This is a genomic window from Paenibacillus sp. FSL R5-0519 (genome assembly GCF_037974275.1).
In the GTDB taxonomy this organism is placed as follows: domain Bacteria; phylum Bacillota; class Bacilli; order Paenibacillales; family Paenibacillaceae; genus Paenibacillus.
The window spans coordinates 115,343-230,685 of the sequence record NZ_CP150234.1 but is presented as its reverse complement, the minus strand read 5'-3'; the positions used below and the strand labels follow the sequence as shown (position 1 = coordinate 230,685).

96 protein-coding genes and 1 riboswitch (2 of these 97 running past the window's edge) are annotated in these 115,343 nt (G+C 48.4%); of the genes, 28 read left to right on the top strand and 68 right to left on the bottom strand.

The annotated features are described in order from the left end of the window. Together MKY73_RS00990 and MKY73_RS00985 are read right to left on the bottom strand one after the other, a co-directional pair. Positions 1 to 804, bottom strand: partial view of a molybdopterin oxidoreductase family protein gene (locus MKY73_RS00990; RefSeq protein WP_339305223.1) — the beginning only. The gene continues 1,260 nt to the left of window position 1, outside the view; only the first 804 of its 2,064 coding nucleotides appear in the window; its start codon is at positions 802 to 804; the stop codon falls past the left edge of the window. Positions 805 to 1,242: 438 nt separating this feature from the next. Then, on the bottom strand, positions 1,243 to 2,094 hold the full coding sequence (locus tag MKY73_RS00985; RefSeq protein WP_339305221.1) for a formate/nitrite transporter family protein: 852 nt from the start codon (positions 2,092 to 2,094) through the stop codon (positions 1,243 to 1,245). A 371-nt stretch (positions 2,095 to 2,465) separates the two neighbouring features. Between MKY73_RS00985 and MKY73_RS00980 the strand changes: the two genes are divergently transcribed. From MKY73_RS00980 to MKY73_RS00970, 3 genes are all read left to right on the top strand, one after another. Then, positions 2,466 to 2,867, top strand: coding sequence for a hypothetical protein (locus MKY73_RS00980; protein ID WP_339305220.1), 402 nt, complete (start codon positions 2,466 to 2,468; stop codon positions 2,865 to 2,867). Positions 2,868 to 2,917: 50 nt separating this feature from the next. Further along, entirely contained in the window at positions 2,918 to 3,157 is a 240-nt protein-coding gene (locus MKY73_RS00975) for a hypothetical protein (protein WP_339305218.1), read from the top strand. 330 nt (positions 3,158 to 3,487) lie between these two features. Then, positions 3,488 to 3,973: a hypothetical protein gene (locus MKY73_RS00970; RefSeq protein WP_339305216.1), complete on the top strand. Its 486-nt coding sequence runs from the start codon at positions 3,488 to 3,490 to the stop codon at positions 3,971 to 3,973. A 151-nt stretch (positions 3,974 to 4,124) separates the two neighbouring features. On the opposite strand, the gene MKY73_RS00965 is transcribed toward MKY73_RS00970, so the two are convergent. The 10 genes from MKY73_RS00965 to MKY73_RS00920 all read right to left on the bottom strand — a co-directional run bounded on the left by MKY73_RS00965 (position 4,125) and on the right by MKY73_RS00920 (position 22,476). After that, entirely contained in the window at positions 4,125 to 5,486 is a 1,362-nt protein-coding gene (locus tag MKY73_RS00965) for an FAD-dependent oxidoreductase (RefSeq protein WP_339305215.1), read from the bottom strand. 356 nt (positions 5,487 to 5,842) lie between these two features. Further along, positions 5,843 to 6,322, bottom strand: coding sequence for a glutathione peroxidase (locus MKY73_RS00960; protein ID WP_339305213.1), 480 nt, complete (start codon positions 6,320 to 6,322; stop codon positions 5,843 to 5,845). Between the two features lie 239 nt (positions 6,323 to 6,561). Further along, a complete protein-coding gene (locus tag MKY73_RS00955) occupies positions 6,562 to 7,446 on the bottom strand; it encodes an ABC transporter ATP-binding protein (protein WP_339305211.1) in 885 nt (294 codons plus the stop codon). A gap of 488 nt (positions 7,447 to 7,934) precedes the next feature. Further along, positions 7,935 to 11,198: a hypothetical protein gene (locus MKY73_RS00950; protein ID WP_339305209.1), complete on the bottom strand. Its 3,264-nt coding sequence runs from the start codon at positions 11,196 to 11,198 to the stop codon at positions 7,935 to 7,937. Continuing rightward, complete coding sequence (locus MKY73_RS00945; protein ID WP_339238341.1) at positions 11,195 to 12,454, bottom strand: hypothetical protein; 1,260 nt, start codon at positions 12,452 to 12,454, stop codon at positions 11,195 to 11,197. Before MKY73_RS00945 ends, MKY73_RS00950 begins: the two co-directional genes overlap by 4 nt. An 89-nt stretch (positions 12,455 to 12,543) precedes the next feature. Then, entirely contained in the window at positions 12,544 to 13,191 is a 648-nt protein-coding gene (locus MKY73_RS00940) for a beta-mannanase (protein WP_339305207.1), read from the bottom strand. 19 nt (positions 13,192 to 13,210) lie between these two features. Beyond that, positions 13,211 to 14,494, bottom strand: a complete 1,284-nt coding sequence (locus MKY73_RS00935) for a vWA domain-containing protein (RefSeq protein ID WP_339305205.1) — start codon at positions 14,492 to 14,494, stop codon at positions 13,211 to 13,213. Between the two features lie 86 nt (positions 14,495 to 14,580). Beyond that, complete coding sequence (locus tag MKY73_RS00930) at positions 14,581 to 17,016, bottom strand: transcription initiation factor TFIID (protein WP_339305203.1); 2,436 nt, start codon at positions 17,014 to 17,016, stop codon at positions 14,581 to 14,583. A 14-nt stretch (positions 17,017 to 17,030) separates the two neighbouring features. Further along, entirely contained in the window at positions 17,031 to 20,420 is a 3,390-nt protein-coding gene (locus MKY73_RS00925; RefSeq protein WP_339305201.1) for a tubulin-like doman-containing protein, read from the bottom strand. Positions 20,421 to 20,682: 262 nt separating this feature from the next. Continuing rightward, positions 20,683 to 22,476 (bottom strand): vWA domain-containing protein, encoded by a 1,794-nt coding sequence (locus MKY73_RS00920; RefSeq protein ID WP_339305200.1) that lies wholly within the window; start codon positions 22,474 to 22,476, stop codon positions 20,683 to 20,685. A gap of 408 nt (positions 22,477 to 22,884) precedes the next feature. On the opposite strand from MKY73_RS00920, the gene MKY73_RS00915 reads away from it, so the two are divergent. After that, positions 22,885 to 23,817, top strand: coding sequence for a hypothetical protein (locus MKY73_RS00915; protein ID WP_339305198.1), 933 nt, complete (start codon positions 22,885 to 22,887; stop codon positions 23,815 to 23,817). Positions 23,818 to 24,000: 183 nt separating this feature from the next. Here the strand turns inward: MKY73_RS00915 and MKY73_RS00910 are convergent, their stop codons facing one another. The 31 genes from MKY73_RS00910 to MKY73_RS00760 all read right to left on the bottom strand — a co-directional run bounded on the left by MKY73_RS00910 (position 24,001) and on the right by MKY73_RS00760 (position 60,124). Further along, positions 24,001 to 25,197 carry a hypothetical protein gene (locus MKY73_RS00910; protein WP_339305196.1) on the bottom strand — a complete coding sequence of 399 codons (1,197 nt, stop codon included), beginning with the start codon at positions 25,195 to 25,197 and terminating at the stop codon, positions 24,001 to 24,003. Between the two features lie 36 nt (positions 25,198 to 25,233). Further along, a complete protein-coding gene (locus tag MKY73_RS00905; protein ID WP_339305195.1) occupies positions 25,234 to 26,412 on the bottom strand; it encodes a hypothetical protein in 1,179 nt (392 codons plus the stop codon). Between the two features lie 315 nt (positions 26,413 to 26,727). Further along, entirely contained in the window at positions 26,728 to 28,314 is a 1,587-nt protein-coding gene (locus MKY73_RS00900) for a DEAD/DEAH box helicase (RefSeq protein ID WP_339305193.1), read from the bottom strand. 446 nt (positions 28,315 to 28,760) lie between these two features. Next, complete coding sequence (locus MKY73_RS00895) at positions 28,761 to 30,212, bottom strand: SulP family inorganic anion transporter (protein WP_339305191.1); 1,452 nt, start codon at positions 30,210 to 30,212, stop codon at positions 28,761 to 28,763. A 529-nt stretch (positions 30,213 to 30,741) separates the two neighbouring features. Further along, the gene (locus tag MKY73_RS00890) at positions 30,742 to 32,412 is read right to left on the bottom strand and encodes an AarF/ABC1/UbiB kinase family protein (protein ID WP_339305189.1); all 1,671 of its coding nucleotides are present in this window, start codon (positions 32,410 to 32,412) and stop codon (positions 30,742 to 30,744) included. Continuing rightward, positions 32,413 to 32,793 (bottom strand): polyhydroxyalkanoate synthesis regulator, encoded by a 381-nt coding sequence (locus tag MKY73_RS00885; RefSeq protein ID WP_339305187.1) that lies wholly within the window; start codon positions 32,791 to 32,793, stop codon positions 32,413 to 32,415. It abuts the gene before it with no gap. Positions 32,794 to 32,865: 72 nt separating this feature from the next. Continuing rightward, positions 32,866 to 33,504 carry a ThuA domain-containing protein gene (locus MKY73_RS00880; RefSeq protein ID WP_339238365.1) on the bottom strand — a complete coding sequence of 213 codons (639 nt, stop codon included), beginning with the start codon at positions 33,502 to 33,504 and terminating at the stop codon, positions 32,866 to 32,868. 44 nt (positions 33,505 to 33,548) lie between these two features. Next, positions 33,549 to 34,268 carry an SDR family oxidoreductase gene (locus MKY73_RS00875; protein WP_339305185.1) on the bottom strand — a complete coding sequence of 240 codons (720 nt, stop codon included), beginning with the start codon at positions 34,266 to 34,268 and terminating at the stop codon, positions 33,549 to 33,551. A 183-nt stretch (positions 34,269 to 34,451) separates the two neighbouring features. Continuing rightward, positions 34,452 to 35,951 carry a cobyrinate a,c-diamide synthase gene (locus MKY73_RS00870; RefSeq protein WP_339305183.1) on the bottom strand — a complete coding sequence of 500 codons (1,500 nt, stop codon included), beginning with the start codon at positions 35,949 to 35,951 and terminating at the stop codon, positions 34,452 to 34,454. Between the two features lie 459 nt (positions 35,952 to 36,410). Next, complete coding sequence (locus tag MKY73_RS00865) at positions 36,411 to 37,499, bottom strand: cobalamin biosynthesis protein (protein ID WP_339305181.1); 1,089 nt, start codon at positions 37,497 to 37,499, stop codon at positions 36,411 to 36,413. Next, the gene (gene cobM, locus MKY73_RS00860) at positions 37,492 to 38,289 is read right to left on the bottom strand and encodes a precorrin-4 C(11)-methyltransferase (RefSeq protein ID WP_076332461.1); all 798 of its coding nucleotides are present in this window, start codon (positions 38,287 to 38,289) and stop codon (positions 37,492 to 37,494) included. The genes MKY73_RS00865 and cobM overlap by 8 nt, the downstream gene beginning before the upstream one ends. Continuing rightward, positions 38,286 to 39,017 carry a precorrin-2 C(20)-methyltransferase gene (cobI, locus tag MKY73_RS00855; RefSeq protein ID WP_339305179.1) on the bottom strand — a complete coding sequence of 244 codons (732 nt, stop codon included), beginning with the start codon at positions 39,015 to 39,017 and terminating at the stop codon, positions 38,286 to 38,288. The genes cobM and cobI overlap by 4 nt, the downstream gene beginning before the upstream one ends. 95 nt (positions 39,018 to 39,112) lie before the next feature. Further along, complete coding sequence (cbiE, locus tag MKY73_RS00850; RefSeq protein ID WP_339305178.1) at positions 39,113 to 40,396, bottom strand: precorrin-6y C5,15-methyltransferase (decarboxylating) subunit CbiE; 1,284 nt, start codon at positions 40,394 to 40,396, stop codon at positions 39,113 to 39,115. Beyond that, complete coding sequence (locus tag MKY73_RS00845) at positions 40,359 to 41,495, bottom strand: cobalt-precorrin-5B (C(1))-methyltransferase (protein WP_339305176.1); 1,137 nt, start codon at positions 41,493 to 41,495, stop codon at positions 40,359 to 40,361. Before MKY73_RS00845 ends, cbiE begins: the two co-directional genes overlap by 38 nt. 1,295 nt (positions 41,496 to 42,790) lie before the next feature. Next, positions 42,791 to 43,438 carry a precorrin-8X methylmutase gene (locus MKY73_RS00840; protein ID WP_278297837.1) on the bottom strand — a complete coding sequence of 216 codons (648 nt, stop codon included), beginning with the start codon at positions 43,436 to 43,438 and terminating at the stop codon, positions 42,791 to 42,793. A gap of 71 nt (positions 43,439 to 43,509) precedes the next feature. Continuing rightward, entirely contained in the window at positions 43,510 to 44,280 is a 771-nt protein-coding gene (gene cobK / locus MKY73_RS00835; RefSeq protein ID WP_253441487.1) for a precorrin-6A reductase, read from the bottom strand. Continuing rightward, positions 44,277 to 45,560: a sirohydrochlorin chelatase gene (locus MKY73_RS00830; protein WP_339305175.1), complete on the bottom strand. Its 1,284-nt coding sequence runs from the start codon at positions 45,558 to 45,560 to the stop codon at positions 44,277 to 44,279. Before MKY73_RS00830 ends, cobK begins: the two co-directional genes overlap by 4 nt. Positions 45,561 to 45,852: 292 nt before the next feature. Beyond that, entirely contained in the window at positions 45,853 to 47,784 is a 1,932-nt protein-coding gene (cobJ, locus tag MKY73_RS00825; RefSeq protein ID WP_339305174.1) for a precorrin-3B C(17)-methyltransferase, read from the bottom strand. A 402-nt stretch (positions 47,785 to 48,186) separates the two neighbouring features. After that, a riboswitch (cobalamin riboswitch) is annotated at positions 48,187 to 48,377 on the bottom strand. A gap of 199 nt (positions 48,378 to 48,576) precedes the next feature. Beyond that, positions 48,577 to 49,413, bottom strand: coding sequence for a uroporphyrinogen-III synthase (locus MKY73_RS00820; protein ID WP_339305173.1), 837 nt, complete (start codon positions 49,411 to 49,413; stop codon positions 48,577 to 48,579). 131 nt (positions 49,414 to 49,544) lie between these two features. Next, complete coding sequence (locus MKY73_RS00815; protein ID WP_339305171.1) at positions 49,545 to 50,747, bottom strand: endospore germination permease; 1,203 nt, start codon at positions 50,745 to 50,747, stop codon at positions 49,545 to 49,547. A gap of 53 nt (positions 50,748 to 50,800) precedes the next feature. Next, on the bottom strand, positions 50,801 to 51,022 hold the full coding sequence (locus MKY73_RS00810) for a hypothetical protein (RefSeq protein ID WP_339305169.1): 222 nt from the start codon (positions 51,020 to 51,022) through the stop codon (positions 50,801 to 50,803). Continuing rightward, the gene (locus MKY73_RS00805; protein ID WP_339305167.1) at positions 51,015 to 52,214 is read right to left on the bottom strand and encodes a Ger(x)C family spore germination protein; all 1,200 of its coding nucleotides are present in this window, start codon (positions 52,212 to 52,214) and stop codon (positions 51,015 to 51,017) included. Before MKY73_RS00805 ends, MKY73_RS00810 begins: the two co-directional genes overlap by 8 nt. A gap of 4 nt (positions 52,215 to 52,218) precedes the next feature. Next, a complete protein-coding gene (locus MKY73_RS00800) occupies positions 52,219 to 53,814 on the bottom strand; it encodes a spore germination protein (protein ID WP_339305165.1) in 1,596 nt (531 codons plus the stop codon). A 177-nt stretch (positions 53,815 to 53,991) separates the two neighbouring features. Continuing rightward, positions 53,992 to 54,327 (bottom strand): hypothetical protein, encoded by a 336-nt coding sequence (locus MKY73_RS00795; protein WP_339305163.1) that lies wholly within the window; start codon positions 54,325 to 54,327, stop codon positions 53,992 to 53,994. Between the two features lie 44 nt (positions 54,328 to 54,371). Continuing rightward, positions 54,372 to 55,073: a pirin family protein gene (locus MKY73_RS00790; RefSeq protein ID WP_339305161.1), complete on the bottom strand. Its 702-nt coding sequence runs from the start codon at positions 55,071 to 55,073 to the stop codon at positions 54,372 to 54,374. 202 nt (positions 55,074 to 55,275) lie between these two features. After that, positions 55,276 to 55,689: a DoxX family protein gene (locus tag MKY73_RS00785; RefSeq protein ID WP_339305159.1), complete on the bottom strand. Its 414-nt coding sequence runs from the start codon at positions 55,687 to 55,689 to the stop codon at positions 55,276 to 55,278. Positions 55,690 to 55,744: 55 nt separating this feature from the next. Then, positions 55,745 to 56,605, bottom strand: coding sequence for a M56 family metallopeptidase (locus MKY73_RS00780; RefSeq protein ID WP_339305157.1), 861 nt, complete (start codon positions 56,603 to 56,605; stop codon positions 55,745 to 55,747). 1 nt (position 56,606) lies between these two features. After that, positions 56,607 to 57,023 carry a BlaI/MecI/CopY family transcriptional regulator gene (locus MKY73_RS00775; RefSeq protein WP_339238401.1) on the bottom strand — a complete coding sequence of 139 codons (417 nt, stop codon included), beginning with the start codon at positions 57,021 to 57,023 and terminating at the stop codon, positions 56,607 to 56,609. Positions 57,024 to 57,233: 210 nt separating this feature from the next. Further along, a complete protein-coding gene (locus tag MKY73_RS00770; protein ID WP_339305155.1) occupies positions 57,234 to 58,697 on the bottom strand; it encodes a catalase in 1,464 nt (487 codons plus the stop codon). 249 nt (positions 58,698 to 58,946) lie between these two features. Further along, on the bottom strand, positions 58,947 to 59,753 hold the full coding sequence (locus MKY73_RS00765) for a winged-helix domain-containing protein (RefSeq protein WP_253441518.1): 807 nt from the start codon (positions 59,751 to 59,753) through the stop codon (positions 58,947 to 58,949). Further along, positions 59,729 to 60,124, bottom strand: coding sequence for a transcriptional repressor (locus MKY73_RS00760; protein ID WP_036612807.1), 396 nt, complete (start codon positions 60,122 to 60,124; stop codon positions 59,729 to 59,731). The genes MKY73_RS00765 and MKY73_RS00760 overlap by 25 nt, the downstream gene beginning before the upstream one ends. Positions 60,125 to 60,397: 273 nt before the next feature. Here MKY73_RS00760 and MKY73_RS00755 point away from each other — a divergent pair, with 273 nt between their 5' ends. Beyond that, positions 60,398 to 61,516, top strand: a complete 1,119-nt coding sequence (locus MKY73_RS00755; protein WP_339238405.1) for a diguanylate cyclase — start codon at positions 60,398 to 60,400, stop codon at positions 61,514 to 61,516. Between the two features lie 106 nt (positions 61,517 to 61,622). On the opposite strand, the gene MKY73_RS00750 is transcribed toward MKY73_RS00755, so the two are convergent. Next, positions 61,623 to 62,561: an aldo/keto reductase family protein gene (locus MKY73_RS00750; RefSeq protein ID WP_339238407.1), complete on the bottom strand. Its 939-nt coding sequence runs from the start codon at positions 62,559 to 62,561 to the stop codon at positions 61,623 to 61,625. Between the two features lie 177 nt (positions 62,562 to 62,738). Continuing rightward, entirely contained in the window at positions 62,739 to 64,376 is a 1,638-nt protein-coding gene (locus MKY73_RS00745; protein ID WP_339305153.1) for a histidine kinase dimerization/phospho-acceptor domain-containing protein, read from the bottom strand. Positions 64,377 to 64,857: 481 nt separating this feature from the next. Here MKY73_RS00745 and MKY73_RS00740 point away from each other — a divergent pair, with 481 nt between their 5' ends. The 3 genes from MKY73_RS00740 to MKY73_RS00730 all read left to right on the top strand — a co-directional run bounded on the left by MKY73_RS00740 (position 64,858) and on the right by MKY73_RS00730 (position 68,385). Beyond that, on the top strand, positions 64,858 to 66,819 hold the full coding sequence (locus tag MKY73_RS00740; RefSeq protein WP_339305151.1) for an anaerobic ribonucleoside triphosphate reductase: 1,962 nt from the start codon (positions 64,858 to 64,860) through the stop codon (positions 66,817 to 66,819). Continuing rightward, positions 66,816 to 67,325, top strand: a complete 510-nt coding sequence (gene nrdG, locus MKY73_RS00735) for an anaerobic ribonucleoside-triphosphate reductase activating protein (RefSeq protein WP_339305149.1) — start codon at positions 66,816 to 66,818, stop codon at positions 67,323 to 67,325. Before MKY73_RS00740 ends, nrdG begins: the two co-directional genes overlap by 4 nt. Before the next feature lie 220 nt (positions 67,326 to 67,545). After that, positions 67,546 to 68,385 (top strand): methyl-accepting chemotaxis protein, encoded by an 840-nt coding sequence (locus MKY73_RS00730; protein ID WP_339238416.1) that lies wholly within the window; start codon positions 67,546 to 67,548, stop codon positions 68,383 to 68,385. Positions 68,386 to 68,480: 95 nt separating this feature from the next. On the opposite strand, the gene MKY73_RS00725 is transcribed toward MKY73_RS00730, so the two are convergent. Beyond that, the gene (locus MKY73_RS00725) at positions 68,481 to 71,303 is read right to left on the bottom strand and encodes a glycoside hydrolase family 3 C-terminal domain-containing protein (RefSeq protein WP_339305148.1); all 2,823 of its coding nucleotides are present in this window, start codon (positions 71,301 to 71,303) and stop codon (positions 68,481 to 68,483) included. A 391-nt stretch (positions 71,304 to 71,694) separates the two neighbouring features. Here MKY73_RS00725 and MKY73_RS00720 point away from each other — a divergent pair, with 391 nt between their 5' ends. The 5 genes from MKY73_RS00720 (at position 71,695) to MKY73_RS00700 (ending at position 76,148) form a co-directional block, all read left to right on the top strand. Further along, positions 71,695 to 73,239 carry an FAD-dependent oxidoreductase gene (locus MKY73_RS00720; RefSeq protein WP_339305146.1) on the top strand — a complete coding sequence of 515 codons (1,545 nt, stop codon included), beginning with the start codon at positions 71,695 to 71,697 and terminating at the stop codon, positions 73,237 to 73,239. 293 nt (positions 73,240 to 73,532) lie between these two features. Continuing rightward, on the top strand, positions 73,533 to 73,862 hold the full coding sequence (locus MKY73_RS00715) for a PadR family transcriptional regulator (protein WP_339305145.1): 330 nt from the start codon (positions 73,533 to 73,535) through the stop codon (positions 73,860 to 73,862). Continuing rightward, a complete protein-coding gene (locus MKY73_RS00710; RefSeq protein WP_339305143.1) occupies positions 73,855 to 74,448 on the top strand; it encodes a DUF1700 domain-containing protein in 594 nt (197 codons plus the stop codon). Before MKY73_RS00715 ends, MKY73_RS00710 begins: the two co-directional genes overlap by 8 nt. Then, a complete protein-coding gene (locus tag MKY73_RS00705; RefSeq protein WP_339305141.1) occupies positions 74,445 to 75,350 on the top strand; it encodes a DUF4097 family beta strand repeat-containing protein in 906 nt (301 codons plus the stop codon). Before MKY73_RS00710 ends, MKY73_RS00705 begins: the two co-directional genes overlap by 4 nt. Before the next feature lie 78 nt (positions 75,351 to 75,428). Then, on the top strand, positions 75,429 to 76,148 hold the full coding sequence (locus MKY73_RS00700) for a 3-ketoacyl-ACP reductase (protein ID WP_339305139.1): 720 nt from the start codon (positions 75,429 to 75,431) through the stop codon (positions 76,146 to 76,148). Positions 76,149 to 76,259: 111 nt separating this feature from the next. Here the strand turns inward: MKY73_RS00700 and MKY73_RS00695 are convergent, their stop codons facing one another. Continuing rightward, on the bottom strand, positions 76,260 to 76,799 hold the full coding sequence (locus MKY73_RS00695) for a cupin domain-containing protein (protein WP_339308805.1): 540 nt from the start codon (positions 76,797 to 76,799) through the stop codon (positions 76,260 to 76,262). A 275-nt stretch (positions 76,800 to 77,074) separates the two neighbouring features. On the opposite strand from MKY73_RS00695, the gene MKY73_RS00690 reads away from it, so the two are divergent. From MKY73_RS00690 to MKY73_RS00675, 4 genes are all read left to right on the top strand, one after another. Beyond that, positions 77,075 to 77,749 (top strand): alpha/beta hydrolase-fold protein, encoded by a 675-nt coding sequence (locus MKY73_RS00690; protein WP_339305138.1) that lies wholly within the window; start codon positions 77,075 to 77,077, stop codon positions 77,747 to 77,749. Beyond that, positions 77,749 to 78,519 carry a class III extradiol ring-cleavage dioxygenase gene (locus MKY73_RS00685; protein WP_339305137.1) on the top strand — a complete coding sequence of 257 codons (771 nt, stop codon included), beginning with the start codon at positions 77,749 to 77,751 and terminating at the stop codon, positions 78,517 to 78,519. The genes MKY73_RS00690 and MKY73_RS00685 overlap by 1 nt, the downstream gene beginning before the upstream one ends. A gap of 474 nt (positions 78,520 to 78,993) precedes the next feature. After that, on the top strand, positions 78,994 to 79,590 hold the full coding sequence (locus MKY73_RS00680; RefSeq protein WP_339305136.1) for an SMI1/KNR4 family protein: 597 nt from the start codon (positions 78,994 to 78,996) through the stop codon (positions 79,588 to 79,590). Between the two features lie 144 nt (positions 79,591 to 79,734). After that, positions 79,735 to 80,736, top strand: a complete 1,002-nt coding sequence (locus tag MKY73_RS00675; protein ID WP_339238437.1) for a cation diffusion facilitator family transporter — start codon at positions 79,735 to 79,737, stop codon at positions 80,734 to 80,736. A 149-nt stretch (positions 80,737 to 80,885) separates the two neighbouring features. Here the strand turns inward: MKY73_RS00675 and MKY73_RS00670 are convergent, their stop codons facing one another. Then, a complete protein-coding gene (locus MKY73_RS00670) occupies positions 80,886 to 81,485 on the bottom strand; it encodes an NAD(P)H-dependent oxidoreductase (RefSeq protein WP_339305135.1) in 600 nt (199 codons plus the stop codon). A 134-nt stretch (positions 81,486 to 81,619) separates the two neighbouring features. Between MKY73_RS00670 and MKY73_RS00665 the strand changes: the two genes are divergently transcribed. Together MKY73_RS00665 and MKY73_RS00660 are read left to right on the top strand one after the other, a co-directional pair. After that, a complete protein-coding gene (locus MKY73_RS00665) occupies positions 81,620 to 82,666 on the top strand; it encodes an AraC family transcriptional regulator (protein ID WP_339305134.1) in 1,047 nt (348 codons plus the stop codon). Between the two features lie 214 nt (positions 82,667 to 82,880). Further along, entirely contained in the window at positions 82,881 to 83,381 is a 501-nt protein-coding gene (locus MKY73_RS00660; RefSeq protein WP_017691802.1) for a hypothetical protein, read from the top strand. Positions 83,382 to 83,676: 295 nt separating this feature from the next. On the opposite strand, the gene MKY73_RS00655 is transcribed toward MKY73_RS00660, so the two are convergent. The 4 genes from MKY73_RS00655 to MKY73_RS00640 are packed head-to-tail and all read right to left on the bottom strand — an operon-like array spanning position 83,677 to position 87,463. Beyond that, on the bottom strand, positions 83,677 to 84,750 hold the full coding sequence (locus MKY73_RS00655; RefSeq protein WP_339305133.1) for an ABC transporter substrate-binding protein: 1,074 nt from the start codon (positions 84,748 to 84,750) through the stop codon (positions 83,677 to 83,679). Next, positions 84,747 to 85,556, bottom strand: coding sequence for an ABC transporter permease (locus tag MKY73_RS00650; RefSeq protein ID WP_062836831.1), 810 nt, complete (start codon positions 85,554 to 85,556; stop codon positions 84,747 to 84,749). Before MKY73_RS00650 ends, MKY73_RS00655 begins: the two co-directional genes overlap by 4 nt. Next, positions 85,531 to 86,364, bottom strand: coding sequence for an ABC transporter permease (locus tag MKY73_RS00645; protein WP_017691799.1), 834 nt, complete (start codon positions 86,362 to 86,364; stop codon positions 85,531 to 85,533). Before MKY73_RS00645 ends, MKY73_RS00650 begins: the two co-directional genes overlap by 26 nt. Beyond that, positions 86,354 to 87,463 carry an ABC transporter ATP-binding protein gene (locus MKY73_RS00640; RefSeq protein WP_339305131.1) on the bottom strand — a complete coding sequence of 370 codons (1,110 nt, stop codon included), beginning with the start codon at positions 87,461 to 87,463 and terminating at the stop codon, positions 86,354 to 86,356. Before MKY73_RS00640 ends, MKY73_RS00645 begins: the two co-directional genes overlap by 11 nt. Before the next feature lie 256 nt (positions 87,464 to 87,719). Here MKY73_RS00640 and MKY73_RS00635 point away from each other — a divergent pair, with 256 nt between their 5' ends. Continuing rightward, positions 87,720 to 88,949 carry an MFS transporter gene (locus MKY73_RS00635; protein ID WP_339305129.1) on the top strand — a complete coding sequence of 410 codons (1,230 nt, stop codon included), beginning with the start codon at positions 87,720 to 87,722 and terminating at the stop codon, positions 88,947 to 88,949. A gap of 63 nt (positions 88,950 to 89,012) precedes the next feature. Here MKY73_RS00635 and MKY73_RS00630 read toward each other — a convergent pair whose 3' ends face one another. From MKY73_RS00630 to MKY73_RS00620, 3 genes are all read right to left on the bottom strand, one after another. Beyond that, positions 89,013 to 89,477, bottom strand: coding sequence for an NUDIX domain-containing protein (locus tag MKY73_RS00630; protein WP_339305127.1), 465 nt, complete (start codon positions 89,475 to 89,477; stop codon positions 89,013 to 89,015). Between the two features lie 152 nt (positions 89,478 to 89,629). After that, positions 89,630 to 90,841: a nitric oxide synthase oxygenase gene (locus MKY73_RS00625; RefSeq protein ID WP_339308804.1), complete on the bottom strand. Its 1,212-nt coding sequence runs from the start codon at positions 90,839 to 90,841 to the stop codon at positions 89,630 to 89,632. A 127-nt stretch (positions 90,842 to 90,968) separates the two neighbouring features. Beyond that, positions 90,969 to 91,448, bottom strand: a complete 480-nt coding sequence (locus MKY73_RS00620; RefSeq protein WP_339305125.1) for a DNA starvation/stationary phase protection protein — start codon at positions 91,446 to 91,448, stop codon at positions 90,969 to 90,971. A gap of 358 nt (positions 91,449 to 91,806) precedes the next feature. On the opposite strand from MKY73_RS00620, the gene MKY73_RS00615 reads away from it, so the two are divergent. Beyond that, positions 91,807 to 92,157 (top strand): cupin, encoded by a 351-nt coding sequence (locus tag MKY73_RS00615; RefSeq protein WP_339305123.1) that lies wholly within the window; start codon positions 91,807 to 91,809, stop codon positions 92,155 to 92,157. A 122-nt stretch (positions 92,158 to 92,279) separates the two neighbouring features. On the opposite strand, the gene MKY73_RS00610 is transcribed toward MKY73_RS00615, so the two are convergent. Beyond that, entirely contained in the window at positions 92,280 to 93,017 is a 738-nt protein-coding gene (locus tag MKY73_RS00610) for an HAD family hydrolase (RefSeq protein ID WP_339305122.1), read from the bottom strand. A gap of 180 nt (positions 93,018 to 93,197) precedes the next feature. On the opposite strand from MKY73_RS00610, the gene MKY73_RS00605 reads away from it, so the two are divergent. Beyond that, positions 93,198 to 93,383 (top strand): hypothetical protein, encoded by a 186-nt coding sequence (locus tag MKY73_RS00605; protein ID WP_339305120.1) that lies wholly within the window; start codon positions 93,198 to 93,200, stop codon positions 93,381 to 93,383. Positions 93,384 to 93,564: 181 nt separating this feature from the next. Here the strand turns inward: MKY73_RS00605 and MKY73_RS00600 are convergent, their stop codons facing one another. The 7 genes from MKY73_RS00600 to MKY73_RS00570 form a co-directional block, all read right to left on the bottom strand. Further along, positions 93,565 to 95,307, bottom strand: coding sequence for an adenine deaminase C-terminal domain-containing protein (locus MKY73_RS00600; RefSeq protein ID WP_339305118.1), 1,743 nt, complete (start codon positions 95,305 to 95,307; stop codon positions 93,565 to 93,567). Between the two features lie 175 nt (positions 95,308 to 95,482). Then, positions 95,483 to 96,541, bottom strand: coding sequence for an ABC transporter ATP-binding protein (locus tag MKY73_RS00595; protein ID WP_339305116.1), 1,059 nt, complete (start codon positions 96,539 to 96,541; stop codon positions 95,483 to 95,485). Between the two features lie 18 nt (positions 96,542 to 96,559). Beyond that, positions 96,560 to 97,351 carry an ABC transporter permease gene (locus MKY73_RS00590; protein WP_124116640.1) on the bottom strand — a complete coding sequence of 264 codons (792 nt, stop codon included), beginning with the start codon at positions 97,349 to 97,351 and terminating at the stop codon, positions 96,560 to 96,562. 4 nt (positions 97,352 to 97,355) lie between these two features. After that, a complete protein-coding gene (locus MKY73_RS00585) occupies positions 97,356 to 98,177 on the bottom strand; it encodes an ABC transporter permease (RefSeq protein WP_036612869.1) in 822 nt (273 codons plus the stop codon). A 317-nt stretch (positions 98,178 to 98,494) separates the two neighbouring features. Beyond that, positions 98,495 to 99,421, bottom strand: coding sequence for a nucleoside hydrolase (locus MKY73_RS00580; RefSeq protein WP_339308803.1), 927 nt, complete (start codon positions 99,419 to 99,421; stop codon positions 98,495 to 98,497). A 91-nt stretch (positions 99,422 to 99,512) separates the two neighbouring features. Beyond that, positions 99,513 to 100,580 carry an ABC transporter substrate-binding protein gene (locus tag MKY73_RS00575; RefSeq protein ID WP_339308802.1) on the bottom strand — a complete coding sequence of 356 codons (1,068 nt, stop codon included), beginning with the start codon at positions 100,578 to 100,580 and terminating at the stop codon, positions 99,513 to 99,515. A gap of 466 nt (positions 100,581 to 101,046) precedes the next feature. After that, the gene (locus MKY73_RS00570; protein ID WP_017691786.1) at positions 101,047 to 101,391 is read right to left on the bottom strand and encodes a Na-translocating system protein MpsC family protein; all 345 of its coding nucleotides are present in this window, start codon (positions 101,389 to 101,391) and stop codon (positions 101,047 to 101,049) included. A gap of 374 nt (positions 101,392 to 101,765) precedes the next feature. On the opposite strand from MKY73_RS00570, the gene MKY73_RS00565 reads away from it, so the two are divergent. The 3 genes from MKY73_RS00565 to MKY73_RS00555 all read left to right on the top strand — a co-directional run bounded on the left by MKY73_RS00565 (position 101,766) and on the right by MKY73_RS00555 (position 105,680). Next, positions 101,766 to 102,683, top strand: coding sequence for a zinc ribbon domain-containing protein (locus tag MKY73_RS00565; RefSeq protein WP_339305115.1), 918 nt, complete (start codon positions 101,766 to 101,768; stop codon positions 102,681 to 102,683). A 262-nt stretch (positions 102,684 to 102,945) separates the two neighbouring features. Next, positions 102,946 to 103,692: a DUF3105 domain-containing protein gene (locus MKY73_RS00560; RefSeq protein ID WP_339238462.1), complete on the top strand. Its 747-nt coding sequence runs from the start codon at positions 102,946 to 102,948 to the stop codon at positions 103,690 to 103,692. Between the two features lie 269 nt (positions 103,693 to 103,961). After that, positions 103,962 to 105,680, top strand: coding sequence for a methyl-accepting chemotaxis protein (locus tag MKY73_RS00555; RefSeq protein WP_339305113.1), 1,719 nt, complete (start codon positions 103,962 to 103,964; stop codon positions 105,678 to 105,680). A gap of 336 nt (positions 105,681 to 106,016) precedes the next feature. On the opposite strand, the gene MKY73_RS00550 is transcribed toward MKY73_RS00555, so the two are convergent. Together MKY73_RS00550 and MKY73_RS00545 are read right to left on the bottom strand one after the other, a co-directional pair. Further along, positions 106,017 to 106,970 (bottom strand): nucleoside hydrolase, encoded by a 954-nt coding sequence (locus tag MKY73_RS00550; protein ID WP_127548851.1) that lies wholly within the window; start codon positions 106,968 to 106,970, stop codon positions 106,017 to 106,019. 274 nt (positions 106,971 to 107,244) lie between these two features. Then, entirely contained in the window at positions 107,245 to 109,476 is a 2,232-nt protein-coding gene (locus MKY73_RS00545) for an MMPL family transporter (RefSeq protein WP_339305111.1), read from the bottom strand. A 176-nt stretch (positions 109,477 to 109,652) separates the two neighbouring features. On the opposite strand from MKY73_RS00545, the gene MKY73_RS00540 reads away from it, so the two are divergent. Together MKY73_RS00540 and MKY73_RS00535 are read left to right on the top strand one after the other, a co-directional pair. After that, complete coding sequence (locus MKY73_RS00540) at positions 109,653 to 110,288, top strand: TetR/AcrR family transcriptional regulator (protein ID WP_339305109.1); 636 nt, start codon at positions 109,653 to 109,655, stop codon at positions 110,286 to 110,288. A gap of 15 nt (positions 110,289 to 110,303) precedes the next feature. Continuing rightward, on the top strand, positions 110,304 to 110,894 hold the full coding sequence (locus MKY73_RS00535) for a GNAT family protein (RefSeq protein WP_339305107.1): 591 nt from the start codon (positions 110,304 to 110,306) through the stop codon (positions 110,892 to 110,894). 39 nt (positions 110,895 to 110,933) lie between these two features. On the opposite strand, the gene MKY73_RS00530 is transcribed toward MKY73_RS00535, so the two are convergent. After that, positions 110,934 to 111,830, bottom strand: coding sequence for a diacylglycerol kinase family protein (locus MKY73_RS00530; protein ID WP_339305106.1), 897 nt, complete (start codon positions 111,828 to 111,830; stop codon positions 110,934 to 110,936). A gap of 335 nt (positions 111,831 to 112,165) precedes the next feature. Between MKY73_RS00530 and MKY73_RS00525 the strand changes: the two genes are divergently transcribed. After that, entirely contained in the window at positions 112,166 to 112,759 is a 594-nt protein-coding gene (locus MKY73_RS00525; protein ID WP_339305104.1) for a hypothetical protein, read from the top strand. Between the two features lie 100 nt (positions 112,760 to 112,859). Here the strand turns inward: MKY73_RS00525 and MKY73_RS00520 are convergent, their stop codons facing one another. After that, positions 112,860 to 114,740, bottom strand: a complete 1,881-nt coding sequence (locus MKY73_RS00520; protein ID WP_339305103.1) for an ABC transporter ATP-binding protein — start codon at positions 114,738 to 114,740, stop codon at positions 112,860 to 112,862. Beyond that, positions 114,737 to 115,343, bottom strand: the final stretch of a protein-coding gene (locus MKY73_RS00515; protein ID WP_339305102.1) for an ABC transporter ATP-binding protein. Its footprint extends 1,121 nt past the window's final position; the window shows 607 of its 1,728 coding nt (coding positions 1,122-1,728); its start codon lies off the right edge, out of view; its stop codon occupies positions 114,737 to 114,739. Before MKY73_RS00515 ends, MKY73_RS00520 begins: the two co-directional genes overlap by 4 nt.

Genomic DNA, 115,343 nt, shown 5'->3' with positions numbered 1-115,343 from the left:
GCGTTCAGGGGTGTAACTGCGGACATGATCACGTAGTGCCTCGTGTCCTACTGTATACTTTTGCATAAATGCTTCATCCGTCAGTCCCCGTTCAAACAGCACATGCATCAATCCCAGCGCCAGTGCGCTGTCTGTGCCCGGGTACAGCGGAATAAACCAGTCGCCCCATTGAGCGGTACGATTGCGATGAACGTCGATTACGACGATCTGGGCGCCCTTCTTGCGGGCTTTCTCCGCCAAAACGACCTGGTGCATATTTGTACTGACGATATTGCCGCCCCACACCAGGATGAGATCCGCATGCTCCGTATCTTCCGGCACCGTTCCATGGTTAGCGCCCATCGTATATTTCCAGCCCGTATTTCCGGCCGCATTACAGATCGTCTGCTCCAGCACACTTGCACCTAGTGCATTGAAGAAACGTCGATCCATGCCGTCTACGCCGAGAATGCCCATGTTACCGTAAAAGCTGTAGGGCAGGATGCTCTCCGATCCGTAGGTCTCGGACAATGCAGTGAACTTGGTCGTAATCTCCCTGATTGCTTCATCCCAACTGATTCGTTCGAACTTGCCTTCACCCTTTGCGCCAACACGTCTCATCGGATATTGTAGACGCTCGGGGTGATACACCCGCTCCGTCATATTTCTAACTTTATTACAAATGGCACCCTTGGTTATCGGATGGTCCGGATTGCCTGCCACCTTCACAATTTTACCGTTCTCTTTATGTAGTAACAGACCACAAGTGTCTGGACAATCGAGCGGGCATACCGCTGCAAATACCCCATTCTCCTGATCGATCATCGTATGGCTCCCCCTCTTCAAAAGCTATCCCTATATCATATCTTCTTCGAGGTTATCACGTAAAGAGAACAGTATTTTTTGCTTCATATTCACCGCTATAGCGGATTCAAAATATTTTTAAAAAAATGTTATGCCAATTGATTCAACTTCAGAATTCAGGGGTAAATTAAAAACAAGGCATTAGGCTAGTGTTTCCCCACTTCCTCCTCATGCCATATCATGGACCACTCCCGAAATTCGCCATGAACAGGTTTCGTTCCCCCGAACCTTTTCATGGCGAATTTATTTTGCGTTAAAATCGAACAAAGACACCACAAAAAAGACTCCGACCTGCTCCATCACAGCATCTTTGCCATGAAACGGAGCAAGATCAGAATCTTCTTCACTTCTAAGTGATATGAAGCACGAGTATCGGTCGTGCATTGTAATGTTATTCCGCTACGCCTGCTTGCTCAACATCACTCTAGCCTCCGTCTCCACAGGTTCAATTGACGTCGCTACCTCTGGTTTCACTTTAGGCTCAGCTTGGCGCAGGTACACCACCCAATAGGCTGCAGCTACAAACAGAGCACCTCCAGTCAGATTTCCAAGCCATACCGGAATGAAATTCATCACATATTGTCCCCACGAATAATGCCCTTCGAAGATTGCCGCCGGAATGAGGAACATATTGGCCACAACGTGCTGGAATCCAATAGCCACAAACGCCATCGTTGGAAACCAAATGCCCAGTACCTTGCCACTCATCGTATCCGAAGCATAAGATAGCCACACGGCCAACGCGACCAGCCAGTTACAGCCGATACCGGAGATAAAAGCCTGCAGGAATCCGTCATGCAACTTGTGACCAGCCATATCCACCACTTTAGCCAGATATACACCCTCTCCAGTCAGACCAAGCACATGTCCAAACGCGTACGCGACAAACAAAGCTCCAACAAAGTTACCAATCGTCACTAATGTTAGATTTTTCACCATGCTGCCTAACGACAGTTTACGTGCAATCGTCGCGAGTGGAACTGCCATCATATTACCTGTCAGCAGCTCTCCACCACCTATGAGTACCAAGATTAATCCTACCGGGAACACTGCTGCTCCAATCAGATTGACCAGACTCCCCCACTCTGCCGGCGCAGATGCAATCACCCGGATATCCAGCAGAAAACCCAGCGCAATAAAAGCCCCTGCCAGGAAACTAAGCACCAATACAGAAGACACCGGATATTGAGCCTTCTTCATGCCTGTTTGCGCCGTATATTGTGCAACCTCAAGAGGTGTTTTTGCTGCCATATCATTCATCCTCTCCTTCATTGTTCATGAACAAATTCATTTCATGGGTTTTGTTGATAAGTTCATTGTAACGTGAAGATATCGGCAGGTTTGTTACTTTTATCACAAAGTATGGAGGTGAACTCTTCATGGTTGAATTTTTGATATAAAATAAGAGATTTAAATGGAGAAATATTTATTTTTTGTACATTTATGTTACAATTACTATGTATGTCCAATACAGATAAGGAGATCTACTATATATGAAAAAGTATTTTTATTATCAATTTTGTCCTTATTACTAGCCGTATCCGTATCTGCCGCCTCTGCTTCATCCGATCAAAAAACCGACCCTCTTTTTGAGAATGCTTTGGGTGGGAAGACTGAAGACTGTGTCCACTAATTTAAATGTCGCAGGAGGATTTAGTCACGTCAAAGTCTATATTAACAACTCTGGGCAACATACAATTAGAGCAGTAATGGTACATAATGATTCAAGAGAAGAATACATTAGTAAATATATAGCTCCCGGTGATACTCTGGATTGGAGGAGCTTCACAGATACTCCACAAGGAGTTAAGAGCGGCAAATACACGATAACTTATCGTGCTAGTGGAAACAACATGAGTGGAGAAGCTTGGGGGATATCTGCTAAAAATAATAATGAGCTACAGGCCGCATCCGTATCTGCCGCAGCTGCTTCATTCGATCTAAAGACGGATGGTATTCCAAACATTGCTCAACCGGCAACTTCGGTTCCATACAATACTTCTCCAATTTTAATACGGGGTTAGCTGGTCAAGCTATTAAAACCGATTTTTATGTTCGGGGTGGCTATAGCCATATGAATATCTTGGTCAACAATACTGAAAAATCAACAATGACCGCCACCATGAAACACTCTTCTGGCAAAGTATATATTGAAGATTCCATTCCTGCCGGTGGCACTTTGGATTGGGGAAGCTATAACGATTACCCCCAGGGCGTTAGAGGCGGAAATTTTGAGGTCTCCTATCGTGCTGGGGGAGACAACATAAGCGGACAAGTTTGGGGAACATCTGCTGAGAACAATAATAAGCTATAAAATGTGTACTCAAAATATCAAACTGCAACTTCATTCACATCAAAAAGCTGGAGATTGATCGTCAGTTTTTGAGATAAATGATCTATAACTTTCACCTACTTGAAACTGATGCCGTTTCTTTAACCTCTCAACACTCTCCACTCTGCTGATGCAGACGTAATATCCAAAATATTCAGCCTAAAGATGTAGTAATTATCCTTTTCTCCAATAAGTAATGTAAATAATATTTTTTATTGAATATAAAGGAATTATATTGGTAATATATTGATTTTTTTATATATTTATAGTATAATAGTGTATTTACATTATACATAAGGAGATGTACCCTAAATGAAAAAAGCTCTTTTATTATCCATCTTATCCTTGTCACTGGCCGCATCCGTATCTGCCGTCTCTGCTTCATTCGATCAAAAAACGGACAGAATTCCAAACGTTAATCAACCCGTAACTCCGATTACTGTAGAAGAACCTGACCAAATCATTACGCCAATGGCAATAGACCCGCTTTTTAATACGGTTTTGGGTGGTACTAATGCCCTCTCGAAATTTAATGTTCAGGCAGGCTATGGACATGTTAAAATCTTTGTCAAGAACACAGGAACAAAAACAATCACAGTAACAATGAAACACATCTCTTCTGACAAATATTATATTGAAGATTCCGTTCCTGCTGGAGGCACTTTGGATTGGAGAAGCTATACCGATTTCCCTCAAGGCGTTAGAGGTGGACAGTATGAGGTCTCCTATCGAGCAGGTGGAGACCTCATGAGCGGACAAGCTTGGGGAACATCTGCTGAAAATACCAATGAGCTATAAAATCTATAGGTTCGAAGAATGAAAAATAATCATTGATCCTATAATCCTAAACGTATTAGAAATATCAATTAAACAAAAGGCTGGCGAATCACTCGCCAGCCTTTTGTTTGTGTGTCTTTTTTCATATTCGGTAATAACCATTACTTCTTCCTTACACCATTGCTGGTGCTTTTACATCTACCGGTGGCAGTGCTTGCAGACCCGCCGTGTTCAGGAAGTTCCACGGTTTGTTGTAGTGTGGCTGGAAGAAGAAGTCGATAAAGGCCAGCTCATCTACGGTCATGTTGTTTTGGATGCAGACCGAGATTGTATTAATCGATTGGGTCAGATCAACCTGGGACATCACCTGTGCTCCAACGATCCGTCGAGTAGCCTGCTCATATACCACTTTGAGCAACAGTTTCTCCGCCGTTGGCATGAACTCCGGACGATAGCTGTCTTCCAATACTACCGACTCCACAATCAGACCTTCGTCAGCAGCAGACGTTTCCGTCATCCCCGTACCCGCGATATTTTGCTCATAAATTTTAATACCCGATGTTCCTTGTGTACCCATATACGGTGTCGTAGGACGAACCAGGTTACGGGCTACGAGTGTACCCATCCGCACAGCGTTAGTCGCGAGTGGAATGTAAGATGCTTTGCCTGTCGGGTTGTAATGAATGGCGCAGCTGTCACCCGCAGCGAAGACGTCTTTTTGACTGGTTTGCATATATTTATCCACGATGATTGCGCCGTTTGGCAGCATATCCACTTGGCCTTTGAGCAGCTCGGTATTTGGGCGGAAACCAATGCACAGAATAACCAGATCGGTTTCGAACTCTCCTTTGGACGTAATCACCTTGGTCACTTTGCCATTCTCTCCAGTAAACTTCTGTACCGTTTGACCAAGAGCGAGCTTGATGCCACGCCCAGTCAGCGTATCTTCAATTGCATCTGTGAACTCAGGATCCAGGTATTTGTTCAAAATCCGGTCCACACTGTCGATCAGGGTAACTTCCTTGCCATTCATCTGGAAAGCTTCCACCAATTCAACGCCGATATATCCGGCACCTACAACGGTAACACGTTTTGCATCTTTGGCTTTTTCAATAATTGTGTTGGAATGATTGTAGTTTTTGCAAAGTAAAATGTTGTCCATCTCAATGCCTTCAAGCTTCGGAACGACAGGCCATGAACCAGTGGTCACGATCAGTTTGTCAAACGTATCTTCAAATTCTTCCCCGGTTTGCAGGTTTTTAGCCTGAAGGGTATGACCTTTGGCATCAACTGTTGTAACTTCATGAAGCATCTTGGTCTCAACACCAAGCTCTGCCAACTGATTAGGCGAAGAATAAAACAAGCCGTCAGGATCTTTCACAACTCCACCTACGTAGAGCGCAATGCCACAAGATAGGAAGGAGATGTTGTCATTGCGCTCATACACGGTGATGGTAGCATCCGGGTACAATTTGGCGGTATTTACGATGGCTGCGGTTCCTGCGTGTGTACATCCGATAACTGCGATTTTCATTAAAAGTTCCTCCTCGAAATATATAAATGAGTTTGAATATAACGTTATTATGGTTGTGAAATATTTCACTTCTTGTTCGAGACTGTGTATGTGATTTATTTCACTTTATACACTCATTATAATGTGATCTTTTTCACATTGCAATAGGTTGAGCAAAAAAAACTTGTCGAAGGAGGTCATTCCCTGTCTTTAAGCCTTTCTTCCCTTCATTGTATTGATTTCATTCTCCCCGGATTCGGGTCGGTTTATGCTATGCAATGGCTTCCGCGATCCCTGTATCGACACAGTATGGATATAAATAATCAAAGAAGCCCGCCCTTGCACATGCAAGGACAGGCTTCTCAAACAATCATGGTTTAACCGAGCAATTTCTCAATATCTGCGATCATTGTCTCCGGAGATTCTTTCGGTTCAACACGACCGACCACTTCACCTTCACGGTTAACAAGGAACTTGGTAAAGTTCCATTGTATGTCGCTTGTTTCACCTGCGCCAGGTTGTTGCTCCTTCAGGTATTGGAACAGGGGATGTGTGTCCTCACCATTCACATCTACCTTGGCAAACACCGGGAAATTCACACCATAGTTAATCTGGCAAAATGACTCGGCTTCCTCACTTGTACCTGGCTCCTGCCCTCCAAACTGGTTACAAGGGAACCCCAGTACAACGAGACCCTGATCGCGATAACGATCATAGAGTTTTTGCAATTCACCGTATTGCGGAGTAAGTCCACACTTGCTAGCTGTATTGGCAATGACCAATACCTTACCTTGATACAGATCCAGTGAGACTTCCTGGTTCGCGGTGGTTACCGCCTGATATGAATATACGGACATGACTGATTCCTCCCATGACAAGTGTTGGTTTGGGCTGCTCCGAGCACGTTAGTATAACCAATGAACATACAGCCTGTCTTATTATTATAAACCTGATCCGATGTGATTACCAAATTCCGGGTCTGCACGTTCCCCTTCGCTCCCATGCGTTGCAAATTCCCCATGAATGCAAAAGAGCCGCCTGCGATAGCGCACAGCGGCTTCATTCTATAATGTAAGGACCACATATGGCCCATTTGTTAACTTCCTAACGCTTGAACGCGCTGTTCTGCCCGTCCTCCAGCATGAACCATTGCACTGTTCATAACCATCTGCTCCGGTTGTTTCGGTTGCTGGCGTTCGCCTGCAAGTGCGTAGGGCAAGCAGAGTGGTACACCGGAACGCGGATCAATCACGATATCTGCTTCAATGTTGAATACTTCACGAAGCACATCCGAGTTCATGACTTCCACAGGTGAACCCTGAGCAATGGCTTTACCATTTTTGATACCAATCATGTGATGTGCATAACGGGAAGCATGATTCAAGTCATGTACAACCATAACAATGGTACGGTTAGCTGTGGCATTCAGCTGCTCAAGCAGTTGCAGTACTTCAAGCTGGTGAGCCATATCCAGGAACGTTGTTGGCTCGTCCAGGAACAGGATATCCGTCTCTTGAGCAAGTGCCATGGCAATCCAGGCACGCTGGCGCTGTCCACCGGACAGTTGATCAATCGGACGATCGTGGAATTCTGTCATACCTGTCACTTCAATCGCCCATTCAATCATGCGTTTGTCTTCCGCCCGCATGGAGCCAAATCCTTTTTGATAAGGAAATCGACCATACGATACCAGTTCAGTAACGGTAAGTCCTTCAGGAGCGGTTGGATTCTGTGGCAAAATCGCAAGTTGCTTGGCAACTTCACGCGTGGATTGTTTATGGATGGACTTCCCGTCGAGTAATACATTACCTGCTTTTGGTGACATAATACGTGCCATCGTTTTCAGGATGGTTGACTTCCCTGATCCATTGGCTCCAACAAGTGCTGTAATTTTTCCTTGGGGAATCTGAATATTCAGATCCTCTACAATTAGTCTTTCCTCATAAGCGATATCCAGCTTGGTCGTCTCCAGACGAAACATGCGATCATCCCTCTCTCATTTATCCCGATTATGTAATCCGGCTATGACAACGAAAACGAAATTATAATTCTGTGTATTTCCGACGCAAATATCTTCTACACTAAAGATACTGATAATCATTATCATTTGTCAACATGAAAATGCAAATCTTCTGCTTGATCCAAGCTTAATTTGGATCTTTTTAAGCAAATTGTAGTGGTACGTTACGTTTACATATGAGAGCTTTTCTCATTCATCACGCGCATTTCATCACTTCTGCTTATCTCCCAGGCACTTGAATCATTGATTTTGTGTCCGAATTGTGAATGTATCATTTTTTTGTCGTGCGATTGCTGCATCTGGGGTGCGGATAAAAAAAGATGACCTTGAAATCTAAAGTTCAAGGTCATCCCACATACACTCATTTACTAAGATATGAAGTCAGCATATTTCAATATTTGATCAAAAGGTACTCAATGAATCTATGCAACAGGGCCAAATAAAATAACTTACAGCTTCGGCTGCGGCATCAATTGGATGACGGTCATCCCGCCCAGCGTACTCTGCACACTGGCAATACTCTCAGTATCAAGATCTGCTGGAAGATCAATCTGCAATCCATACGGATAGAGACGATCTGCATCCCCAATAGACATCTGTGCAGGACTGGTCGCATCCTCTTCATTGGATACGGATGTGTCAGGTGATGTCGAACCTGTAGTAGCTTGATCTGCATCGGTGCCTTGATCCGTGCCTCCACTCGCAGTATTAGACGATGCATTCGTCCCTGTATCCGTTGTTGTATCATTAGCAGGATCTGAAGTGTTATCACCCGATGTTGATGGGTCTGCCTGCTGATCGCCATCCTCCGCCTGCTCGTTGTTCCCAGCGGTTCCCGCTGACGACCCATCCGTGCTTCCTTCGGAAGTACTTCCTGAACTACCATCAGAAGGCTCTTGGGTATCCGGCTCTTCATTTCGATTAAAGCTTTCCCACTTGCCTGAGGTATCCAGCTCCTGGGTACTGCCATCTTTCATTGTCAATTGGAGTTTGCCTTGCTCAAACTCCGTGCTTTCCGTATCGTTTCTGAAACGGATCACCAGTTGAGCAGGTGATTGGGTACCCTCCTGTTCACTGGGAGGAATTATATAAGCAATCTGCTCCGCGAGTTGTACCTCGGGTTCAGCCGGTATGGCAGGCTCCTGGGTAGATGGGGGAGATGCCGCTGGCGGCTCTACAGAATCTTTCATCCATGCATATGTACCGCCAGCAATACCCAGAACCAGGATCAAGAGGAGCAATCCAAACAGATTCTTCCTTTTGCCTGTTAGCATCCTCATCAATGTGGATGACAATTCTGTCTTGGCACGGTCATAGACTGGCTTCATTGCCTTGTTCGCTCTCGCATAATACGGTTTGAAAGCCGACTTCGACTTGAAAGCTTCACGGTCATGGGCCTTGAAATAGGCCACAAGGGCATCCGCATATCCTTTATGCGTATTGGAACCCCGAACAAACATACGTTGATCTCCTGACCATTCGAAAAATGGATACAGCCCTTCAACCCGACTTGCATTGGTGCGGACGAACTCAATCAGGCCAGGATAATCCAGTCGGTTGCTACCGCTTCCTCCCCGATAAAAAGCCATCGGCAACGCTTCATAGGCCGCGATCCCCGGATGCGCTTGGAGCTCCACAGCAAGCCAGCGACGTGTCCAGCGTTGAAGATCATTGCGTTCCGGGAGGGAAAGTGCCTCCAATGCCTCATCTTCATTTCCCTCGCCACTAAGCCACGCTCTCGCAGCCAGCATCATGTTCGTTCGAGCAGATACATCAGCGCCCTGACGTGCTGCCCAATCCCGAACCTCATTGCCATGTTGCAATATATCGATGCTGAGTAGCTGCTCACGGTTAACCCGTTCCAGATCCAAATCCTGAATCATAAACAGGTTAATGACATAAGCAAGCTTGTCTGCCAGGCGGGTTAACTCCTCCTGATATGCCGGATCTTGACTGACAGACAGAGGTGCTCCTTTTCGATTAGGGCGGGCTGTAGATTCAGACTGACCAATCCGTGCCGTAATACCTTTATCATACATACCTTCAGCTGGTACCTGATCCAGTATGCTAACGCGCTGGAGTGCTTCATTCGCGGATTGCACCGGACTCGGTGCAGAACATAACCGTTCACGCAGCTCACTGGTTGTCCGCTCCAGCAAGTAGTTGTAATGAATCGCAGACGGATGAGCTGTAACCCATCTTCGGATCACTTCGACGACGTTCCCTGCCGATTCGGTGCGTTTCAGCTGATTGTCCAGATAAGGATCGAACAATAACTTGGTGAGCGATTCATTGGCCAGCACTTTATCAAAGAAAGCCCGATTCAGATGGGTATCCCGATCCAACACAGCATACAATTCCTGCACCGCACGCATACGCTTCTGGGCTCGGGCATTATTGACACCGTATATGAAATAGTCCACTATCCAGGATTGCACCACAGGCGCGGCAACACGGAAGTATTCTCCAATGCAAGCAGCAACCGCTTCTTCGGGTACGTTCTCACGCTTCACGCTGTCCAGTTCCCGGCTGAGCAAGGTCAGGAACAGTTCGTTCAGACGCGAACGCTGCCGTGTTCCACCTTCCGGCTTCAGATAGGTCAACAAACCACTCAGGACATGACTTTTGTTATCCAAGTATAGATCTTCCCTGCCTTGTTCAAGACCGTAGAACACCGCGAGTTCGCCATAGGCTTCGATGGAAAGCTCCCGTCCAGGTTCCATGCCAGACAACATCTCGTCTGCAAATGTGTAGAACGCATCCGCAGCACCGGGTTCCTGCAATAAGGCCCAGGCGAATTCCGCATAAGGTAACTTCGCCACAGATGCATCCGCATGCGTCACTCTGCCGGATACCATATCAAAGGTGAAGTCCTTCTCCGTATTTCGGTCTTTGGGACGTAACGTCCCCCGCTCTACAAATTGGATATGGATGCCCTTCTTGGCCTGCGGCTCCTTGGCAAACGTCATGAATCCCAACTGCCGCCGGAATGCGTATGGTAACGCTGTGTACAGCAAACGCAGCAATCCTTTGGCCCCTGCGGTCACTTCTTCTGCGGGAAGGTCCAGTGCAATGTATACTTTTCTGCGTGTCGCTACAGACTGCATTACCGCGTAAAGCAGTCGCTTGAACAGCACTTCGTTCATCTTCAAGGCGTTCAGCATCTGGTTTGGCGATAAATCTGCACTCAGACTGGCACCAGGCTGAGCCCATCCTTCTTGTCCAGCAGCTGCATCTCTTGCCGCGCCCTGTCCACTTCCAAGTGATGTAGGCAATTCAGCAAGCGTAGGCAGTACTGTACCTTGTTCGATGTCATAGGACGTGGCGAACATGGCATCCAGCCAGCCGCCTTGCTTCATCTGCTCTTCCGAGCGCTCGGGAGACAAGACGTAGTTATGAGCAAAAAAGGCACTGCGCAGCCCCGTGAAATCCGCAGACTGGTACACATTTTGCCCAAGGATCGTCTCTCCACTCTCCAGATGAAGCAGATGAATGGAGGCCGGAAACTTCGTCTCGTCCTTCTCGCTACGGCCTGTTAGCTCTGCTGGAGCGTCATAGACACAGTAGGGGTGAAGCACTTTTTTGATAAAAGAAGGGTCCAGTCCCGGCGATGCCGCAATCGTATCAAACCCCTCTGTTGTGCGAAACACCCCGCGCCGCTCTCGGGTATACAACTGTTGTTCAATGGGCGGGGTTACGGAAGAACGCATCATCCCACTCTCCCCTCAATGTACTTCAGCTTGTACAACAGCCACAGGAAAGGTTCATCCACGCGGATCGGGCTAACCACACCCTGCAATTTCATATCCACCGGATTGCTGCCCAGCGCAGATACGGCGAAATAGGCTGTATCCTTGAAGTACACATCCATCGTGCCCTTGAACGGACGATCCACCTTCTCGATAAAACGGCGGATCTCTCCGTCGATATTCTCGAACTCAGTTAAGTCGAAATAATCGCGGTGCACCATGTTGCGAAAGACGTTACTGTTAGATTTGATATAATCCCCCTCTTCATCCTTGAGGGAATGCAGCATGTCGCTTTTCGTGAGTACCACGGCTGTTGGAATATTCGTCTTGGCTTTGTCCTGATACGCGATAAAATCTCCAAACATCGTGAGCACCACGTCACGCGGCTCATCATATCGCGGAGTCCACTCGCCCGGCTCGTTGCCGAGGTTAATGCGGATTTTGTCCCGAATCGAACGAATCTGAAGCGGGTCCACCATGAACAGGATACCTGCCGAATTCTTGATGTGCTGCCCGTGAAGTCCGAGATAATCCTGCTCCACCATACCTTCACCCGCAACGTCAAAGAACACCAGGGTCAGCGGTGCCTTATCTTCGTCCTTGAATACAAATTGGAAGATAAACGGCTCCTGCAGCTTCTCCTTCTGCGTGGAATCCAGCAGATCGCCCCGTTCGAACAACGGTTCTTCATAATCCGCACGGAACCGGCGGCTGATCTCCGCATTCAGAGGCATGCAAGCCGCGTCAAAATGATCCGCTGTATAATGCTGCAATGTATGAATTAATGAAGTCATGTAGACGGATTTTCCCACTTGGGATGCACCGATAATGGAAATGATATTGCTGGGTGCTTTACCTGCCGTAACAGGTAGCTCGTTATGACACTGCGGGCACAAACGGCGACGTGTAACGACACCGTACCGATCGTTCAGACCCATCACGATATTATCGGAATAAATCCGATGTTCCTCCGGTACATCATGCGGAGCCAATACGGCCTCCATATCAAATACCGTGTCGAGTCCGAATCGTTCGCGATACCGATTCAACTTCGCATCTTCCCCGAGTGCGTAGTCCTCATCATCATCGCGGTGATGGGCGGCGCGGAACACTACCTCTTCCGGTGAAAACTTGCTGAAACAATAAGGACAGACAATATCGTAAAATAGCGGGCGTTCCTCCGGCTGTTGTCTCTTCAAAAACCGACTAAAAAAGCTCATAGCCACTCCCCTCCCTGATCAGTCAGACTAAGATGTTTTACACTCCCACTACGATGACAGATTAACCTTCCAATCGCTAGTCCAACGATCTAGTCTGATATAAGCCGATAGGCGGCTCCATACTTCGGTCCGTCCGTGAAGAATAATCGCACATAATCATCCTTGGCGACTTCAACGGGCGGCATCTCATTTCTTCCGGGAGCAAAATCACTCACAAAAGGATACACCGTACCATCTTCCTTATTCAGCGGCACCCCGCCCTGCTTGCGAACATAACAGAGGGCTTCCTTCGGAACAGGCACCTCCGCTGTGACGGTGATCAATACACTTTTTCGTTTCTGAAAAAAACCGCTCTTGTAGCGAATGGAGAAGCGGATGTCCGCCTTCCCAGCGCTTGCAATCACCATATTGTCTTCATCTCGTTGACGGATCAGCACAGGCCCGTCTTCCTGCATCTGACACACATACACTGTGTACTTGATGGCACCAAAACCCGTGATCCGATCCGTGTAACCGTTGCTCGACTTATATTCCTCTCTTGTGTACAGCTTCAGCTTGCCCTGTGCAGGCTCTTCCCCGGTACGATCATCGCTCATCATATCCAGCTCCAGCCGTTCCACATACACAGCTTCAACCCGTTCCGGCCAGAGCCAGCGAAGTGTACAACGCCCTTCGTCCACCGCAAGTGTCAGTTTTCGAATCAAGGGTGTCGAAGGGTCAGCATCCGTAAATCGCATTTCCATTGACCTCCCGACGTTAGAATCCTTTGCTGCGTGAATCTCTTGCTCTCTGACCGAATCCTTCAGCTGAAGAAGTTCCGCCGCCAGCTTCACGGCGTCCCCTGCTCTTCCGCGGCGTGTTCTCCTTGATCGGAACAATCCAGGAGAAGAGGGTCAATACGCCAGATAAGATGAGCATCGCACCAAGTCGCACGAAAGTATCCCCCACGTTCGAACCGTCGAGTCCCCATTCCAACAGCAGTCCTGCCAAGAGACCCGACACCGCACCGCCAATACCAAAGCTGAGCGCGAGATGACGATTATCGAATACGAGTCCGAGGGATACACCCAGTGCTACTCCAATCAGCAGCAAGGCTGCCACACGGAAAATCGCCAGATAAACGCTATGCTCCATCATGCCTGTACGCTCCGTCACCAGCGTCCGTTCATCAATCGTATCGTAGATCTGCTGGAATGCCAGATTCAGACCACCGGAATCCGGTACATCATAATACATGCCACCTGTTTGCTGGGCAATATTACGCAGCAGGTCCGTTCCTGATGGGTCCACCAGGCTGAGGCCGACCGTATTGATCGATATCTGTTCACTCGCATATTGGGACAAAATATCGGCCGTGTCCGCTTCACTGAAGCCATCGGATAACAAGATGACAACCGTACCGCGTTTCGGGTCCTGCTTGCCCTGAATCTGTTCCATGCCTTCCCGCAGCACGGCATCAAAATTGGTACCGCCCGAAGTCGTGACAATGCCATCGATTTTGCCATAAACCTCATTCTTGGCCGCGTCACTATCCAACGCAATAAACGGCTGTAACAACTGCGGCTGGTCATCAAACGTAATGACCGCTACCTGTTTGTCACTCTCCATTTGGCTGATCAGTGTCTTGGCTGCTTCAAAGCGTCCGTTATCCGGATCTGTCTCGCTCATGCTGCCCGAGTTATCGATCATCAGTACGATGTCCTTCACTTGCTTCACACCGCCCGGATTGATCTGATACAGCAATTGCAGCGCGAGTCCAACAACAAACAACAGAGCCAGCGTTGCCGGAACAAGCAATTTCCACGACAGTCCCAGATACCGGAGCTTCCATGAAGCGCCATTCAACTTGGGCGAGATCATCTCTGCGATCAAACAGAACAATCCTACACTGAGCGCCAGTACGCCAAAGTATAAGCCCATCAGCAACAGACGTGGCATCTCCCCAAGCCATTGACGCAGCATGATTTCTCCTGCCGCAAAGCCCACTGCCCCGCCAATCAGGCTGAACAGGACCAGGAGAAGATTGATTTTTCGCTGCATGTCTAAATGCATCCTTTCCATACCAGCCCTAAACAGGCTGAGTTAATACAACATTGTAGCAGGGTGTCATGACACCGCCAGACGTTTTAACGGATGGGTGACAACTTCTCCACCAGCCCTGCGGGGTGAAGTTCATATCCATTCTCCGTGTACGACTCATAATATACTTTGCCGTTCCGATACACCATGAGATCCTCCAGATGGAAACCTCCCATCAGATTCAGCTTCTCCACACCACTGCTGCGTTCTTCGTACACCACACCCAGCTTGTAGATGCGTGACGTCTCTTCGGCATGCGCCGCGTAGTTCATGAAAGCACTATGATGATCACCAAAGAAATACTTCTCTTCATACCGATGTTCCTGCGTATAATCGAATACCCGTACCCGAACGACCGCCTGATCCTCCAGCGTGTGGTACAACCTGCGGAACAGATCATCCCGGGTTAATACGTCTTTATCTCCGTAGGCAATCGTTACATTGGCCCGTTGCAACAGTTCTTCTTCAAATGGCAATCGCAACGGCTCGGCCGTAAGCAGCAACGAGTGACATACCTCCATCAGACGTTTCAGCAGACGATCATCACCTTCTGTTGCAAGCCGGTTCATATCTCCCATGTAACGATCCTCGAACCATACATCCCGTCCGCGCTTGGCTTCCAGGTCGATGATTAGTTCTTCCGTCACTTTGCCGTAATACTCCATCACGTTCTGGCCGATGTATTCATCCGCAGCGGCGATGCTTTGGGCAGCTGTCTCGCGCAGTGTGCGTTCCAGCGCTTCAAGTGCTGCTGTGACGTGGCGACTATAACGGTGAAGCTCTTCCATCTCCGTATCGTAGATGCGCAGCAAATGTAATTCATTTTCCAGTCGCAGTAATTCTACCTTCGGTACATATACTCGCTCCAGCATGCAGTCAATCAGATTACGTACATTCTGTTTATCACGGAACAACGCTCGTTTGAACGACTGATCTTCCACCCGTTCTTGCTGACGTTGCTCTAACAGTGCACGTGCCGATTCAAGCTGCATCGATTTATCCCGAATCAGTCCGAGCAGCGCTTCACGTACACTGCCAGGCTCATTTTCACTCCAGGCTGCCCATTGGAAGTACCCAACCTCTGGATGCTCCGCGCGGGATTGTTCGGCCTGACGGCGAAGAGAGCCGCCAGAACTGCGCTCGCGCACACGCTCTTCAACAAGCCGGACGACGTTATCACGGAAGTACGCTTCAGCGCCTTGTCCGAACAGCGCTTTCTCCGCTTCACGAAGCGAGAGCGGCTTCAGATCGGAGAAACTGACGTTATGCGTCATGATGCCACTCATGCCACTAACCAGATCTTCACCCGGCAGCAGGCCTTCGACTTTGCGTTCTACCGATGCCGCGTCCAGTCCGAAGAAAGCAAGCTTGTCCTTGATGCTCCAATCCGGCTCCTGCCGCATGCGTGCGAGCAGGTACCGATACATGTGATATAAAACCGCCAGTGCTATCGGCTTGTTTGGCCGCCTGATCTCGGCAAAACCCGCACTTGCATAACCATGCTGATCAGAGGTGGTGCGAATATTGTTTTTGAAGGATGTATTGTTGTACGTGTTCGCTCCCGTGCTCGAAACGGTACCCGAGTGATTCGCATCCTGCTTCCTGTTCTTCAACAGGCAGATCCGGCAGATGATCTCGGCATTTTCAATCCAGCCACCGGGAACGCCAGTTCCACGCTCATTTTTGTCAGACAACAGATATACCAGATCATACAACGGTGACGCGTGATGTGTAACCGGAATGGAGATCCCATCCTCCGTCACCAGCAGATTGCCGCTGAATGTGTAGTCCAAAGACTGCATATAATCCAGTTCACGCAGAAAAGCAAGACCTACTGCGCTGGCATACCCGAAGGAATCCACCTGTTCCATCTCGCTGACCAATACATGCAGATCTGTCTGCACCGACTTGAAGGCTTGGGACAAAATGATCTCCGTCAGCTTGGTGAGCTCTGGCAACAATACATTCAACGGATCATCCGCTCTGGTTACCACCGTAACGTAAATCCGATCAAATGACGAGTATAACCGTCCATATTCGGCAATTCGGTTACTAACCCGCCGAAGCGTACGATTCAGGTCAAAGAGCGCCTGATCCGATTCGTGGAAACTGCGATGTACATCCTTACGCCGTGTTTTGGACGGTCGCTCTATCTGCCCAGCGGACAGAGGCAAGCGGTGAAGAGTCACCTGGCCATCATCGGACGAGCCACCCTTCCTCGGTTCACCCGAACCCGTTTCTTGATCGTCTGTCCCGATCTGAATGTAGACCACACCGTCTCCGTTATCCCATTTCAGCCGATTGATCTCCTGCACGGCAGACACAGCAGGTGCAACCAGATCACCCACAAACAGGAACAGCGCCGGGTAATGGATACTGCTGCGTCCATCACCCAGGCTGCCTTGACGCTCCTGCTCTATTGCATACTGCGCTGCATACTTCTCCAGATCACGCTTCAGGGTATTGTTCGAATTGAACTCCATCCCGGCCGCCACCCTTACTTCAGCCTTCTGCGAATGTCGTTCAGCTTGGACGACATCGTTCTGTAGAACTGATAGATGTCTTCTCCGTTAGCCAGTTCTACCCGCTCATATTCGAGACGATCACGTGATTCCATGAACAGCGCAGCCAGATCATCCAGCTTTGTCAGCAATGGAGTGATATCCTCAGAGGCTGTCAGATCGTTATCACGGCGGGAGGCTTTACGCAGCAATGTACTGCGATCCTTCTCCGCCAGACCGCGGAAGTTACCAAACACTTCATACTCGGCAAAGTTACGGCTCTTCATCAGGTTTGCGAACGGCTCCCAAGCGTCTTCTTCCGGGTCACGGTCGTAGACGTAGAGCGCACCTTTTTTGACGATGGTGTCTGTATAGAGTGCTTCGATAAAACGGTCGTACCACTGCTCTTCGTCCTGGTACTGGGCCAGAATGCCTTCGAGTTCGGCAACTTTGGCCGAGATGGCATTCATCTTTGCCAGTTCCTCACGCACACGTGCGATCAGCTGCGGGGAGCGTACCAGGTTTTCTTTGGCCATATCTTCATTAATACTGCCGAAAATATCCTTAACCCCTACACGCGGCAACCCTTCGGATTGCAGACGTTTCAGCTCCATCACGGCCCGCTTCACTTCGCCGAGGTTCGGCGTGGTGGACGTCAGACGCATGTCGTAGGCTCCCAGTTTGGCGGATAAGTCAAATGCTTCTGTTGTCACAATCGCATACCGGTTGCTTGTATTCTCATCAATGGATTTGGCTGTCACAATGTTGTATCCGAGCGCCTGGTCAAACTCGTTACGTACACGGGCGTTATACTGCTTCACGCGGGCGTTCTCGTACACATCTCCCCATGATTTCTCCGGAATCGGAGACGGCAGATAGGTCCAGTTGTTTTTCTCCGTTTGCACCAAGTGACGACCAATGCCTTCTTTGTCCAAAATGGTACGTTCATAACTTTCCTCATATACCTTGAGCGGTGTATACACAAAGAGTGGTACCCCGTTGCGCGTATTCAGCCAGAAGATCCGGTTACGCACTTCACTTTCCTTCACGGTAAAATGAGATTTGCCTACCGCATTGTTCTGATAATTGCGAATCCCTTTCAGAATACCTGGCGCCTGTGCCGGTACGGATACAAATCCCCATGAAGGGAAATGCAGACTGCCTGTACTGTTGCTCAGATTGAACACCGGAACGGCCTCATCATCCAGCTTGCCAGCAATGAAACGTTCCACGAATTTCTCGACCGACTCATCCTGACCATATTTGATCACGAGGAAATCTTCCATGGAACGGGTAATCAGATCACCGAATTTCTCACTCAGGAAGTCGGAGATGGAGCTGACGATATCAATCTCGTTCTCTTTCACCCACTGGCTGGAGTTTTCCAGCAATTCACGGGAGAAGTCGCGGATCAGATCATCTGTATCACGCTTATCCAACAGACCGTCCACCACACTGACGATATCCGGTACACTTACGACGTTCCAGTAGTATGTCTTGTTGCCTTTGTGATCGGATTGTTCCTCGCCGCGTGTCAGCAGGTCGCCATTCTTCGCGAATATCGAGCTAAGGGCGTTCAGCGTCTCGGTAAATACGTTATAAATGCGGCTGTTTTCCTGATTTAGCAACTCATACAGATCTTCATAGAACTCGATCATCTGATCGTTGCGTTCCACGTCGGCGTGCAGCCAGTACTCATGAATTTTTGCTTCAATATAAGCATTCTTTTTCTTCTCTTTGGAGACAAAAGCACTCTTCGCATCGCCCAGTTTCTCTTCGGACTGCTCCTGAGCCGCTTCAATATCACGCGGAATGCGGAAGGCATTCTCTCGCAGGGTTTCGATGTACGACTGAATCATCTTCAGCACACAGAAACCTTTTTCCGTATAAATGAGACGAGATACATAGAACGGACCTTGTTCGGGATGCAAAAACATACGCCGGATCTGTTCGGTGAACTGACCCGCAATCTCGCCCGGCAGCTGTTTCTTCGCCTTGATATATTCTTCACGGGCACGCGCCAGGAAGTTCTGTTCCAGTTCGGTGTCCATATTTACAACCTGTGATTTCACCACGTTGCCATAGGATAAACGCTCGCTGTTCTGATAACCAGGCAGCGGCTCTGGCACGCGCGCTTCAAAGGACTTGACCACACTTTCGAGATCAATGCCCAGCTTGCGGGCAAACTTCTCGGTATCCTCCTGGTTCGGCGCTTTGGAGAACATGGTGTTCATTTTATCGAACATGCGATACGCCAGATACGTGGTCATCTCTTCAATTGGCAGTACAGCCGAAGATGCACCGATGATGTTGTAATCATAGTTAGCCGGGTATACCTTGTTCATCTGTGCAATGTTGGTGCGAATGTTGCTGATATAGTCATGGATCGCAAACTCCTCACCCGACTGCTTCTCCTCACTTGCCATGAAGTTGGTAATGTTCTCGGCCGTGACGTTCATGCAATAGTCGTACGCGTTCTCTAGCAATTTGCCTTCGGTATTGGTCGCAGAGATCAGATGACACAGGTTAAATGGCGGCAGTGGTGAGTTGACGGTTAAAATATTGCCGTACTTCTGTGTAAATCGCTCCCCACGGCTATCCACGTTCATCCAGTAATCCAGCTCTTTGAGCGCTGCATATCCGTTCTTGCGAATGTATTCACGCGTGTGTTCGCTCAAGCTTTTATTGGACAGATTCACGTCTGGCGTGAATAGATATCCCAGCGTATTCACGCGGTCAATCCCGGCAGAGCCGTGATCCCGTTCGATAATACCGCGCACGATATAGGAAATATCGAGGAAACATCCGCTGCCTGTACCGCCGGACAGACCTGTCAGCAGGAACACCATCAGTTTTTTGTTGGTGCCTACGGACAAGGTTTTGATCTTTTTGTCGATGGCCTGCACGACCTGATTAATCTTCGTGAACAACAGTAGACGTCCAGCCTGACGCACACCTGCGGCGCCATTCATGCCGTCCGTGATGCTCAGTTCGGGAGACAGCCAGTCCGTAATGTACGGCTCCAGCACGCTGCGGTTCTGTAGCAGTCCGCCAATCTCGGCATTGGACAGCAAGACGAATTCATTGATCGGATCAAGTCCGATTCCTTTATATTTTTTGGCGCGATCCTGTTCATTTGTTTCAAAAGCCAGAAATTCCACATTGTCCGGCTTGTCCATTTTTTTCTTGGATACCGGGTCCTGCGGCAGCTTGAAACGACGGTTGATCTGATATTTCAGTCGCAGCAGTGCATCAATTCCCGTTCCTCCCAGACCGATAATCAGAATGGGGTTATCAATGGTATCAACTCTGATCTTCTCACTGACAATACCTCCGCCAAGTGATACATCCAGTTGCTGAATATGTTCTCTAACAATCGGTTTCATTCGTTGTCCTCCTTCGATTAACAAAGTTGGAACTACAACTCCATTACACTTGCCACTCCGATGACAGAATAACATTCCGATCGCTGTTATCCCCAGATTTTTTCAATTCACTTTTACAAAGTGAAAATCCGGGGATAGCGTATGCTCCCGATGTAGCTTTCTTTCAGAAAGCTTTTAGGCGAACGCTTCCGCTTCTTCACGTTATTTCTGTCCTCTGCGTTCTCGTGTAAACAGTTGGTCCCAAATTTTATTGGCATTCCTTTTAAACTAAATACTCAATTAAAATGGTCTTGTCCGCCTGTTGCAGCGGGATGCTCAGTCGGTCACCGTTCTTCAGTTCAACGCCTGAGCTTGCATCGACTGCACGACCGGATTTCTCCAGCGTACCGCCTGCGGTGTTACGGATGATAATTCGATCCCCATTGCTGGGCGTAAATACATATTTTTCGGTTTCCTTCAGCTCAGGGTCCAGTTGCAACAACTGATGCAGATGGAATCGGCCCCGGAAGGATACCAGCTTTTTATATTGTGGATATGACTTGTCGCCCGTGTTCTCATCACGAATCTCAACGATCATCTGACCGACAAAGCCCCGGTTTTTGCGTTTCAGCCAACCCATCAGGAACCAGACACCCACACCGACCACAATCAGGGCTACAACACCTAGTATGACAGGTAACCAAGGGAACGGCTTGTCCTGTTCACCGCCTGGCGTGGTCGGTTGAGCACCGCTTCCGGTTGCTCCGCCTGCGTTAATCATGATTGGCGCACTTTCACGGTAGAAGCTGTCTTCTTCCGCACGGATGACCAATTCATAGTTATGATTGTCCGGTACTTCAAATGTTCCGGCAAAACCAGATCCTGTGTTTTCCAGCGGTTGTTCTTCACTTTTGCCTGTATCGACATCTTTCACAACCAGCGTGGCCTTCATATCTGCATACAGATCATTATCCTGAAGCGGCTGACCGCCATTCTCCAGTTTGGCAGCAAGATCAACCTTGTCCCCTTTGGTATAGGACTTGGTCTTAATCGGGTCCACAACGAGCTGAAGATCATAGTTGAACAACAGGTTGATATCGATGCTGTCTTTCGGAGCCCCTTTTACCCGAAGTTTCCAGTCTCCCTCTTGGGGTTTCAAAAGCTTCACGAGCGAATAACTCTTCGATGTCGAGAGCTTGGCTGCATCCGAGTTCAGGTCCACGGCTTGTCCGGAAGGGTCAGTCAATTGCACTTCCACCGGCTTCGAGGACATAATCGAGATGTTTGCTTCCAGCACACTGTCATTTGGCACGTTCACGGTAACTTCCTGATAACTGCCGTTTCCTGTTACAGAGGGCAGCTTCACCACATTGAGTTTGGCATGATCGGCGAAGATCTCACTCAGAATCTGTGGCAGATCATCCGGCGTATCGGTAATGAATGACTTGCCTCCGGTCTGCTTCGCGAGGTCTGCGAGTGCATCCTTGTTCAACTTGCCATCCGCGTTCAGTCCTATTGTATACACCGGGATACCTTGATCCTGTGCTTCCTTCACGGATTTCGCCAGATCAGCGTCGGATTGTGCCTGTGTACGGCCTTTGGTTTTGTTAAAATCATTGTTGCCATCCGCCAGCAGCACGATCATTGGCGAGTGAGATGGGTCTGCACCATGATTCAGTATGTTCATGGCTTCGGCGACACCCACTGAAACATCGGTATATGGCCCCCGGCCGAGCTGATCAATAAAATCCTTCAGGCTGCTCTTGTCCGCATCGGACTGAATCGTAAGCATTGCCTTTTCCCGCTCCACCTGATCGGTATAAGCGACAATCCCTACCTTGTCCCCTTGGACGGGCAGCATATCAATAAACATTTTCATGGCTTCATTACTGATCTTGTCACGGTCACTTGTATTCATTGAATTACTTACATCGGCTACAAGTACCGCATCGATTCCGCTCGTCTGTGCCTGAGCCGCTGCAGCGTGTGGCAGCAACGCCTGAGGTAGCAGTAGCGTTAGAATGGCCAGCAGAACCATCGTTCCGCTCAGCCAGCGTATTTTGCGTGTCCGCAGCATTGGGTGTACTCCTTCACGTTTGAGATTAAAATGGGAATAGTTTATTATAGGCGTCAAGCCTTAAGGAAATCTTAACAGTCTACTAATAAATTCTGAAAAGCACCCCTATCTTGAGTTACAGTTTTGTAATGACTGACAAAAATCGACGATTTCATGCCTTGAACTGGCACAAAAGTACCAACTATGGAAATATGATATAGTTATTGCCAGCAAACTGCAATATAACAGCGCTTGTTCACCAAGCCATAGAAGGGAACGGATTATGGTTACATACGGATGCCTCGCCATATTGTTTCTTTTTGTCATCATAAAGGTAATTGCACTCCAGCTTCATCGGCGGAAACCGGTCTCACGCGAAGACACGGATCGTACCCTCTACACTATTTTGAATGGTGAGCGTGATTGAGCATGAGTACTAAACTAGTCGTATCCATAAGACCATTTCATCGAACGACCTATGCCTATGAAAAGTTGCAAGTCTGCACACGTTGCGGACAGTATACCTGCCTGTGGGAAGATGAGTGCACAGCCTGCGGCAGGGGTACCCTGATTTCCGTTCAGGCGAAAGCGACTTCCCGTGTGAAACGTCGAATTGCACGCGACCTGTTCATTACCCTAATGTTCGGTGCAGCGGCCACCTATTTTGGTGAAACCATAGATCAGACCATGGCGGCGGCCAGCGTTTCCCTATTGCTTCTGGCATTGCTGATCTTCATGCAGAATCGTTCGTTCGAAGTAGAGCAGCAGCGCGAGTTGAAGCGCATGTTGCAACAGGATGAGGAGCTCATCCGTCAGGGCATCAACCGCAACTGGGCTCTGGTCGCCGAAGCCCGCAAGCAGGATGAAGCACTAGCCTATGAGATGCTTCGCGAGATCGGCTCACTCGTCTACAATGACCGGATTCGACTGCAACAGGTTGCGCTGTTACAATCCTTTGTCCTGCGCAGTGATATGGATCTGCAGCTCAAGCCCTTGCTGCTACGCAGCTTCGAGCGGCTGCTGGCTGAATATATCGGTGAGATTGCACGGCTTAAGCCGGAATTGATCCGGGAAGACACGATTCGTTATATCGCAACCTATGAAGTGAACATTTTACAGCTCCACAATGGAATTCAGATTCTTACAGCCGTAGCTGCTGCTGCCGTGCGCAAGAGTAAATATATTGAGTTATTCCCTAGTCTTATTACCCGCTACGCTCGCTTTATGCCCAAAGATCGATTCATGAGACTTTATCACACGATTGAACGCTATCCGAGCAAAGCACGCGGAGGACTGGCGGAGTCGGTGGGCCGAGTGTATAACGAGAAATATCGGGATCAATACGCAGATGTCCTTTCCTGATACAAAGGTCTTTTTGTGTAAAAGTCACCTTTATATATTGACGATGAAGTAGTTGTGGAACCCTGCATTTTCAAAAAGATAGTAGTTATGCATCAATAGATAATAGGTGTGAAGCTGACACTAATACAAAAGAGTACCTTATCCTTCTCCAAGGGCAAGGTACTCTTTTGTCAGAATAAAATATTAATCACGTTCGTATCTTATGCCACGTTCTCTCTTGCCTAGCTTGAAGGGATAGATGAGTACATAAGGAATCCACAACAGCACCGAGCATAGTATTACACTCGAATACAAAGAAGCATACATTTCAGCTGCAACTTCGCTAGAATTCAGACCTTCAAGTACTGAACTTGCAATCATCAGATTGATAAAGGAACCGATCATATAAATTAAAATCTGAGGCCAGAGAAGCCTTCGAACAAGAAGATAAAATAACATACTTAAACCCATAACAACAATACTTGGTGTTAACCAGTGCTCTGCATCAATCTCTCCCTGCATAGCCTTCAATCCCATATAGTACGCTGCTCCCCACTGAAGTACAAATATAAACCAACCTGGACCGACACTTAACAAGGCTGAAGAATTACGTTCCTTTTCCTTATGCTCCCGGACTCTACGTAAAAATTCTTCTTCCTCTTCTGGAGCCAGCGTTCCATTCTCATATGCTTGGTTAAACTCATCGTTCACGCTCTCCAAATAATTGTAGAAGCTATCGTCTACACCCCTATGGAAGACAAATTTTTGCTGACCCCTATCATTCAGGAGTTTGTCCAGCATCTCTGCTTCCGACATCGTATCCGTTGTAATCTCACTTGTAAAAATCAACGGGACCTCCATCGAAGATAATAGCTCCATCCATCGTTCCGCATCCTTTTCATACAAAAAGGAAACACTGTGTGCTCTGCGCTTCATATTCTGATCGTAAATAAAGTGGATTACAGGTAGAGCAAACACTTCCTCTGAATCTTTTTCGAGATATAAATGGATGTCCTTCACATCATGTCTTCCGTAGTACACACGTTCAATACGGGATTTATTGAAACGATTTTCTTCAATATCTTGGGTACGGGAGTCCCACTGGCTGTAGCTTACTTCATGTTGATTCAAGCTCGTATATGACGGATGACTTGCACGCCAATTTTCCTTATTTAAAGTTCGCCTTGAACGGTAGAACATTACCGATCCTATTGGGATCAGACCAAGAAGAAACCATGACAGTATTGAGAAATCGACGACAATCAGTACCAAAGGTACAACGGTCATGACGAATCCGATGATCCTTCGGGTCGAAAGCTTTATTCTCACTGATGATCTTATCGCCCATGGTTCTGTGATCAGTTCCTGTTTATTGTTATGTGGATTGTCATATGTAGACATGCTGACCTCCTTGATGACACATGCTATAGCTTTACCCTATCTGCGATTATGGTTGTGCCTTTTGCGTAATCTCTCGAATGCAGCGCGTCGCAATTGATAGACTAACATGGGAACACAAACTAATAGAATTCCAATGAAGCCAGAGGTTCCCAATGAATTCAACATTCGAGCACCAGGACTGGTATCCTCGACTTCATACAGAACCAGACTTATTGTAATGGCTTGGACAAAGAAGAACACCGAGTAAATGATCACATGTTTCCATACAAATATTTTGGTCATACACCCAAACAACAGTCCCAAACCTGTAAACACAACAATCGGTATGAACATAGCGTCTGGGTCAATGCGCCCCTGCTTGGCTTGCTCCACCAGAAGAAATGAAATGCCCCATTGAAATACAAATACTATCCATGCCCAGCCTATACTTCGAAAAGCCTTGACATGTTTCTTCACAGCCCTTCTCTTTTCCTTCTCTAGGCTATTCTCCTCCCTGTTACTAACAGATGGAATTTGCTGAATGGTCTGCTTCCGATAGGATTCATAAGATTCTTCTGCCAGACTGCTCCAGGATGCCGCCTTCTGACCTTCATCATTCTCCAAAGCATTCCGAATCTCAACTTCGGGAGCCATTTTCTCAGTCGAGTAACGTGTAAATATCAATTCAACCCCCTGTGTCTCAAGTTGGTCCAACCAAGTTTGTGCCTCAGCATCTTCATAAAAACGTATGGTACACACTCTATTCTCCAGCCCCTGTCTGTACACGATATGGATTTCGGGCCACATCTGTATTGTACGTACAGGCTCTTTAAATTCTGCTCGCTGATAAAAGTGTGCTTCCTTTATTAGATAACGCCCGTAATATACATGTTGGATAGCTAATCGCCCAAACCGATTCTCCTCAGGATTGAGCCTATCTGGATACCATCTCACATAACGAATCTCATGGTCATCCATCTCCGTACGATCCAGATGGTGATCTCTCCAAGATAAGTGACGAATATGACGGACCATGGCATAGAAAAACCATCCTCCCAGTGGAATAAGGCCTCCAGTGAACCATATCCACCCTGTCATTAATTGTGAAATCAAATACATGGGCCCAGCAACCATGACCAGCGCAACCAGCATCGCCATTCCGATCATAATTCGCATAAATATTCGGTAAAATGGCTCGATTCTACGCTGCTCCTGAACCAATACATATTTCCTCATGAATACCTCCTATGCCCCTTCCTTTATATATAAGTTTATAATTGTTTCCATTTCTTCTTTATACCCGTATACATATCGGTTGTACCATCCATTTGAGTCAGGAAAAGGTATGACCAATTGATGTCTAGAGGTATTTAAAAAGAGGTTAATGTGCTCTTCTAAGAAAAAAAGGGCCGCGACGTGGTTCCGTCGCGACCCTTGATCTGAGGGTTCGGTGCATCTACACCCGAACCCTCTCATATATGCCATGCCAAACGCTGTGGCATGGCATATTGTCTGCGCAAATGCGGCTATATCGCCGCTTGCGACAAGGCTTTACCGTCCGCGACGAGAATCGCGACGGTCGCCCTTCGCCGGTCCGCGTCCTGCGGATTCCGGACGGCGAGAGCCTTCGCTGCTGCGCCCGGAGGTGCGCTTGTCAGCACTACGGCCAGCCCAGCCGCTGCTGCGCTCATCGCCACTGCGGCCCGCACTGCGTCCGCCTTGGCTCGCACCGCGGCTACTGCTGCGGCCACCTTGGCTTGCTGCGCCTCGACTGCTGTCGCTGATACGCGCAGAGCCACGGCCTGCACTGCGCTCGTCGCCACTGCGGCCACCGCTACGACCACCACTGCGTCCACCTTCGCCACCGCGGGAACCACGGCCCCCACGTCCGCCATCTCTGCGATCGTTACGGCCTGCACCGCGACGTGCGCTGCCTGTTCCGGAAGAGCGTCCGCCTCGTTCGTCATCCCCCTGACTGTTGATGGAACGTCTAGCTGCTCCTGTTGATGCAATTGGACCTTCGCTCGTCCACTGAATACGGGACAGCTTCTGGTCGATCCCTTGTTCAATACGTGCAAGTTCAGGTCTGTCGTGCTCTGTTGCAAACGTTACAGCAAGACCTGTACCGCCTGCACGGCCCGTACGACCAATCCGGTGGATATAACTTTCCGCATCATGCGGCATATCGTAGTTAAAGACATGCGTTACACCTTCAACATCAAGTCCACGTGCAGCTACGTCTGTAGCAACCAGCACTTGCAGTTTGGCATCGCGGAATGCTTTCATGACGTTCTCACGCTTGGATTGGGACAGATCTCCATGAAGTTCATCACTTGCATAACCTGCTTCACGCAGATCTTGGTTCAGCTTGGATGCACGACGCTTGGTCCGGCAGAAAATAATAGCCAAGTATGGGCGATACGTATCAATCATGCCGCGAAGTGCTTCAAGCTTGCCGCGATCCGTACATTCCAGCACCTGCTGGCGAATTTGTTTGATCGGGATTACCGATTGCGAGGATACTTTTACATCTTCCGGATCTTTCATATAAGTCTTCGCAAGGTGGCGAATACCCTTTGGCATCGTTGCGGAGAACAGCATCGTCTGACGTTTGTGTGGCAGCTCGCTAAGAATCGTCTCCACATCGTCCAGGAAGCCCATGTGCAGCATTTGGTCGGCTTCATCCAGCACCAGTTTTTTGACATTATTCAGCTTCAACGTGCCCCGGCGCAGGTGATCCAGGAGACGACCCGGTGTACCGATAACGATCTGGGTGCCGTTCTGCAATTTACGCAGTTGCTTGTCCACATCCTGCCCGCCGTATACGGCAAGCACGTGCAGTTTATCGTCGTTTGCCGTGAGCTTCTTCGCTTCTTCCGTAATTTGCAGCGCAAGCTCACGCGTAGGCGCGATAATCAACGCTTGCGGCGAACGGTCAGATACATTAATTTTCTGAATAATCGGCAGCAAAAAAGCCAACGTTTTCCCTGTACCTGTCTGTGCCTCGGCGATAATATCGCGTCCACCCAGCAGTACCGGAATCGAACGCTCCTGTACCGGAGTCGGCACGGCGATGCCCTGATGTTTCAGGATCTCGCACCATTCCGGGCGAATGCCCAGTTGTTCAAAGTTTGCCAATCGTTACACCTCTGTATATTCATTTAGATAAGTCCATTTCATAATGACTTCAGTATCAGTATCTGCCATTAAGACTAGTTTTCCTTAGTTCAATCATGATTATGAAATGAATTTTTTAAAAAGCAATCCACTCGTTGCTCTTCTTCTCCATACCCTGTAGTTTACACGTTAGTCAAGCAAAACAAAAGGGGATACAGCGTTACACCCCTAACTTGTAGCACAAAATCCTAAGATCAGTGTGACTTGTATCGACCAAGTGAGTTTGAGTCGGGTAGCAAGAGACTCTAAGTCTGCCTTCAGGTTGCTGATCTGTGGATATGAACCTAGCATGCCTCAGGCTCAAAAAAAACAGCGATGCCCTCTCCCCGATTTCCGGAAAAAGTGCGCCGCTGATTATAAATCATCTTTTTATGTTATCTATTCGCTGTACTTCGTTCCAACCAAAGTTACGAACCGTGCCCGCCAGCTGTGGCAAACCCACTCCGTTCAAGGATACGGGAGCTTTCCTCGTTTAACCCACGCAGGTGCACGGTTTTGCCCAGCTTCGCGTATTTAAACTTCACTTTGCCAATGGCCACAACCGCGGTATTATCCCAGATATGGGAACCTCCGAAATCAATCGTGATCTCCTTCGGGTCAGCCTCTGCATCAAACTCATCCACAAAGCGGGTCGAAGATCCGAAGAAGAACGGTCCGTGAACCCGGTACACCTTCTGCCCTTGTTCCTGGCCCGCCTGTACGCGAATCTTGGTCTGTTTCCAGCCAAAATGCAGCACACTGAGCACAACGCCGACCATGACCCCAATCGACAGATCGTGGGTATAGACCACAATCGCCACGGTCACGATCATGACAAAGGCTTCTGCGCGCGGCACGCGAGCAATATTTTTGACGGAACTCCAGTCGAATGTTCCGATACACACCATAAACATTACACCGACGAGTGCCCCCATCGGTACCTGCTTCACCACACCGCTAAATAGCAGCAACAGGATTGCGAGAAACGCACCCGCAGTAAACGTGGATAATCTCCCACGTCCACCAGATTTCACATTAATGACCGACTGCCCAATCATCGCACAGCCGCCCATGCCGCCGAACAAACCGTTCACAAAGTTCGCAATACCCTGACCACGCACCTCGCGGTTCTTGCTGCTCTTGGTCTCAGTCATCTCATCCACGATGGTTGCGGTCAGCAGGGATTCCAGCAGCCCAACCAGTGCCATGGTAAATGAATAAGGCAGCAGAATCATCAGCGTATCCCAAGTCCATGCAATATTCGGCAAGTGGAACATCGGCAGGGTACTTGTGAGATTTCCCATGTCCCCTACTTTACTTACATCCAGATGAAATACCACCGTAATAATCGTCATCACGATGATTGCAATCAGAGGAGATGGAGCAGCTTTGAAAAAACGTGGCAAAATATAAATGATTGCCAGCGTGCCCGCCACCATCGCATACATAATCCAGTTCGCTCCCGTGAAGTGAGTTAACTGCGCCATAAAGATCAGGATCGCCAGTGCATTCACGAATCCGGTTAATACTGAATGAGGCACAAATGTTATAAATCGCCCAACCTTAAATATGCCTAAAATAAACTGAATAATACCCGTCAGTATCGTAGCTGCAAAAAGATATTCCACACCATAATCCTTGACGAGTCCAACCATCAGTACCGCCATTGCACCCGTTGCCGCCGAGATCATGCCGGGTCTTCCACCTGCAATCGAGATCACAATCGCAATGGTAATCGAAGCGTACAGCCCGACCATGGGATCGACTCCTGCAATGATGGAGAAAGCAATGGCTTCCGGAATTAACGCCAGTGCTACCGTAATGCCTGCCAGCACGTCTCCGCGAATGTTGCCAAACCATTGTTGTTTTAAAGTATTCATATGTTCTTGCCGTTCCTCCTACGTGTATTCCTCATAATGGACAATCTTACTGAAGAGTAACGGAAGCATTCATCACTGATCAATACACTCAGCAATTAATAAAAGTGTGTGAGACAGCACAAAATAGCGGAATCTTCTCCGCACAATTGCCTATGCATCTAAGTTACATGCTCATTCACCACCCCTATCGTATGGATAGTTGGATGAATCATCATGTCTGTTTTCCGTTCCAGTGTTTTGCTTCTGTTCCGTTACAACGATCAGTTATCTTCCTTGTGTGACATCCTGGTCTGCTCCAGATGCCCATGGGTTTCCCTCTCTCAGAAAAACCGGGTCCGTTATTCTACTGACCTATTATTATAGTCACTGGGATGAATATGTACTAATACAGTTAAGCCTTAAAAATAAAACCTTATCTCCTATTATCTTAATATTTCTGTGATATACTCATCCATCCTCTATTCACGAAAAATAACCCGCAAAGATCCTTTGAAGAAGGTCTCTTTACGGGTATTCTCGCGATACTATGTTAGAATCTTCCTGATTTGAATATCGAATAGAGCAGGAAAGCCACCATCAGAATCGCCACCAGGAAACCAATCTCAATGACCGGAATATCCCATAGCATCGTGGACTGATGACTGATCGACGAACCGATAATCAAGCCGACCATAATGATACAGAAGGCAAGTAATACGATACTAAACGACAGCCGATTACTAATCTGGTCCATTCTGCGCATGAGGGCATCCAGTTCAGGGACACTGATCTCCAACCTCAGCTTGCCTTTGCTAATAATGGATGATAACTGTCTTAACTGCCCTGGCAGACCAATGACGCTCTCGGCCATATCAGCCGCACTGCGGAACAACCGATTCTTGATTCTTCCTGCGCTAAAACGTTCCTTAATCAGCTTCCGCCCAAAGGGCTCGGCCATATCCACAATGCTCAAGGAAGGATCGAGATGTTCGATCACACCTTCCATCGTCAGCAACGATTTACCAAGCAGGAGAATATCGGCAGGCATCACGACCCGGTGCCTCTGAGCTACGGCGAACAGATCATTCAACGCCTGACCCACACTGATCTTGGAAAAGGGAATATCGTAATATTTGGTACGCAACTTGTCCAAATCCACATGAAGACCGCGCAGATCCATGTCATCTGGCATCATGCCAAGCTTCTCAATGGCACGGATCATGCTGTCCGTATCTTTGCGCATTAACCCGATGATAAGCGAGGCAAGCTGCTGTTTCATCTCATCGCTCAGACTGCCCACCATGCCAAAGTCGATAAAGGCAAGGCGCCCATCCTTCAATACCATCAGATTGCCCGGATGTGGGTCAGCGTGAAAGAAACCATGAATAAAGATCTGATTCAATAAGGAGTCCACCAGCCGCTCAGCAATGTTATTCAGATCATGGCCGCGTCTGACCAGTTCTTCACGATCATTGAGTTTGATGCCTTCGATATACTCCATCGTAAGCACACGGGACGATGTCTGATCCCAGTAAATTGTCGGGATTTTGACCTTGTTGTCCTGTTGGTATTGCTGTGCAATCTTTTCCGTATTCCGGCCTTCGACCGTATAATCCAGCTCAGCCATCAGTGCCTGAGCATACTCTTCTACCATCTGTGGGATCTGATATTGCTTCACCCAGTCCCAGCGCTTCTCTGCCATGGCTGTCAGCTCACGCAAAATATCCAGGTCACGCTGCACAATACGCGATATACCTGGCCGCTGAATCTTGATGGCTACCGATTCACCGCTTCGAAGTTTGCCCAGATGCACCTGGCCAATGCTGGCTGCAGCTACAGGGGTATCCTCGAACCGGGAAAAGATCTCCTCCAGCGGTGTATCCAATTCCTGTTCCAAAATACCCCGTGCCGTCTCGGAAGAGAACGGCGGGACCTGATCCTGCAACTTCACCAGCTCGCGAATGACAGACTCAGGCAATAGATCTGCCCTTGTGCTTGCGAGTTGCCCCAGCTTGACGAAAGCTGGCCCCAGCTCCTGCAGCACAAGTCTGATGCGTTCACTCAGCGTTTTGGTGGTATGTGCTTCACGCGACATCCACCGTCTGGGCAGAGCCAGCAACTGGAACAGCCCCAGCTCCTCGACCATATAACCGAAGCCATGACGCACCAGCGCCATGGCAATTTCACGGTATCTGCCGACATGTTTGATTCGCACGGCCATCTACTCGATCTCGTTTCCTTTGAGAGGAGGAGGAACTTCAAGTGGAGCCGGGGATTCATCAGGTTGAAGCTGTGGTGAGTGGCCCAGTTCGGCAAGTTTTTTCTCCAGAACGGCAACACGCTGTTCCAGACTGGCTACATCGCTTTCGGATGCCACACCCGCTTCCTGAAGCACGCGCTTGACCTGTTCCTGAATCACTCTCTTGAACTGGCCTTGCTCTTCATCGCCCCGTTCCATCAGGCGTTCAACCAAAGCTTTGGATTCACCGGGCGCAAGTTCCCCGCGCTTGACCAAATCATCCACGGTTTTCTCAATTTTTTCTTTGCTTACGACAGTAAGTCCAAGCCCTAACGAGATCGCCTTTTTGAACAAATCGCTCATTTTTGTCATCCTCCTCTTCGTTGATCTCTATATTATACCCCTTCTACTCCGCATGCAAAAATGTCCGTCCGATCAGACGTAACGTGCAGCCCATTTGCCTGCTTGCAGAAGTAACTTGCGGTACGTTTCGTGTGCAAAAGACGGTACATGGTGACCCGGCATAAGATAAACAATACGTCCAACACCATATCGATGAGCCCAAACCGCAGGCTTCGGTCCATCTTCGGATTGATATTCCAGCAATATTTTAGTTTCGGCAAAAGAACCAAACTCGAACTGATACGGTTCTTCTTCCATTGTGAAATTCGAGATCCCCTCCGTCACGGGATGGCTTTCTCCCGTTACCGTGAATTCAAGTGGTGCATAAGCCGGATGATGCAGGAACTTGGCACCGATCATCTGTTTGAGTTCATAACGATTTTGGAGCGAAATGCCGTTATGTATAATGACCAGTCCACCCCCATTACTCACATAGGACAACAAACCTGCTGTCTGCTGTGGAGAGACTTTCCCCTTCCAATCGTCCATGTAGGAGATACACACATCAAACCCGGTTATATTTTCTTGCAGCAGCATATTCCGGTTCTCACTGCACTGCACAGTCATCGTATCATGGAAAATTCGGCTAATCTCCGCATCCACGCCCTGAAGCGGGTGCCAGTCCGGATGTGTATAATCGCCTAGTAGCAATGCTTTTTTACGTTGATCCATTCAATCAATCTCCTTTCTTATTCACCTCACTGTATAAAAACCAACTACCAGGGGAGTTTCTCTCCCTTGTAGTCCACATATGCGGGCTGATCTCCTTTAAATTGTTCATGGCGGTCGATAAGTACAGCGATATGCTGTGCAGATTGCTCGGGCGTGAGATCCGCAGAAGCATCCAGTTCACCCCGCATATAACTCTGTACCCAACCAGGATGTACAAGCATCACTTGTCCACCTTCATCCTTCAGACCATTGTGCACGAGACGGGCCTGCATGTTCAAAGCAGCTTTGGACATACAATAGGCAAACCATCCATCCCGACTGCATTGCTCTATACTTCCAGCCTCGGAAGAGATATCTACAATCAGTTTGACCTGTCCTTGAAGAAGGAGGGGTAACAGGGAATGAGTCACGCGCAGTGTACCTAAGGTATTCACATTAAATACTTCAGCCATCTCCGCCATATTCATCGGCCCGCGGATATGATCCGTAATACTTCCTAGTATAGCCGCATTGTTGATCAGCATATCCAAATGATTCGTATCCAGCTTCAATGTCTCCGTGAACAGAGCCACCGACAGGTCATCCGCAATATCCAATTCGATGGCGCGCAGATGGTCAGGATATCCGTCTGCAAGCATGCGAATTCCCTCGGAATCTTCCACGTCCAGACCTGCCGCATACACGAGATATCCTCTCTTCAGCATCTGTGCCGTCAAAGCGAGCCCCAATCCCCGAGCAGCTCCGGTTACACATACAGTTCTCATCCTGATGTCCCTCCCTCGCATAATGATTCTGTCTTTAACTCATTCCACATATTCATCTGAAAACCTTTAATTCGGAAATGGGATCGCCAACTTCACGACCAAAGACTCATGAGATAAAAATCAGATTAGAGCCATTTTGCTTATTGAATTCATCCATCGTTTTGAACTGTCTAACCGTTGCTTTCACTCCTGAATATATCGCTCCTTCCGATAAGCCTGACAATGCTCCACCCATCTTCGTGCGGCTGCCGGGTAAGAGCCCAGATGAACGTGCGTATACCCCGCCACGATGTTGCCAGCGGCATATCCCTCTTGCTTCAAACCACGTAACCCCTTGGTCTCATAGGCATAAGGAATCGTTTCTTCATCACGATAGCTCATCGTGGAATAATGGAATTCATGACCCCGAAGTACCTCACCCTTTTTCAGTAAAAAGGAATCCTGAACGCTACTCGCTTCACGATAGCCAAGCGCAGCTCGCTTCTTCTGCATCTGTACCTGTGCAGGGATAATACCCGCCATATCAAAACGAATTCCCTCACGGTTGGTCAACGTTTCCCCAAGTACCATATAGCCGCCACACTCGGCAAATAAAGGCATGTTGGACTGTGCCGCCTGTCGAAGTCCATCCAGGAACCCTTGGTTACCGGCAATCTCTGCTGCAAATTCCTCAGGGAATCCACCCCCCAAATAGATGCCGTCCACATCCGTTGGAATATCTTCACCAGCGAGTGGACTGAAATATTGCAATCTGGCCCCGGCTGCTTCGAGTAATTCCAGATTATCAGGATAATAGAAATTAAATGCTGCATCGCGCGCAACGGCTATAACAGGCTGTACCTCATATGATACATGTCGATTATTAACGTGGATCACTGCATCCGAATGTGCATCGGAATCCGAGCCTGATTCAGCATGATCTGAATCCGTGTGGTCAGTGGTGGCAGGACTCGTTTCTTCTGCACTTAACGGCGGTGCGCTTGCCGCCAGTTCCAGCAGAAGATCCAGATCGGTGCCTTCCATCAGCACATCAGCAGCACGTTGGAATAATGGCTCCAGTTCACCACGTTCAATGGCAGGCACAAGTCCCAGATGTCTCTCCGGGATGGACATGTCTTCGTCCCGCTTCAGCCAGCCAACCACCGGAATGCCACACATCTGCTCAATGGCTTTTTTCACAATGGTATAATGCCCCGCACTTCCACACCGGTTGACGATCACTCCGGCGATATTTAATTCAGGCTCCAACTGTTGAAAACCGAGTACAATTGCCGCCGCACTGCGAGCCATGCTGCGTACGTCCACAACCAGGATCACAGGGGTCTGTGTCACCAGAGCAATCTCTGCAGTCGAACCTGTATTGCTGAGCGGATCTTTGCCGTCGTAGAGGCCCATAACGCCCTCGATAATGGAAATATCATGTCCGGCTGATGCCTTCTGGAACGTATCCCTCACATACTCAGGCGAGGTCATCCATGCATCCAGATTACGTGACGGTCTGCCCGTAACGGCAGTATGATAGGTCGGATCAATATAGTCCGGGCCGCATTTGAACCCTTGTACACTCAAACCACGCTGGGCGAGTGCTCTCATCAGCCCTAAGGTTACTGTTGTTTTTCCTGCACCACTTCCGGTGCCTGCAATGATCAGTCGGGGTCTGGCGTTACGATCTGCAATGGTCATTGTCATTTCCACCTTTTCTTCGATATAACAAAAGCTTCTGATCGAAGCACTATCAAGGATGTACATTCGTGTTTTAGTTGCTGCTTTTCTTGCGATTATCGAATCCTTCAGCTCCGCTGAAAACGTATAAATTCTATAATCTAAACAAAACCGCATCATACACCGATGCGGTCAAAGTTAATGCACAATTTGTATTCATGAAATGAATGTTTACACAATAACGGAGAGGACAGAAATAACCTGAAGAAGCGGAGCCAAAAGCTTTCTGAAAGAAAGCTGCTTCGTAAGCATACGCTTCGCCTAAAAGCTTTCTGAAGAAAGCTACATCGGAAGCATACGCTTATCACCGGATTTTACCCTTTGAAAGGGAATCAAAAAAATTCGGGGATAACAGCGATCGGAAGGGTATTCTGTCATCGCAGTGCTATGGTGTAAAGTAGATTCACTTCATGCATATCTCTACTTAAATAAAATGCGTGCAACGGAGATCGTCAGATTACCGCTCTTTTTCTTCTCCAGCAGCCAATGATCCGCTCCGGAGGAAAGCAACGCCGCAGGTTCACTTACGCCATATGCTCCCGTATATTTGAATACCGTCTCGGATGGATTAGCGAGCTTCACTGTATTCAGTTCCTCAGGGGTGTAGGTTACGAGTTCCCAGCCATATTTGGTGCAGAGCCCCAATAGGCCTTCTTCATCTTTTTTCAGATCAATCGTGGCAATGTTGCGCACACTCTTCGCGGAAAGGGATAACTCTTCCAAGGTAGCAAGGACTTCCTGCTCCAACTCCTCGACAGATGTGCCGCGATTACAGCCCATGCCGAGCACGAGGCTTTTCGGACGATACAATACACCATTGGTAAGAAAACGTTGCTCTTCTTCTGCCGAAAGCAGACGGTCACTAACGAGCAGCGCAGCATTGAAGGGGAAGGATTCCGTTTCCTCCAGACTGCTGAAGACACGGATATGATCCGGCACGGGTTTGTTATATCTCCACCAGTTCCGCTCCCCCGTCTCCTGAATGAGAGCGACAGGTTCTTCATTCACAACAGCCGCACTGACAGGGGTTGCCTTGTCGAAGCTGTCTACGATCCAGCCCAATTCCCGGCCAAACATGTCCACCGGAATGGTGCCTTGCACGTCTGAAGCTGTCGTGATGACGGCACGTGCGCCGAGTACCTCCGCGACCTGACGAGTTAACTCATTTGCACCGCCGAGGTGACCCGAGAGCACGCTGATGACATTTTCGCCGCGGTCATCAATGACCAGGACGGCAGGATCAACTTTTTTGTCCACCAGGATCGGAGCGATCATCCGCACAACCGCACCCAGTGAGATAAACAGAATGATGCCATTATATCGTTTGAACAGGTCAGGCAAAATCAGCTTCACCGAGCCTTCGAACAACTCATAACCCAACTGTTCCTCATCGCCACGAGCAAACTTGCTCATATAATACACGTCTGTACCCTGGAACTGTCCTGCCAGATTACGCACCATCTCCACACCATGCTTCGTGATGGCAACAGCTGCAAACGGATTACTCACCAGACTTCACTCCCTTGCGATAACCATGGGTGAAGGATTTATCGTACAGCTTGGAACGGTGGGCATCCCGGTTCACGAGATCCGGGTCAAGCGCCCAGCCTGCCAGAATCATCGCATGCATTGTAATGCCTGCGGCACGCAGATCCGCTGCCAGGTTGGCAAGCGTGGTCCGTACAATCTTTTGATCAGGCCATGTTGCCCGCTGCACGACTGCCACAGGTGTATCTTCGCTCCAGCCTGCGGCGAGGAATTCAACCACGACTTTTTTCGCCAAAGTTGCACTCAGGAAGAGCGCCACCGTACAGTGATGGGATGCCAGATCACGCAGTTTCTCCCGTTCAGGCACAGGAGTACGGCCTTCTGCACGTGTCAGAATAACGGTCTGTGTGAGTTCCGGTACAGTCAATTCAGCTCCTAACGCAGCGGCCGAAGCAAAGACCGAACTCACACCCGGAATGATCTCATATTCCACGCCCTGCTGTTTCAGCAGAACCATTTGTTCCAAAATTGCGCCGTACATCGCCGGGTCACCCGTGTGAACACGAGCTACACTGCGACCCGCACGAGTGGCTTCACACATCAGCTCAACCTGACGCTCCAGATCCATACCAGAGCTTTGCAGCACTTCTGCTTCGGGCTTCGCGGTTGCGATCAGTTCGTCATTCACAAGAGAATCCGTATACAGCACCAGATCCGCACTTCTCAAAATGTTGGAACCTTTCACCGTAATCAGTTCCGGGTCACCCGGGCCTGCGCCTACGATATAAACTTTTGCTTCCAATGTCTTCATTTGCTCACCACCATCAGGCTTAGATATTCCAGCTCCTGCCCTTTCAGTTCACGGGCATCACGCCAGACGAGTTCATATGGAGAAGTGACTTTGGTAACAACCGAAGCTTTGCCGCCGAGTCCCATCTCCTCCAGCAGTTCCAGCATCGGATCAAGCACCTTCGCCACTTTGATAAATACAATCGTATCGTGATGCTCAATCGCCTGTCGCATCGCTTCTTTATCCGCTGTAGCCGGAATAATGCCCACCTGCTCATCTCCGTCTGCCAGATGAATATCCAGTGCAGCCGCAGCACCCAACACAGATGAGATGCCAGGAATTGAACTAATCGGCACTTCAGGATGCAGCTCTCGCATCAGCCGGGCCAGATGAATAAATGTGCTGTACAGGTTCGGATCTCCTTCGGTTACAAAAGCAACATCCTTGCCTTCCTTGAGCGCGCCCCAGCATGCTTCAACCGTCTTGCCCCATTCGCGTTCAAGCACAACCGGGTCCTTCGTCATCGGAAAAATCAGGCCAAGCATCTCTTTTTCTTCCGGGTTCACATACAGTTCCACGATCTCGTGGGCGTACGATTTACCGCCTTTACGTTTCTTTGGATAAGCGACCACGGGACATTCCCGGATCATCCGATATGCTTTCACGGTAATCAGCTCCGGGTCTCCCGGCCCAACACCGACGCCATACAGTGTACCGATGGCTTTGTGATCGGACAATTTATGTTCCAATGGTTCTGCGGAAGTGCTTCCCCACGCTGTGTTTCCTGTTGTGCTTGCAGTTGTTGTGCTAATGCTGCTCTCCCCCTTCTTCGTTCCATGCCAGACTACTCTGCTCCGTTCGCCGTTTCCGCCTCTTCTGCTGCGATATATTGTCCTGTGATTACGTAAATCGGATTCAATCCGTCAAAACGCGTCATGTTCAGGATCGGCTTGCTGCGCGCCGTCTGAAGTAACGTCACGGAGGCGTCCATGCCTGCTTCGCGCATCGCCTTCATGCTGTCATGCAGCGTCTCGATGGTCGCTGCATTCACTACGAGGCGTCCCTCCGGGCGCAGCCGGGACGCACACAGGGCGATCAGCTGGCCGAGTTCGCCGCCGCTGCCGCCAATGAACACCGCATCCGGATCCGGTAGTTCGTCCAGCCCCGCTGGTGCTTTGGCATGAAGGACGGTGAAATCGGTCCGGAATTTGAAACGGTTGGCCTCGATGTTCACGAGGTCACCTTCGTTCTTTTCGATGGCGAAGACCTGACCCCGCGGCGCCAGCCGCGTGCACTCCACCGCCACCGAGCCTGAACCTGCGCCGATATCCCACACGATGCTGTCCTCGCCCAGTTTCAGCTCGGACAAGCTGAACGCGCGGACTTCACGCTTGGTGATGAGGCCTTTTTCGGGTTTGCGCTGATGGAATTCCTCATCTGCAAACCCGAAGCCTTTGCGCGGCGCAGGTGTATCCTTGCGGCGCAGCAAAATCACGACGTTCAGCGGGCTGCATTCTGCTGCTGCCAGCTCGCCCAAGGTGTAATGGCGGGCGCGTTCGTCTGCCCCGCCCAGGTTCTCGGCAACGTAGGCATCATACTCGGTCATGCCGAACTGTTGCAGATAAGCCCCGATCGCAGCGGGGCTGTTGTGCTCATCCGTGAGCAGCGCAATTTTGGCTTTGCCATCGATGCGCTGTGCGAGGCCTTTAAGCGGGCGTCCGTGCACGCTTTCGAGCACGGCATCGTGCCAGCTCTCGCCAAGCTGGGCAAATGCCAGCTGCAGCGAACTGAGATTAGGCCGGATCTCCAGTTGATCCGGGCCGATTTGGCGCGCTAAATACCCGGCGATGCCGTAGAACAGCGGGTCACCCGAGGCAAGCACAACGACGTTGTGTGTGGCCTGTAACGCTTTTATTTTCACAACGAGATCGCTTAAACCGCTCTTAATCGCTAACCGTTCACCTGCAAATGCAGGGAAATACTCCAGCTGGCGCTCTCCGCCAACGAGTACATCTGCTTCCTGAATGAGATTCAGGCTATCCGTTGTCAATCCTGCCGCGCCTTCTTCACCCACGCCAATAATGCGGATTTTACGATTCTTTGCTCCAGTTGCTGTCTTCGAGTTCACTGATTTCCGCCCTCCCCAGTTCCATTCCTTTCATTGTTACCAATACCACTTCCACCGTCACGCCGCCCCCGGCATGTTCAAGACAGTGCCGACAGGCGTACGTACATAACTTTTCAAAATAGGGCAAGTACCCGGCTTCGGTCATCATATCTGCCACCTGAGTCGCCGTGTTGGCTTCCTCGATCGCTTGCGCCAGTTCATCTCCGGCTCCAGTCTCGCGGGCCACGGACGCAAGAAATCCAAAATCCACCGGCGCACTCTTGGAGTGCACCATCATGACGCCTTGGGCCACTTTGGCAAATTTGCCCGGCATCCCAACCAGCGTAATGCGTTTCATGCCCAACCGTTTACCGTGTTTGATCGCAAAGCCGACAAAGTCGCCCATCTGGATAAAAGCTTCCTCCGGCAGTTCCGGCATCATCTTCATGGCGTATTTCTCACTACTGCCGCCTGTTGTCAGCACAATATGTTCACATCCGGATGCCTGAGCAACCGAGATTGCCTGCACCACACTGGCTCTGTAAGCAGAGGTGGAGAACGGAACAACCACGCCGCGTGTACCTAAAATGGAGATGCCGCCCAGAATACCGAGCCGGGAATTCAGTGTCTTCTTGGCCATCTCTTCGCCATCCGGCACGCTGATCACAACCCGCACGCCTCTGGCTGTGCCGTGTTCGGCGAGCACCTGGGTGACGGCTTCGGTAATCATACGGCGCGGAACGGGATTGATTGCCGCTTCGCCTACAGGCACGGGCAGTCCAGGCTTCGTGACCCGGCCTACGCCGATGCCCCCATCCAGCTCCATGCCCGGCTCGTCCCGCCACGACACATGTGCGATGATCTTCGCCCGGTGTGTGGCATCGGGGTCATCCCCGGCGTCCTTGATGGTGGCACAGGTTGCTACGCCATTGGTCAGTTCCTGCTCGATCAGTTCGAACGAGTGGTCAAAGCCCGCGGGCAATGAAACCACAGCCTGTGCCGGAATAACACCCGTTAACAGGAGCTGCGTCGCTCCTTTGGCAACGGCTGTGGCACACGCACCTGTGGTGAAACCGGAACGCATGGGTTTATCGGGATCTGGTGTATTGCCGCCTATCATGGGTTTTGAACCTCCCGTCCTTTAGTTAGCTAGATTGCATTACGCTGCGTGCATGGGTGATGGCTTTTGGCGCTTGGGTGACCGCTACGGGTACGGATCGTTCTTATGATCGCTGTTGTCTCCAGATTTCTTTGATTCCCCTTTTTTAAAGGGAGAAATCCGGAGACAAAGGCGACCGCTCCGCTTCTTCAGAATCGATTCCGTCCCCTTCGCTGCTGCCTGCTCCTGCATTCACCTGGCACAGTGCATAATGCCACCTCTTGGGCTAAACATTGCCCTGAGGGTTATTTTGGGTAACTGATCATTCCATGCCAGTAGGACTTGGCATGGAATGTAGTTACGTGGTTTTTTTGCTTGTGTAGACTTCTACCTTGGGTGGACCGCTCCGGGGCTGAGTAATTTTTATGATCGCGGTGTCCCCTAACTCCTACCTGCGTCTGTATCCTTCTGGTAAAGTGCATAGTGCAACCTCTTGGGCTAAACATTGCCCTGAGGTTATTTTGGGTAACTGATCATTCCACGCCAGTAGGACTTGGCATGGAATGTAGTTACGGGGTTTTGTGTTTGTGTAGACTTCTATCTTTGGTGGACCGCTCCGGGGCCGGATCATTTTCATGATCGCGGTTGTCCCCTTCGCTGCTACCTGCTTCTGCATCCACCTGGCACAGTGCATAGTGCAACCTCTTGGGCTAAACATTGCCCTGAGGTTATTTTGTGGTAACTGATCATTCCACGCCAGTAGGACTTCGCATGGAATGTAGTTACGAAGTTTTTCGCTTGAGCGTGTGCTGTTCTTTTTGCTAGTTGGTGATACTTGAGGTTGATTACCTTATGACGGTGAACCGTGCTTACCCGTGCAAACTGTTTCAGTAATGCGTCATGAGTGGATGCCTTTTGATGAAATCTACATTTTTAACGAATCGAGGGGACGCTATTTGGGCATTATTCCACAAACGAAAATTGTAACGAATCGTAGTGAAGTTATTTCACTAGAAGGACGTTGTTTTCACCACTTTTTGGCGTGTTTTACCGGAATAGCGTTACTCAGGTTCGTTAAAATATGAAACGGGTGATAAACCGGAATATAAGGTTTGTGAGGTTCGTTAAAGTCCGTTAAAGTTCGTTTAAAGACGTTAAGTTTTCTAAAGTTTCCTATAATCCGTTAAGAAGGTTCGTTAAGGTTCGTTAAAGCTCATTACGTTCGCTAGAATTCGTTAAAGTTTGTATCGCTCGTTTGTTTGCGTGACGATTGCCTCTATTCACCTTTGGTCGTTACTTAAAATTACTTAAAACGACTACGCTTTAACAGCCATCAGGGAGATGGCGTTCAGGGCGGCTACGACGATGGTGCTTCCGCCTTTGCGGCCGATGTTGGTGATAAACGGGATGTCGAGTTTGCGCAGCTCGTCTTTGGATTCTGCTGCGGATACGAAGCCGACGGGCATGCCGATGATCAGGCCAGGTTTGGCTTCGCCTTCTTTGACCAGACGGATCAGTTCCAGCAGTGCTGTTGGTGCGTTACCAATGGCGTAGATTCCGCCTTCGTATAATTGATTCGCTTTACGTGTTGAGATAATTGCGCGAGTGGTGTTCAAGCGCTTGGCTTCCTCCATCACATCCGGATCGGAAATATGTACATGCACGTCTCCGCCAAAACCGCGAATGCGATCCTTGCTTACACCAGCCTGAATCATCTGTACATCAGCAATGACGGATTGACCGGCGCGAAGTGCTGCAATTCCTGCTTGAATGGCATCCGGGTGGAACACCATGCTCCGGCCCAGTTCGAAGTCAGCCGAGGCGTGAATGACACGCTGTACCACTGGGTATTGCTCAGCCGTGAAAGGATGCTCACCCAGTTCCTCCGTAATCATCTCAAAGCTTTTTCCCTCAATCTCCTGTGGCTGTACGGTCAACGGTTTAAATTCCGTTTTGAAATCCATGTGCATTCCACTCCTTCTACTCGTTGTGTCATTCAAAAATTCATTATTCAAATTAAAACTATTGGGGTGCCCTACTGCACCAATACACGCTTCAACTCATCCAGTACACCTTCAAAATGATCAAACACCGTTCCAAATTCAGCTTCAGGGCGTGAAATCAATACGACATGAATGCCCAGCTCCAGTGCAGATTGGATTTTCTCATCCACCGCTCCGGTCTTGCCGCTCTCCTTGGTCACCATTACCGTCGTCGCATAGTGCTTGTACAAGGCTTCATTCATTTCACGGGAAAAAGGTCCCTGCATCGCAATAATATTGCGCTGTTCAACGCCAAGCTCACCGCATTTCTCCATATTATCGAGACGTGGAAGCATGCGGGCAACGAGACGAATATCTGGATCACCGAGCAGGTGCTTGGTGAAAATCTGTAACGTTTTGCTACCTGTCGTCAGCATGACCGAGCCCTTCAATTCTTTGGCCTTGAGTGCAGCTTCATCGTAGGAAGACACAACATGCAGCAATGCGTGATCATCGTAAGCCAGACCTGTGCGCTCATAGCGAATATATGGAATGCCCGCCTGTTTCGCTGCTTCCATCGCATTGGCATGTGCTTCTTCGGCAAACGGATGACTTGCATCCACAATGGCGCGGCTACCTTTTTCACGCACAAGTTCCACCATGGCTTCCACGGTCAAACGGCCTGTCCGAACAGGTAATCCGGCCTCTGTCAGGCTATGTGCAGCACTGTCCGTTACGACAGAAGTCAGCACGTCTGCACCTTGCTGCTGAATCTGTAGAGCGAGTTCCCTGGCATCACTCGTACCACACAACATGAAGATCATGGACGATTCACCTGCTCCGAAGTTGCTGCAACCTGTGACTGATCGGGAGAAGCCTCTTCTTGTGCGATTCCTTCTGCATTATCCTGGTTGTTCCGATGGATTTCTTGCTCGTGATGCGTATGATGCAACTCTTCATCGTGATCATGATGATAATCGAGTGACGCTTGACGATTGATGGCTGTATGCTTATGATCCTGACCGTGGTCATGCTTATGTGGATGGTCATCATGTGCATGTACATGCTGGTGGTCATGATCATCATGATGATGCGAGTGATCATGGTCCTTATGATCATGGTTGTGCGCATGGCTGTGTTCATGATGGTGGTCGTGACTGTGCTCATGTCCATGATCGTGGTCGTGATGATGGTCGTGGTCATGATCATGGTGATGATCGTGGTCATGCCCATGGTCGTGATCATGATGGTGATGATGGTGTTTGGCCGCTTCCAGTCTGAATTGGCAGTTGTCACAGTTAGCAGTTACACGTCCGTATAACCCCTCATGGGCTCGCTCCAGTACCAGTTCAACCAGCTTCGGGTGGAAGCCAAAGTATCCGCCAACCTCAACCTGAATGTCTGGATGTGCCGCTGCAAATTCCGCTGTCATTTCATCAATGCGCTTGATCAGTACACCTGTGAACAGGAAATAAGGCATGATGATGATTTTCTTCGCGCCCAGCAAGAGACAGCGCTCCAATCCATCCGGGAATGAGGGCTGCGTCACGCCGATAAAGCTGCTTTCCGTCCACTTGTACGGCAGTTTCTCCCATAACATCCGGGTCATTTTGAAAAAGTCACTGTTGGCATCCGGGTCACTGCTTCCCCGTCCAAGCACCAGGACGGCAGTCTCTTCATCCGTCACCGGAGCAGGTGGAGCTGCTACCGCTGTACCGCCTTGGGATGCGACAAGTACAGGTTTTGCCTCTTGCAGACGGGTCTGCATAATTTGCACGACTTTCTCGTGAACACCGATGGGACGTCCATATACGAACTCTACCTGCGGATAACGTGCCTTGGCGCGGTCAATCGCATTAGGAATATCAATCTTGGCATGACCGGCAGCAAACAGAATGATCGGCACCAACACAACACGTGTTGCACCTCGGTCCACACAAGCGGTAACCCCATCAGCAATACTTGGTCTCGTTAACTCCAGAAAACAAGTCTCCACCAACGTATTCTCAGGTGCCTTCGCTGCTACCTCATGTGCAAACTCCTTCAGTTCCCGGTTCCCCTCGGGATCACGGCTCCCGTGTCCCACCAACAATATTGCATCCATCTTTCGTTATTCCTCCCCCGTCTGACCCGCAGATCAGACTTTTCATATTCATTCAGCACTCCAGGTCATCCGGATAAAACTGCGCCAAACCAGTCATTCCATCCATTCACTGCATTACTCGTAAAAATCAATCCATCTATGTCAGCTGAAATCCAGCGAATATTGCAAAATATTAGATAGGTCCTGACAAGCTGCACCCTCATGTCTCCACGAAAGAAGTCGTGCAGGCAGGGACTTAATTAATGCTTACTCAAGACTTATTTAGAAATTTAGTAAGGAATTAAGTATGGAATTAGTCACCACATATCGGGTTTACTTCCACAGTGACCGGTGCATCGACATGGCGGAAGCCCTGAATTACACCAACTCGTTTGAAGAACTTGTGGAATCGCTCATTCGGATGGCCCTTTTCCTTGTAATCTGCCACAATACGTTCCACAATGCCACCAATCTGATCACCCGGAATTCCCTCCGCTACGGGCTGGGCAGGGTGAGCATTGCGGCCAAATTTCTTGCCGCCGAGGAATAAGTCATATGCACCTTTGCGATACACGATGCCGATATCCTCCAGTACTGCCCCGTAACATGCCATACCGCAGCCATTCAGCGCCACACTCGTTTCTTTGGGTGCACCCAGTCCGCCAATCACAGCCTGCAAATGGTTAGCCATCGGGACAGCATCGTCCTTCTCCATATTGCAGAAGTCACAGGCCTTCACCTTGATGACATCACCAATCGGTACAACGATAAAATTCGCTGCACGCAGCTCTTCAACCAGCGAGTCCGGTTCAAATGTCGGCACTCTCAGAATAATCTGGTGCTCCGGCGTGTACTCCAGTTCGCCGTCTTCACTTGCACACTGCGCCAGCAGCGCCATCTGGGCTGCGGTGAATTTTTTGTTGCCCACGCCGGGCGACACGCCGACTTCGAACAGCGGCGCCTTACGCCCAGGCTCGGGCGCGGTGCGTACCGCCGTTGCGGTCGCAGCCTGCGTTGCACTTGCTTCTCGGCTCGGCGCTGCTGCATCCAGCCAGCGGCTCGCCGATTCGCCCGCGAGTGCGCCGCCTGCCGCGAGCCGTGTCAGCGCCTCGGCGGCCAGCGCAGCTGCGCTGGCGCGTGGCGCTGACACGGCTCGGCCCGGAGCGGCCTCTGCCGCAACGGGCGCAGGTCGCTCGCCGGCAAGCACGGCGGTGCCAGCGCTGCTCGCCGGGCTTGCCGCAGGCATAGTGGCAGCTGCCCCTGCGCCAGCGGGCGGCTGCCCTTGCGGAGCCGTGCCCGCTCCGGCGCTTGCGCCGCGCAGGGCTGGCTCCGCCTGTGGCTGCGCGGCCGATGCAGCGCTGGCCGCGCTCTCGCCCGCTGCCTCGCCGGAGGCGGCAGCGCGGGCTTCCCTTGCGCCGAGCGACCATGGCTCGGCTTCCGTGCGTAGCCGCTCATGAGGTCTGAGCGACTGTTCCGCGGTGTTCAGCGTATATTTCCGCTGATACCCGCGGGGGGTGACCATGAGTCCTTCGTACATCATGGTCGAGGAGTTGCCGATAATCACGGTCGTCAGCATGCCGATATCATGATTCAGCATATCCTCCAGTGTGGTCATGACAACGTCCTGACGCTCACGGTATGCACTTTTTACCAGACCTACGGGGGTCTGTGGGTCACGATAACGCAGGATCATTTCCTGTGTCTCCACGATCTGGCGTGTGCGCCGTCCACTGCGTGGATTGTACAGGGCAATGACAAAATCAGCGGACGCTGCCGCTTCGACCCGGCGAATAATGGTCTCCCACGGCGTAAGGTGATCACTAAGGCTGATCGTACATGCATCATGCATGACAGGGGCACCCAGCAGTGATGCACAGGACTGAATGGCCGATACGCCCGGAATAACCTCGACGGCAACACCCGTATCCGGCTTCCAACCTTGCTCCATCAGCACCTCGTACACCAGTCCAGCCATACCATACACACCTGCGTCACCGCTGGAAATTACGGCAACAATTTTGCCCATCTCCGCCTGTCGAACCGCTTCTTGTGCACGGCTTACTTCCTCCGTCATGCCTGTACGCACAATCGCTTGTCCGTTCAACAGAGGGCGAATAAGATCCACATACGTGTTGTATCCGATAATTACCTCACTCTCTTGAAGTGCTTCGAGTGCCCGCTTGGTGATATGTTCCATTGCTCCCGGGCCGAACCCGATAATCAGCAGCTTGCCTTGATCTTGCATGATTTCTCCTCCTTCATCACACTTGTCGTACTGATCTAAACAGTGAAAAAGGACGGCTATGCCGACCTTCTACCCCGCTGTACTGCATGTTCAACTCGTCAGCTCTGTTTACTCAGACTATCGAACAAGGCTCTTACATCACCCGTTATGATCCAACTAATCTATTCCTCTACCTGCAATTTCCCGACACAGGGTAGGTATTGCAAGGATGTGCATTTATCTAAAAAAACAAAAAAATCCCATCCTTGTAACGGATGGGATACGCATGTACGTACACTCAAGAACACAGCCCCAGACTCCCGAAGGGTAGTCCTGTGACTATGTGGCCTGGAGGGGCCAGCCGGGCGAACCGATTGTTCGCCCAATTCCTGATTCTTCGTACACCACTCCTTTCCGCGAAGGGTTTGGTGACACATGCAAGGTAGGTCTCCTGGCTTTGGATCATCAGCTTCCTTTTCTGTCTTCCCCGGTTTTCCGAGTGACTTGGATCAAAAAGGGCTTCACCATTACAGTGGCGGGACCGCTCGGGACTTTCACCCGATTCCCTGTTACCTCTTGCTGCACGCAAGAGCACCTTGCTTGTTTTCATTCAATATTGTTTTCATAATAACACCGTGCAGGAAATAATGTCCATGCTTATGATACTTATCCATTCTTCTATTTTGAGACAAAACAGAAAAAAGTCCTGATCCAAAAATCGGATCAGAACCCGGAATAACCTATGCATATCCCATTCGTTATAACCATCCAACAACCCTTGCATTGAGTTCGTTTCTGTTAACGACTCAACCTTTATTGCTGACCGCCAACCTTGTCCGCACGCCCTGCGGCAAAGTAACGTCCAAGTTCAACGATGAGTGCACCCATCTTCTCTTCCTCCGGAATGACCAGCGCCTCAATGCCTTCTTCACGCATGGAGTTTGCTGTAACTTTACCTACGGATGCAGGAATTACGCCTTGTCTGAAAGCGGCAAGCAGCGGCTCAAGCTTGTCCTGGGAGGCCGCATATTGCGTCAGGAATCGGACCTGCGGTCCACTTGTGAACGCAACAGCATCTACCTCAAACTTTAGAATCTCATTCAACAGCTGTTCAAGCTCTGCCTCTTCCGGCGGAACATGGCGGTAAGGAAGCACTTGTCTGACGATTGCACCTTGTTCTTCCAACCATGCAACGAGTTTGGGAGCTGTCTCCCCATGAAGCTGTAATATGACCTTTTTCCCTGCGAGATCATGCGGGGCGAATTCTCGAATGAGCCCGTCCGTACTACCGTCATCATCCCGTACCAGGGGCGTTAATCTGCGCTTCTTGAGCGCATTCACCGTCTTGTATCCCCTCGCTGCAATGGAGGATTCCGATAATACATCCAAAAATTGTCCCGCGATTTCCATATCCTCAGCCATTTCAAACAATGCATCCAATCCCATACCCGTCGTTAACACCGCCCAGTCTGGCGGGTCTGAGATCCAGGATACCAGCCCGTCCCTGATATTTCGATCATCCAGAAATACCGTTCCCTGTGCCGGTCGCACAAGCGGAATACCGCCCATTTTTTCAACCAGTATGGACATTTCTTTCGATTTTCGCGGTCCTGTCAATGCTACACGTACACCTGCCAAATGTTGAGCCATTCATGTTCCCCCCGTTAGTCCAGCCGAATGTTCATCAGTCTGACTACAGTATACAGGGTACTTCTGCGGAGGGAAACTGCGCTTACCCTCTTTTTGCCCATTTCATCTATAACGATTTTTGATGGAATATATCAGGAAGGCTGGAGTTCTCCACCATGAGAATCCTGCCTTTTTCTCTCTCCATTCTTCTCCGAATCAGAGGAGCCTTGCCCCTGCTCATGCTTCTCTTTCTTGGACTGGTTTCCCGATCTCTGTTGGGTAGATTCTTTTTTATCCTTTTTGCGAGGACGAAGGAAAAGAAACAGCACAATGGGAAAAAGCACTTCAAAAACAATGGCAATCCATGTCCATTCACGAGTAAATCGGTTAAGCTGAATTGCATTCTTGAAGAACCAAAAGGCACATACGAACCCTACCAGCGCCACAGGGCCAGTCATGACCTTTCCCGATACATTCGGAATCATTCGCTTCAGTCCCCAACAGACAAAGTACAGATCAAATGCAATTTTGGTAATCATGGTAGGCAGGGTCGCCGCTGCCAGCGCCAGGTCAAACCGATCAAGGAAATCACTTATTTGCAACTGCCTTGCCAGCTCATAAGAAGGGTATACCAGCCTGGACGCAATAGGTACACCTATCGACGTAATGGTTTCCACTAGAATCAGCATCATCAGCAATCCCGAGATGATAATGCCCCATAGCACAGGTTTGAAGCGAAAGTCACTGCCCTTGACGACAAAAGGTAATGCGATCATCTCTCCGTAAAATGAAAATATGTACCAGCTTCCCTTGCCTACTCCTGCGACATCCACGTGAAAATAAGGCATCAGATTGTCCATATTGATCTGCTGGATAAGCATGAAAGGAACAATTATCGAGTTTAAGAGAAACAGAGTAACGTACAGCTCCGCCATACCGATTAACGAACCGAGTCCACCTCTGACAATAAATACTGCCATGATCATAAGTGACAATACAACGATGGAAATCGGTGTCGTCTCTAATAAAGTTATGCTTACATAATCACCAATCAATCGGATATCTCTTGCGAATATGAAGAAAAAAAACAAAATGTACATTACGCCTGCGAGCCTTCCCATAAACGGGAACCGGTCAGTAAGCGCCTCAAATAGATCCTGATTCGGAAACCTCCGCTGTACCCGGCTTATCATCCACATCGATGCAATCATCACTACAGCCACAGGCAGATATGAAAGGTATGCATGTTGTTCCGCGTAGTAAATAGCCTGAGCATGGGGCTGTATTAACGTACCTGAAATACTGAGCAGCAGTATAAGCAGCACGATCTGTCGATAAGTCACACTTTGATTCATACCCTACCTCCTTTCCATCATGTAAGCTCGACTCAGAATCTTTCTGAACCCATCTAGGGTAAAGGCAATAATCGCTGGATGACATGACTGATCCATACCGCCACAAAAAAAGTTTTGCTTAAATGCGTTACATAGAACCATATTCCTATTCCAGTTAAGATCAGCCCATAGGATATCCAGCGATTAATGACTGCCGCCTGCTTCAGATGTCTGAAGTCCATCACAATCACGACAATAACCATTCCCAGGTATGTGAACAAAAGCGGTTTAATCATGTATGACCTCCCCCTCCATGACACCGATCGGTTTATTGATCACCCCTACATTCTCAATAATGACATGAGGGGTAACGCTGATCTCAACTTTAGGATAAATATCATCCCATCGATCCTTGATTTTGTCCCATTCGGCTGGTAGATGTTGATGGATGGATCGGCCGATTCCGAGAATATCGGCATGATATTGCTCCTGAACCAATCGTATACCTTCCTCGATGTCCAATTTTATTTTATGGTGGATCGCTTCATTTAAATTTATAATCTCATTCTCGCGTCGGTCACCATAGTTGGATTCGTTATCCACAAGAACTCCCTTGGCATATAGTTCAATGTTCACGGTTATCTTGTCATCCTCGATATGTGGATGCAGCGAAGAGTTATTTTCATTCAACTTGACGAACATATCTCCTTTTCCGTGGGGAGCCTTGACCATAACCTCTGGTGCATTTGCCTCGCCCATGGCCAGAATGAGCGCATCAGCAGGTGCCTTGTCAATCATACCTACCAACTTGTCTTTTTTAAAAATGGCCAACCCATCCAGCTTGATATTTGTTTTGGTGTCTTTCCAGTTCTTCGGCACCGTGTCAACAATTGAAGCTATGGGTAAAAATGGATCTATGCCTTCACTAAGAATGGCATCGATGAACGTCTTGAGTGAACGAGGATTACGCATATTCAAAAAACATAATTCCCGAACCATCTCAGATGGGAATTTTTCTATGGGTGCATCCGTGTCCATAACCTTATATGCTTCTCCTCTTGTCACCACCGGTAACGCCGAGAAACGGTTAAGCGGGTAACGTGTCAACAGATCCAGCATAGGGGCGACTCCCGATTTTGCTAATTCCTCACCGATTAACAGGGTTCGACGATGGGCGTAATATATTGTACGTGACAGTGCCTTTTGCCCCTCCAGAGATGTACCCCTCAGTGTCTTCGCGGTATTGGACAATATGAACCAAGATTTATCCCCACTTGTCCCCCCGCCACCACCAGAACTCCCGGTAGTACCGGATTGTCCAGGCAGGGCAATTTGGAGACTGGATCTGTAATTGTCCTGTTCCTTATCAACAGCTATGCCAATCACAAAAGCGATATCATTAATTTCCTTCCGATCCCAACAGCCTGCTATGAAAATGGTAAATAGCAGTAACATCAACACAGTGCGGAATTTACGAATAAGAAACATGTGTTCACCATCCTTCCTCAGCTTCCGGAGAACCATTGATCTTCTCTTTCATCCGTTTCTGGTTATCTTGAACAGTAGAAGGACGGTTGATCATTTTCCACCACGGCACACGAATAAGAATATCCTTGGTATCCGTCTTACTGTACGGGCTAAGACCTGACAGATAAGGTACACCAAACGAAGTCATTTGTGTCAGATGCACCGAGATCAGAACCAAGCCAATGACAATGCCATACAATCCGAGCATACCCGCCAGCAACATGATCGGAAATCGCAATAGACGCACGGTGATCGCAAAGTTAAACCGCGGAATTGTAAAGGAAGCTATACCTGTCATGGATACGATAATAACCATCGGTGCGGACACAATCCCTGCCTGAACTGCGGCTTGCCCAATCACGAGCGCACCGAGAATACTGACTGCCTGACCGACTGTTTTTGGTAACCTGACCCCCGCTTCACGGAGGGCCTCGAACGACAACTCCATGATGAGAGCTTCAACCAGTGCCGGAAAAGGTATAGCTTCCCGTGCCCCGGCAATACTCAGTATCAATGTGGTTGGCAGCATGTCCTGATGAAATGTCGTAATAGCGATGTACAGCGCTGGTAGAAATAGAGCAATGGCTACGAATAAAAAGCGAATCCAGCGTACCAGATTACTGATGAAGAATCGTTCATAGTAGTCCTCACTGGCCTGAAGCATCTGCCAGATCGTGACTGGAGCAATTAACGCGAAGGGCGTACCGTCTACCAGAATGGCAAAGCGCCCTTCCAACAGGTTGCCTGCTACCGTATCCGGGCGCTCAGAATAGTGCATCTGCGGGAAAGGAGAATACGGGTGGTCTTCGATCAGTTCCTCGATATAACCCGTCTCCAGAATGCCATCGATCTTTATTTTTTCCAGACGTTTCTTCACGTCGCGGATCAACTTCGGATCAGCAACATCGTCCAGATAGGTCAGAACGATATCGGTCTTGGTCTCGGTGCCAAGTGTCATACTCACCATCTTGAGCGAGGGAGTTTTCAGCTTAAACCGCAGTAAAGCCGTATTCACACGGAGTGTTTCGGTAAATCCCTCCCGTGGTCCCCGAATCACGGATTCTGTCTGCGGTTCCTCCACACCACGTCTGACGCCACCTTTGACATTGAACATCCAGGCTTCGCGACTTCCACCGACCACCAGAAGGGCAGAGGATGCCAGCACCCCTTCTGCCGCAGCAGCCCAGGTATCCACTCGCTTCACCTGTGTCAGCTCAACACGTGTATCATCCAGTGGAACATCCGGTTCATCTGTACGCTGCTGCACCAGCCCTCGAATAATTGGACGCAGCATATGCTCTTGGATATCAGCCGAGTTAACAATGCCTTCAATATAGACCAGAAGCCCTTTCACTTCCGGTGTAATCATGACGTTGCGAAAAACCACATCCGAGCAATCGGAGAAGATCTCCTTTACCGCTTGAATCTGAGTTTCATGTACTGCACTAATCGGCTGCCGTAGAAAAGGCGGGGACGGCAGTCCCAAAGGGATATGTTTTTTCTCTTCTGAAGCTCGTCCCGGTTGTCGGGACTTGTCTTTCCCAGATGTTTTGTCCGTCATATGCCGCCCCTCCGTTCTTGTTTTTTTATACAAGGTAGCTTGTGCCAGACAGTCGTGAATTATGTGGTCTTTTTTGCAAAATTACGAAGAATTTTCTCTATCCGGACAGCAAAAAGGCCTCTGTATTTAACAGAGACCTTCTTATCTATTCCAGATCCTAATCAAGCTATTTTAAAGTTAATCCGCAAAATAATCTTCAGGCACATAACGAATCTCCGATTTCGCATAGATGCTTAGTGTGTGGCTCTCCCTGTCGTACGCAACTCGCTCACCTTCTACGTAGTACCAGTGCTTCAAAAGGGGTTGCTCCTTGCGCTGGACGAAACGAAATACGTTCAGTTCCTGTCTAAGCTCCATAATCTGTTCCACAATCTGCTCGTCCAGACCCGTCACGGTAAATAAGAAGCCTGTACCCTCCTGTTGGAAACGATAGGACAGTGAATCTGTTTTGCTATTCGCCAGTCCTCGCCCGGTCACCGCATGCTTGACCATAAACCATTCCTGTTGCGCCATACGTATATATCCTCCTTCATCTTGGAGTTCATTTCATCAGCCATCTACGGCAAATCAATCATCATATAGAACGTATCTTCGTTTCCTTGCAATTCTATTGAATTTCGCTGTTCCACACGAGCTGTATCGCCTTCGTTCAACAGGTACTCTCCATCCAATCCCAGCTTGCCTTCGATGGAGAAAAGGTACATCCGACGGCCCGAATCCTGATTGAAGGTTAACGTCTCGTCTTTGGCCAATCGGCCAAGATAGATCGTCATATCCTGATGAATAGTCGCAACTCTTGGTCCTCCATCCGGGGATACAATCGGCACGAGTGCTCCCGCCAGTGCCGCTGGATCAAAAGATGTGGTCTCATATGAAGGTTGCAACCCTTTCGTATGCGGCATGAACCAGAGCTGAAGCAGACGTACTTCTTCGGTATCGGATGCATTATGCTCGGTATGAATCATGCCACTGCCTGCTGACATTCGCTGAATACCGCCAAAACCTGTAACGGCGACATTGCCCAGATTATCTTCATGTCGTAGCTTGCCTCTGAGTACAATGGACACAATCTCCATATCACTATGTGGGTGAGCTCCAAAGCCGCGACCAGGTGCAATTACATCATCGTTCGCTACCCGCATCGGTCCAAATGCCGTATTCTCCGGGTCTTGGTATTCTCCGAAAGAAAAGCTGTGACTGCCTCGGAGCCAGCCTCGATCAAAGCTGGAGCGGGCATCGGATGGAATGACGTTAATCATAAAATGCATCCTCCTTATTTTTTCTTAGTAGCATACTTATTCTCATTGTAACAAACCACAGGCATGTCGTCCAAACTAAAAAAGTTCTCTACTGATCAGCCCGGTTCGCAAATACAACTCCCGAACCGGCCTGGCCAATAAAGAACCTCGTTACAGGACTAATCCTGCACTTCGTTATTTTTTTAAGCAATCGTTAGTCGCGTCAAGCACTCATATTCTGACGAGCGTTCCCTTGTCTTGAGAAAAGATAATCCACAGCCAGAAAACGGCTTCCTGTGAAGAGCAGTGTCAGGGAACCCGCCAGTAGCAGGTAATCTAACTCGGTACCACTCAGGAACGGCTGACCCATTTTGGCTGTAAAGAGAACGCCAACCATCACGATAACAAACAGGGCGGCAAACACACGTGTTCCGAGACCCAGAATCATCGCTGCACCACCTACCAACTCAATAATGGCAACAACGGATGCAAGAAATCCGGGGATACCAATACTTTCGAAAAATCCTACCGTACCGCTAATTCCACCTTCGAATTTACTCCAACCATGCAGTACAAAAACCAAACCAATCATAATCCTGGAGAACAGCAGACCAATCTCTACACTTTTATTATTCATGTTTGTTTCATCTTCCTTTCTCGTTATATTCGACCTCACATTTAGCCAACTTAATCTATCCGATGGACCAAACAAACAAGATAGACAGCAATAGGAAAACAGTAGCCGACATCAGAACAGCATAACGTGGCAATCTCAGCGTCACGTCCTGTTCCGGGTCCAGCAGACGTGAAATTCGGACATTCACCGACGTATCCGCAAATGAGGATTGTACGGTCAGTTCTTTTGCTCCCCAAGGTTCAGGACAAGCACGTAGCAGCTTGAGCAAAGCACTGCCAATACCTGCCACATTGCCTGTGCGCTCAATGGCCTCATTGTCTGCCAGAATTTCTCTAACGATATGGTATTGCTTTGAAGTGTGCTTTAAAACAGGAATATACGGCATCATGATTGCAAATACCGACAGTAACGTCGTCTTCAGAGGATCACGGTGCCACAGATGGTGCACTTCATGATAGACAACCGCTACTTCCTCTTCTGCATCAAGCATGTCCAATAGCCCAGTGGAAAGTACAATATAGGGTCTCCATAAACCAATGGTAAATGCGACGGGTGAAAGCTTGTCCACCACAATGAAACTTGGCTGTCCTAGATCATGATATGTGGACTCCAACTCACGGGATAACGCCCGAATCTCCATGGAGCGAAGCTTGTGGATTGCTGCCCGTGTTTTCATCATACGTACCGTTAGCAACCAGCCTGTTCCTGCAAAGGTCAACAAGACCAGTGCCAGCAGGAAATGTCCAACGGATAACCAACCCAGTCGACTCATCCAATGATTGCAGAGCCAGAGCAGATTAAACGGGATATCCCAGCCAAAGATTTTGTACATCGCGTACATGAACATCTGCATGAACACGAGTAGCGGAATGCCAAACCCGACGGTAAACAAAAGTTTCGAGCGGGTCTTCCACATCTTAATCGCTATCCTTTTTCCATTGCTTGATCTTCTGTTCTAGGCGTTCAATCAGACCTTCATCTGCTTCGTCCAGCGCATCCAGCATATGATTCAATGCCAATGCTCCGAATTCATCCACCAACTCATGCGACAGTTCCTTGGATTGGTCGTTCATAAACTCCTCCTTGCTCTGTACCGGTTGGTACAAAGATGTTCTGCCCTTTTGTGACTTTCCGAGAAGTCCCTTGTCCACGAGCCGGTTCATTACTGTCATGACTGTATTAAAATTGACGTCTTTGTCTTGTTCAAGTGCGGTCTGCACTTCACGGATGCTGCTGCCTGGACGAGCCCATAAAATGTCCATGATCTTGGCCTCCAGCGGACCGAAAAATCGGTTGAGCCCACGCTCACCCACTTTAAAATTGTGTATTCTCATGTTCTGACACCCCTCACACTACCCATTGTAGTGCCATCCAATGAGAAGTCAACCTCTATGTCAGCTATTTTATGTAAATGATTTGTAAATTTGTTTTCCATTTCAGCAAAAAAAAAGCGAAAGACCGGGAAATTCCGCACGTTCACGGTTTGCCCGGTCTTCACCGAATATCAGTCCGTAAGATGTTGTAGAACATGGTCAAACTGTACTTTATTTTCCATCCTGTGAAGGCATATGTGCAGATATATCCACACCAAGTCCATGAGCCAGACGTCCGCCTAGCTGTCCATCCGCACGGAAGAAGTGGCATAAAGCACGCATTTGAATATCGACTGACACTCCCTTAAGATCATTGATCAGATTATCCAGCAAGTGCTGCTGCTCTACTGGAGTAAATGAACGGAAAAGCTCTCCTGCTTGCGTGTAATCATCCGTTTTCTCGATTTTCTCGCGTGTAACATGCCCTTGTAATGGAACCTGACTGTCCCGGTATGCCGGATCTTCCTGCGGGCTGTTTCCGGAACTGTTCGGTTCATAGTTCACCGGAGATGGGTCCTGATTCACATTCATGAGTCCATCACGCTGGTGATTACGAACAGGTGCGTATGGGCAATTCACTGGGATCTGCAGATAGTTCGGTCCAAGCCGGTGCCGCTGTGTATCTGGATAGGAGAATAGGCGCCCTTGCAGCAATTTATCTTCGGAAGGTTCAATTCCAGGGACAAGCGAACTAGGAGAAAAGGCCGCCTGTTCCACTTCAGCGAAGAAGTTTTGCGGATTCCGATTCAGTGTCATGGTCCCTACCGTATGGAATGGCAGTACATCTTCAGGCCATGTTTTGGTTGGGTCGAGTGGATCAAAAGCAAAATCATCCATCTGCTCCGGCTTTAAGAGCTGAACCTGTAACTTCCACTGCGGGTATTGCCCGTTCTTGATATGTTCATGCAGGTCACGGGTAGCATGATTAAAGTCCTGTCCTTGTACCTCGGCAGCTTCCTGACGAGAGAATCCCCGAACCCCTTGTGCAGATTCCCACTTGTATTTCACATAATGGACCTGCCCCTGGGCATTAATCCATTTGAACGCGTGTACACCGAAACCATCCATCTCCCGATAACTGGCCGGTGTGCCCAGATCTGAGAACAACCATGTCATCATATGTGTTGATTCCGGTGAGAGGGTCATAAAATCCCAATAACGAGCTGGTTCTTGAATGTTTGTATCTGGAGCCGGCTTCAAGGAATGCACCATGTCCGGGAACTTCATGGCATCACGAATGAAGAAAACGGGCAGATGGTTGCCTACGATATCATAGTTGCCTTCCCGTGTGTAGAATTTGACGGCAAATCCACGTGGATCTCGTGCAGTCTCTGGTGATCCCGTACCGTGAATAACGGTCGAAAAACGAACCAGCACATCCGTCTGCGTACCCGGATCTTGCAGGAAATCCGCTGTTGTATAAGCCTTCATACTCTGCTCCAGCGTGAATACACCATGAGCCCCGGCACCTCTTGCATGTACGACTCTTTCAGGAATACGTTCACGGTCAAAGTGGGCAATTTTCTCAATGAGATGATAGTCTTCAAGCAGTGTAGGCCCTCTTCTGCCTGCTGTGCGGGAATTCTGGTTATCACCTACAGGTGCTCCCTGATTCGTTGTCATACGTTCTGTCATCCTGTCGTCCTCCTCTAATGGATCTCACGGCTGCTATATATCTACTACTAAAATCATATTCGGCTTCGATATAAATATACATTTAGACTTGATCTAACTGTTAAATTGATTCTAACATGTCCTACGCTGCTCTTGCATGAGGTTCACATGAGATTAAGATGAGGTTCCTCAACACTTCATGAATGAACCATGAACATATTTTCAATAAGCATGATCTGAACGATAATCATGGCAATAAAAAAAAGCGGACTAATCCGCCAGGCGGTAGCCCACTCCTCTTACCGTTACGATATATTGCGGCGAAGACGCGTTATCGCCCAATTTTTTGCGCAAGCTTTTGATATGAACATCAACCACATTACTTCCACCTGTAAAGTCTGTTTCCCAGATATCGCTGAGCATCTCCTCACGGGAAATGACTGCACCTTTGGCATCAATCAGCTTGAGTAACAGATCATATTCGGTCTTGGTTAGATGGATCCGGTTATTATCACGCTGCACACTCATCCGTTCACGATCAAGCCACAGATCTTTGAAGCCGACACGCTGCCCTTCCTCAGGCAAAAAGCCACGTTTGGGCAGAGCGGGACTGTTGCCAATCATACGCTGCACCCGGTAGAGAGCTTCCTGCGGGCGTGCAGGCCACACCAGCAATTCCTCCTGAAGCATCGGTCCACTCGCGCTGCCGATCATCTTCTCACCGACCAGATAGAGACAAGGGGTTGTATGCTCAGCCTCACGATTCAATCGACTGCTAATGCCGGCAAATGCATCGATCGTTCCGGCAACAGACAGATCATAGATCAACAGATCGAAGACAAGACGCTCATGCAGATCCGGTTCCCATCGATGAAAGACCAGTACATCGAAACAGCTATCCGTTAAGGCCTTTACCAGTTCATGAACTTGCCCTGGCATCGGGCTTATCAGAATAACCCGTCGTGTAACAGGACAATTGTCCACAAGAGGTGCTGCATCGGACAAGGCAGGTTTAACCCTAAGTGGTAAGCGGCGGCCAGGAACTTTTATTTTTACTTGATCCGTTTGTTTCTGCATTCCCCGCAGACACCTCCAAAGACCACATGAGCATGATCGATTGCATATCCGGTTTCTTCAGCTACCTGTTTCATCCATTGTGGAGGAACCTCTGTCATCACCTCGTCCACTTTGCCGCACACTTCACACATAATGTGCTGATGATCGTCCATCCGGGCATCGTAACGGCTTGCTGTCTCTCCGAGTTTAAGCTCTCGTATCAATTCTTTGTCCGTCAGATAACGTAGAGAATTATACACCGTACCATAGGCCAGATTATAACCTTGTTCCACTAGTCGATTCATAACATCAGCAGCTGTCGGGTGATCCTCCGAATGACGCACCACATCATATACCGCTTGCCGTTGTATCGTCAGATTTAAAGTTCTCACAACCATTTCTCCTTTATATTGATGCATTTTATATGAAATCAGACACTGATCTTCTACTTAGGATGGTCTTCCCAAAATACTAAGATTACATTTTGATTTAGATTAAGTATAAATCTTATTGTATATCGAAGTCAATATGTACGCCAACATCCTGACAATGCAAATAAAACACCTTTCCCAGCAATCCCCTCATATATTTGGGATAATATGGTTCGCTACGACACCGCTTTTCAGATAAAATGTAGGGATGTGCGTAAAAAGGGGGAATGTCGGTTGTTTAGCACTTTTTTCATTAATATCTGTGTCATGATTACGTTTATGTATGTATCCGGGATCATTGCAAAGTTCTATAGTATCCGATTGCCTTTTCCCTCGTTACGTGTTCAGTTGATCGGCGGCTTATTATTCGGCATATATGGCACAGTACTCATGAATTATTCCTTCCCTCTGAACGAGAGTACGATTGTAGATCTACGGCATCTGGCGATCGTTACCGCAGCTGTATATCTGGGAGGACTGGCTTCGGTCGTTACGGGACTTGTGCTCTCGATCCTTCGTATTCTGATGTTTGGCTTGTCATCCTCTGCCATAGATGCAGGATTTGTCATGACTCTAATCGGGTTGTCCGGTGTATACTTCGCCTATGCTTCCTGGTCCAGACTGACCAAAATTATTACGATGAATCTGCTCGGCATAACGTTAATCTTTATCATCCTTATGTTGAATACAGACAGCATGAATTCATTAATGAAGGTATATCCGTTACAAATGACCATTTCCTTCATCGGTGGAATATTCATCTATTTCATCGCAGAATTCATCAATAAATCCAATGAAATGTTATTTCTATTGGAGAGAAGAGCATCTACCGATCATCTTACCAACCTTAGCAATCGGCGACAGTTCGAAAAGTCACTTCTATCGGAACTTCAACATGCGCGGGATTACCAACAAAAGCTGTCCTTGCTTGCCATGGATATTGACCGATTCAAAAAGGTAAACGATACCTTTGGTCATTCCGCTGGAGATGCCGTTCTGAAGCAACTCGGACAACTTCTTGTGGAACACGCACGTTCCGCCGATATCGTGTCAAGAAACGGTGGTGAAGAATTCGCTATACTCTTGCTCGACTGCGGACAACGGCAGGCCATGGCTATCGCCGAATCTATCCGGCAGGCAGTAGAGAAATATCATTTTGCCCTGCCTGACGGACACACCACACGTCTAACCATCTCCATAGGCGTAGCCGTGTATCCGGATCATTGTGTGGAGCAAGACGATGACGACTTCTTCGAACAGGCAGACCGTGCACTATACGAAGCCAAGAATACAGGACGTAACCGTGTATGTGTCTTACCTTTAAGGTCCTTGCCTCTTACACTGGAAAGCTGACGGCTCCAATTGAAAAAGGGATGTCCCGCACGCCCAATCAGGCGTACAGGACATCCCTTGCTTTATATCTCACTACATATCATCCCAGCCCAATATCTGACTCGAATCAGGAAAGTATCCCTTCAATTTCCTCAATAATGGTAGCATCCAGCTTCACGCCAGAAGCAGCCGCATTTTCTTTTACCTGCTCGGGACGACTCGCCCCTACAAGTGCACTGGATACATTGTTCTGGCGCAGAATCCAGGCCAAGGCCAGTTGCCCAACCTTCAGGTCCAGCTTGTCCGCCACTTCAATCAATTGGCGAACTTTCCCGATGCGATCCGCGTTGATCTTGCCTTCGTCCCATCCTAGCTTAGCCGCACGACTGTTCTCGGGGATATCTGATACGGAAGTGTATTTCCCGGTCAATAGACCTTGAGCAAGCGGGGAGTATACGACTTGTCCGATACCCTTACGCTCACCTAGCGGAATAATCTCATTTTCAATATAACGATCAAACATATTGTATACGGGCTGGTTCACCACGATATGATCCAAGAGCAAGCGATCTGCTGTACCCAAGGCAGCTTCCATCTGAGCCGCAGTCCACTGACTGACACCAACATACAGCACTTTGCCCTGACGTACCAGATCATCAAGCGCGCGGAGTGTTTCTTCAATTGGTGTCTCGGTATGATAGCGATGGCAGTAATAGATATCCACATATTCAACGCCTAGGCGCTTCAAGCTGGCTTCACATTGTTCCTTAATATGTTTACGAGACAGCCCCTGGTCATTCGGACCATCCCCCATTTTGCCAAATACTTTTGTTGCAAGCACGTAGGAGTCACGAGAATACGCTTTGAGCGTCTGTCCCAGCAGTTCTTCTGCTGCACCCCGTTCGTATACATTGGCTGTATCAAAAAAGTTAATGCCTTCATCGAATGCAGTCTCAATTGATTTCACCGCATTTTCACGTTCCACATACCCTCCGTACGTCAGCCAGCTTCCAAGGCTGATCTCGCTTACTTTCAGTCCGCTTCCACCCAATCTGCGATAATCCATTGATTGCATATCCTCCTCTATTGGTTATAAAGATGAAGTACACCTTCTATTGTAACGTAACCAGCTCGGATGAAAAGGGCTTTGGCCGCAGAAATTGGATAAATGCAAAGGAAAAAACAAAGAAGCGCACCTGCAGCAGGTGCGCCAACTGAGATAACTTTCCATCCGTCTGCCCGTTTAGGGCAGCGTAATACTCAATGCATTCAACAAATCAGCTTGTCTGACCGGTTTCGTCAGAACAGCATCAAAGGTTTCCGCTTCGTGCGGGTCAATGTGCATACCATATGGAACCAGAACAATGACGGGCAGGTTCTCCAGCCGCTGTTTCATTTCATGTACGAAATCAACCGCGCCGCCCTCTTGAAGTCCCATATCCACAACGGCTACATCCGGCTTGAAGCCCTCCTTGATCCACTCATGTGCTACACTCGAACCCGAGGTCATATGCACAGCCATCTCCCATCTGCGCATCAGGGAAGAAACGCCTTGCAATATATCCGGGTCCTTGGCGAGCAGCACCTTTTTCCCTTTTAACCGCTGCTGAATACTTGCAAGTTGAGGTAACTCCCAGTATCTGCGTAAGGGAAGGGCAATATGGAATTCCGTCTCATTCTCTCCCGCACTACTCACCTGAATACGGCCATGCATGAGAATGGCAAGATTTTGGCTTACCGCCAAACCCAGATTGCTTCCAATCAGTTTTTGGATATCCAAATTTTCATCTTGGCCGTTCAATGTACGCAGCTTCTTATCGGATACCATCTGACCCGTGTATTTCACCTTGAGCGCAAGTGTACCCATATCCTCCGTCTCTTCGCCGTTCACCACGGCCGTGATCAGAACTGAGCCTTCACGTGTTGAATCCAGAGCATATTGAATGACATGTGCAAGCAATTGTCCGATCTTGATCTCATCACCAACAAATACTTGCGATACATTCAAATCAAGATTCAATCCCAGATCAATATTCTTGCCCGATGCCATTCCGGCATAGAGATAGACGGTATTTTCAATGGTGCCGACCAGATCAAACGGATCATCATGGATAACCGTTTTGCCTGCCTCATTAATATTGAAGCTCATCATATTATTCAGGAGCGAGAGTAGTATGTTGCCACTCGTCTCGATCATATTTACATATTCCGATTGCTCTTCAGACATATCCGGAGTACGCATTAGATCCGTCAACCCCAGAATGCCGTTCAACGGATTACGAATCTCGTGACTCATCAGTTTGAGCATCTGTGCTTTGGTCATGGCCTCCGATTCGGCTCGTTCTTTCTCTGCCTGGAGCTGCTCTTGCAATCGTTCCGAATCACTCAACTTTCGCTCCTGAACATGCAGCGTGCTCTCCAGATCCACAACATATCCCAGAAAGACAGCCATCGCGTTCAGCGTCTTCATATCCGTTTCACTGATCACATAACCAGCATTGTCCATTAGACATATCGTTCCAAATGTTTCGCCAGATCTTCGTATGATAGGTACACCCACGAAGAAACGACTCCCAAGCCCACTCGTGACGTCCATGGAGCTTGTCATTGGATGTTCACATGTATTCTGAATGGTAAGAACGCTACCTTTGTCTCTTAACACCAGACTGCAATATGATTCGTTAAATGAAAGCTCACTGCCTTTAACAATCAATTCTTCCGTACGGTTAAAGGCCTCCAAAATGACATTCGTCACCCCATCATTCGTGGCAACGAAGATGGTATTGACCTTCAATATCCCGCTTAACACGTCCACGATATGGGCCGCAGCTTCCTTTATGTCTTCATAGAAGCCTCTCGTAATGCCTTCTGCCGTCCCCATGATTCACCCCTCTTGTCTCAGCTGCACTTTCAAATCTGTATATCAGAATGTTTAATCACGTACAAGGGTTCATCAATGATCCGAATATCTGTCACAATCTATACTTATATGATTAACACCGTAGAAGTAAAAGAGAATCATACTCCCTGCCAATCGCCCCTTTTTTGGACAAAAGCAGTCTTGAACTAATGATGTAACAACCGTAAATATACTGCAAATTTCCTTTTCAAATGGTTCAAATTTCATCTTGTCCAACTTCGGATATTTTACATGCAGAATAACTAGAAATTATACGCTTCTACTCAGACTTTGGGAACCTTTATCCGCAGTAATTAAAGGAAAGTCCATTTTGTCCATTAAGTTGTGTGACGATTATCACACCCAAAAAACCACATATAGTTTATAAATGGATAATACAAATCTACATATAGTATTTAACGCAAATTAAATGATCATCACATCATTTTAGGAGGAACCTTACATGAACTTGCTTGAGTATGCCACTCCACCGGCATCCGATCTATTATCCGACCTGGGAAGACGAATTATTGGCGCTGAAGATGCCGATACGCTGAGGGAAAATGCGAATCTGAACGGGGACTCCTTCAGCGGCAAGATGAGCAGGCTCGGTTCGGAGACCGCCAAGTGGCATGCTCTGCGTCATGTGTTGCCGAAAGAGCTTGCTCAAGCTGTGGAGAACGGGGATCTGTATGTACACGATCTGGATCAGTATGCACTTGGCACAACTAACTGCATCTTTATCCCGTTTGACCGTCTTCTTGCTGGGGGTTTCAATACAGGCAACGGATCGGTTCGCACACCTCAGACGATCATGTCTGCGATGGCTCTGGTTGCAATCATCTTCCAATCCCAGCAGAACAGTCAGTATGGCGGCGTATCGGCCAATAAGATTGATTGGGATCTGGCTCCCTATGTGCAGCGATCGTTTCGCAAACATTATCGCAAAGGACAACGACTTTTTGGTGAGAATGCTCTGATTGAAGATGAACAACTTCATCTGGACAGTATGGGAGCGAAGAATCAGTGCCCACGCGCATATGACTTCGCCTATGAAGAGACTGAACTGGAGACAGGACAAGCTGCCGAATCGCTGATCCATAACCTGAATACGATGAGCAGTCGGGCTGGTGGACAGATTCCATTCACATCACTGAATTATGGATTATGTACTTCTGCGGAAGGACGGTTGGTATCACGTTCATTGCTCGAAGCAACGATTCGCGGCCTGGGCAACGGGGAAACTCCCGTATTCCCTCAACATATTTTCCAATGTAAACAAGGGGTCAATCAGGCTCATGGCGAGCCAAACTATGATCTGTTCCGCCTTGCGGTCACGTGTTCATCCCGGCGGATGTATCCTAATTTTGTCAATGTGGATGCCTCGTTCAATCTGCCTTTCTATCATCCGGAAGATCCGGATACGATCATTGCAACCATGGGATGCCGCACACGTACTCTGGCTGACCGGTTTGGTCGTAATCGTCAAAGTGGTAAAGGTAATCTGTCTTTTAATACCATCAACCTGGTCAAGCTCGGCATCCGGTTTGGCATCTGCCAGGGCAACAGAGCCGTTGCCGATCGGGCGGGATTCTACACTGCACTGGAATCCGTGATGCATAATGCCGCTTCTGGCCTGCTGCATCGCTACCGCATTCAGACAGCACAGCCTGCCAAGGCATCGGACTTCATGATGCGAGAGGGTGTGTGGGAAGGTGGAGAACAACTTGCTCCGGACGAGCCCGTTGCCGATCTATTAAAGCATGGAACGTTATCTCTGGGTTTTATCGGTCTCGCGGAATGTATGACAGCTCTGTACGGACGTCATCATGGACAAGACCCTCATGTGCATCGTGAAGCACTGAACATTATTCGGACGATGAGAGAATTCTGTGACCGGATGAGCGAGCAGCATAACTTGAATATCACCCTGTTTGCTACACCTGCTGAAGGGTTATCCGGCAAATTCACGAAGATCGACAGAGCGCGATATGGGCTTATTCCTGGGGTTAATGATCGGGAGTATTATACGAATTCATTCCATATCCCCGTATACCACACTCTTCCAGCTTATCGGAAGATTGAACTGGAGGCCCCGTTCCATACGTTGTGTAATGCGGGGGCAATCTCCTATGTGGAGCTTGACGGGAACGTTCGAGCCAACACCACAGCTTTCCTTCGAATCGTGCAATATGCACTGGCGCAGGATATCGGGTATTTTTCCATTAATCATCCGATTGATCGCTGCCCTGAATGCGGTTATGAAGGTGTTATCGGGGATGTATGCCCAGGCTGCGAAGCCCATGAGAACCATGTACACTTCCAGCGGTTACGCCGTGTAACCGGCTATCTGACCGGAGATTACAAAGTACGCTTCAATGCTGCAAAGCAGGCCGAAGTACGGGATCGGGTGAAACACCGATGAATCTATATGGATACATCCCGGAATCGGTGAATGAGGGGACCGGCCTGCGTGCGGTGTTGTTCATCAGTGGTTGCCGCCACGCCTGTCCGGGCTGCTTCAGTCCGGATTCGTGGAGCTTTCGAGCGGGTGAGCCTTTTACAGAGGAGCGGCAGCAGCAGATTCTGCATGAAGTGACGAACCATCCGTTGCTCGATGGCGTGACGTTGTGTGGTGGTGATCCCTTTTTCTCGGCAGCAGCATGTACGTCCTGGGTTCAGCAGCTCCGCACTGCACGTCCTGATCTGACGGTATGGGCCTACACGGGATTCGAATATGAAGAGCTTGTTACTGACCCTGCGAGAGCAGAGCTTGCCCGACTATGCGACGTTATTATCGACGGGCGATACGTTGAAGCAGAGCGTGATGTGTCCCTGCCCTTCCGCGGCAGTCGGAATCAGCGTTTGATTGATGTCAGCGCAACACTAGCCACTCAGACCATCGTTACGATGCAGCTCAGTATGCTCTAAACATTGATTGTATTCCCCACTCCCCAATTATCAAGACATGCGTCCCCCAGCGGACTCGTGTCTTTTTGGCGTATAGAGATCTGCCTTAAAGAAATAGGATTTATCCATTCTCTCTATTTTCTTCTCTATTGCATGACGATATATTATATAGGTAGTTATTAATTTAGTATTTAAAATTTAACCGTTTACATAAGGTAACCAGGGAGGAATCATCTTTTATATGGATATTGTTCAAGCTTTAATTACATGTATGCCTTTCTTTCGAGATACGATTCGTCAGGATGTAACCCTCTCCGTTATTGATCATGAAAAATTCTTATATTTCTCAGCAGGAGAATCATTAAAGCAACTGAATTATCAACCCGGCGACCCTCTATTAGATGTAAATCGAAATTTTGCTGATCTCAACGGCGGTACAGTCAAACGATTCGATCACTATCCTAAAGATTTATTCGGTGTTCCTTTTGATGTAGCTTTTATTCCCATTAAAAATGAACAAGGTGAAGTCATCGCCCTGTTTAATCTGCTCTACAGTATGGATGACCAGGATCAGCTGCAACAACTCATGGATGTTACCGAAAATCTGACCAACCAATTAATTGACAGTGTTCAGCATGTAGCTGCACACTCCGAGGAACTCAGTGCCACAACCGAAGAGATCCGGAACAACTCCAAACAAGCCGTACAGAAATCAGGAAATGTAACTCAGGTCGCCAGTTTCATTCGTGAAATCTCCGAACAGACGAATCTGCTCGGCTTAAATGCAGCCATTGAAGCGGCTCGTGTAGGTGAAGCAGGTGCAGGTTTTGGCGTTGTTGCCAAAGAAATTCGCAAACTGTCTGTGGACACCAAGGAAGCAACGGCCCGGATTGAAGATTCTCTTCTCTCGGTCCGGCAATCCATTCAAGGCATGGAGAATGAACTGGGTGAGATCACGGCAAGCTCCCAAGAGCAGGCTGAACTCGTAAACAATTTCATGAGCACAATTGAGCAGCTGAACGAAACCAACAAACAATTGAAACAATTTGTGCAAAAAATGATTACGTTTGACGGAAAATAAAAATACGTTTGATGAAGATAAAAAATACGCTCCACAGAAAACAACAAACAAAAGCCTCCGAATGCATTCGGAGGCTTTTTCATGAGTTATTTAACTTAATGAATCTCGAAGTGACTGATACGTACACCTGCCGACAGCACAATGTATACATCCTGCGCACCTGATACACCCGCGAGTTCTGCCTTCACGGTAGACCACTGCTGGGCCTCACCTTGTGCCAGTTCCACACGTCCTGCGAGCGTACCGTCCGGTGAACCGAGTCGCACTTCCAACACCGCACCTGCTTGTTCTGCGGATACACGCGCTTCAATGGCTGCTGCTCCACTACCCAGATCGGCATCTTTGAAGGCAATCCATCCTTGCTCTCCAACTACACGGACAGCACTTCCGCCCTCTTTGCTCTCATCCAGGTCAACACCCAGATAAGCATCATAATTCTCAGCACGAGTAGCCACACCCAGATTACGGGCAGGGATCGTCTCTCCTTCTACCGTCAGGTCTGCAACCAGCTGAACATCGGAGGATGACTTGGCAACCATAATGGAGTAAGTTCCACTTTCCACGACATATCGATTACGAGTCACATCCCAGATTGCCAGTTCCTGAACAGGCAAGGTAAAGCTGACTTTAACTGTAGCTCCCGCTTCGATAGGAAGACGACGGAATCCTTTTAACGTTTTGAGTGGACGTTTCACCCGGGATTTGCCTGCACGAACGTACAACTGTACAACCTCGTCACTGGCGATTGAACTGGTATTGGTCACATCGACGGTTACCGTTACGTTGCCCTCTGTGCCCACTTGAGCCGGGCTAAGTTCCAAATCGCTGTATTTAAACGTTGCATACGTCAGACCATGTCCAAACGGATACAATACATTGCCTTCAAAATATTGATATGTCCGACCGGATTGAATGATATCGTAATCCTTGATGTCGGTCAGTTGATCTGCCGATTGTACCCAGGTCATGTTCAGACGGCCGGCCGGCGCGTAGTCGCCATACAATACGTCAGCTACTGCGTTACCTAGTTCCTGTCCTGCGTGTGAAGTGTACAATACCGCAGGGATGTTCTCCTGAACCCAATTGGACGTGAACGGATAACTGCCCACGATAACGACTACCGTGTTCGGGTTCGCGGCATAGATCGCCTCAACCAGACGTTGCTGGGATTCGGCGAGATCCAGACTTGGACGGTCAATCTCTTCTTTCCCGTTTACAAGCGGATTATTACCAACAAAGACAATCGCCGTTTCCGCAGCCTTGGCAGCTGCTACCGCTTCCTCAATTCCGTTCACAACCACATCCTGCTTGAATGTTTCTGTGGCCCCGAAAGTCTTCAGTTCTTCTGACACTGCCAATGCGTCGTTTCCACCATTAGGTGCAGTCACCGTTTTTCCATTCCATGTGGTGAGACCTACACTGCCATCCTCTTGTGCCAACAGGTGGAATACTTCCTTCACGAACCAGCCATACACTTCATCAGCGGAAGCCGTTACGGTCTCTTCATCAGTCGTTAAATATTTGCCGTTGCTTTCGGCCTGCAAAGTATAACTTCCGAAGCCCCAGTCGGACACCATGAACGTCTCCGCTTCTCCCGATGCAATAACAGGTGATTTCTCACCATCCGCCAGTCCAATCTTCTTCCCATTGGCTACGGAAGTTAACGTAATGCGATCATTTCCATCCTTGAAAGCCACGTTATCGCTGCCTACTTTGCCACGGATTGCTTCAAGCGGGGTTGCATTATACGGCATGGTGCCTGCATACCAGTCACGATAGACGGTTCCGCCCAATTGACCAATCACAGCCACTTTACCTGCCTTCGTTTTGTCCAGCGGCAGTGTGCCTTTGTCGTTTTTGAGTAATACCACTTGTTCTCTCGCAGCTCGAAGCGACAGTTCTTTTGCTTTCTCCGTCATCATGGACTCTTCACCAATAGCAGCGTATGGATTACCTTCTTCCGGATCGAACTCGCCCAGACGGAAACGCACACGGAACGTATTAAACAACGCCTTGTCGATGTCATCCATCGTGAGTGTGCCTTGTTCCAACCCTTCACGCAGTGCCTGTTTGGACAGCTCAGCATCATCGGTGATGCTATCAATTCCTGCCTTTACGGACTCTACCGTACCCGGTGTGTGGGAATCATAGTATTGATGATCGTTCTTGATGCCCATTACGTCGCCTGCATCACTGACAATGAAACCATCCATGCCCCATTCGCCTTTGACAATCTCGTTTACAAAAGGATGCAACAATGCTGGCGTACCATTAATGGAGTTGTACGCAGTCATCATGGACTGTGCACCGCCTTCTTTGAACGGCTTCTCAAATGCTTTCAGATAATACTCACGCATGTTGCGCGGATCAATGCTGGATGAACCACTTCCACGATCCACTTCGTTATTATTCGCAAGAAAATGCTTCAACGTAGCTACCGCTTTGTAGTACTTCGGATGGTCGCCCTGAATTCCTTTGACCAATGCTGTCGTCAGCTCCGCTGTCAGTTCCGGATCTTCCCCATACGCCTCTTCATTCCGTCCCCAGCGCGGGTCACGTTCCATATCCACAGTAGGTGCCCACAGTGTAAGACCGTTCACTGCCGGATTGCGTTTATAAAACACACGTGCCTCATCTCCGAGAACGGAGCCAATCTCCTTCATCAGATCCGCATCCCATGTGCATGCCAGCCCCACCGGTTGGGGGAAGGATGTTGCTTCTCCAAGCCAGGCCAAGCCGTGGGCTGCCTCTGTTCCGTGTTTGTAGGCAGGTACACCCAAGCGATCTACTGCTGGCTGATATTGCAGCATGGATTCGATTTTTTCATCTTCAGTCAAGCGGGATACAAGATCTTTCACGCGGGAATCCAAGTCTAGTGCTGTATCTTGAAACGGATATTTCGTTTGGTTGGTGGTCATAGTGAATCTCCTTTGGTTATCGATAGTTAGGACGTTTCTCAAAACTCGCTAAATTCAAAATGATAGCGAATACATACATTAATAAAAACGAGGGTAAATTCGGATGAATTCGTTCTTTAAATGGATAGATTAACCCTTTTATAATCAACGTTTCCGTGTATATAGTTCTATCTCCTCCCAAAACCTAAAACGGTTTCGGTAATCCTATCATATAGCATGTTTAACAAAAAAAACAGAGGTTCTGCGCAGGAAATTGTGAACATCTCCTCTGCAAAATCTGAACCGCACCGTTTTTTCCTGGCATAGTCTGGCAATCATGATTAAGAGTACAACGATGTGCACTGAACGATATGCGAATCAACCGAATGAAGATAAATAAGGAGGAAGACTAATGAGCGACAATCAGCATCCCAAGACGGGTCTGCCGCCCGTCCCCGAATCACTGTGGCGTGCTACGCATAAATTCAATGCCTATCCTAAACTGACCGAAGATATCACCGCCGATGTAGCGATTATTGGTGCCGGTATTGCTGGAATTACTACCGCTTATCTGCTGGCTCAGACGGGTATGCGTGTAGTCGTACTGGAGGCTGGAAAAGTGTTGGATGGCACGACCGGTCATACCACGGCCAAGGTATCTGCACAGCACGGCGTCATATTTGATGAGATTATGCATCACTTCGGACAAGAACAGGCCCGGATGTATTACGAAGGCAATGCCGAAGCCGCCAAATGGATGCGCAGTCTGGTGAAGGAAAAACAGATTGATTGCCAATGGGCAGAGGAAGATGCCTACGTCTATATTCAATCAGAGGAAAATATCAAAAAACTGGAGATCGAGCTGACCGCCTATGGCAAACTAAATATCCCTGGTGAGTGGGTAGACCCGCTCCCTATTCCAGTTCCCGCCAGGGCAGGTATTCGCATGCCGGGTCAGGCACGCTTTGATCCGCTGGCCTATCTGCACTACTTGCTGGATTCTGCTGTGAAGCAAGGGGTACAGATCTACGAGCATACGACAGTTACGGATGTAGAGGAAGATGCTTCACTGCATGTGCGGACCTATGGTGATGGCCCATCTGTAACAGCGGAACATGTTGTCGTGGCTTCTCATTTTCCCGTCTATGATCCCGGATTTTATTTCACACGGTTACACGCCGAACGATCCTACGCCGTATTAGTTGAGCCGGAGAAATCCTATGGTGGCGGCATGTACATTTCGGACGATACACCTTACCGTTCCCTGCGTACCGTCTTACATGACGGAAAGGAACTTATCCTCTTCGGTGGTGAAAATCATAAAACCGGACAAGGCATCTGTACCTTCGGTCATTATGAACGCCTCGAGCAGTTCGCGGCGGAGACATTTGGCATTCGCAACATTACATATCGCTGGTCAGCCCAGGATCTAATCTCCATTGACAAGGTGCCTTACATCGGACCGATTACGGGAAGACATGAACATGTCTACGTGGCGACCGGTTTTGCCAAATGGGGAATGACGACGGGTACAATGGCCGGGCATCTTCTCGCAGATCGCATCACCGGACGGGACAATCCTCATGCCGCTGTATTCGATCCGGCAAGATTCAAAGCTGACCCTGGCATGAAGCACTTTATTGTGGAAAATATGAATGTCGCCAAGGAATTGATCTCTGGCAAAGTGGGTATTGTGCACAAAAGCGTTAGCGATATTGGCGAAGATGAAGGAGCTGTCGTTCGTCATAATGGTAAACGGGCTGGCGCCTACAAGGACACCAGTGGCAAGCTGTTCCTGGTGGATACCACCTGCACTCACTTGGGGTGTGAAGTCGAATGGAACAAAGGCGAGCGTTCATGGGATTGCCCATGCCATGGTTCCCGCTTCAATTATGCAGGTCATGTAATTGAGGGCCCTGCTGTGGAAGATCTTAAAGTTCTGGACGCACAGGATTAACGTGTAGAGATTAATCGATAAGTCACAGATACAAAAGTTCATCTCACAGACCGGATCGGAATCCGCCTCCAGACGGAAGCAACCGATCCGGTTTTTGCTTATGCTGAATTATAGCTAAACAAGCAGCTTCGGCTTGAGCATCAACATCATACGAACAAATTAACGATATTTCATGAAACGGAACTATTTTAAAATCACTACCTTGCATTAAACAGTACTGAATGCTATGATGAACCCACCACTACTGAATAATAAACACTAGCGATAAATGAGGCTATTAAGGAGGAACCTGTGTGAATGTGAACATCCAGTTCAAAAAGGGAGTATTGGAGCTGTGCGTCCTGGTATTAATTAACCGCCGGGATCGGTATGGCTACGAACTGGCTCAGGCGGTCTCCAAACATATCGAAGTTGCTGAGGGTGCACTGTATCCCTTGCTTCGCCGGCTTGTAAATGACGGTTACTGCACCACCTATCTGCAAGAATCAAGCGAAGGACCGCCGCGTAAGTATTACCGACTGTCCGATACAGGTCGCGACTATATGACGGCACTGACGACGGAGTGGAATGAATTTGTGCGCAATGTCTCAAATCTGATTGAGGAAGGAACTCATAATGAATAGACAACAATTTATGCTGGCCATGGAAATTCATCTACGGCCGATGGAACCGCAGGAACGGGCTGAATTGCTCGCAGATTATGATCAACATTTCGAGCTTGGACTACGAGAAGGCAGACTGGAAGAAGAGATAGCTCGGGAGCTGGGACAGCCAGAAGAGATCGCCAAGGAAGCACTCGGTGAGCGTTATGACATGTATACGCCGGGTACAGATGCGTTCTATGCACCGACGTATCGCGAAATGCGGTCCCCCAGAAACAGTGCCAGAGCCACTCGTAACTTCTTCACAGCCGTTGGCCTGTTATTCCTGAATCTGATGCTTGGCATTCCAATCGGTCTCACGCTATGGTCAGTATGGCTTACACTTGCCAGCCTGTCCTTACTGGTATTGGCTCCTGTGGCAGCCGTTGTGGACTTCGTCTTTCTGGGCCAACTTGAGAAACCGGAAATCTTCGTTGCAATTGGCGCATTCGGTGTCGGCATTTGTTTTGCCATCGCATCGAAGTACGTTTTTAGAGCCTTCAAAAACACTACTCTTCAATACATTCAATGGAATAAAAACACGATGAAAGGAGATGTTTCCGCATGAGTACCAAGAAATGGCTTGCGCTCGCCGTGATCTGTATCGGAATAGGTTTGCTCGGAACATCCATCTATGGCGTTCAGTTCGGTGATGAACGGGAGCATTATTCTAAACGATGGGATTTCAAAGCGGATGAATTGCAGAACATTATGATGAATGCTAATTTCAGTGCAGATATTGAATTTGTTGTAAGCCCGGATCCGGATTCCAATGGTTATATTGAAGTGGATGGCAAATGGGACCCTGCCGTAGTCAGAAGCTTCGAACAGGCCACTTTATCCAACGGCACATTCCAACTGTCTCAGACAGAACGTGAACGATTGCAATTTTTCACCCTATATTGGAATGATCAAGACTCCACAATAACCGTGGCCCTGCCTGAAGGACACCAGTTAAATGAGGTTAAGCTGGATTCCTCTTCAAGTGACTGGGATCTAACGGGTCTGAGTGCCAATCAGCTTAAGCTGAATAATACCTCAGGTTCCATACGTCTGGAAAACATCAACGCACCCAAGATTGAACTTTCTCTAACTTCGGGTAACATTAACGCTTCCATGATTAATGGAGACATGACCGTAAAACAGACCTCCGGGAGCTTCACTGCTGATCAGGTAGCTGGTCATGTAAATAGTAAGATTCAATCAGGAGATATTGAGATCACTGAGTTAAACGGTGCAGCCGATGTTCAATTCACTTCAGGTAGCATTCATATTGAACAATCCCATTCCGCACCGATTAGTGCATCTGGAACATCAGGCGATATTTTCATCCAGGCTGCACCTGATTTTGAAGGAATCTATGATGCTAAGGCTACTTCCGGAGATGTAGATGTACCTGAATCGCCAATGGTGAGCCGGGAAGTGATCAAAGCCCGTACCTCTTCTGGCAGCATTGAGATTACCAAATAGTGATGAAGCAAATTTCCGAACTGTGGGTAATATAGTATAATCAAATGCCAGTCCAATTCTAAGGAGGAATTATCCACAATGGAACTTAAAAATAAAACAGCTATCATCACAGGTGCCGGTAAAGGTATCGGTCGCGCCATTGCTGAAGCACTTGCCAAAGAAGGTGTGCACCTAGGCCTTATTGCACGTACCGCTTCAGACCTTCAGGCTCTGCAGCAGTCTCTTAGTCAAGAATTCGGTGTGAAAGTAACCAGTGCTGTGGCAGATATCTCAGACCGCACACAGGCGGAAGCCGCTGTGGCAGCCATCGAGATGGAACTCGGAGCGGTGGACATCCTGATCAATAATGCAGGCATCGGAAGCTTCGGTACATTGCTGGAAATGGACCCCGAAGAGTGGGAACGCATTCTGCATGTGAACGTTATGGGTACATATTACGTCACTCGTTCCGTCCTTCCAAGCATGATCAAGGAAAGTAGCGGTAGTATCATCAATATTGCTTCCACTGCAGGTGAGCGTGGGTTCGCTACAGGTTCGGCATACTGTGCATCCAAGTTCGCTCTACTCGGCATGACCGAATCTCTGATGCAGGAAGTGCGCAAGTCCAACATTCGTGTAACCGCATTGACACCAAGCACAGTTAATACGGAGCTTGCGTCCAATGCCGGACTGAAAATTGGCGACGAAGACCGCATGATGCAAGCGGAAGATGTAGCTGAACTTGCACTCGCAACGCTCAAGCTGTCCGATCGTGTCTTCGTTAAAGCAGCAGGGATCTGGACAACGAATCCGCAATAGATAGCGTGTTTCTGACCTTCCCAGTTCGTTAGAAATATGAAAAAGGACGTCTCCATTGTACATGTATGCATGTTCGCATGTTCATGACTAGGGAGTCGTCCTTTTTGCATTCTACAAATGATCCAAACCTAATTCCTTGGACACCGCAATGAGCACCACAGCAGGCACATCACCGATATTGGTCACTTCATGGGGCACAATCGCATTCCAGGTAAACGAATCCCCCACTTCAAGAACTTCCACATCTTCACATTGCTCCGCCCGAATCTTGCCCTGCAACACCAGATGGCTTTCTTCCCCCGCATGTTTGCTAACCCCTGTCGATGCGCCTGGCGGCAATTCTACAATGGACATGCGCATGGCGCCTTTGGCGGTAAGGTGCTGCACTTTGATCTGTCCACTACCGGCCGTCGTTTCCTTGCGTTCGTTTTTGCGTACCACGTTCATCCGCTGCTCCGGTGTCAACAGCAAGTAGGGAAGTGGCACTTCCAGATAATCCGCAATACTTTCAAGCGTAGCAATGGAAGGTGACGTTTTGTTATTTTCCACGTTGCTGATAAAACCTTTGGACAACCCCGTGCCCTCGCACATCTGCATGATCGTAATCTGTTTCTGCTTGCGGATCGTACGAATAGCCAAGCCAATATCCATCATGCGTTCCTCCCCTTCTAATGATCTTCTTCAGGTTATTTATTCGGCGTGTGACTCAACAAATATAATTCGGTTGCACAGCGACACTTCTTTTAGAGCCATTCAAGGTTTCTTATAAACAACATATATTCATCATACAAAAAAAGTATTGACCCTACAATGAAACCATGATAGATTTTGTTCATAAATAAGAATATTTATTTCATATCAGTGAACTTAATCATGCAACATCAGAACAATATATGTAACTCAATCCTCATCAGGTGGTGTTTTCAATGAATTCTCCTTATATACATGAAGTCCGATTACCATCTCATTACAATCCAGATCAACGTTATCCTGTGATTTTCGCCTTACATGGCATGGGATCAGATGAGCAAGATATGCTTCGTTTGATGGAGCCTATGCAATCTGATTTTATTATCGTCGCCATCCGTGGGCCAATCGTTCAGGGTAGTGGTTATGCTTATTTTCAGATCAAAAGCATCGGCAATCCCATCCGTGAATTGTATGATGCCTCCGTGCTGGGACTGCAACAGTTGATTGTGGATCTGTCCGGCAAATATGCGATTGATCCCAAGCGGCGTTACATCGCCGGATTCAGTCAGGGTGCCATTATGGCAATGACCCTATCGCTGGTGATGGGGGATGGGATCAAAGGCATTGTAGCGATGAGCGGATACATCCCGCAATTTGTGAAAGACGAGTACAAGCTGCAACCCGATACGGAACTGTCTGTGTTTATCTCCCATGGAGATCAGGATCATCTATTCCCGCTGCAACTGGGCGAAGACAACGCCAATTTCTTCCGTCAACATACCCATCACGTCACGTATGTACCTTACAACGGTGGGCATCAAGTGAAACCCGATCTATATCAACAATTCCAACAATGGCTCCGGATAGATGCAAATGTGACTTCCGAAGACCCGAAAGGACTGAATTCATAATGATGCCATCCCTGTTTATTGCTCACGGTGCCCCATCACTGGCACTGGAGGAGAATGCGTACACCGAATTTTTGCAGAAACTTGGACAGGAACTGCCAAAACCCAAAGCAATCGTATTGTTCTCTGCTCACTGGGAATCCACAACTCAGCTTGTATCCTCAGTAGCCAACTATGAGACCATTTATGATTTTGGCGGTTTCCAGCCCGAGCTGTATCAGATCAAGTACCCGGCTCAAGGACAGGCAGAGACCACTGCCGAAGTAGAGCGGTTATTGCAAGAAGCCGGGATTCCAGTACAGACGGATGATGTCCGGGGCCTGGATCATGGCGCTTGGGTCGTTCTACGCCTGCTCTACCCGGATGCGGATATTCCCGTAATTGCCTTGTCTGTGAATCGCTATCTGACAGGTGAGCAGCAATATCAGGTCGGACAGGCACTCGCTTCGTTGCGTGAGCAAGACATTCTCGTTATTGGCAGCGGCGGGACCGTTCATAATCTGCGGCGATTGAACTGGGAAAGTAACGGCGTTGACCCGTGGGCATCCGAATTCGACAACTGGCTGCATGACAAGCTGGTGAGTTGGGATACGGAGTCTCTCTTCTCCTATGATAAACTGGCACCTTCAGCTCAAGCGGCCGTGCCTACCCCGGAGCATTTTGTACCACTACTGCTCGCCATGGGTGCAGGTCATCAAAATAAGCGGGCATCGCTCCTGTTCAAAGCCTATCAGTATGGCAATCTGAGCTTGTCCTGTTGGAAGTTTGATTAAAGAGGACTTTATAAAACGAACTAAAGTATTTACACTCGCTACTCCGATGACAGAACAACCTTCTGATCGCTGTTATCCCCAGATTTTTTTATTTACTTTATATAAAGGTGAAAATCTGGTGATAAGCTTATGCTTCCGATGTAGCTTTCTTGCAGAAAGCTTTTAGGCGAACACTTCGCTTCTTCAGGTTATTTCTGTCCTCTACGTTTTCGTGTAAAAGATTAGTTTCATTTATATAGTAGATAAATAATAAGCGTGGGTTACAGGGATTGCCTCTGTGACTCACGCTTTATTTGTTGTTAAGAGCGACAACAACCGCCTTAGAATAATGAGACCATTGTAGTATGTAAGCAAGGACTCCGGTTTCTTGTGTGCTTTTGCGGCTTATAACTATAATATGAGGTGAAATCAGGCAGAGTTTGCTCGCATAACACTCGCCATATTATCTGAATAGCTCATACGGAGGGGAATTGGATGCCAGAACAGCGTATATATGAATTGATGGATGAACTGGATGTGTTGCTGGAGGAGAAGGTACAAGATGAGGAAAACCGAGAGCTTCTGGAGGCATATCACCAGTTTGAAGGTGTGACGGATGAGCAACTTGACGCATTCGAGCATGAACATGGCATTCGTTTACCTGCTGATTTTCGTGCGTTTTATAAACGTAAAAATGGAAGCGGTTATGGCTTTCACGTCTTGTATCCAAGCCTTGAGGAAGGACGGGAAACTGAGCCATTTTATCTAATGTCCTTGGAAAGGATTCAAAAGGGGCAATCCACGCTGGTGGAGAACCGCATGGATGATTATTTTACCGAAGAAGAGATCGGAGAACTTGATCCCCGAATCAAACCCTACCTTTTTCAGAAAAAATGGGTTACGTTTGGCATGCTCGGCGGTGGATCACTGTATCTGATGTTCGACTTTGATCCGACAGAAGAAGGTTCGTACGGGCAGATTATTATGTACATACATGATCCGGATTTTGTATATTACGTGGCTGGGACATTTACGGAATTGTTGGAACAGTCCAATCGGAATCTACGTGCCTTGGAGGCCATTGAGTACTAAAACCCTATATGATGATATGACCTTTTTTGCATAATGCTGGGATATGTCAAAGCGGTTATAATAACATTTAGTGGAAATGCACAACCTATGTAGATGAGGACTACCTTTTCTACACATTACATTGATCTGGGAGGAACATACGAAGTGGCTGAACAACCGAAGTCTGAGAGCTTTATGTCTCTCGTCAAAAAAGGAAACACATCCTCCGCCGTAGCGATGGCAGGAAATGCGGTTCTTGCTGTGTGCAAAGGGGGAGCCTTCCTATTCAGTGGCAGTGGCGCCATGTTCGCTTCGGCGATGCATTCATTGGCCGATGCCATTAACCAAGGTTTTGTCTTTGTCGGAAGTGTGTTGTCTGAGAAAAAACCTACACGCCGCTTCCCGACCGGATTCGGACGGGTCATCAACATTTTCTGCATGATCGCCGTTATTGTTGTTACCATTATGGCGTATGAAACGATCCATGAAGGTATCCATCTGTTGCAGCATCCTGCCGGCCATTCCGGAGGGCTCTGGATTAACATCGGTGTGCTCGTCTTGAACATTCTGATCGATGGGGCCATTCTGATCAAAGCCATGAAGGAAATCTTAAAAGAAGCACGTGCACCCAAAGCCGCCGGATTGGCCCTGGTCCCTGCTGCCATCAAAAACGTAGGCCGTGCTGCGCCACCAACCCGTCTCGTATTCTACGAAGATGTTGTCGCTGTACTGGGTGCCACGCTCGCGTTAATCTCTGTCGTGGTTATTGCCTTGACCAATTTTGCATTGCTCGATGGCATTGTGACAACGATTATTGGATGTCTGATGATCGCTGTAGCCTTCCGTGTCGGTTACGATAATATGATCGGATTAATTGGTGTTGCGGCTCCGCAGGATATTGAGGACAAAGTATCCCAGACCATTCTGGCAGATACACATGTTGCCGATATTCAGATGATGCGGATCATTCAGGAAGGCCGTTATTATCATGTGGAAGGTCTCATTGAGTTAACCAAAGGACTCAGCCTGGCGGATGCGGATGACATCAAGTTCCGGATTCAGGAGAAACTGATGACGAACCCCGACATCGCAGATGCAGCCATCTCCATCATTGAGGATGACGGCGTGAACAGCTGGGGCAAGAAACATTCGGATGTGGTGAAGTGAGGAATTACCCTCTTCAATAAATGAGATAAGGCCCACTCTTCGCAGAGTGGGCTTCTTCACGTAGCTAACGATGTGATATAGCTAAAGCTAACTACATGGCTGCTGAATGGCTGCGCTAAACTCGTTGGTTGGAAAGCACTGACTGGCCGTCATAGGGGTTTATTTCCTCCCCCCTGCTTCACCCCCATTTCCATCAATTTATCCAGCCATTTCTGACGAAACACTTCGGTGGAGTTCTTGATTGGACTAATCTCGGTCACACGTACGGGGGATACGCCACAGAATTGAAGAATATTTGTTTTCATAACCCGATGGCCTGCATGTCTGTAGATGAATCGATTGTACCAGCGGGGCGTATCCATGGTCACGATGATATGCGCGGATTTCCCTTTCAACAATTTGTCCCACAGCGGCGAGTTGTCCCGATATTTCATCGCGAAGTCGGGCAAAAACACCCGATCAATAAACCCTTTCAGAATAGCGGGCATCGTTCCCCACCACGTCGGATAGACAAACACCAAATGATCCGCCCATCGGATCCATTCCTGAGCTTTCACCAAGTCAGGTTCCAGCTCCGTCCGCTGACGGTACCCGTGCTGAAGATTGAGATTGAACTGAATGTGGCTCAAATCCACCAGCTCCACTGAGCTACCTGATCTCCGGACTCCTTTTATATAGGCTTCCGTTAGTGCTTTGCAGTAACTTTGCGGATCAGGGTGGCCATTAATCACCAGAATATTTGATTTCATACATCTGTTCCTCCTGTATAATTATGTTTATGAAGGCCGAAGAAGCAGGCATATCACAAGCATAAAGTGATGTTATACATAAACAAATGATCAACGACGCCAAAACATTGCTGATTTGCGCAAAAGGGGGGAGCATGATTAACCACAATCACGGTGTGTCCATTTCCATGTTGTATCCAATTATGAAGACACTGGTGAACAAAGGGTACGAATCTAATGCGTTTTTCGAGCACGCTGGCTTAGATCCTGCTATGATGCAGAATCCAGAAGCCCGAATTTCGGTTGAAGAATTGGAACGTATTATGCAGTATGCTGCCCAATATTCCAATGATCTGTATTTTGGATTGAACCAGGGACAGCTGCTGGACTTCGCGGATCTGGGACTTCCCGGTTACGTCATGATGCATTCCAAGAAGATCGGAGATGCACTCGCTGCTTATCAACGATATAACATCATTCTATATAGCGGATTCAATCTGAGTTGGGACGTAAGTGGAGAGGATTTGATCCTCCAATTGTCTTTGCAGAAATTGGAGAAGCAGATGTCCCGTCATTGCGTGGAGGATATGGCCGTCTCTATAGTGTATTTGATTAGCAAACTGGCGAATCGCCGGGTGGAATTGAAAGAGGTCCGGTTTAGTCATCAAGCACCCGCTGTTTCAGGCGATCTATCTCCTTATGTTGGCATGTTCGGAATAGTGCCTCAATTCGGGGATACCCGTACAGTCCTGCGGATGCATAAAGATATTCTGGAGCAGCCGGTATTATATTCAGATGCAAGAATGCTGAGGGTCTTTGAAACCATGGCTCAGGAAAGCAAGGATACGCTGCACTCATCTCAACCCTTCTCCGGCAAAGTAAGTCGGTGGATGATGGAGAGCCTTCCAACCTTCTTTCCCACATTACAACACACCGCTGAGCATCTGAGCGTGAGTATTCGCACACTACAAAGCCGATTACGTGAAGAAAATACAACGTATAACGAGATTTCCGTTCAGGTACGCATGGAACTGGCACTGCGTTATTTGCAGAAAGGAACCTATTCGTTGGGGGATATTGCCTATGCCCTGCATTTTTCGGAACAAAGCGCATTTCAGAGTGCCTTCAAAAGGTGGACTGGTCAGACGCCTGGGCAATACCGCGCAGACCTGAAGCAGCATGTGCAGCCTGCACCGCAGTAAACCGATTACGTACATCTTATAGGTACAGCTTATAGGATGCCATGCGTGTATTGATGAAAAGCCTATTTCATACCTAGACTTTGGTCTAGGTTCATTTTAACTCCAAAGACGGAGGATAGACATTTCCACTTCATGGTATGCTGTGAGTAACGAAAGTAATTGATCTACATACGACCGTTCGGAAATTGATCTTGTATTGAGAAGGAGAGATATTATGGCTAAACGTACGATCCTTGCGCCTGTTCTCATTTTGCTGGGCGTGTACCTGATTCTGAACCAGGGAGGTTCACTCGGTCCGGGTACGATCTTTGCGACCTTCTGGCCCACGTTATTCGTGATTCCACTAGGACTGTTCTTCCACTGGCTCTACTTCTCCATGATTGGCAGAGGGGTTGGACTGCTGGTTCCCGGTGGATTGTTGCTCACTGTCGGTATTGTCTGTCAGATCGCGATGCTGTTTAACAACTGGGGTACGATGTGGCCGGGCTTCATTCTGGCTGTAGCTGTGGGTTTGTTTGAGCTCTACTGGTTCGGTGGTCGGAATAAATGGTTGCTGATCCCCATCAACATTCTAACGGTTATCTCCCTGTTGTTCTTCGCCGTAATGTCGATTGGCACGATGCTGAGCAGCTTGAGCTTTATCCAGCCGTTCGTGGCGATTGTGCTGATTATGGGTGGGGCATGGATCATGGTGGGTCGCAAAAAGCGCATGTAACCCATTATTCGTTTCCACTTGATCACTGCGGTGACAGAACAACTTCGGATCGCTGTTATCCCCGGATTTTCCCATCTAGCAATGGGAAAATCCGGGGATAAAGGCGAACGCTCCGCTTCCTTCGTTTGTTCTGTCCCCTCCGTTAACGTGTGCACAAAAAAACATAACCTGCGCTTTTGCTCTGAAGTAGGTAATATAAAAAGGGTAGCTGCTCGTCATTCAAGTGAAATGACGAGCAGCTACCCTTTTTGTCTTTTTTTGAGGATCTAACGAACTGTGCACACGCTATTCGCGGTTATTTACTATGCATTTTAAACTCCAGGAACAGGTCATTATAATGCGAGAGCATTTTTTTACCCAGATTATCGTAGACCTCCAGCTTGCCTGTCAGTGTCTCGTCTGGATAGAAACGTTCATCCTCGGAGATGTCCTCTGGCAGTAACTTCAGTGCCTCGGCGTTCGGCGTGGAGTAACCTACGTATTCCGCATTACGAGCGGCATGATCCGGGTCCAGCATGAAGTTGATAAACTGGTGTGCCCCTTCAATATTACTCGCCGTCTTTGGAATAACCATGTTATCAAACCAGAGGTTCGAGCCTTCTTCCGGAACCATGTAATCCAGTTTGTCATTCTCATCCATAATCTCCGACGCATCCCCGGACCATACAAGTCCAACTGCCGCTTCCTCGTTCGCAAGCAGCATCTTGATCTCGTCACCCACAATTGCTCTGACGTTCGGCGTCAATGTAGACAGCTTCTTCAGCGCTTCCTGCAAATGGTCTTCGTTGGTATCGTTCAGGGAATACCCGAGACTGTTCAATCCCATGCCAATGACTTCGCGTGCGCCATCAAGGAGCAGGATTTGATTTTTCAAACGCGGGTCCCACAGGTCATTCCAGCTATCAAACGTCAACCCGTCCACCAGTTCAGGATTGTATACAATCCCTACCGTGCCCCAGAAATACGGAATGGAGTACTTGTTGCCTTCATCAAAGGACAAGTCCATGAATCGTGGATCAATGTTGTCCAGGTTGGTTAATTTGCTATGATCGAGTGGCACGAGCAAGTCTTCTTCTTTCATTTTGCTAATCGCATATTCAGAAGGAATCGCCACATCAAACGTAGTACCGCCCTGCTCAATCTTGGTCAGCATCGCTTCATTGGAGTCAAACGTCTGATAGATGACTTTAATGCCTGTCTCGTCCTCAAACTCCTTGAGCAGATCAGGATCGATATAATCGCCCCAGTTATAGATGGTCAGTGTGTTGCCGCCAGAATATCCCTGACTCTTGTTCAGATACGAAGCCAGGATCATAAGAGCAAAGGCGGCCACAAAAACAAGCGCAAATGTCCGTACCAGTTGCTTCATGGTCGCAGCCCCTTTCCTCCAGGTGGTATCCGTGTTGCACGGCGGTTAATGAAGTAATATCCAACCACCAGCAGCACCGTGAGCAGGAATAACAGGGTAGACAACGCATTGATGGACAACGATACGCCCTGCCTTGCTCTGGAGTATATCTCTACCGAGAGTGTGGAGTATCCATTACCCGTGACAAAGAATGTTACTGCAAAATCATCAAGTGAGTACGTCAAGGCCATGAAGAATCCGGCAAAAATACCTGGTTTCACGTATGGCAGCACCACACGCGTCAGAATCTGCCATGATCCTGCACCCAGATCGCGTGCCGCATCCATCAATGTTGGGCTCATCTCCTGCAGCTTTGGCAGGACCATGATCACGACAATAGGTACACTGAATGCGATATGAGATAGCAGGACCGAAGTGAAGCCCAGTTTGATGCCAATCATGGTGAACAGAATCAGGAATGACGCACCAATGATGACATCGGGACTCACGATCAGCACGTTGTTGAGTGACAGCAACGTATTCTTCGTCCGTTTGCGACGCACATGGTAGATCGCCAGTGCTCCTGCTACACCAAGGATTGTTGAGATCGCCGATGACAGGAGTGCAATGATAAATGTATTCAGCACAATGATGAGCAGCCGTGTATCGGCGAACACCTCCCTGTACCATTCAAGCGTGAATCCTTCGAAGCTGCGCATATGACCGCCGCTGTTGAAGGAATAGAAGATCAGATACGCAATCGGTGCGTACAGAATGGCGAATACAACGGCCAGATAGACGTTAGACAGCTTTCCGTTTCTTCCCATTACGCACCTCCTTCTTGCCTGATCCGGTCAGGAACATAATAATCGCCATCGCAATAATCAAAAAGACGGCAATCGTTGATCCCATCCCCCAGTCCTGAGTGACGAGAAAATGCTGTTCAATCGCTGTTCCCAGCGTAATTACACGGTTTCCCGCAATCAGGCGGGTAATCATGAACAGGGACAGCGCAGGAATAAATACAGCCTGACAACCTGATTTCACACCGCTAATCGTCAGCGGAAAGATCACCCGGCGGAACGTCAGCCACGATGAGGCCCCCAGATCACGCGCCGCGTAGATCAACGATGGGTTCATCTCTTCCAGCGCATTGAAGATTGGCAGAATCATGAATGGAATGAAGATGTACACCGAGACAAAAATAAAACTGAAGTCGGTGAACAAAATCTGCTGTGTGCCAATACCCACCACTTCAAGCAGGGAGTTGGTCAGACCATACGTTCCAAACAGGCCGATGAAGGCGTACGCTTTTAACAAAAGATTGATCCAGCTTGGCAGAATGATCAGCAGCAACCACAGCTGCTTGTGCTTCGTCCGGGTCAGCATATACGCCGTTGGATACGAGATCAGCAGCGAGAACGCCGTAATCAGAAATGCATACCAGAACGAACTGAGCGTCATCTGCAAGTACACCGGCGTGAAGAACCGGGCGTAGTTGCCAAACGTGAAGTTACCCTCCACATCGAAGAACGAATAATAGATGACCAGCAGAACCGGCGCCACAACGAACAACACCATCCATAATACATATGGAATCAGATACGCATTGCGTGTGCTGGCCTTAGTCTGCATGAGCGGCCTCTTGATAAGCTTCGAGTCGTTTGTCGAACTCTTCCTCAGTCTCGTTAAAGCGCATGACGTGTACAGCTTCCGGATCAAAATAGAGTCCAATCCGTGCGCCTACAACAGCTTTCTTCGTTGAATGCACAAGCCACTCATTGCCCGCATCATCATATGTGGATATCTCGTAATGCACCCCGCGGAATAACTGGGAGTCCACATTGACCTTCAGCTTGCCCAGTTCTTCGGTTGTAATCTCCAGATCCTCTGGGCGAATGACAATCTCTACCGGCTCGTCCGGCTGGAGACCCTGATCGACACACTCGTGCTGTGCACCAGCGAATTCCACCACAAAGTCCTGCTTCATTCTGCCCGATACAATATTCGATTCCCCAATAAAGTCCGCTACAAAACGGTTAATCGGCTCATCATAGATATCGTTCGGTGTACCGCTCTGTTGAATGACGCCGCCATTCAGGACAAAGATCTCATCCGACATCGCCAAGGCCTCTTCCTGATCATGCGTAACAAAGATAAACGTAATACCCAGTCGCTGTTGCAGCTCCCGCAATTCATACTGCATCTCGGTCCGCAGCTTCAGATCGAGTGCAGACAAAGGCTCGTCCAATAACAGGATTTCAGGCTCGTTTACAATTGCGCGTGCAATCGCGACACGCTGCCGTTGTCCGCCAGACATTTCACCAATTTCACGGTTCTCATAACCGGACAGATTGACGAACTTGAGGGCTTCCAACACTTTGCTGCGAATTTCAGCTGTTTTCATCTTTTTGATCCGCAAACCAAAAGCCACGTTCTCAAATACATTCAGATGAGGAAATAACGCGTAATCCTGAAATACGGTATTCACCTGCCGCTGGTGGGCAGGCACCTTGTTGATAAGCGCACCGTTAAAATAAATACTGCCCTGTGTCGGCTCCGCAAAACCGGCAATCAGCCGCAATATCGTTGTTTTCCCGCAGCCCGATGGGCCGAGAAGCGTATAAAATTTACCCCGCTCAATCTCAAAGCTGACTGCCTTCAATACGGCTTCATCCTGATCGTATTGCTGAGTCACCGCTTCAAAGCGGATAATCGGTTGTTGTTCTGACATGCTTCACATCGCCCCCTTATACTTGAGGTACCTCTTCATTCTGTACACTTTCGTTCATGCATCCTTATAGATAACCCATCTATTATATATGATTCAGGTATAACCGCAATGGTTTTGATGTAAACGCCGCGTGTCATTTTCTTCTTATTCTCAAAAATTCTGCATACATTACGGGTATATGTCGATATCTACGCATTCCTTTAGGATATGAAGCACGTTTGGGATTCCATTTTATATGTGAAAGGAGTCTTGGCTCTTGGATATTCGTCGTAATCTGCCTTTGCTGATAACGATTTGTTTCCTTAGTCAGATGGGCGGGTTCATGATCCTGCCCCTGTTTCCTTTGTTTATTGAGGAATTTGGCCTGTCTGGCTGGATGATGGGGGTTATTTTTGCGCTTTTCTATGTGGGGAAAGTGATTGGTGGCATTCCTGCTGCGGCAATTTATAAAAAACTCGGGGGTAAACGTGCTCTCATCCTCATGCTGTTACTGCTCGCTGTCTGCATGGGTGGCTTTGCGGTGTCTACTGCTGCGGTGTTGTTCGGCCTGCTCCGACTGCTGCAAGGGCTGGCTTCCACCGGGCTTACAGTAGTCGTGCGTTCCATCATCGGAGATGGAGGCAATGCAGACAACCGCGGCCTGTATAATGGATATATCAGCAGCAGTGAGGGTGGCGGAATGGTGCTCGGTCCGGTTATTAGTGGCTGGCTCGCGCTGCACTGGCCTCTGTTAGTTCCTTTTCTGCTTGTTACGTTATGTTGTCTGATGGCTGTGGTCGCTGCGATGGGAATGAAGACAACAACGACACCTCCTTTACCTTCATCAACATCCGATGCACTGCATACGCAAGGTACGGGTATCTCCCAATCCAATCAAGCTCCCGACTCAATAACGATTAGCCCAACTACAGAGCTTAGCCAGCTTCAACAGCTTCTCGGCTATGGTACGGTACATTTTCTGGAGATGAGCGCTTATGCGGTGTTTCTCACCTACTTCGCACTGTATGCAGCTCACATCATGCATTGGGACCCCTTTGCAACCAGTCTCGCTTTCACTGTATCCGGGATTTCTACGCTTGCCGCTGCACCCTTTGTTGGTTATCTCTCTGACCGGATGGGGGATCGTCTGTTGCTATGTATGCTCGGCATGTTCCTGATTGGTATCGAAGTTGCTGTATTTCTAAGCACGTCATCCCATCTATGGGTCTACGTTGGCATGCTGATTGGCGGGGTTGGCGGGGCATGTTACATGGACTCGTTCTTTGCCCATGTCGGTGATCATATCCCCGATGAGAGTCGAAGCTCCGTCATAGGCAAAATTGTCTCTGCGGCTGAGATCGGCTCCATCGTATCCCCACTGGTTGCAGCCCTGCTGATGGAGGTTGGCTCACTGTACTCCGTGTTTGTTTTCAATCTGGTGCTGATTGCTGTTGCTATTGCAGTTCAGGGTGTAATGCGCAGTCGGTACAAGACAAGACGGGTGTAAACGCAAAAGGGAGACGTCCCACAAGTCATGAATATGACGGAGGTCATCCCTTTATTGGCAACATTATTTTCCCAATAATGTTGCGATGTGCACTGCATTTTCTTGGATTTTGCTTTTTAAGTAAGGGTCAGTCCTGTCAGGTAATTCGGTTGGTTTGTAAAACTTTGCTTCAAGAACTTCCACCCCATCTGGCTTCAATTCTCCCTCATACTCCGTGCAAACATAACCAATGACCACATTGTAGTATTCATGCCCGTTTCTTAATTTCGTATATAACTCTTTTCCTGAGAAGACGCCATACAGATGAAGTTTCTTAATCTCTATCCCAATCTCTTCTCTGACCTCTCGTATTGCAGACTCTTCCACCGATTCGCCGAGCTCCATAAATCCACCCGGTACTCCCCAAGTGTCATCCAGATGTCGAACCAATAGTATCTCACCCGTCTTATTCAAGATCAGTATACTCGGTCTCACCAGAATAACAGGAGCATTGCCAACCATTCCTCGCAACGTTTCAATGTAACCCATGGATTGTTGTTCCCTCCCTTATGTGAAGCCATGACCTCATTATAGGCGTGTTATATATTTCCATATAGAGAAAGAATCCTCTTCGTTTTTTCCTATTTTATAGCCCTTTATTTGATAAAAAAGGATCACAAAAAATAACCCGTCTGCACAATTTAATGTGCAAACGGGCATTTCATTGGCGCATCTCCGGCCTGTGGCTCGGGATGCTCTACCTGTGCATTCTGCTGCTCACTGCTTCGCAGTTCTGCGGCAGATGCCACGCCATCTTTCAGCGTATACGCCTGATCCTGATGGAAAAAGTTCGGCTTCACAATCTCATTGCGATAGGAGCTGTGAAAAATATGCGTTGTCGCCGGGGACACTGGCGGGATCAGCCACACCCAATCCCCGGTCAGCTTACGCCCAGCCTTCTCTTCCCGCTGTTCAAAGAGCGCAAATTGCGCTGCCGCCGTGTGGTGATCGACAATGCTCACGCCTGCTTTCTTAAACGAATGCAGCACAGCCACATTCAGTTCCACCAAAGCCCGGTCCTTCCACAATGTCGTTTCACTTGACGTATTCAATCCAAATGCTGCCGCCACCGCAGGCAATTTGTTATACCGGAACGTGTCCGCCAGATTACGGGCGCCAATCTCGGTACCCATATACCAACCATTAAAAGGCGCTGCCGGGTAGGATATACCGCCAATCTCCAGACGCATATCGGCGATCATCGGCACACCATACCAACGCATACCCAGCTCAGCAATCTCCTTCTGCTCCGGGTGCTCGATCATCACTTCCACAATCTCTTCTTCAGGTATAACATACCACTCTGGCGCTTGTCCTTGTGCCTGAATAATGAGTGGTAACACATCATATGAGGTGCCTGCTCCTTGCCAGCCAAGTGACATCGCCGCCTTGGTCAGTTCCACCGAAGCAGAATCTCCAATAATGCCTTGCTCCGTCTCATATCCTGCATATCGAATAAGCTGATGATTCCAGACACGTACCGGAGCTCCATTCGGCCCATCCGGTGGAAGGATCGTAATCATCGGAATCACTTTGCCTCCGTTGGATGCCATGTGGATATGATTCAACACCGCATCCGCTGCCGTTCCTGCCGTAACAGCATGACGGGCATCCACAATCCGAAGTTTGTCCCAGAACAGCCGCCCGATGCAGCGATTACTGTTCCGCCAGGCCATTTTGCAACCCTGCTCCAATTCTTCTGAGGTATGCACATAGGTACCCGTTGCTTCGATCTCGCTCATAACCGCAACAAGCCGGGCCTGCGCGTCTTCACGCGAATGGCCCAGCTCTTCATAACATGTATATATAAACCGTTCAGCTTCTTCCTGCAATTGTTCCAGGTCTGACCGCATCATTCATTCCACCATTCTGTACATCTTGGATGCCATCATTATACGGCAAGCGCACTGGATTTGTAAGCGAACGGGCACTTTGTTCACGGACTCTACATATCGTTGTCAGGATGAAGGGTAACCTTGCTTATTTGCCCAGAAATGCGTTTAACATCCAGACCTCTTTATCCAGCGCAGCGGTGAATCCAATTAACATATCTTCCGTTGCGTTATCTTCTGCTTCTCCCGCTTCGTGAATGCCTTGATGAATCACTTCTACCATTGTACGCAGATCAGCAACCACCGACTCTACCATACGCTCAGCAGACAATTGGCCTTGTACCTCTTCAATTGGAGACAGACGCAGCTGTTCAGCCATCGTAGCCACCGGACGTCCACCAATGGCAAGCAAACGTTCTGCAATTTCGTCCATGTTCGCCGTAGCCAGGTTGTACAGTTCTTCAAATTTGGCATGCAGTGTGAAAAAATGAGGTCCTTGGACATACCAGTGGAAGTTATGCAGTTTCGTGTACAGTACGGACCAACCTGCGATCTGACGGTTCAGGACATCTTGAAATGCTGTGGCATTGTTAGCAAAAGTGTTGTTTCTAGTTTGGATTGTGCTCATGGAATTTATCCCCTCTCGAATATAAAAATAGAATGTAAATGATTGTTATGGCGCTGCTTTGATTCATCGTTTTAATTTAGACTTAATCTAAATCTTGTTTTAATTATAACACTGCATTTATAGTTTGGGAAGGCTTTTGCACTGTCTTGTGAATGAAGATTCCATGAAGTACAACTTCATAGAATCAACGGCACAGGCGTTAACGAAATGAGAGTTGTAAACAAACTATTCCTCAAGGATTGGAGCTATGATAGACTCATCTGATTGGGTTTCCATATTTTTTTGGATTAGGATGATACCATCATAAGGAACGTTGCCCTTGTAGGAAGTTAACTTAGTCACGATTGCGGAGGTAAACATGAGGATATTTCAATTTAAACAAGAGTCAGGGAAAAAGATTACCCAATTTGATTCCAATTTCGTCATGTCACGTATTACGCAGACCGACAAAACAGCTCATATCGGATGTATGCACTTGCCTGAGGGTGGAGTAGTCGGTTATCACCAAGCTGTGGTTCCTCAACTGCTTTTGATCGTAAGTGGAGAAGGTTGGGTTAGAGGCGAAGCAAATGAATATATCAAAGTACATTGTGGGGAAGCCGTACTCTGGGATAAACATGAATGGCACGAAACCAAAACAGAAGCTGGACTCATAGCCATTGTAATTGAAAGCGAAGAGTTAGACATCTCATTATTAATGCCTTTATAGAAGGTATTAATAGAAGGTATTAATAGAGGTTTTGCGTAATAAATGGCGTCCTTCTTTAAACACTAAAAAGCAGACCTGCACCTAAAACGGTAACAGGACTGCTCCTTTCAACAAATATCTCCTTAAACTCGGACAACCTCGAAAGTCAGAATACGACTGATCTCTTCATAGCTCGATGCTACAAAATGAGGCTGATGATCTGATTCTGGCAGCGCCTCCCGATGATTGAACCAGATAACCTTCCAGCCTGCATCCACTGCACCTACCACATCATTACGCCACGAGTCTCCGATGTAATAGCTGGAACGGGCATCTGTCCCGGACTGCTTACTCACATATTCAAACAATCTGCGATCCGGTTTCGCATAACCAGTCGTACCAGAAATGAAGATCAGATGCTCGTCCACGAGACTGAGCACATCCAGTGCTTCAAGCTTGCGCCGCTGATGCTCTCCTTCTCCATTGGTGATTAGTCCAACGGTATGGCCTTCTGTCTGAAGCCTTCTAATCAACTCGTATGCTCCTTCAAAAGGCACAATCTCAAACTGTCTGCTCAGATACTGAGCTTGCAGTTCTTCAGCCTGACCCGGTTGTAGGGCGAGTCCAAACTCCTCCATCGTCAGCTCAAACCTCCGACGGCGCATTCGCTCCACCGCATCCGGCTCCGGTACAGCAGACAGATCTTCTTGTGCAGACAGCCAGTCACTGTAATAACGAAAACGGTGATATGCCTCAGCATAAGGGAAGTCATCCGGCAAGCCGAGAACGTCCTGCAGCGCCCCGCGAAGCGGCTGTAAATGATCATATAAGGTATCATCCACGTCAAAAAATATGGTTTTAGCATGATTTATTTCATTCATAATCGTTTTCTATCCTCCTGCTTTGAGTCCAAACATTCTCTTCTTACTATATATGTAATCCTATGCCTCGTCCAAAATGGATTTGGTAAACGTGGACAATCAATAATTGCTACATCCCAGTTACTGGAATATAATTTATTAAGGAACACATCCAAAATGATTAAAAGGTGGAATGAACATATGAGTACTACAATAGAAAAATGCACCGATTGTGGAGGCACGTCTTTCGTACAGGCATCCGACTTCATCAATCTTCGTCCATTGGATAAGAAATTGTCGATTGGTTCAGAAAGAGTATATACCGTTTGTTTGGATTGCGGAGAAGTGGTCTCCATTAAGGTGAAAAATCCAGAGAAATTAATATAAACAGGGTTCGTATTAACTATAATTACAAGAACATAATAATACGTATATGAATTTGCCAAAAAGAAGCCCCGGTTCACTTGAGTGAACCGGGGCTTCTTTTTCTTATAGAACACACCAACGATATAACAACGAATAATCTAATCAATCATCGGAAGAATACTACCAGATGTGTCTATCCCACTTAAACAATCAACGATACAACCTTACCTGCATTTACATCAATCAGGCCATGGTCCGTGATCTTCAGAGCTGGACTTACCGCGAGAGAGTGAGTGCTGATCGACATGATCGGGTTGTAATGCACGTAACCAAGAGACAACATGGCTGTACGTAGTTCCTTCACTTGATGGGATACCACTGCGAGTGGTTCTTCCGTCAGAATGCCACCTACGGGAAGTTCCAGATGGGACAGCACCTTGCCATCTTCCACCACGCAGAAGCCACCCTGGCTCGAAATTACGTTGTTAGCTGCGAATATCATATCTTCACGATTACGTCCTACAACCAGCAGGTTGTGATTGTCATGTGAATATGTCGTTGCAATGGCGCCGCGTTTGATGGTGTCTCCACCGATCAGGCCATGTGCTCGATTGCCGTTCACACCATAACGTTCAAAGGTCGCGATCTGCGCATATCCGCTCTCTTCCCAGCGCAATTCGCCATTCGAAGACTGAACCGGTGCAATATGTTCTTCCACAAAAGTAGAACCATCCTTCACCATCATGACACGGCATTGGTACTCACCTTCACCAGCGAGATCAACACCTGATCCACTGACTTTCGGGTCGGACAACTGAATAGCAAAATCTGCTGCCCCCAGTTTCTCTAACTGCACACTCTTATAGAAGTGAGGTGGGAATTGCCCGATGATCCGTTCCTGCTTATACGGTTCGTAATCGTCATAAGCTTTGCGGCCATTTTTGTACACCTGATCAATGGAGAGATCATACAAGTTGGACACCAACACATAATCGGCCACTTTACCTGGCGCAATGCTGCCGCGATCGGTCATTTTCATACGGGAAGCAGGGGTAGACGTTGCTGCGTAGATCGCATCTTCCGGACGCATCCCCATCTGAATGGCCTTGCGTACGATATGATCCAGATGACCACGCTCCACCAGTGAATCCGGCATCACATCATCTGTGACGAAGCAGAAGTGCTGTGCCACATCATGTTGAATCAGATACTCCATGACTTCAGGCGTCATCGATTTCTCCTGTATTTCAATAAACATACCTGCGGCAATCCGTGCCTGTAATCCCTCAATGCTCTGATGGGTATGATCGGAATCAATACCTGCGTAGATCAGTCGATGCAGATCGAGTCCAAGCAGTTTCGGTGTATGACCTTCGATCACGAGATCAGGATAGTTTTTGCGGATATGCTGTAAAATCTGGTTCGTCTTGCACTCCGGATCACGGATGACATCGACATAGTTCATGATCTCACCCAGACAGATAATCTCGCCAGTGGCGAGCAGCACGTCCATATCTTCGATTTCAATCGAACCACCTGTCGTCTCCATCGGGGTTGCCGGAACGGAGCTTGGGATCGCATAGAACATGTCCACCGTCGTCTCCCGACTCGCAGCCATCATCTCCTGAACTCCTTCAAGCCCGAACACATTCGCCATCTCATGTGGTTCTGCAACAATGGACGTTACCCCGCAGCCAATCAGACCATGGGAAAAGGTTTCCGGTGTCACCATCGTACTTTCGATATGCAGATGGATATCGATCAAACCTGGAATCATGTATCTTCCTCGTGCATCAATGACTTCGTCTGCCTGAATCATCTCCGGTCCACCGGGTCCAACATATAGGAATCTGCCGTCCAATACAGCAGCGACGTTGTTCATTTCAAATCGTTTATAATAACTGTTATACACATGTACATTCACAATCAGTTGATCTGCACGCATGGGGCATAATCTCCTTCTTCACAAGCATTTCACTGCGATCCGAACCGGACAATGAACCTGCACTTTAATCTGCTGTGCTGCACATGACTGCGCACCACCGCCATCATCCGGAATCATCGCATGAGTTGCTTTCTTTGCTGCTCTTATTTCTTCAAGCTATTCCATACATTCATCGCTACTCTACCAGTACAAGCTTGTCCTGTGGGAAGATCAGGCTAACACGCTGCCCGCTAAGGTACGGTGTCTCCATCTCCTGATTGGCTGTAAAGTCACCCAGTTCCGTCTCAACTACATACTGATAGCTGCGTCCCAGATACGTGCTGACTTTGATAATGCCCGGCAAAGCGTTCACCACATCCGCAGAGGTATCACCACTTACGATCAGATCATCCGGGCGAATCGCGCCTTTACGGGCACCGGGAAGTGCTGTTCCAGGATGCGCCATTGCTGTAAATGTGCGTCCACCCGCATGTAATGTGATGACTTCACCTGCATCGCTGCGATCCGCGAATTCAATAAAGTTATGGAATCCGATGAATCGTGCGACAAACTCCGTTGCCGGATATTTGAAAATCGTTTCCGGGCGGTCGAGCTGCTCGACCACACCTTTGTTCATGATGGCTACCTGATCCGAGATCGAGAAACACTCTTCCTGGTCATGAGAGACATACAACGTTGTAATGCCCAGCTCTTGCTGAATCCGGCGAATCTCGACCCGCATGTTCAGGCGCAGATTGGCATCCAGGTTACTGAGCGGTTCGTCGAACAAGAGCAGGTCAGGCTCAATAACCAATGCGCGAGCAATGGCCACACGCTGACGCTGTCCACCAGACAGTTCTTGTGGAAAACGTTTCTCAAATCCGTTCAAGTTAACCACTTCCAGGATTCGCATCACACGGGAAGAGATATCCTTGTCTTTCACTTTACGCATCCGCAAGCCAAAGGCCACGTTGTCATAGACAGACAGATGCGGGAATAATGCATAACTCTGAAATACAAATCCGAAGTTGCGCTTGTTCGCCGGAACCTTCGTATAATCCTTGCCGCCAAACATAAACTTGCCCTGTGATGCTTCCAGAAATCCGGCGATGAGGCGCAGCGTAGTTGTTTTGCCGCAACCGCTCGGTCCGAGCAGGGAGAGCAGTTTACCTTTTTCCAGCTCCAACTGAAAATCCTTCAGGATTGTCTGCTTATCGTATGCCACGGATACGTGGTCTAATGTCAGCAATGCCATAGCGTTCTGCGCCTCCAATTAACGTTTAGTAAAGTATGAAAATCCGCCCATGATCCGTTCGATCACGAACATTAAAAGTCCGGTTAGTACCATCAATAGCATGGAAATCGCTGCAATCGTTGGGTCAAAGTAATTCTCCACATACGTCAGCATCTGAATTGGCAATGTACTTACCCCTGGTCCGGTCATGAATACCGAGATGTCCACGTTGTTGAACGATTCCAGGAAGGCAATCAACACTGCAGCGATAATGCCTGAGCGGATGTTGGGAAGCACGATTGTGAAGAACGTTCTCACCCGTCCCGCCCCAAGACTCAGCGCAGCTTCTTCCACGGCGAAGTCAAAGCTCGACAGACTCGACGCGATAACCCGAATGATGAATGGAAGCATGATAATCGTATGACCAATCAATAGTCCAAGGTACATCGGCAGATGGTAGATTACGATCAGATATTTCATCAATGTAAAACCAAGCACGATTCCCGGGATCAGTACCGGGGACAGGAACAGTGCGTTCAGCACGGACTTGCCTTTGAAATCGTAACGACTTAGTGCATACGCAGCCGGAACTCCAAGCACCAGTGCCAACAGGTTCCCCAGCAAGGAAATGATGATGGACGTCTGGAACGTGCGGAGGAAACCGCCTGTGTTGAAAATATTCTCATACCAGCGGAAGGAGAACCCTTCCGGCGGAAATTTGAGTACCGTTCCCGGTTCAAACGAAGTGATCGATATGATCAGAAGCGGGCCCAGCAGAAAGATAAAGACCAGCAGACTGAACAGGCCCAGCCCGATATGTTTCTCCCGCATATGTCTACCCCTTCGGATTTAAAGTTTTGGCCATTTTGTTCATGACACCGACCACGACAAATGTAATTACAATCATAATCGCGGCAACAACCGAGGCCAGATACCAGTCGTTGAGAGTCATGGCGTTCTGATACAGGAACGTAGCAATCACACGCTGCTTGCCTCCAAGGAGGGCAGGTGTGGTATACGCCGTCAGGCTTCCGACAAAGACAAGCACGGCTCCGATCACAAGTCCTGGCACAGCCAGCGGGAATACAACCCGGCGGAATGCCGTAATGCGCGATGCGCCGAGACTTTGCGCTGCCTTGAGCAGATCACCGTCAATGTTCTCCAGCACACCCACCAGAGAGATAATCATCAGTGGCAGGAACAGATGCGTCAGACCGATCATCATCGCTGCTGGCGTGTACAGAATATCCAATGGCTTGTCCACGATCCCCAGACCAACAAGGGTGTTGTTGATCAGCCCTTTGCGTCCAAGGATGATCATCCAGCTAAACGAGCGCACGACCGGGCTGGTCAGCAGCGGAAAGATCGCCAGTGCCAGCAAAATACCTTTGCGACGCGGCGCTTTCTGCGAAATATAATAAGCTGTCGGGAATCCGAGCACCACACAGACGATGGTGGTGACCACGCTGACTTGCAGCGTCGTAAGCAGTATTTTCAAAAAGTATGGGTCTCTGAAAAAATGCATGTATCCTTCAAACGTGAAGGAGTTTTCTTGGAAAAACGTCGATCCGATCGTCAGGACAATCGGAATGATCATAAATGCCGCCAAAAACACGAACCCCGGCAGCAATAGCCAGTAGATTACTGATTTTTTCATCGCCATACTCCTGACTTGTAAAATGGTTTTATTCACACGTTTCACTGGCGCACATTTCAAAAAATATCCACGTTCATTGCATCAGCCGTTCCGGTTACGAATCGTTCTTACGATCGCTGTTATCCTTGGATTTTCTTGATCTCTTTCTTAATAGAAGGAAAAATCCAAGGATAGTGTATGCTTCCGAAGTAGCTTTCTTTCAGAAAGCTTTTAGGCGAACGCTTCGCTTCTTAAGAATCGATTTCGTCCCCTACACTACCAGCGCAATACGTAAGGATTAATTTTCAAATTGAACGCCAATGCCGTAAAGATCATAACTACGCGTTTAACGCGTTGATAAATAGTTCAAGGAACGCTTCTGCGTCTACGGTTTCGCAGACGAGGGTGTTGGGCTGCTCACCCAAACGGTTTTGGAAGTCGCATACCATTTGGCCATCGCACAGACGGCTGGCGGTTTCGACATCCACGTAATATGACTTGCGCCCAACGAGTTCGGGGGCAAGGGCTACGCCCACGGCCAGTGGATCATGCAGGGCACAAGCCCTTACGCCGTTCATTTGTTCATACCGGTTGATGTAAATCTCCGTGCTCTGAGCAACGTACGCACGCAGTGCAGGATCGGTGAGACGCTCAATCGTTGCCTCATTCAGTAACGTTTGACGCGTCACATCCAGTCCGACTTGCGTAAGCTTCTCGATGCCCGCGTGCAATACGATGCGTGCCGCCTCTGGATCAGCGTATGTGTTGTACTCGGCTGTCGGCGTAATGTTGCCATGTCCGCGAACCACGCCACCCATGAAGATGACTTCCTTCAATAAAGAAGGCAATTCAGGACACTTCATCAGCGCGAGTGCCAGATTGGTTAATGGAGCAGTCATGATCAATGTCAGTTCGCCTGGATATAACTTGGCTTGCTCCACGATAAAGTCCGGCGCAAAACCTTCCTCGGCTTGCTTGGACACCGCCGGATCAGGCAGCGCACCGCCCAATCCGTCCTGCCCATGTACCCGGTGTTCATAATGCGACTTGCGAGTAAGGGGTCCTGCCGCTCCAGCAATCACCGGAATTTCAGGTGCACCCGCAAATTCAAGGATTTTGCACGTATTCTCTGTTGCCTGCTGGAGTGATACGTTCCCACAGACTGTGGTGATACCGAGAATGTCCAGCTTCCGGCTTTTGACCGCCAGCAAAATTGCCAGTGCATCGTCAATCCCCGTGTCCACATCCATAATGATGCGATTCAGCGTTTCATTCATCCGTTCTCAACTCCTATACGGTGATTGGTTGCTTGCTGCAAAAAATATAAGTTCAACATATCGATCAAAGGTAACTTTTTTATTGTGCAATCTCGCGGTTCCAACGATCTGTCCAGCCTTTAACCTGTTGATTGACGAATTCCATATCCAGCTTGTTCAGTTTCTCAACAACGTCAGCACCGTATGTTACACCTTCTGCTTCTTCAGCAGTCAGTTCAACCTTGGTATTAACCGGAGAGTCAACTTTAGCTTTAGCAGATTTTGCTTGTACATCTTGGCTAAGCTGCCAGTTAATGAATTCTTCAGCCAGTTCTTTATTTTTGCTGCCCTTCACGACATTGATCGTGTTCATCACGGCATATGCACCTTCGCTCGGTGTAACAAACTTCGCATTAGGTACGGCTGCTTTCAGATCTTTGAAATACATTTCCATGATCGGTCCGCCTGCAATCTCCTCCTGGGAGAACATGTTCACGAACTCGGACGTTTGGCTATAGAATTTCACCACATTGCCGCTCAGTTTTTTCAGTTCAGCAAATGCTGCATCTTCATTAAACGTATCATTACCAGCTACACGAGAAGCTGCATCCACAACCATCGGGCCTGCTGTTGCCGTAATATTCGGGATAGTCAGATTACCCTCAAACGCCGGGTCCCACAGGTCACTCCATGAAGTCAATTCTTTGGAAACGAGGTCCGGGTTATAAGCGATTCCGAGCTGTCCAACTGTGTAAGCCGGGCCATAATCTTCACCAAGCGGGGCTTTGGCAATATCATAAATGTCATTTACATTTGGAATTTTGGAGCGGTCGATTTTTTCAAACAGACCTTCATCGATACCTTGTTGTGCATAGTAGTCCGACAGGTAGATGACATCGACATTTGATGTACCTTGACGGATTTTGTTCAGGCGCTCAGCGTTATTGCCGACTTCCAGTACGATGTCTACATTATGTTCTTTTTCAAAGGGACCAAATACCGATTCATTGAAGAAATCTTCGGAGAAGCCCCAAGTGGAGATAACCAATTTGGTAGCTGCTGTTCCCCCACTGCCTGATCCACCTGCTGCATCCTCTGTGCTGCCACAACCTGCAAGTAATACTGATGTCATTGCCACTGCTGCCAAACCGCTAATCCACTTTTTCATCATGATCCTGATTCCCCCTGATATATGTGATTTAACAACCCAACCATTAAGTTGAACTAGCTTACATGCTCTGCTAAGCATTTACACCTAACGAAGAGGACAGAAATAACCTGAAGAAGCGAAGCGTGCGCCTTTATCACCGGATTTCACCTTTATTAAAGGATCAAAAAATCTGGGGATAACAGCGATCGGAAGGTTGTTCTGTCATCGAGTGCCCGTGTAAATTACGTTAGTTGAGTGTGTATAGTTCGACTTAAAAAACAAAAAGAAAAGCATTCTTGTATAAACAAGAACACTTTTCTTCGTAAACAAAGGAAAGCGACACCCGCTGCCGGTACATCATCGGTTTCTGCTTCAGAATCAATCCGAAGACAGACGCCATCATATGAAATTGTACGGAACCTGATCATGAATCCGGGCCATAACCTTCGTATGCTTCAACAAGAATCTATCCTGCCGATCCATCCTAGGCCTGTTCCAGAATCACATTCGTAATCGCCCACTGAGTGGACGCATCATAATCCCGCAATATAGCTTCAATTGGCAAACCCATGTGTTGCTCGAGCTTCTCCCGGAATTTCTTCTTATATAAGACAGACATGCGGAAGTCCACTTCCAGCTTTAAGCCGGGGGCCTCCCCTTCCAGGGCGTCAGAGCGCGGTGAACGTCGGTGCTTCGCGTAGAAGGTCACAATGTTCTGGTCAATGGTCACTCTCAGGAGAGTGGTGCCAAATCCGAACAGTTCCTTCGAGATTTCGTTATAATACTGGCACATCTTCTTCTTGCTCTCATTGCTGTCCAGTAGTTCCATGAACTCACCCACATCTCTTACTACCGTACATTCGACGTGTTAACACGATTGATTATACATAAATCTTCCGAAATGAGCAACCCAAAAGATATACATAACATGTAAATCACACACAGAAGCGAACGATAAGATATTTGCCTCCAAAAACAATTCGTCTTAAACCGCAGTAAATTTACATTAATATGCCCGCATGTAAGTCCTATACTATTGTTACTTCCAAACTACGTTTTAATACACCTTGTTCGAGTCTTCGTTTCAACTTTCCTTAAAAGGGTATTAATTCCTGCGAAACATAGACAAACTTCGTCAACAACCGTTAAAATGAGACACAATGTTAACATGTTTTTATTTTCTAGAAATTGGAGGCTTAACCCATGCAATGTCCAGTATGTAACCACGAAAATGGAGATGCCCAGTTTTGCGAGAGGTGCGGATCTAATCTAACGCAAACTAACTCTTCACCCTCTCTTGTAAAGAACCCGGAATCTGCTGCTGCTTCAGAACCTGAATATACTCGCTGGTCCAGTACGCAGAACACATCTTCCGAGGCACCCGTTCGACCGAACACAACATCCGTCTCTACTCAGAAACAACAGACAACAGAATCAACAGGCACCAATGATCATGCTTCTGCAGGAGACAACAGCTCCAATCAGTGGAATAATATTGTGCAGAATGAGAAAGTTCAGCAAGCCAAAGAAGTAAGCAAACAGTATCTATCCTATTTCCTCAGTGTATTAGCTCGTCCTTATCAGACGATGAAAACCGTTGGCGACCAGCATTCACTAAACGGATGGCTAACGATGGCGCTGATTGCAGTCCTATCTTCTACATACTTCTTAATTACCTTTAGTCGCATAGGCATGGACGGCTTGTTCATTGGTGGATTTGTAAGGCCACTATTGTTCACCGTCATTATCCTGATTGCCTCAATTGCACTGATGTACGCTATTCTGAAAATTGAAAAAATAACCTTCCGTCCCAAAACACTGGTTGCCCAGTTCGGTACATTGCTTGTTCCTGCTGTCGTATCCCTTGTTCTGGCGAATCTGTTTATTATCATCTCGTATTCCATCGCGATCGCCTTGCTTGTGATCTCGTACATCATCATATTTGTCGCTCTGAACTCGGTGCTATTCCACTATCCACTGAATCGTACCAAAGCAGCCATCGACAGTATGTACAGCGTACTCATCGCCAATGTGGTCGTATTCTTTATTCTGTATCGATTGTTGGGTGAGGTTATTATGGGACTGATCGGATTGATGCTGTCGCCGTTTGGTCGTCTGTAAACATTATCCCCGTTATCCGTAAAATTGTATTGAGGCGCTCCCTTCTCACGTGGGGAGCGCCTTTTTTTGTTTTCCAAGGCAGCATTGCACTGTGCACGTATCATACACTATAATGTGTAGTGCAACAGGTATGTTCTTATTGACGTAATAAACCAATCCAGCAACTCCCCGTTACGTAATGAAAGGATTCATCGTTGTTATCAACACTACATTATGTAGTGTTAAATTCACTCATTTTACAAAGAAAGCAGAGGGACTCTCTATGGACATGACCAATATGAATCATATGCAAATGGAGCATGAGGCAGGTACATCCTACCTGTGGCTCATCGTTGGTGTAATTGTGTTACTGTTCTCCATCGCCGCCTATATCTGGGCATCACGTACACAGGGCAAAATTCTGGGCCACATGAAAAAGAAAGAACGGGCGGACATTCAGAAAAAAAGTCGATCCCTTCGGCTGTCTGCACATGTAATGATGGCTGTGTCGATTATTACGTTTGGCCTGTTCTTCATGCAAGGAGCAGGTAAAACATATAATGTAGCCGATCTGGAATCCAACGCGACAATCGACGTGACGGACGATAAATATTATGGGGCTGACCATACGGAGGACCCCATTCAGTATGAGATGACAATTCCAACATCCGGGCCGCATAATCCGCATGATATCAAGTTTGGATTTTACACCGACTTCCCGGGCTATAATTATCTGGTGCACAATCTGGAGCATGGGGATATCATCATCTATTATCGTGAGAATGCAAGCGAGGACTTGAAGGAGCATCTGAAATACCTCGCCAAATTCCGCGAAGCCGGGGCAGGTATACTGGCCGTGCCCAACAAGGATATTCCCGAAGGCAGTGAAGTCGTGGTGACCGCATGGACCAAAACGATGAAACTCGACCAATTCGACGATGCCAAGGTGGGTACTTTTATCAATAAATATATTAATCAGGGACCGGAAAAGATTCCTGCCTCTGTTCGCCAGGGCGGCGGAACAATGTAATGGCGTAATCACTCAGTCATGTGAAGGCATCAAGTCGTAACCATGAAGCTTGTACCAATAATGTACTTGGTCAATATAATATTAAAACGTAATTAGCTCCCGGATCAAAATTGACTTGGGGGCTAATTCTTTATCGCCCGGATGCCGATATTTCAAGTAGAAAACTGTATATTTGATATACAATACATACGAACCAAAAAAGCGACAAACACCATCTAAAGAGACAAAGAGACGATTCATCCAACAGATCAAGGGGGACACTTTTACCAATGAACAGTTTGTTTATGCGGATCTTTTTATTTTTTTCCTGTCTGATGCTGGCCGCGGGTGCGGTTCTTGGCATTACGATGTACCGTTCATCGGCGCAACTGGTCGAGCAATCCATGGGGATGCAGGCACAGGCTGTGGCAGAACGGGCAGCTGCACTAATTGACACTTCTCTGTATGCACCACTCAGTACCGGACAGGAAGAGACAGCGTATTATGGCACATTACGTGAGCAGCTCAGTCAACTGCGCGAGGCCAATGGGCTCAAGTATCTGTATACCCTTGGTACACGCGAAGAAAATGGAACAAATACATATTTCTATGTTGTGGATGGGGCTGCTGCCGATGTAGCAGAAGATGACTTCTCCCCTTACGGTTCCGCGGAAGAGAACCATTATGAAGGAATGCTGCAAGCTTTTGAAAAGAATGAACCTATTCGGGGCGAACTCACACAGGATGAATATGGCGCTACCATTACTGCGTATGTGCCGATCCATGGGGCTGACGGGAAAGTACTGGGGCTGGTCGGTGCGGATCTGGACTCCACTGCGGTCTATGAACTGATGTCCCGCAACCGCATGACCATGATCTGGACAGCCTTGGCTATTGTGCTGCTCAGTGTCTTGCTGGTGTATGGATTCGCCCATTACTTGACCCGACCATTGGTGAAGTTGAAGAAGTTAATTACCCAGGTAGGAAAAGGCGACCTGACCGTCAACGTTGAACTTAGTCGCAAGGACGAGGTGGGACAGCTCGCTTCCGAGTTCAAACATCTGGTCACAGGTACTCGGGATGTCATGACGGGCATCCGTCAAAGCTCTGATTCTCTGCTACAGGCTGCGGAAGGTGTATCAAAACATTCGCAGGCAACTGCCGAAGCTAGTCAGCGTATTGCCGAGCATACCAATCATACAGCCAGTGGAGCTGCTGAACAGGTGGCACGTGCAGGCGAAGTTACGGTAGCCATGGAAGAAATTACACGCAGCATGCAGCATATTGCGAACTCTTCTTCTATGGTCGCGGATGTCTCGCAGGAAACGACCAATAACGCGGTGCAAGGTCAAGCCAACATCAACACGGCAATAGACAGCATGGACAAAATTCATCAAGCGAATGTGCAGATGGTGGCCTCCACCTCTCAGCTAGAGCAGTACTCTGATAAAATTGAGTCTGTTGCACATCTAATGAAGGGTATCGCTTCACAGACCAATCTGCTCGCCCTTAATGCGAGTATTGAAGCGGCTCGTGCAGGAGAGTATGGCAGCGGGTTTGCAGTGGTTGCCTCAGAGGTTCGCAAGCTTGCGGGGGAATCAGAGCAATCGTCCCAGCATGTCACCGAACTGATCGCCGAGATGACACGTCAGACTTCCCTGTTGTCAGAACATATGTCAGCAAGCACATCTGCCGTACAGTCCGGTCTCGCTGTTGTACAGGAAGCAGGTCGTTCGTTCACATCCATTCATACCGGAATTGAGACGATGAATGAACGTCTGCACGAAGTATCCGCAGCATCCGAGCAGCTGTCTGCCAGCGCCGAGGAAGTGTCCGCTTCCGTGGAGGATATGGAGCATATCTCGCGGGAATCCTCTTCCAGTATCCAACAGGTGTCACACGCTACCGGAAGCCAGCTGCAATCCATGGATGAGATGCGTGCATCCGCAGAATCTCTGCGGTTACTGTCCAGTGAGCTAAACGGGTTGATTAGTCGATTTAAAATATAACGGGCAGCTTAGAATGCTATATAGATTGAACTAAAGAATATTCACACTTGCCACTTCGATGACAGAACAACCTTCCGATCGCTGTTATCCTCAGATTTTTTGATTCAATTTTACAATGGTGAAAATCTGAGGATAAAGGCGAACGCTACGCTTCTTCAGGTTATTTCTGCCCTCTACGTTCTCGTGTAAAATAATTAGTTCAATCTATAAAATCAGCACACAACAAAAAGCCGCACGGCAGGGACGGGATTATGGGGTCAACCCCATTTCCAGACACTGCCTGCGGCTTTATTTTTGTTGTACCTTTAAGGATGGCGAGCTCTAAGGCTGCCTGAATTAGTAGCGCTGCGGAGCAGCTTTTTTACCCAAATCCGTCATGTACGTAAAGAACGCTTCCGGATCGGTATCATACACCAGTTGTACTGGACGTCCGTCTGCTTGCTCCACCGTGCGGCCTTGGCTAGGACCATCCGGGATGACAATACAGTTGACCGTTTTCTTCTTCACGATGTCCTCGCGTCCAACGGAAGCCGTTGTCAGCACATCCCACAGATAATATGTGGAATTCGTCTCACTGTACACCAGTGGCGGACAACCCGCGTAACAGTTCCCCAGGAAGTCCACGCCTTCGAAGCGACGCTCTGCTGCCCAACGGTTACGAACGGCTGGAGTCAGAGGTACTTTGTTCGTGCTTTCGAGTGCAACCAGATCGATCTGGATGCCGCTCTGCCATACACGGTAAGCCGCTTCCGGGTCCCAGAAAACGTTCCATTCCGCTGTGCCGTCATGCTCAGGCTCTTCCACGTTACCACGCTCGAATGTGCCACCCATCCATACCAGCTTGTCGATTTTCTCTTCAATGTCTGGTGCTTCGTCCAGTGCACGCGCAAGGTCTGTCAGTGGTCCTGTGAACAGGAGCAATGTTTTGCCTTCGGTGTTACGCACTTTCTCAATCAGATGCTGGTGTGCCGGAATAGCAGAGAGTGGTGCTTCCATTTTGCCGGACTCGTTCAGTACAGGAAGTGCATCTACATAGAAGGAATGCAGTCTCCACGCCGCAGGAAATGGATTTTTCCCTCTGGAGTTGGATTTGGATACCTCTACGGAATATGTACCGAAACGATCGATAATTTTACGGCTGGCATCTGTTGCTGGCTCCAGATATCCGTCTGCCGGAATAACCGATACACCGGTTACATGTACATTGTCCATTTGCAGAAGCATGAACAGCGATACGAGGTCATCCACGCCGCCGTCATGGTTAAAATACACATTAAGTTGGTTCGTCATGCTTGCTTTCATCCTTCCCCTGGTTGTCCCATTGATGTTGATTCATCCGTCTGCCCTAAGCCGACGCTTCCTCTATTATGTCCCATAACCCTTGTCTACGTAAACCTTCCCTACGCAAAGAAAACAAGGATCATGCCTCATCCTGCGGATATTTTACAGTTCCACCATTCCATCTCAGGAGCAGACCCGTTCAACTCAATTCCATGCCATTGTTATGCCAAAAGAAATGGACAGCTGGCTCGAAGCCCCGCTGCCCATACTACCCATCCATGCATTACACGGACTGGTTCTGTTTCTCTTCATTCTTCTCGGCAATCGGTACATACTTGCCTGGCCAGAAGGCCCATTTGCCCAGCAATGTGGTGATTGCCGGAACCATGAACGGACGTACCAGGAATGTATCCAACAACACACCAACAGCCGTTATAATACCAAACTGTACCAACACCTGAATTGGCAATGTAGCAAGTACCGCAAAAGTTCCTGCCAAAATCAGACCGGCAGAGGTAATAACGGAGCTCGTCTCACCGACACCTTCCTTAATGGCTTGACGAAGCGGCATCGTTTTGCGTTTCTGCCAGATGCTGGAGATCATGAAGATGTTGTAGTCTTCACCCAATGCCACCAGGAATACGAAGGAATACAGCGGAATCGCGCCTTGGATAGCATCTGCGCCAAGGCCATAGTGAATGATGATCCAACCCAGCCCCAGAGCAGAGAAATACGACAGAACAACCGTTGCAATCAGATACGCCGTAGCTACAACAGAACGCAAGTATAATAGCAGCAATAGTGTAATCATGCCGATGACCACCGGAATAATGATCTTGGCATCCCGTTCTCCAGCCACTTCAATGTCATACTGCTCTGCTGTCTGACCATCAATCCAGACCTGACTGTCCGCATTGGTTACACCGGCATCTTGAAGCGCCTGTTCCGCAGTAGCCCGCAGATCCGGAATATGCTGCATCGCCTCCATGGAGTACGGATTCAGATCGAATTCCACATCAAAGGCGGTAATGTTGGCGTTCTCGGCACCCTGTTGGGCATCGCCTACTTTGCTAATGTAGTCCAGTGATTCGAGACGCTGCTTCAGATCGGTTTCTTTGCCACCTGAATCTACAATCACTTTCACTGGAGCCAGCTCGCCTTGGGAGAACTGTTCACCAATGACCGTGAAACCTTCGCGGGAAGGTACATCCTCCGGGAACGAAGACAACAGATCATATGTGAATTTAACCTGAGTTGAGAATGCTGCCAGTCCTCCCAGCAGTACCACGGTAATTGCAAGCACGGCCCAAGGTTTAGTGACCACCGTACGGCCAATCCAGCTTTCCTTTACTTTGCGTGGAGCAGGAGCCGGTTTGCCTTTTTTCTTGGCACGTTCCACTTCCATCTCATGAGTACGCGGTACAAACGGGTAGAATGAACCCCGGCCGAAGATCGCGAGAAGTGCCGGAACCAGTGTCAGACTTGCTATAAACATAATAAAGATGGACAGACTGAATGGTACGGCAAAACGATGATATGCCCCATATTCAGCCAGCAATAGCACCAGCAGTGCTGCAACGACCGTGAATCCACTCATGGCAATAGCGCCGGAAGATCCGGTAATGGCCTGGAAAATGGCTTTCTTTTTGTCCGGCTCATGATAGAGAATCTGGCGGTATCTGGAGATCATAAACAGGCAGTAATCCGTTCCTGCTCCAAATAACAATACAGTCATGATCGAGATGGACTGTGCGTCCACCGTAATCCAGCCTTGATCCGCCATGAATCCGAGAATCGGACTGGTCACCATATACGCGAATCCAACCGCAATAATTGGGATAATCGCGAGTACAGGTGAGCGATAGATCAATAGCAGCAGCACCAATACCAGTACAACCGTAGCGATCAACAAGGAAACATCGGCGGAGGAGAACAATCCGCTCGCGTCAATGGATATCCCTACTGGCCCTGTTACACGGGCAATCAGTGTATTGGCATCATCTATAGCTACATCGAACGGGTTCGCCCCGAAGATGTCTTGTGTTTTTTGCTCAAGTGCTTCAATACCTTCCTTCAATTGTTCCGAATCGGCACCTTCATTGAAGAAAAGTGGCATAACCAAGGTACTTCCGTCTTCCGAAAGCTGGCCTTTCAATGCCTGTGGAGGCAATTGATAGAGTGGCACAACAGACTGTTGTTGTTCTACCGGATCTTGATCCAGTCGTTCCGTTAATGCCTGAATGTTCTCAATCTGCTCATCCGTCAAACCGCCGGCTTGACGCCATACGATCAGCGCAGGCAATCCTTCACCACCAGGGAATTCCTTCTCGGCAAGTGCAGCTGCCTGAACCGATGGTTTGGACTCACTCAGATCCTGCGCGTTATTAGTTTCACGATCACCTACAGCAGGCCATACCATGCCAAGCACAACGGCGATAATGATCCATACCAACAGTGTAATCCATTTGCTTCGTTTGCCAGCAACCCAGCGACCATAACCCGAACCTTCCTGCATTGTCTCTTCATCTCCCTATTCTGTTTCTATGAAGCCCTATTTATGTGATGATGTAGTAATGAACCACGGGTCATAGTATAATCGACTTAATTATATATACCGGAAGGTTAATTTTGCAATGCCTAATTTGTGAACTTGCTAAACTAGCAATTAAATACGTAAAGAGGTCAGTGATTATGAGCAAAAAAACAAACATTCCCCGGTCTCCGGGCAGACCCAAAACGGGTGCCGATCAAGCATCTGTACAAACCAACATATTGATGACAGCTTCACGTCTGTTTATGGAATATGGGTATGAACCCGTCTCTCTTCAACAGATTGCTTCAATATGTAATGTAACCAAAGCATCGATCTATTATCACTTCACCAGCAAAGCCGATCTGTTCACCGTTGCCATTACACGCATGATGGCAATGAGTATGCAGCAGACTTCACTCCGCTTGGATGAACCTGGCACACTACAAGAGCGGCTGATCAAGGTTGCAGAAGCGAAGATGCAACACTCCCATATTGAAACCGAGACCATGATGCGAGAAGCCGAGAAGCATCTGAATACGGAGCAGCTTAGCCAGATTCGAGAAGCCGAGGTTCGTATCTTTGAAGTGCTTGGGACCCACTTCCAGCAGGAGATGGATAACGGTTATTTGCGGGTCGCCAATCCCATGCTGCTTGCCCATGCATTTACGTCACTGCTCATGCTCGCGAACCGCGAAGATGTGCGCAACATGAATGGCGGCAGCATTAAGGAACTCGCACGGGAACTTGTTGCCCTGTTTCTGGATGGAGCGGTTAAGCGGAACGAAAGATCATGATAGGAGGAACAACTTATGTCACATTCAAAATCATCCCCACGCATCCCCCGTCTGCTGGAAACAAGGCGCATATACCTGCGTCCTTTCGAGATTACGGATGTGGATGCTTACTTCCCCGGTCTGTTTGACGCTGAGATGCGCAGGCTGACGGGAACACAGAATAGTTTCACACGCGCTCAGGTTGAACGTTATGTTGAAAACGCAGCACAGGATGACTCCAGACTCATGCTACTTATTGCTTTACAGGAAAATGACCAGATCATCGGAGATGTCGTCCTGATGGACATGCATGCCAAGAATCGCAGTGCACATATTCGTGTGGCCATCGATCAGGCGGAGCATCAAGGAAAAGGCTATGGCAGCGAGGCGTTACTGCTTATGCTGGACTACGGCTTCGGTATCTGTAACCTGCATCGAATCGAGCTTGAAGTCTACGCCTTCAACGAGAGAGCTATCCGCACGTATGAGAAACTCGGATTCCAGCACGAAGGTGTGAAGCGGGATGTCTTGTTCTATAATCACCAATATCATGATGCCATTCAGATGAGCATGCTGGAGGATGAGTTCAGGCAACATCATATGAAAGATCAGGCAGGTAATAATTAGGTTTCCGTTCGGCCAAAATCAAGCCAAAAAACCAGGGAGTTAGTACACCTCCCCGGTTAGAAACTTCAGATGACCCATCAGCACCGATAGCTCGGCGGGTGTCTTCATATACAATTCGCCATCCGTGTCAGCTGACATCGGCGTATCTGTGTTCACTTTTAGCGTAGATGCCTTGAAGTATGAAATGCTCTCACTCTGGGGTTGCCAATCTCCCTCGGGCTTATGTGACAGGATCTCTCGCAGCAGCGGGATGCCTGTCTCATGAATAATGAGTACGTCCAGTTCCCCATCCTGCAATGCATCCGGTGCAAAAGGCAGGGCATTCGTCCCCAGAAAACGGCCGTTGGCTGCGTAGATCATCACCGCTTCCCCTTCCATCTCTTTCCCATCTGCCTCCAATTGATAACGAAACGGCTCCGTATGACTAATCGTCTGCAACGTGCTGATGAAATAACTGAGCTTACCCAGCGTGCCTTTCAGGTTCTCGTTAATATTCTGCGATGCATCACTGATCAAGCCAATACCAAAAAAGTTCGTGAACACCCGATCATTGGCTCGTCCAACATCAATAGATACTACCCGACCTGCGAGCATTTCTTGTGCAGCAGTCTTTGCATCGGGTGAAATGCCGAGCGAACGCGCAAAGTCATTACAGGTGCCTCCAGGCAATATGCCAATCAACGGAGGATGCTGCAGATCAGCCAGTCCATTCACGCATTCATGCACCGTGCCATCCCCACCCAGGATAAACACCACATCGAATTGTTCACCGCGATCACGACACAACTTCTCTCCTTCGCCCGGTCCATCGGTACGCACAATGACGAGTTCATGGACAGCGGGAGCCAGCACACCAGCCACGAGACCCACTGTATTCTCACGATTGGCCTTACCTGAATGATGATGATGAATTAACAATGCTTTGTTAAACTCCATCCTTCTTTTCCTCCATTCCAATGCTTGTTAACCTTTACCCATAAAGGTTGAAGCCGTAAACAAGCTCTGCGCTATGCACTTATCATGATCCAGAATAGGTTACCCCATCCGGTATGCATCCTAATCCTCATTCATTCGTAATAGCTATATAAATTCAACTATTTAGATAAATCGTTGATCTTACAAACCATTTCCTTGGTTAACCAGATGTATGCATGAGAAAAAGGGTTTCTTCGCACCTTATGTCATAAGACTGCAAATTTTGCTGGTGAGAACCCATTCAAAACGATTCAAAACGGTTATATCTATACCATATACGAATGGAGGGATTCCCTATGATTCCGGCAACATTGGAACAATTGGAGCAAGTTCGCAAGGAATGCCGTACCATGGTTCGCAAAAGAGCTACCGCATCTGCCGGTACAACACTCGTTCCGCTGCCCGGTACAGACGTACTGGCTGATGTGGGAATGCTGATGCAGCTGTTGCCTGCCATTAACAATAAATTCGGATTATCACAAAAACAGCTGGACGGCATGGACCCCGAGACCAAATCCATGATCTATGGATTCGTCATGTCCATCGGAAGCAAAGTCATCGGACGTATGGTGACGAAAGAGCTGGTTGTACAGGTTCTGAAAAGAGTCGGCGTACGCGTAGCTACCAAATCCGTCGCCAAATTTGTACCCTTTGCAGGACAGGGATTGGCTGCCGCACTCAGCTTCACAGCCATGCGTTATGTGGGTAACAAACATGTCGATGACTGTTATGAAGTCGTCAAACGCATGATTGAGCAACGCGAATTAATCCCGGGTGAACCCGCTCCGTCTACGCTGGAGGAAGCTAACACTGACGACATGAAGATAGAAGCGAGGTCGATCTCTAGCAACATCACTGATGATCCTGCGAAGGAATCTAAGGATCAGTAACTAAAACGATCCATATCCTAATGTCACTCCTCTGGATCACGATAAATAGCCGGGAACCCCTAATAGGGACTCCCGGCTATCCTTGTTATTTACATTTTCATCAGATCGCCTGCGGTTGTTGCTCCGCAAACTGACTATTGTACAGATCGGCGTAGAATCCTTGACTCGCCATTAACTCATCATGATTGCCCTGTTCAATCACGTTACCATGATCCATCACTAGGATCAGATCGGCGCCGCGAATGGTGGACAACCGGTGTGCAATGACAAAGCTTGTGCGATCTTTCATCAGATCATTCATTGCTTTCTGGATAAATACTTCGGTCCGTGTATCCACGCTACTTGTCGCTTCATCCAGAATGAGGATGGCCGGATTCGCCAGAATTGCTCTTGCAATGGTCAGCAACTGTTTCTGCCCTTGAGAGATGTTCGACGCCTCTTCATTCAGCACCGTGTCATATCCATCAGGCAGTGTACGAATAAAGTGATCCGCATGTGCCGCAACGGCTGCCTTGATGACATCCTCTTCCGTTGAACCTTCTCGACCATAAGCGATGTTGTCCCGAATCGTTCCGTTGAACAACCAGGTATCCTGAAGCACCATACCGAACAGACTGCGCAGCTTGCCACGCTCCATGTCCTTAATGTCGGCACCGTCAATCGTAATCCGACCATCCTGAATTTCGTAGAAACGCATTAACAGATTGATGAGGGTCGTTTTACCGGCTCCCGTTGGTCCAACAATGGCTACGGTCTGTCCCGGTTTTACATCAATGTTCATGTTATGAATGAGCAGTTCATTTTCTTTATATCCAAAATTAACACCTTGGAACGCAACCGCGCCTCTAGGCTGCTGTAATTGCACGGGTTGTTTGGACTCCGGAACTTCTTCCTCTTCATCCAGCAACTCAAATACCCGTTCTGCCGATGCAATCGTCGATTGAATGATATTAGAGATATTGGCAATCTGGTTAATCGGTTGTGTGAATTGACGGGAGTACTGCGTGAAAGCCAGAATATCCCCGATGGAGATAGATCCGCGTGTAACGAAAATCCCACCAACCACACAGATCAGTACATAACCCAGGTTACCGACAAAACTCATGAGCGGCATAATAATACCGGAGATAAACTGGGCCTTCCAACCGGATTCATACAACTCTTCATTGACCTTCTCGAATTGCTGTACCGATTGTTCTTCACGTCCAAATGCTTTGACAACCTTGTGTCCCGTATACATCTCTTCGACATGACCATTCAGTTCCCCGAGGGACTTCTGTTGGCCTGCAAAGTGTTTTTGCGAACGGGAAGCGACCAGCATAACAACCACCACACTGAGTGGCAGCGTCAAAATCGTGATCAAGGTCATCCATGGACTAATCGTCATCATCATGATGATTACCCCTACAATCGTTACGATGGACGTAATGAACTGTGCCAAACTTTGCTGAAGGGTATTACTGATATTGTCCACGTCATTCGTAGCACGGCTCAGTGTCTCCCCAGTCGTGCGGGAGTCGAAATATTTCAAAGGAAGGCGTCCAACCTTCGCACTGATCTGCTCACGCATGTCATAGACAACACGCTGGGCTACACCAGCCATCAGGTATTGCTGAATATACATGAATGCAGCACTGAACAGATAGAGCCCGCCAAGCAGGTATAATACTTTCATCAATGCAGGAAAATCAATCCCGGCTCCCTGCACACCCTGTAGGATGGCAATGGCGCCTTCACTAAGAATATCCGTACCTTCGGCCATGATCTTAGGACTGATGATACTGAATACGGTACTCAGAATGGCTGCAACAAGCACCCCAAGTAGACGAGAGCTGTGGGGCTGGAGATAACGAATCAAACGCCGCAGTGTGCCTTTGAAATCTTTTGCTTTCTCAGCGGGAGGTCGCATGCCCATACCCGGACCGGGTCCCGGTCCGCGAGAGGCACGGGGTGCTTTATGTTTTTCTGTATGATCACTCATGCGATCTCCTCCTCAGTCAGCTGGGAGGATACAATTTCGCGATATACTTCATTGTGCTCCAGCAGCTCTTTATGTGTTCCTGAACCGACAATTCGTCCCTCATCCATAACCAGAATGCGATCGGCATCCATTACTGTACTTACGCGCTGGGCAACAATCAGCACAGCCGCTTCTGTCGTTTCGGACTTCAGCGCAGCACGAAGTTTAGCATCCGTTTTGAAATCGAGGGCAGAGAAACTGTCATCAAAGATATAGACTTCCGGACGGCGAACAAGTGCGCGAGCGATGGACAGACGTTGCTTTTGTCCACCAGACACGTTGTTACCCCCTTGTGCAATTAGGCTGTCATATCCATCTTTCATCTCGGTAATGAAGTTCTCTGCCTGAGCCGTACGAGCCGCATGAACAACTTCATCCATTGTGGCATCGTCTTTCCCGTGACGGATATTCTCCGTAATTGTACCCGTAAAGAGGACTGCCTTTTGTGGCACAAAGCCAATTTTGGCACGCAAATCTTCCTGCCGAAGTTCCCGCACATCCGTACCATTGACCCGAACGCTGCCTTCAGTCACATCATAGAATCGTGGAATAAGACTGAGCAAT

Bases quoted from the DNA above. Each gene is read 5' to 3' on its own strand.
- MKY73_RS00820 (WP_339305173.1), bottom strand. From the start codon at position 49,413: ATGGCTCAACATTTGGCAGGTGTACGTGTAGCATTGACAGGACCGCGA.
- MKY73_RS00700 (WP_339305139.1), top strand. From the start codon at position 75,429: ATGGAACTTAAAAATAAAACAGCTATCATCACAGGTGCCGGTAAAGGT.
- MKY73_RS00595 (WP_339305116.1), bottom strand. From the start codon at position 96,541: ATGGCATTGCTGACATTAGACCACGTATCCGTGGCATACGATAAGCAG.
- cobK (WP_253441487.1), bottom strand. From the start codon at position 44,280: ATGATCTTCATGTTGTGTGGTACGAGTGATGCCAGGGAACTCGCTCTA.
- MKY73_RS00570 (WP_017691786.1), bottom strand. From the start codon at position 101,391: ATGGAACTACTGGACAGCAATGAGAGCAAGAAGAAGATGTGCCAGTAT.
- MKY73_RS00950 (WP_339305209.1), bottom strand. From the start codon at position 11,198: ATGATGCGTTCTTCCGTAACCCCGCCCATTGAACAACAGTTGTATACC.
- MKY73_RS00565 (WP_339305115.1), top strand. From the start codon at position 101,766: ATGCAATGTCCAGTATGTAACCACGAAAATGGAGATGCCCAGTTTTGC.
- MKY73_RS00750 (WP_339238407.1), bottom strand. From the start codon at position 62,561: ATGGATTATCGCAGATTGGGTGGAAGCGGACTGAAAGTAAGCGAGATC.
- MKY73_RS00925 (WP_339305201.1), bottom strand. From the start codon at position 20,420: ATGAAACCGATTGTTAGAGAACATATTCAGCAACTGGATGTATCACTT.
- MKY73_RS00870 (WP_339305183.1), bottom strand. From the start codon at position 35,951: ATGACCATTGCAGATCGTAACGCCAGACCCCGACTGATCATTGCAGGC.
- MKY73_RS00785 (WP_339305159.1), bottom strand. From the start codon at position 55,689: ATGAATAATAAAAGTGTAGAGATTGGTCTGCTGTTCTCCAGGATTATG.
- MKY73_RS00965 (WP_339305215.1), bottom strand. From the start codon at position 5,486: ATGAAAATCGCAGTTATCGGATGTACACACGCAGGAACCGCAGCCATC.
- MKY73_RS00830 (WP_339305175.1), bottom strand. From the start codon at position 45,560: ATGGATGCAATATTGTTGGTGGGACACGGGAGCCGTGATCCCGAGGGG.
- MKY73_RS00535 (WP_339305107.1), top strand. From the start codon at position 110,304: ATGTCACATTCAAAATCATCCCCACGCATCCCCCGTCTGCTGGAAACA.
- MKY73_RS00920 (WP_339305200.1), bottom strand. From the start codon at position 22,476: ATGCTGCGGACACGCAAAATACGCTGGCTGAGCGGAACGATGGTTCTG.
- MKY73_RS00590 (WP_124116640.1), bottom strand. From the start codon at position 97,351: ATGCGGGAGAAACATATCGGGCTGGGCCTGTTCAGTCTGCTGGTCTTT.
- MKY73_RS00625 (WP_339308804.1), bottom strand. From the start codon at position 90,841: ATGCGGTCAGACCTGGAACAATTGCAGGAAGAAGCTGAACGGTTTATA.
- MKY73_RS00840 (WP_278297837.1), bottom strand. From the start codon at position 43,438: ATGGATTTCAAAACGGAATTTAAACCGTTGACCGTACAGCCACAGGAG.
- MKY73_RS00585 (WP_036612869.1), bottom strand. From the start codon at position 98,177: ATGAAAAAATCAGTAATCTACTGGCTATTGCTGCCGGGGTTCGTGTTT.
- MKY73_RS00600 (WP_339305118.1), bottom strand. From the start codon at position 95,307: ATGCGTGCAGATCAACTGATTGTGAATGTACATGTGTATAACAGTTAT.
- MKY73_RS00690 (WP_339305138.1), top strand. From the start codon at position 77,075: ATGAATTCTCCTTATATACATGAAGTCCGATTACCATCTCATTACAAT.
- MKY73_RS00800 (WP_339305165.1), bottom strand. From the start codon at position 53,814: ATGACGGACAAAACATCTGGGAAAGACAAGTCCCGACAACCGGGACGA.
- MKY73_RS00740 (WP_339305151.1), top strand. From the start codon at position 64,858: ATGAACTTGCTTGAGTATGCCACTCCACCGGCATCCGATCTATTATCC.
- MKY73_RS00970 (WP_339305216.1), top strand. From the start codon at position 3,488: ATGAAAAAAGCTCTTTTATTATCCATCTTATCCTTGTCACTGGCCGCA.
- MKY73_RS00520 (WP_339305103.1), bottom strand. From the start codon at position 114,740: ATGAGTGATCATACAGAAAAACATAAAGCACCCCGTGCCTCTCGCGGA.
- MKY73_RS00670 (WP_339305135.1), bottom strand. From the start codon at position 81,485: ATGAAATCAAATATTCTGGTGATTAATGGCCACCCTGATCCGCAAAGT.
- MKY73_RS00890 (WP_339305189.1), bottom strand. From the start codon at position 32,412: ATGGCCGTGCGAATCAAACATGTCGGCAGATACCGTGAAATTGCCATG.
- MKY73_RS00650 (WP_062836831.1), bottom strand. From the start codon at position 85,556: ATGGGAAGAAACGGAAAGCTGTCTAACGTCTATCTGGCCGTTGTATTC.
- MKY73_RS00910 (WP_339305196.1), bottom strand. From the start codon at position 25,197: ATGTCTACATATGACAATCCACATAACAATAAACAGGAACTGATCACA.
- MKY73_RS00725 (WP_339305148.1), bottom strand. From the start codon at position 71,303: ATGACCACCAACCAAACGAAATATCCGTTTCAAGATACAGCACTAGAC.
- MKY73_RS00620 (WP_339305125.1), bottom strand. From the start codon at position 91,448: ATGAGCACAATCCAAACTAGAAACAACACTTTTGCTAACAATGCCACA.
- MKY73_RS00640 (WP_339305131.1), bottom strand. From the start codon at position 87,463: ATGTCAGAACAACAACCGATTATCCGCTTTGAAGCGGTGACTCAGCAA.
- MKY73_RS00695 (WP_339308805.1), bottom strand. From the start codon at position 76,799: ATGGATATTGGCTTGGCTATTCGTACGATCCGCAAGCAGAAACAGATT.
- MKY73_RS00915 (WP_339305198.1), top strand. From the start codon at position 22,885: ATGAGTACTAAACTAGTCGTATCCATAAGACCATTTCATCGAACGACC.
- MKY73_RS00730 (WP_339238416.1), top strand. From the start codon at position 67,546: ATGGATATTGTTCAAGCTTTAATTACATGTATGCCTTTCTTTCGAGAT.
- MKY73_RS00645 (WP_017691799.1), bottom strand. From the start codon at position 86,364: ATGCAGACTAAGGCCAGCACACGCAATGCGTATCTGATTCCATATGTA.
- MKY73_RS00610 (WP_339305122.1), bottom strand. From the start codon at position 93,017: ATGAATGAAATAAATCATGCTAAAACCATATTTTTTGACGTGGATGAT.
- MKY73_RS00985 (WP_339305221.1), bottom strand. From the start codon at position 2,094: ATGGCAGCAAAAACACCTCTTGAGGTTGCACAATATACGGCGCAAACA.
- MKY73_RS00805 (WP_339305167.1), bottom strand. From the start codon at position 52,214: ATGTTTCTTATTCGTAAATTCCGCACTGTGTTGATGTTACTGCTATTT.
- MKY73_RS00895 (WP_339305191.1), bottom strand. From the start codon at position 30,212: ATGAATACTTTAAAACAACAATGGTTTGGCAACATTCGCGGAGACGTG.
- MKY73_RS00885 (WP_339305187.1), bottom strand. From the start codon at position 32,793: ATGAGCGATTTGTTCAAAAAGGCGATCTCGTTAGGGCTTGGACTTACT.
- MKY73_RS00540 (WP_339305109.1), top strand. From the start codon at position 109,653: ATGAGCAAAAAAACAAACATTCCCCGGTCTCCGGGCAGACCCAAAACG.
- MKY73_RS00940 (WP_339305207.1), bottom strand. From the start codon at position 13,191: ATGCGATTTACGGATGCTGACCCTTCGACACCCTTGATTCGAAAACTG.
- MKY73_RS00605 (WP_339305120.1), top strand. From the start codon at position 93,198: ATGAGTACTACAATAGAAAAATGCACCGATTGTGGAGGCACGTCTTTC.
- MKY73_RS00845 (WP_339305176.1), bottom strand. From the start codon at position 41,495: ATGATAGGCGGCAATACACCAGATCCCGATAAACCCATGCGTTCCGGT.
- MKY73_RS00525 (WP_339305104.1), top strand. From the start codon at position 112,166: ATGATTCCGGCAACATTGGAACAATTGGAGCAAGTTCGCAAGGAATGC.
- MKY73_RS00775 (WP_339238401.1), bottom strand. From the start codon at position 57,023: ATGAGAATACACAATTTTAAAGTGGGTGAGCGTGGGCTCAACCGATTT.
- MKY73_RS00655 (WP_339305133.1), bottom strand. From the start codon at position 84,750: ATGAAGCAACTGGTACGGACATTTGCGCTTGTTTTTGTGGCCGCCTTT.
- MKY73_RS00710 (WP_339305143.1), top strand. From the start codon at position 73,855: ATGAATAGACAACAATTTATGCTGGCCATGGAAATTCATCTACGGCCG.
- nrdG (WP_339305149.1), top strand. From the start codon at position 66,816: ATGAATCTATATGGATACATCCCGGAATCGGTGAATGAGGGGACCGGC.
- MKY73_RS00680 (WP_339305136.1), top strand. From the start codon at position 78,994: ATGCCAGAACAGCGTATATATGAATTGATGGATGAACTGGATGTGTTG.
- MKY73_RS00745 (WP_339305153.1), bottom strand. From the start codon at position 64,376: ATGGGGACGGCAGAAGGCATTACGAGAGGCTTCTATGAAGACATAAAG.
- MKY73_RS00955 (WP_339305211.1), bottom strand. From the start codon at position 7,446: ATGTTTCGTCTGGAGACGACCAAGCTGGATATCGCTTATGAGGAAAGA.
- MKY73_RS00905 (WP_339305195.1), bottom strand. From the start codon at position 26,412: ATGAGGAAATATGTATTGGTTCAGGAGCAGCGTAGAATCGAGCCATTT.
- MKY73_RS00575 (WP_339308802.1), bottom strand. From the start codon at position 100,580: ATGAAAAAGTGGATTAGCGGTTTGGCAGCAGTGGCAATGACATCAGTA.
- cobJ (WP_339305174.1), bottom strand. From the start codon at position 47,784: ATGCAAGATCAAGGCAAGCTGCTGATTATCGGGTTCGGCCCGGGAGCA.
- MKY73_RS00545 (WP_339305111.1), bottom strand. From the start codon at position 109,476: ATGCAGGAAGGTTCGGGTTATGGTCGCTGGGTTGCTGGCAAACGAAGC.
- MKY73_RS00810 (WP_339305169.1), bottom strand. From the start codon at position 51,022: ATGATTAAACCGCTTTTGTTCACATACCTGGGAATGGTTATTGTCGTG.
- MKY73_RS00930 (WP_339305203.1), bottom strand. From the start codon at position 17,016: ATGGAGTTCAATTCGAACAATACCCTGAAGCGTGATCTGGAGAAGTAT.
- MKY73_RS00705 (WP_339305141.1), top strand. From the start codon at position 74,445: ATGAGTACCAAGAAATGGCTTGCGCTCGCCGTGATCTGTATCGGAATA.
- MKY73_RS00665 (WP_339305134.1), top strand. From the start codon at position 81,620: ATGATTAACCACAATCACGGTGTGTCCATTTCCATGTTGTATCCAATT.
- MKY73_RS00530 (WP_339305106.1), bottom strand. From the start codon at position 111,830: ATGGAGTTTAACAAAGCATTGTTAATTCATCATCATCATTCAGGTAAG.
- MKY73_RS00780 (WP_339305157.1), bottom strand. From the start codon at position 56,605: ATGTGGAAGACCCGCTCGAAACTTTTGTTTACCGTCGGGTTTGGCATT.
- MKY73_RS00975 (WP_339305218.1), top strand. From the start codon at position 2,918: ATGAATATCTTGGTCAACAATACTGAAAAATCAACAATGACCGCCACC.
- MKY73_RS00630 (WP_339305127.1), bottom strand. From the start codon at position 89,477: ATGGGTTACATTGAAACGTTGCGAGGAATGGTTGGCAATGCTCCTGTT.
- MKY73_RS00685 (WP_339305137.1), top strand. From the start codon at position 77,749: ATGATGCCATCCCTGTTTATTGCTCACGGTGCCCCATCACTGGCACTG.
- MKY73_RS00815 (WP_339305171.1), bottom strand. From the start codon at position 50,747: ATGAATCAAAGTGTGACTTATCGACAGATCGTGCTGCTTATACTGCTG.
- MKY73_RS00790 (WP_339305161.1), bottom strand. From the start codon at position 55,073: ATGATTAACGTCATTCCATCCGATGCCCGCTCCAGCTTTGATCGAGGC.
- MKY73_RS00875 (WP_339305185.1), bottom strand. From the start codon at position 34,268: ATGAGAACTGTATGTGTAACCGGAGCTGCTCGGGGATTGGGGCTCGCT.
- MKY73_RS00770 (WP_339305155.1), bottom strand. From the start codon at position 58,697: ATGACAGAACGTATGACAACGAATCAGGGAGCACCTGTAGGTGATAAC.
- MKY73_RS00555 (WP_339305113.1), top strand. From the start codon at position 103,962: ATGAACAGTTTGTTTATGCGGATCTTTTTATTTTTTTCCTGTCTGATG.
- MKY73_RS00795 (WP_339305163.1), bottom strand. From the start codon at position 54,327: ATGGCGCAACAGGAATGGTTTATGGTCAAGCATGCGGTGACCGGGCGA.
- MKY73_RS00765 (WP_253441518.1), bottom strand. From the start codon at position 59,753: ATGCAGAAACAAACGGATCAAGTAAAAATAAAAGTTCCTGGCCGCCGC.
- cobM (WP_076332461.1), bottom strand. From the start codon at position 38,289: ATGAAGACATTGGAAGCAAAAGTTTATATCGTAGGCGCAGGCCCGGGT.
- MKY73_RS00880 (WP_339238365.1), bottom strand. From the start codon at position 33,504: ATGGATCAACGTAAAAAAGCATTGCTACTAGGCGATTATACACATCCG.
- MKY73_RS00660 (WP_017691802.1), top strand. From the start codon at position 82,881: ATGGCTAAACGTACGATCCTTGCGCCTGTTCTCATTTTGCTGGGCGTG.
- MKY73_RS00960 (WP_339305213.1), bottom strand. From the start codon at position 6,322: ATGTCCGTATATTCATATCAGGCGGTAACCACCGCGAACCAGGAAGTC.
- MKY73_RS00935 (WP_339305205.1), bottom strand. From the start codon at position 14,494: ATGCAGCGAAAAATCAATCTTCTCCTGGTCCTGTTCAGCCTGATTGGC.
- MKY73_RS00550 (WP_127548851.1), bottom strand. From the start codon at position 106,970: ATGACGAACCAACTTAATGTGTATTTTAACCATGACGGCGGCGTGGAT.
- MKY73_RS00945 (WP_339238341.1), bottom strand. From the start codon at position 12,454: ATGAGCTTTTTTAGTCGGTTTTTGAAGAGACAACAGCCGGAGGAACGC.
- MKY73_RS00615 (WP_339305123.1), top strand. From the start codon at position 91,807: ATGAGGATATTTCAATTTAAACAAGAGTCAGGGAAAAAGATTACCCAA.
- MKY73_RS00560 (WP_339238462.1), top strand. From the start codon at position 102,946: ATGGACATGACCAATATGAATCATATGCAAATGGAGCATGAGGCAGGT.
- MKY73_RS00720 (WP_339305146.1), top strand. From the start codon at position 71,695: ATGAGCGACAATCAGCATCCCAAGACGGGTCTGCCGCCCGTCCCCGAA.